Source organism: Micromonospora sp. NBC_00898 (assembly GCF_045207895.1).
Classification (GTDB): Bacteria; Actinomycetota; Actinomycetes; order Mycobacteriales; family Micromonosporaceae; genus Micromonospora.
The window spans coordinates 3,467,590-3,580,720 of the sequence record NZ_CP108775.1 but is presented as its reverse complement, the minus strand read 5'-3'; the positions used below and the strand labels follow the sequence as shown (position 1 = coordinate 3,580,720).

The following is a 113,131-nucleotide window of genomic DNA, read 5'->3' as shown; positions in this document are numbered from 1 at the left end:
GGCACCGACTACATCGACCTGTACCTGCTGCACACCTGGGACCGGATCACGCCCGTCGAGGAGGTCGTCCACACCTTCGACGACCTGGTACGAGCCGGCAAGATCCGGTACGCCGGCCTGTCCGACGTGCCGGCCTGGTACGCCACCCGCGCGCAGAGCTACGCCGAAGCGCACGCGCTGACCCCGATGATCACCGTGCAGCTGCCGTACTCCCTGATCTCGCGCGGCATCGAGCCGGAGTTCGTGCCGATGGCCCGGTCCTTGGGGATGGGGCTCACCGCGTGGAGCCCGATCGGCGGCGGCCTGCTCACCGGCAAGTACCGGCGGACCGGGAACGGCCTGACCGGCGCCGGACGGCTCGGCAACCCCGAGGCCCCGGGCCCGAAGGTCACTGACCGTGACTGGCAGGTGATCGAGGAGCTCGAGAGCGTGGCCGCCGACCTGGGCCGGAGCATGGCCCAGGTGGCGGTCAACTGGGTCGCCACCCAACCCGCCGTCGCGTCCGTGGTCATCGGGGCGAGCAGCCCCGAGCAGCTGGACACCAACCTTGCCGCACTCGACTTCGAGATTCCGGCGGAGGCGCGTCGCCGGCTCGACGCGGCCAGTGCGCCGCCGATCGGGGCGCCGTACTCGATGTTCACGCCGGAATACCAGTCCTGGATCGTCAGCCCCGGTCTCGGCATCGGCGACAAGCCGGCGGGATACGCGCCTCCGGTGTTCAACGGCGCCCCACCCGTTGGCTGACGCCGACCCCGGAGGGGCTGCAGCGGGGTACGACGTCACCCGCGTGCCGCTACCGTTGGACCTGCACGTTTGATCACCGGAGGCTTCATGACGCACGCGCTGACCCGCAAGGGCGAGGCGACCCGAGGGCGGATCGTCGCCGGCGCGGCCGCCGAGGTCCGCGAGCGTGGGGTCGACGAGGTCCGCCTCGAGGACGTGATGGCCCGCACCGGCACCAGCAAGAGCCAGCTCTTCCACTACTTTCCCGGCGGTAAGGAAGAACTCCTGCTCGCGGTGGCCCAGCACGAGGCCGACCAGGTGCTCGCCGACCAGCAGCCGATGCTCGGGAACCTCACGTCCTGGCCCGCCTGGCAGGCGTGGCGGGACCGGCTGGTCTCGCGCTACCTGGCGCAGGGCCAGACGTGCCCGCTCAACGGTCTGCTCGGCCAGGCGGGCCGCCGCGCCCCGGCCGCCCGGGCCGTGTTGACCGGGCTCATGCAGCGCTGGGAGGCCGCGATCGCCGACGGCATCCGGCACATGCAGTCCACCGGCGACGTCGCCGCGGAGGTGGACCCCGACCGGGCCGCCGCAGCCCTGCTGGCCGGCATTCAGGGCGGCGTGCTGCTGTTGCTCTCCACCGGAAGGATCGACCACCTCGAGGCCGCCCTCGACCTCACCATCGACTCCCTTCGCGGGTCGGTGCGCCCGGCATGACGAAGCTGTTGCACCACATAGCCACCGTCATGCAACAGGTACGCGCCGCCCACGGCCCCGCACCCCTGGCCGGATCCCTGGACGCCTGGCGGCAGCGACTCGCCGACCGTGGACACGCGATGCTGGTGGCCGCCGGCCGCCTCGCCGACTACCTGAACACGCTGCCAGGGTGAGGCTGGTGGGCGGGATGGATCGGCGTCGGCACGCGGTCCCTCACCCGTCAGTTGTGGACACGACCCCTACCGGCTGTGCCGCCCATGTGTTGGCCAGTTCCGTGCTGACCCGGGTCAGCAGGGTGGTGAGGTGTGGCGCGAGCGGGGCCAGGGTGGCGTCGGCGGCGGTGACGGCGTAGATCTGGCGGTGCAGGCGGGGCCGGGTCAGCCCGCGGTGGACGGCTCCGGGCGTGGGGGCGATGGTCGGTCGGGAGAGCATGGCGACGCCGATCCCGGTGCCGACGAGGGACTGGGCGACCTTGTAGTTCTCCGTCTCGAACTGCATGCGGGGGCTGAAGCCGGCCTCGGCGGCGGCCTGGTCGAACTGCTGGCGGGCGGCGTGGCCGGCGATGATGACGATCCACGGCTGGTCCGACGGCAACGGGCGCAAGGCCAAATGGATAAAGCAGACCTTCCAGATGCTCTCCGGACACGAGGACATCATCGGACTTATCTGGTTCGAGGTGGACAAGGGGCTGGACTGGCGCATCGAGAGCTCCCCGCCCGCGGCAAAGGCCTTCGCCCAGGCGGTCGCCGCCCCTCGCTACCAGTTCACCTGGTCGCCGGAGATGCTCCCGCGTACCCAGCTCGTCGGTTAGGCCAGCCAGATCAGGCTGCGAATCCGCGACGGCCGGTGCCCGGCGTTCAGCGGAGCACCGGTGGGGGGCGCAGGCCGTCGAGGGCGACGCCGAGCACCCGGTCGCGCTGGTCCGGCTCTGGGAACTGGGCCATGGTGAGGCCGCTGACCAGCCGGACCACGTCGTCGAAGCTGATGTCGGCACGGACCGCCCCGGCGGCCTGGGCGCGGCGCATCAGCGGCTCGCCCGCGGCGTAGATCTCCGTCCGGCAGCTGCGGAAGACCTCGGAGTCGTGCAGCAGCTCCTCGGCCAGTGCCCGCTTCGTGGCGACGTACCCGACGAAACGCCGCAACCAGGCGACGAGGGCATCCCACGGAGGCAGGTCGGCCAGGTCCGCGGCGGACTGGCTGAGCGCGCGGACCTCCTCGACGTAGACGGCTTCGAACAGCTCGCGCCTGCTAGGGAAGTTCCGGTAGAGGGTGCCGATGCCCACGCCGGCGCGCCGCGCCACCTCCTCCAGCGAGGCCGACGCGCCGTTCTCGGCGAACGTCTCCCGGGCCGCCGCGATCAGCGACTCGTAGTTGCGCCGGGCGTCGGCCCGCTTGGGTCGCCGTGCGAAGAGGTCGGGCACCTGCCCCGCGCTGGTCATGACGTGCGTCACCTCACCCTGGTGGCATCCGGAGGCATCCCTCCGGTAGCTTAGCGGAGGAGCCCCTCCGGAAAGTCCGGAGCCATGCCTCCGGATAGCTTACCCCGATCCCTTGAAGGGATCCGGCGGAGCGGTGACCGGCGCAGCCCCGGCACGACCACGGGATCCGCGCGGCAGGCCGGATCGGCCGCCGCGCCGCCCGCCCAAGAACCCCACCGACGCCTGGTGCGTCGGCAACCATCCTCTCCGCCCCTGTACCAGTTGGAGTTTCCTCCGTGACAGAGACCGTTCGGCGCGGCTCGCGCCGGCTCACCTTCTTCGTCCTGGCGGCCGGCGCCGGGTTCTTCGCGATGCTCCAGTCGTTGATCACCCCGGTGCTGCCGACCATCCAGCACGACCTGCACACCTCCCAGAACACCGTCACCTGGGTGCTGACCGCCTACCTGCTGTCCGCGTCGATCTTCACGCCGATCCTCGGCCGGGTCGGCGACATGGTCGGCAAGGAGCGGATGCTGGTCGTCTCCCTCGCCGCGCTCGCGCTCGGCTGCCTGCTGGCCGCCGTCGCGCCCAGCATCGGCGTGCTCATCGTCGCCCGGGTCATCCAGGGCGTCGGCGGCGCCGTCTTCCCGCTCTCGTTCGGGATCATCCGCGACGAGTTCCCCGCCGCGCGGGTGAGCTCCGCCGTCGCCGCCATCTCGGCGATCGTCGCGGCCGGCGGTGGCCTGGGCGTCGTACTGGCCGGTCCGATCGTCACCGCGCTCGACTACCGGTGGCTGTTCTGGATCCCCATGGTCGTCGTCGGGCTGACCGCCCTCGCCGCGCACCTGTTCGTCCCCGAGTCGCCGGTGCGCACCCCCGGCCGGATCGACTGGCGGGCCACCGTCCTGCTCTCCGGCTGGCTGGTCGCGCTGCTGCTGCCGATCAGCAAGGGATCGGCCTGGGGCTGGACCTCGGGCCGGGTCCTCGGCCTCCTGGCTCTCGCCGCGGTGCTGCTGGCCGGCTGGCTGGTTGCCGAGATCCGCTCGACCAACCCGCTGATCGACATGCGGATGATGCGGCTGCCCGGAGTCTGGACGACGAACCTGGTCGCCCTGCTCTACGGCGCGTCGATGTTCTCCGTCTACGCGTTCCTGCCGCAGTTCGTGCAGACCCCGACCGTCGCCGGCTACGGCTTCGGCGCCAGCATCACCCAGGCCGGGCTGCTGATGCTGCCCATGCTGGTCGCGATGTTCGTCGCCGGCATCCTCGCCGGTCGGTTGTCGTCGCGGTTCAGCGCCAAGGCGCAGCTCGCCACCGGTGCCGCCTTCAACGTGCTCGCCTCCGCGATGCTGACCGTCGCGCACGACACCCGCTGGGAGATCGGGATCGCCGGTGCGCTCGTGGGCCTCGGCATCGGCCTGGCGTTCGCGTCGATGGCCAACCTGATCGTGGGCAGCGTGCCGGCCCGGCAGACCGGCGTCGCGACCGGCATGAACGCCAACATCCGCACCATCGGCGGCGCGATCGGCGCCGCCGTGGTCAGCGGCGTGATCACCGCCCACCCGCAGGCGAACGGCCTGCCCCGGGAGGCCGGCTTCACGATGGGGTTTCTGCTCCTCACCGGTCTCGCTCTGGCCGCCGCCGTCGCGGCCCTGGCCGTCCCGTCCGCCCGGCGCGCGACGGCCGGCCGCCGCCCGGCCCCCGCGCCGGAGCCGATCGGAGAGCTGGTGACCGTTCCCGCCGGGCGCTGAACCGAGCGGAGTCCGGGCGGTCCACAACCGCTCGCGGGTGACGGGTGATGAGGTATGGGGCGGGGCAGCTCTCCGGCTGCCCCGCCCCAGCTGACCCGACGATCCGCCGCCTGGTCGACGCGGGGACCGGCGCCCGCCGGCTGGGCCCGGCGGCCGACAGCGGTTAACCTCACGCGGTGGAGGTCCACCGACTCGATCGCACCGAGGCGCGCCGCATCGCCGTACGCGCCCAACTGCTGGACGCGCCGCGACCCACCAACCTCGTGACGGTGGTCCGGCAACTGACGCTCCTGCAGATCGACCCGACCGCCGCCGTCGCACCGAGCGCGGACCTGGTCGCCTGGAGCCGTCTCGGGGCGTCGTACCACCCTGACCAACTGCAGCGGGCCCTGGAGCAGGACCGGACGCTCTTCGAGCACAACGCGATGGTGCGGCCGGTGAGCGACCTGGGGCTCTACCTGGCGGGTGCGGCCGACTGGCCCAGCCGCGCCACCACCAGGGAGTGGCTGCGGGCCAACGACGCGTTCCGGCGCGACGTCCTCGACCTGCTCGGCCGCTCCGGTCCGCTGCTGTCCCGGGACATCCCGGACACCAGCGTGGTGCCGTGGCCGTCGACGGGGTGGACCAACAACCGCAACGTCACCCAGATGCTGGAGTTCCTCATGATGCGCGGCGAGATCGCCATCGCCGGTCGCCGGGGACGCCAGCGCCGGTGGGACCTGGCAGAGCGGGTCTACCCGGCCGGCCGGCCGGAGCTGACGGTGGACGAGGCGCGCCGGCTCCGCGACGAGCGCCGGCTGCGGGCGCTCGGCATCGCGCGCGCCAAGTCGACCGCCGTGCCCATGGAGCCGGCCGACGTGGGCGACGCCGGCGAGCCGGCGATCGTCGAGGGCGTCAGCGGGACGTGGCGCGTGGACCCGGCGGCGATCGGTCAGCCCTTCACCGGCCGCACCGCCCTGCTGTCCCCGTTCGACCGCCTGGTGCACGACCGGGTCCGGGCCCTGGACCTGTTCGACTTCGAATACACGCTGGAGATGTACAAGCCGAAGGCCAAGCGGCGCTGGGGCTATTTCGCGTTGCCGGTGCTGCACGACGACCGGCTCGTCGGCAAGGTGGACGCCACGGCGGACCGTAAAGGCGGCGAGCTGCTCGTGCACGCCATCCACCAGGACGTCCCCTTCACCCCGGCGATGACCGACGCGGTGCGCCACGAACTCGAGGACCTCGCGTCCTGGTTGCGGCTGACCGTCAAGGAGTCCGGCAGCGTTCGCTAGTCGACCCGAGGCCTGGTCCGGCCGGGAACCCCACCCCTGCATCCGCACTGTCAGGCGGTGCTCGCGGCCGGCGTCTGCTCGGCGTACGCCGCGGCGGTGAAGGCGTGCAGCGCGATATCGGCCGACTGTTCCAGTTGGCCGCGCTGCGCGCCGGCCGCCGCGTGGCGAAGCGGGCAACCGCCCGCCCGGCTCGGGTTAGAGTCGGCCGGTGAGCGTGCATACCCGCTCAATTCGGGCACTCAAGGCCGATCCTGCCATGTCCTCGCTCCACCGCTCGCTGAACCTCTCGTACGGCGATCCGGCGCACGGGGCCGCGCTCGACGAGTTGTACGCGCGGTTCGTGACCGCGGGGGACCTCGTCTTCGACGTCGGGTCGCACGTGGGCGACCGGATCGCCAGCTTCCGCCGCCTCGGGGCGCGGGTCGTGGCCGTGGAGCCCCAGCCGCTGTGCACGCGCGCAATCCGCGCCATCTATGCCGGCGACGACGGGGTCACGCTGGTCGAGGCGGCGTGCGGGGCGCACGCCGGGAGCGTCTCGCTGCACGTGAACTCCCGCAACCCCACCGTCTCCACCGTCTCCGCCCATTTTCTGCGGGCCGCGAACGGTGCGGGTGGTTGGGAGGACGAGGTCTGGGACGCCGAGATCGAGGTACGGTGCGTCACCCTCGACTCACTCCTGAGTCGGTACGGTCCACCGACCTTTGTGAAGATCGACGTCGAGGGCTTCGAGGACGTCGTGCTGTCCGGCCTGAGCCGCCCCCTGCCGGCGCTCTCCTTCGAGTTCACCACGATCGAGCGCGCGCTGGCGCGACGCTGCGTCGACCGGCTCACGTCGCTCGGCTTCGACGGCTTCGACGTCGCGCTGGGCGACGACACGTCGTTCGCGTTCGGGGAGTGGGTGTCGGCGCAGCGGATCACCGCCCACCTGCTGTCGCTGCCGCACCGGGTCAACTCCGGCGACGTCTACTGCGTCGCGAGGCGCGCCGGCTGACCGGGGCCGGGTCGATCTTTCCCGTCCTGGGCGCCGGTGCGCCCGCCGGCCGCCGCGGATCACGACGTGTGGACCGTCGGTGAGCGGGAACGCTGCCCCGTCGCGCATCCCTGCGACGGCGGGAGGGACATGGGCGCCAGAACCTTCGTGGTGGTCGGTGGCACCAGCGGCCTCGGCCTGGCGGTCGCCCGTCTGCTCGTCGACGAACACCAGGTCGCCGTCCTCGGTGACGTGCCCGAGGAGGTCGCCGCGGTGGCCGACGAGCTGGGCTGCGCCGGGGGGGTCTGCGACGTCTCCTCCTACGACCAGGTCCACGACGCGTTCGCCGAGGTGGTCGATCGGTACGACGTGATCGACGGGGTGGCGGCGTGCGCCTCGATGTGGGCCGGCGGCGACCTGGCGGACCTCTCCCCGCAGCACATCCGGCGGGCCGTGGAGATCAACGCGCTCGGCACCACGTACGTGCTGAAGGAGGCGCTGCACCACCTGCGCCGGCAGGACCACGGCAACGTGGTGTACGTCGGGGCGATGGCGGTGACGAAGCCCCGACCGGGCATCCCGGTCTACCGGGCCACCAAGAGCTACGGCAGCAGCCTGGTCGAGTCGCTGGCCGAGGCCCAGCACAGCAACCGGATCAAGGTGATGCAGCTGCATCCCGGGCCGATGCCGACCCGGTTGCAGGAACGGGTTGGCGCCGATTTCCTCGACGAGATCTACGCGCTGCCGGAGCAGGTCGCCGTCGAGGTCGTACGGCTGCTGCTGCTCGCCCCCGACGACCTGTACGTCTCCGGCGAGCGCGTGCTCCGCGCGGACGGGCGGTGGTGACGCCCGGAGGCGCCACGGCCGAGGTCACCGTCTCGGCGTGGGCGCCGCTGCGCACCGCGGTCTACCGCAGCCTGTGGCTGGCCCTGCTCGCCGCCAACATCGGCACCTGGATGCAGACGGTCGGCGCCCAGTGGCTGCTGATCCACCAGTCGAACGCCTCGACGCTGGTCGCCCTGGTGCAGACCGCCAGCCTGCTGCCGATGCTGCTGCTGGCCCTGCCGGCGGGCGCGCTCGCGGACACCTTCGACCGACGGCACCTGCTGATCTCGGTGCAGCTGTTCCTGGTGGTGGTGGCCGCGGCGCTGACGCTGCTCACGGCGACCGGCCGGATGCCACCGGCGCTGCTGCTCACCCTCACCTTCGCCTTCGGCGTGGGGCAGGCGCTGACCCTGCCGGCGTGGGCGGCGGTGATCCCCGAGCTGGTGCCCCGGGACCAGTTGCGGGCCGCCTCGGCGCTGGGCTCGATCAGCGTCAACGTGGCCCGGGCCGTCGGACCGGCCGCGGCCGGCGTGCTGATCGCCCGGGTGGGGGTGGCCCCGGTCTTCGCCCTCAACGCGGTGGCGTTCGGAGTCTTCGCGCTGGCGCTGGCCCGGTGGCGGCCCGGTGACGCCCGCGCCGTCGAGGTGCCCGAGCGGTTCACCGCCGCGCTGCGGGCCGGCGGCCGGTACGTGCGGCACTCGCCGATCGTGCGCCGGCTGCTGCGCCGCGCGCTGGTCTTCGTGATCCCGGCGAGCGCGCTGTGGGCGCTGCTGCCGCTGGTGGCCGCCCGCCGGCTCGGACTGGACTCCAGCGGGTACGGCCTGCTGCTGGCCGCGCTCGGGGTGGGCGCGATCGGCGGCGGCGTGCTGCTGCCGAGGATCCGGACCTGGATGTCGCCCAACCAGTTCCTGCTGCTGGCCGGCGCGCTGTACGGCGGGACGCTGATCGTGGTGGCGTCGGTGCGGATCGTCCCGGTGGTGCTGCTCGCCCTGCTGCCGGCCGGGGTGGCCTGGGTGACGGTGCTCGCCAACGTCAACGCCGAGATCCAGCTCTTCCTGCCCGGCTGGGTACGCGCCCGGGGCCTGGCCGTCTACCAGATCGTCCAGGGCGGCGGGCAGGCCGTGGGCGCGTTCGCCTGGGGTGTGGTCGCCGACACCGCCGGGCTGGTCGCCGCCTTCCTGGTGGCGGCCGCGTTGATGCTGGTCGGCGCGGTGACCTCGCAGATCTGGCCGCTGCCCGACCTGCGCGGGGTGAACAAGGACCCGACCACCTACCGGCCGCCGCTGGAACTCGCGCTCGAACCGGATCCCCGGGTGGGGCCGGTGCTGGTGGTGGTCACCTACACCGTCCGGCCGGAGCGGGAGGCAGCGTTCCTGGCCGCGATGGACCACGTCCGCGGGTCGCGGCAGCGTACCGGGGCGATGCGGTGGGGACTGTTCCGCGAGGGCGAGGCCCCGGCCCAGTTCGCCGAGGTCTACCTGGTGCCGTCCTGGGACGAGCACCTGCGCCAGCACGGCGGCCGGCTGACCGGCGTCGACCAGGAGGCCGAGGAACGGGCCAAGGCGCTCGCCGACGGTCAGCCGGAGGTGCGGCACCTGCTGCCGGCCGCCGCCGGCCCGACCCTGGCCGACAACCGCGACCTCCCGTGACCCCGTCGCGCCGGGCAGCGGGCCCGGCGCGACGACGCTGGCCGCCCACCGCGCCGGCCCGGGCTGGTCCACCGGGGCCGCGACCGCCACAATGAGCGCATCGGTGTCGCGACCCCGGCGGCGCTCAGGCCGCGCGGGCTGAAACGTCGACTCTTCACGGAAGGGACGACGGCATGCACCCGATGCTCCGACGTCTGGACGACCTCGCCGCCCACCTCGCCGCCCGGCCGGACGCCGTGGCCCTGCTCGGCCTCGGTTCCGCCGGAGCCGAGCACGACCGGCTCGACGCCCACTCCGACCTGGACTTCTTCGTCGTCGTCGCGGACGGCGCCGTGGCCGGCTACGTCGACTCGATCGACTGGCTGGCGGCGCCCTGCTCGGTGGCGTACAGCTTCGCCAATGAGCGCAACGGTCGCAAGGCGCTCTACGCCGACGGCATCTTCGTCGAGTACGCGGTCTTCACCGTCGACGAGCTGGCGAGGTTGCCGGTCAGCGGCGCGCGGGTGGTCTGGCAGCGGCCCGACGCGCCCGCCGGGCTGGCCGAGTGCGGGCCCCCGCCACGGCCGGCGACGCCGTACGACACGGTCGAGTTCCACCTGAACGAGGCGCTCACCAACCTCTACGTGGGCCTGCACCGCGAGCTGCGCGGCGAACGGCTCACCGCGTCGCGGTTCATCCAGTCGTACGCGGTGGACCGGGTGCTCGCCCTGCTGCGGCTCAGCTCGTCCGGCGCCGCGCACCGGCGCGACCCGTTCGACCCGAGCCGCCGGGTGGAGCAGGCGTACCCGCCGGAGGTGCTGCCGTTGGCCGCCATGGTGCCGGGCTACCGGGCCAACCGGGCGGCCGCGCGGGCCACGCTCACCTGGCTGGCGGAGCGGTTCCCGGTGGACCCGGTGATCGGCGACGCGATCCGGCGCCTGCTGGTGGCCCAGCACCCGTCGGCGCCCCGCGGCCCGTCCGTCGTGGTCGGCGTGGGGGACCAGCGGGCCGTACGGCCCGGAGCGTAGGCCGGGGGCCGCCGACGGCACGACGACGGCGCCGCCGGCCACGGACAGGATCGGTGCTGACCCACCACCTGCCGAAAGGGCAGCACCGTGACCGGTCCGCGTCCCACCTCCGCCCCCGTTCGTCGGCCTCGGCCTCGCCGTCGCCGCCGCGGCGATCCCGATCCAGCGCGCGCAGCGCTCCGACCACCTCGGCGGGCGCCTCCTCGGCCACGGGGCACGACCGGGGCGCCGGTGGCCGGCGGAGGCGCCGATGCCGCCGGGGCAGCTGGCCGGGGCGGGGAGCGGGGCGCTCACCCTCGGCCCGGTGGCCCGGTACCTCGGCGAGCTGGCCGGGGCGCTCGGTCGCCACGACGAGGCGAAGGCCCATCAGCGGACGGCTCGGGAGTCGCGCGTGCCGGGGAACTGGTGACCTCCGCCCGCAGAAAGAATTTACCCTTGCCGGTTTCGTTCCGGTATCCACCGTCGGACCGATCCGCCGGTCCCGCCCCGAATGGCAGGATCGGCGCTCGTTGCCGACGGGGAGGAACACGACTTGTCAGAGACCGCGCAGAAGGAATCGAACAGGCGGAGCACGGAACACGCAACGGCCGAAGCGCCGGCGCAAAAGGGGTCTTGGCTGGCCCACAGGGGATTGATACCGGCGTCGAGACCCCAGCGCGTACTCGCGCTGGCCACCTTCGTCAACATGGTCGGCAGCGGCGTGTTCATGGTGAGCGCCGCGCTCTTCTTCACCCGTTCGGTCGGGCTGTCCGTGGCGCAGGTCGGGCTCGGCATGGGCATCGCCGCCGTGGTCGGCCTCTTCGCCGGAGTCCCGGTCGGGCACGTCGCCGACCGGCGCGGACCCCGCGAGGTCTACCTGCTGATGCTCGGCGTCCAGGGGATCGCCATGGCGGCGCTGGTGTTCGTCCACTCGTTCTGGCCGCTGGTGGCGGTGCTCTGCGTGGGTGGACTCGCCCGCGCGGCCGGCGCGGCGGCCCGTGGGCCACTGGTACGGGCCATCGGGGGCCGGCAGCTCACCCGGTACCGGGCGTACCTGCGCTCGGTGGCCAACCTGGCGGGCAGCGCCGCCGCGGTCGCGGCCGGGTTCGCGATCCAGTTGGACACCCGGTCGGCCTACCTGACCCTGGTGCTGGGCAACGCGGTCAGCTTCGTGGCCTGCGCCGCGATCGTCGCCGCGCTGCCGGCGCCGCCACCGGTGCCGGCGCCCGCCGTGGGCAGCCGGTGGGCAGTGCTGAAGGACCGCGGATACGTCGCGGTCACCGCCCTCGACAGTGTCATGTCGATCCACCACCAGGTGCTGCTCTTCGCGCTGCCCCTGTGGATCGTCGGGTACACCGAGGCCCCCCGCTGGCTCATCGGCATGGCCGCGCTCGTCAACACCGCACTGGTGGTGCTGCTCCAGGTGCGGGCGAGTCGGGGAGTCGACGACACCGCCGCAGCCGGCCGGGCGATCCGCCGCTCGGGCGTGGCGTTCCTCGTCGGCATGGCGGTGATGGCCGCCGCGGCCGGGCTGCCCGGGTGGCTCGCCACCGCCGTCATCATCCTGGGCATCTGCGTGCACACCGTCGGGGAACTCTGGCACTCCGCCGGTTCGCTGGAACTGCGGTTCAGCCTCGCCCCCGCCCACGCCCAGGGGCAGTACTCGGGGCTCTCCGGGTTCGGCACCGGCCTGGCGAACGTGGCGGCGCCCTCGGTCCTGGCCGTGTGCTGCATCACCTGGGGCGTACCGGGGTGGCTGCTGCTGGGCGGCGTCTTCGTGGTGGTGGGCCTGGTCATGCCGGTTGTCGTCCGGTTCGCCGCGCGGATCGAGCCGCTCGCCGACGCGCTGGCCACACCGCCCGTTTCCGCGGCACCCCGCTAGGTCGCGGCACGCGGCGCCGGCACGTCGAGGGCCGCCGGGCGTCATGATGGAACGGTCCACGGTGGAAGGGTGTCGGGCATGACTCCGGAGCGCGCGTTCTGGCTGGACGAGCAGGTCGACCGCGAGCGGGGCGCGGGCGGGCGCGGGCGCTACGAGACCGAGGTGTCGGCGCGGCCGGACGAGTTCGCCGACACCTGGGGCGACATCGCCCCGGTCGGCTTCGCGGTGGCGGCGTGGCGGGTGGCCTTGGCGCTGTCACCCCCGTACGTGCGCTGGCACCGGCGCGTTGTCTCGGCGACCTGCGCGCGCAGCCCGTGGGACGGGAGCCTGACCTGCGCGGTGACCCTGGTGTCGCGGTGGCCGGCCGAGCTGACCTGGACCCGGCAGTGGCAGCAGGACCGCGGCTGGCGGGACTGGCCCCAGCTGTTCGGTCAGTACGTCACGCCGTCGGAGCGGGACCTGACCCGGGCCCCGCACCTGCGCGCGATGCTGCGGGCCGAGGTCCCCGTCCCGCCGGACGACCTGCCCCCGGCGCCGGACGGTCCCGGCGACGAGTTCGCGCCGGCGGCGCGCCGGGCCGTCGCCGTGCTGACCCGGGAGCTGGACGCGCTGCTCGCCCCGCTGATCGGGCAGCTCGAGGCCGGGGTGCCGGCCGGCTCCTGACCGGCGCCCCGCCCGCCGGACGGCGGCCCGACCGGGGACCGACCCCCCGCAGGTGGATCCCCGGGCTCAGGCGGTGGCGGGGACCTCCGTGTCGGGCTGCTCGGCCGGCTCCTCGGCGGTCCGCCCGGCGGACGTCCCCTCGGCGGGCGTCCGCACGGCGAAGGCGTCGAAGGGCTCCCGGGGCGCGGGGATTTGCTCGACGAGGGCCGGCTGGACGGAGGCCGGCTGGACGGGGGAGGCCTCGGCGGCCGCTCGGGCGCCCACCTGCGGGTACTCGGCGGTCTCCCCGCCGCCCGCAGCGGCGGCCATCACCGCCGCGGCGGCCAGGTCGGCCACCCGCTTCGCCTCGCGCTGCACCCGGGCGCGCACCTCCTTGGCGTGCTGCTCGGCGAGGTCACCGGCCCGGCGGGCGTCCTCCAGCCGCTTCGTCTCGGCGGTCAGGTCGCGGCGGACCTCCACCAGGCGCTCCTCCAGCTCGGCGCCCTCCTGCTCGATGCTGGCGATCTCCTGCCGGGACCGGTCGAGCTGCTGGCCGGCGGTCTCCAGCTCGGCCTGGAGCTGGGACAGCGCCTCCTGCCGCTGCTGGAGCTCCTGCTGCACGGCGGTGAGCTGCTCCTGGTGCGCGCTCGTCTGCTCGTCGGCGCGCTCCCGCACCTCGGTGGCGTACTGCTGGGCCTCGGCGACGAGCGCGGCGATGTCCCGCTCCGCCGCGGTGGCCCGGTCGGCCAGCTCCTGCTCGGCCGCGGCCCGCCGCTCCTCCAGCTCGCGGGCCATGTTGGCCTGCCACTGGGCCAGCTCCTGCTGGGCCTTGCTGCGGTTCGCCTGCACCTCCTGCTGGATCTGCGTCCGGGCCGCCTTCACCAGCGCCTCCGAGGCGGAGCGGGCCTGCTCGACCTGCTGGTTGCTCTGCTCGGCGATCCGCTTCGCCTCCTGCTGGGCACGCTCGTGGGCGGCCTGGCCCTCGGTCCGCAGCTTCTCCGCCAGCTCGCGGGTGGCGGTGAGGTCGGCCTGCGCGGCGGCCCGCCGCTCCTCGTGCGCCTGCTCCTGCTCGGCGCGCCGGGCGTCCAGCTCCTCGTCCAGCTCCCGCAGCTCCCGGGCGGCCTGCTCGCGCGCCGCGGTGAGGGCCTTCTCCGCCTGGACATGGAGCTCGGCGGCACGCTTCGCGGCGGCCTCGCTGATCACCCCGGCCTGCTTCTCGGCCAGGTCGAGGATCTGCTCGACCATCGGGCCCAGGTCGCGGAAGGAGGCCCGGTCCACCTGCGCCGGACGCTGCCGCAGCTCCGCCACCTCGGTCTCCGCCCGCTGCAACTGCACGGTGAGCTCCTGGACCTGGCGGTACGCCCGGTCCCGGTCGGCGGTCAGCGTGGACACCTCGCCGTCCAGCCGCTTGACGTACCGGTCCACCTGCCGCTTGTCGTAGCCGCGCAGCGCGAACTCGAAGCTCGGCCGGGCCGACACGTCGTCGTGTGGTGCGAACGCGTCCTCGCCGTTGGACATGCGCCATCCTCCGTCGGTTCGCCAGCGCCAGGCCGGCGGATGACCGCCCCGCAGGGCATGATGAGGCGCAACGGTACCGCCACCCCCGAACGGGCCGGCGGCGTGCCCCACCACCGTCCCGGTGGGATGCCGTGACCGTTCGGCCGGGTCCCGCTCAGCCCGGCACCGGCCGCAGCTCCCGCTCGCCGGCCACCGGCGCCGATCCCGCCCGGCGGACCGGGCCGCAGCACCCGGCGCCGGCCACCAGCAGGCAGCCCGCTCCCGCCACCAGGCACACCACGGCGGCGCCGTAACGGCCGGCCCCCCAGGTCAGCAGGGCGGCGCCGGCCGGCCCGAGCGAGAAGTGCGTGCTCCAGAAGGCGGAGGTCACCCGGCCCAGCAGGTGGTCGGGCGTGATCTCCTGGCGCAGCGACATCGAGCAGATGCCACCGACACTGACGGAGCAGAGGTGGACCGCGGCCACCACGGTGAGCGCCGGGACGGTTCCGGCGAGCCCGATTCCGGCGACGGCCACGCCACTGAGGCCGGTCGCGCCGATCCAGGTGGCGCCGAAGCCGAGCCGGCGGCGCAGTGGGGCCACCAGCAGCGCCCCGGCGACGGTGCCGAGGGTGGCCAGGCCGAGCACCGTGCCGACGGTGCGGTCAGAGCCGCCCAGGTCGTGCTTGACGTGGTAGATCAGCACGTCGGTCAGGCCGAACGTCAGGAAGATGAAGACCGACAGCAGTACGGTCAGCGACCGCAGCACCGGCTGTCGCCAGAGGAACCGCGCGCCGGCCAGGAACTCGGCCAGCGGCCGCTCCCGGGCCCGGGTGGCCACGTCCGGGTCGGACGGCCGGAGCCGGACGAACCGGAGGCCGACGGCGGAGAGCGCGAAGCTGGCCGCGTTGACGCCGACCGCGGCGGCGGGACCGAACCGGGCCGACACCAGGCCGGCCAGCAGCGGTCCGACCACGGCGGCCGCCGCGTACGTCGCGTGCAGCCGTCCGTTCGCCTCCGTGATGCGCTCCCGGTCGACCAGGTTGCGCACCGCGGTCACCGAGGCGACCTGGCAGACCATGCCGACCGCCTCGCACACCGGCAGCACCACGAAGAGCAGCCACACCTGCGGGCCGGCGAGCCAGACCAGCGGGATCAGCCCGTACAGCACCAGCCGGACCAGGTCGGCGACGATCATCAGGGTGCGCCGGTCGAACCGGTCGACGAGCACCCCGCCGAAGACGCCCGCGCCGACCGACGCCACCCCGGCCACCGCGGTGAGCAGGCCCATCCGGGCCACCGAGCCGGTCGCGTGCAGCACCAGCAGCGGCACCGCCAGGTAGGCGAAGGAGTCGCCGGCCGCGGAGACGGCCTGTGCGATCCAGTACGTGACGAAGGAGCGGTCCCGCCCCAGCGACGGCCGGACCGGGCCGGGACCGGGGCGCGAGTTCACCAGCCGAGGCTACCGCCGGGCCGCGTCCCCTGGCGCCCGGCGGGTCGCTGGGGGACACTCGACGGGTCGCGCGCGCCGCCGCGCGCCGGGCCACCGGGACGCGACCTGGGAGGGCTGGACATGCGGATCGCCCTGTTCGTCACCTGCCTGGCCGACACCCTCTTCCCCGAGGCGGCCAAGGCGACGGTACGGCTGCTGGAACGCCTCGGTCACCAGGTCGACTTTCCGCAGGAGCAGACCTGCTGCGGGCAGATGCACGTCAACACCGGCTACCCGGACGACGCGCTGCGGCTGGTGCGCCGGCACGTGCGGACCTTCGCCCCGTACGACGTGGTGGTGGCACCCTCCGGCTCGTGCGTCGGCTCGGTGCGGCACCAGCACGCGATGGTGGCCCGCCGGGCCGGCGACGAACGCCTGGCCGGCCGCGCCGAACAGGTCGCCCGGCACACGTACGAGCTGTCGGAGCTGCTCGTGGACGTGCTCAGGGTGACCGACGTGGGGGCGTACTACCCGCACCGGGTCACCTACCACCCGACCTGCCACTCGCTGCGGCTGCTGCGGGTGGGGGACCGGCCGCTGCGGCTGCTGCGCGAGGTCCGCGGCCTCGACCTGGTGGAGCTGCCGCAGGCCGAGCAGTGCTGCGGCTTCGGCGGCACCTTCGCGGTGAAGAACGCGGACACCTCCACGGCGATGCTGGCCGACAAGATGCGGCACGTGCTGGCCACCCGGGCCGACGTCTGCACCGCCGGGGACGCCTCCTGCCTGATGCACATCGGCGGCGGGCTGTCCCGGCTGCGGGCCGGCGTACGGACCGTGCACCTGGCCGAGATCCTGGCCAGCACCGAGCCGGGCCGCGCCGGCGATCCGGCCGGCGGCCGGGCCGGCGCGAGCGGGGACGGCCCGGTGAGTACCGCGACCGAGCGGGAGGCGTGGCGATGACGGAGACATTCCTCGGCCTGCCGGCGACCGCGCCGCCGGGCGTCGGCAACCTGCGCGGCGACGAGCCGTTCCCGGTCGCGGCCCGCCGCGCCCTGGCCGACGCCCAGCTCCGCCGCAACCTGCGGCACGCCACCGGCACCATCCGCGCCAAGTCGGCGGCGGTGATCGGCGAGGTGCCCGACTGGCCGCAGCTGCGGGCCGCCGGGCGGGCGATCAAGAGCGACACCATGGCCCGCCTGCCCGAGCTGCTCGAACAACTGGCGGCGGCGGTCACCGCGGCCGGCGGCACCGTGCACTGGGCGACCGACGCGGTGGAGGCGAACCGGATCGTCACCGACCTGGTCCGGACCGCCGGCGCCGACCGGGTGATGAAGGTCAAGTCGATGGCCACCCAGGAGATCGGACTCAACGAGGCCCTCGAAGCCGCGGGGATCGAACCGGTCGAGACCGACCTGGCGGAGCTGATCGTCCAGCTCGGACGGGACCGGCCCAGCCACATCCTGGTGCCCGCCATCCACCGCAACCGAGCGGAGATCCGCGAGGTCTTCCTGCGGGAGATGCCCGGGGTGGACCCGGCGCTGACCGACGAGCCGGCCGTGCTCGCCGCCGCGGCCCGCCGGCACCTGCGCGCGACCTTCCTCAGCACGAAGGTCGCCGTCTCCGGGGCGAACTTCGCGGTCGCCGAGACCGGCACCCTCGCGGTGGTCGAGTCCGAGGGCAACGGGCGGATGTGCCTCACCCTGCCGGAGACCCTGATCACCGTGATGGGCATCGAGAAGGTGATCCCCACCTGGGACGACCTCGGGGTCTTCCTGCAACTGCTGCCCCGGGCGTCGACCGGGGAGCGGATGAACCCGTACACCTCGATGTGGACCGGGGTCACCCCGGGCGACGGGCCGCAGCAGGTGCACCTGGTGCTGCTGGACAACGGCCGCAGCGCGGTGCTCGCCGACGAGGTCGGCCGGCAGGCGCTGCACTGCATCCGCTGCTCCGCCTGCCTCAACGTCTGCCCGGTGTACGAGCGCACCGGCGGGCACGCGTACGGGTCGGTCTATCCGGGGCCGATCGGGGCGGTGCTCTCCCCGCAGCTCACCGGGGTCGAGGAGAACGCCTCCCTGCCGTACGCGTCGTCGCTCTGCGGGGCCTGCTTCGACGCCTGCCCGGTGATGATCGACATCCCGTCGGTGCTCGTGCACCTGCGCGCCCGGCATGTCGACGAGCGGCGGGCGGCGCACCGGACGCCGAGCGCCGAGGCGGTCGCGATGGCCGCGGCCGCGTACACGATGGACCATCCCCGGCTGTACGCGGCCGCGCAGCGCGCCGCGGGGCTGGGCCGGGTGGCCGGGCGCGCCCTGCCCCCGCCGTTGAGCGGCTGGACCGCCAGCCGGGACGTGCCGGCCGCGCCGCCGCAGACGTTCCGCCAGTGGTGGGCGCAGCGGAGCGGGTCATGACCGCCCGCGACATCGTGCTGGCCCGGCTCCGGACCGCCCTGGCCGGCGCACCACCCACGCCGGCACCCGACCGGCCGGACCACCGCCGGCAGGGCGAGCTGCCGCCCGGCCACCCCCAGCTGGTCGACCTGCTCGCCGAGCGGCTGACCGACTACCGGGCCCGGGTCCGCCGGACCACCGGCGCCGCGATCGCCGACGCGGTCGCCGGCATCCTCGCCGCCGAGGGCGCCACGACTGTCGTGGTGCCCCCCGGGCTGCCCGCCGACTGGCGACCGGGCGGAATCGAGGTGGTGGTCGACGACGAGCTGCCCGCCGGTCGGCTGGCCGAGCTGGACGCCGTGGTCACCGCGGCGGCGGTCGCGGTCGCCGAGACCGGCACCATCGTCCTCGACGCCGCCGCCGACCAGGGCCGGCGGATCATCAGCCTGCTGCCCGACCGGCACGTCTGCGTGGTCCGCCCCGGGCAGGTGGTGGCCACCGTGCCGGAGGCCCTCGCCCGGCTCACCCCCGGCCGCCCGCTGACCTGGATCAGCGGCCCGTCGGCCACCAGCGACATCGAACTGAGCCGGGTCGAAGGCGTGCACGGCCCCCGCCGCCTGCACGTCGTCCTCACCGACGACTGACCCGCCGCCGGGCGGCCGTGGACGACCGGTCGCCGAATGCCGGGCCCGCGTCGGGTGCGGCGGTCGGCCCGCCGCGCCGGGTGACCGGGTGACCGGGTGATGGGCGGCGGCCGGATCAGGCCGGGAAGTGCGGGTTGCCGGCCGTCAGCCGGACCGTGAAGCCGTCCGGACCGCGGTGCAGCGCAACGTGGTTGCAGGACTGATGGGAGATCCACAGGCCCAGCCCGCCGGACGAGCCGTTGGTCGCCGGGAGGAGACCGGCGAACGGGTCCTTCGGCCCGTTCCCGCCGTCGCTCACCGTGACCACGATGCGGTCGGCGCCGCTCCACAGCCGCATCCGGGCCGGCGGGAGACCGTGCCGCAGGGCGTTGGTCACCATCTCGCTGACCGCCACCACCAGGTCCTCGACGTCGTCGGCGGGCAGCTGCCCCCGGTCGGCGGCATAGACCGCGGCGCGGGCCTGCGCGGGCGTCGGATCGGTCAGCTCGACCAGCGGCGCCGTCCGCTGCACCGGGTCCGGCAGCATCGGCCGCGGCTCGGCGAGATAACTCGTCGGCTCGGTGTAGACGCCGGTCGGGACGTGACTGCCGTCCGGCCGGGCGACCCGGGGGTGGGTGCGCGCCACGTCCGCCAGCACCCGCGCCGGGGCGACCCGGGTGTCGTAGGCGCACATGCTCCAGAGCGGGAAGTCGTCGTAGGCGTGGTTTATGGCCGACTCGTACCGGGCCCACCAGTCCCAGGTCGCCCCGAGCGCGGTCCGGGGCAGCTCACCGACGATCCGGATCTGCGCGGCGCCATCGGCCACGTACGAGGCGAGCAGCTTGCGGTAGGAGCGGATCGCGGCGGTCGGCCGGGCGTACACGTCGCCGCCGGGCAGGAACGTCACGCCCGAGTCGGCGGGCAGGGCCCGCCGGACCAGCTCGGCGTTGCGCTCACCGAGGCCCACCACGGCCGGTTCACCGGCCTCGATCCCGCCGAGCAGGAAGGGCAGCATGACGGCGAGCAGGTGCTCGTCGGAGTCGAAGAGGATCGCCTCGTGGTAGTAGCCGACGTGGCCGGCGGCGGCACCCGTCCTCACCGCGCCACCTCGACCCGCACGTCGGGAAGCTCCAGCAGCTCGACCAGGCGGGCTGCGGCCGACCGGCTGGTCCGCAGGACGGCGGTGGCGCCGCGACGCCGGGCGTGCTCGCCCAGCTCGATCAGGCAGCGGTGGTCGATGAACCCCAGGTGGGTCCCGTCGACCACCAGCCGGCCGTCGACCGGGTGCGGGTCGACGCGGTCCAGCGCGGCGGCGAAGAGCCGGCGGTTGGACGGGTCCAACTCACCGGCCAGCGCGACCGCGCCGTCGCCGGGGTCGGCGGCGTAGAGGCGGAACAGCACGTCGGCGTTGGTCTCGGGGTGCAGGCAGGCCAGCTCCGTGATGGCCCGGTCGCCCAGCTCGCGCCGGTCGTAGGCGCAGATGGCCGACATCGGGTGGGTGCGCATGTAGCGGTCGATGAGGTGCTCGTACCGGGCGAACGCGTCCCGCTGGGCGGGAGTGCGGACCAGCGAGGTCGCCACGGCCGCCACCCGGAACCCGCGGTAGCCGGCGGCGAGCGCGTCCGCCGTGGCGGCCGCGTAGTGCCGCACCTGGGTCTCCGGGTCGATGACCTCGTCGATCCGGTAGGCGTCGTCGACGTGCACCATCCGGGCCGCCCCGCTGCGCAGCGCGTCGCCGAGGCCGGGGAAGGCGGCCAGGCGGTGGGTCAGCGAGCCGGGCGTCCCGGGCGCCGCCACCCAGACCCGCTCGCCGGCCGCGAGACCGGCGGTGACGAAGGCCAGGGCGCGGGAGTCGAGCACCGCCGGGTCGTCGTAGGCCCAGCAGACGTGACCGTACGCCGGGGGCGGCGCGGTGTTGCCGGTCAAGCGGACTTCCTCATGGCGCCAGTCTATGCTGCGCCGCCGTAACGGCCATTCGTGCCGGCTCGCGGCCGATCCCGGCCCGGTCGGCGCCGCCGCTGGCTGGACCGGACCGGGCCGGGGCCGTGCGCGTCCAACCGGTCGTGCACCAGGTCGACCCGGGTGCCGCCGTCGACGGGGGTGAAGGTGACGGTGAGCCGGCTGCCGGGCGCGTCCGGGGCCGGAATGCCCCAGTCCGGACCGATCAGCTCGTAAACGGCTTGGCTGGGCGGCGGTCGCCCGGGATCATCGCCGATGTGTCGATCACCGCACGGGAGATGACGCCGACGACTGGCCGCAGCTGTGGCCGATGCTGCGCGACATGGGGGTCGGCGACGACCCGCCGGCGGTCCAGCGGGAGCGCTTCCTGCTGCTGCGCGCCGACCCGCGCTGGGCGCTGCTGGCGGCCGTCGGCGACGACGGACTCACCGGGTACGCCGCCGCCCAGGACCACGGCCCGCACCTGCGCTCCGGCGACGCGCACCGGGTGGCCCGGCGGCACGACCTGTACGTCCGCCCGGACCGGCGCCGGCACGGCGTGGGGCGGGCGCTGCTCGTGGCGGTGTCGGACTGGGCGGCCGGACGGGTCCGGTACTGGAGTGGCAGGCCCACCGGGAGCGGGCCGCACCCTTCTACGAGCGGCTCGGCCACCGGGGCGAGGCCTGCCCGCAGCCGGGGTACCCGACCTTCGTCCTCGACCTCGGGTCGCCGTGACGCGTCCTCGGCCTCGGGTCGCGGTGACGCCGGCGGCAGGGTCGCGCTGACGCCCACGGCGGCGTTCAGGGCAGCGGGTGGGAGATGCCCCGGGCGTGGTCGGTGATCGCCGCGCCGACCACCGTCGCGGTCAGCGGCAGCACCTCCAGGCAGCGGCGCACCGCCGCGGCCATCAGCGCGTTCGGCACCCGCATGGACAGCGTGCAGTGCGGCACCCAGCGGCCCGGCTGGTAGTGCTCCACCAGCGTGATGCCGGCGCGGGCCAGCCGATGGTGCACCTGGGCGTGGTGGGCGAGCAGCTCGGCGGTGGGCGTCGTCCCCAGCCAGAGCACCCGGCCGACGAACTGGCCGGCGTGCTGGAACTCCAGCCGCAGCGGGGCGGCCACCACCATTCCGGCGAGGGCGTCGGCGACCTGGTCGGGGTCGAAGCGGGCGGCGACGGCCAGCGAGACATGCGGCCGGTGCCGCTGCTCCAGCAGCGACCGCATGCTCTGCACGCCCTCGGACTCCAACGCGTCCCAGAGCACCCGGATCCGCCGGGTGGCGTCGGTGTCGAGATACAGCTCCAGCGCCGCGACCACGTCGCTCACCCTAGAGGTGAGGTTTGCCCGGCCCCGTGGGCGGTACTGCCCAGGTGGCACCGACGTGGAGGAGCGTGGACCGTGGACGTGAACGACCTGCTGGCCGAGGCGTACGGCCGGCTGCCCGACCTGGTCGACTCGGCGGTCGACGGGCTCGGTCCCGAACAGCTCCGGCAGCCTCCGGCGCCGGGGGCCAACACGGTGGGCTGGCTGGTCTGGCACCTGACCCGGGTCCAGGACAGCGGCGTCGCCGACCTGCTCGGCGAGGAGCAGGTCTGGGTCTCCGGGGACTGGGCGGGCCGGTTCGGGCTGACCGCCGACCCGAACGACATTGGCTTCGGGCACACGCCGGAGCAGGTGCTCGCCTGCCGCCCGGAGAGCGGGCGGGCGCTGGTCGACTACCACCGGGCGGTCGCCGAGCGGACCGGTGCGTACCTGCGGGGGCTGCGGCCGGCGGACCTGGACCGGGTGGTGGACGAGAACTGGGACCCGCCGGTGACCGCCGGCGTCCGGCTGGCCAGCCTGCTGGAGGACGACCTCCAGCACGTCGGTCAGGCCGCCTACGTGCGGGGGGTGATCGAGCGGGGCTGACCGGGCCCGGGCGCGGTCCGGAAGGCGAGTGGGTGGCCGGCGGGCCCGAACCCGACGTCCGCCTCACCCGGATCGGGTGAGTTGGGATCACCCCACCGCCGGGGACCCTGCGGGGATGACCGGGGACGGGAGGGGGACCTATGGGCGCGGCGGTTGAGCACCTGGCAGGGGTCGCGGGCCGGCATCCCGAGCTGCCGGAGACCACCGCTGGCACGCTCCGGCTGGACCTGCGCGACGGCGGGCGCACCGAGCACTGGCACCTGACCATCGACCACCAGAACGTCGAGGTGGCCCGGTCCGGCGACGAGGCCGAGCTGGTCGTCCGCGCCGACCGCGAGGTCTTCGACCGGATGGCCGCCGGCGACCTCCACCCGGCGGCGGCGCTGCTGCGCAACGACCTCACCGTGCAGGGGGACATGCGGTTGCTGATGGCGTTGCGCCGGCTCTTCCCGGGCCCGCCCGGCGCCCGGCACCCCCGGCGGGCCGACTGCGGGCGGGGTGACGCGGCATGAGGCAGGGGTGGGTGAACGTCTTCGCCGGCAACTCCTTCGCGGTCAGCGACGCGCAGGGCGACATCGAGGTCGACCCGCACGCCCCGGTCGGGCTCTTCTCCTTCGACACCCGGTTTCTGTCCCGCTGGGTGCTCACCCTCGACGGCCAGCGGATGCACGCCCTCTCCCGGGACGACATGGCCTACTTCGAGACCCGGTTCGTGCTGGTGCCAGGAACGGCCAGCCACTACGTCGACGCCGACGTGTCGGTGATCCGGCACCGCATGATCGACGACAGCTTCAGCGAGCGGATCACCGTGCTCAACCACACGGCGAAGCCCGCCGAGTTCGTGCTCCGGCTGGACGTAGCCAGCGATTTCGCCGACACCGCCGAGATCCGCAACCCGGTGCCCCGCCGGGTCATCGCCAGCGTCGACCGCGGCGCGCTGCGGCTGTGCTACCAGCGGGACCGGTTCATCCGGGAGAGCGTCGTCACCAGCACCAGTCCCGCCAGCGTCGACCAGGGCGGGATGACCTTCCGGATCCGGGTCGCGGCCAACGGCGAGTGGAGCACCGACCTGCACGTCGGCACGGTGATCCACGGCGCCCGCGGGCGGGACCTGCGGGCCAGCCTGGAAACCCACCGGCACATCGTGCGCCGGGGGATGCGGGAGGACCTGGCGCGCTGGCTCGACCGGGCGCCGCAGCTCGTCGCCGAACGCGACTCGCTGGAGTCGGCGTACGAGTGCGCGCTGACCGACCTGGCGGCGCTGCGCTACACGCCGCTGTCGTTCCCCGAGCGGGTGCCGGTGGGTGGCCTGCCCTGGGCGATGGCGCTGTACGGCCGGGACGCCATGATCACCTGTCTGGAGACGCTGCCGTTCACCCCGGAGCTGACCCCGGCCACGCTGCGGCTGCTCGCCCTGCTCCAAGGCGGCCGGCTCGACGACCTGCGCGACGAGGAGCCGGGCAAGATCCTGGTCGAGTTGCGCTACGGGGAGACGGCCGCCTTCGACGAGCAGCCCACCTGCCTCTACTACGGCGGCGCGGACACCACCCCGCTCTTCGTCGTCCTGCTGGACGAGTACGAGCGGTGGACCGGCGACGCCGCGCTGGTCCGCGAGCTGCGCCACCCGGCCCGGATGGCGTTGGACTGGATCGACGACTACGGCGACGCGTGCGGCGACGGCTACCTGCGCTATCAGCGGCGCAACACCCGCGGGCTGGTCAACCAGGTCTGGCGGAACTCGCCCGACGCGATCGTGGACCGGCACGGGCGGCAGCCGGGATTCCCCCGGGCGACCTGCGAACTCCAGGGGTACGCGTACGACGCGAAGATGCGGGGAGCCCGGCTCGCCCGGGAGTGCTGGAACGACCCGGCGTACGCGGACCGGCTGGAGGCCGAGGCCGCGCGGCTGCGCCAGCGCTTCAACCGGGACTTCTGGCTGCCCGAGCGGGAGTACTACGCGCTGGGGCTGGAGCCGGACGGCACCCCGGTCGACGCGCTCACCTCGCACCTCGGCCACCTGCTGTGGAGCGGGATCGTGGAGCCGGAACGCGCCGGGGCGCTGGCCGCCCACCTGTGCGGCCCGGACCTGTTCAGCGGCTGGGGCGTGCGGACGTACGCGGCGGGGCAGCGCCCGTACAACCCGGTCGGCGCGCACCTCGGCGCGGTGTGGCCGGCGGACAACGCGCTGGTCGCGACGGGCCTGCGCCGCTACGGCTTCGACGCCGAGGCGGCCCGGATCGCGGCCGGCATCTTCGCGGTGGTGGAGACGCTCGGCGGTTCGCTGCCCGAGGTGGTCGCCGGCTATCCGCGCCAGGTCACCAAGTACCCGGTCCAGCTCCCGACCGCCGGCCGGCCGCAGTCGTGGTCGTCGGGGGCGCTGCTGATGCTGCTGGGCACCATCCTCGGGTTGCGCCCGTGCGGGGACAACCTGCTGGTCAACCCGGCGCTGCCGGCGGGGTTCGGCCGGATCGAACTGCTCGACGTGCCGGGCCGCTGGGGGCGCGCCGACGCCTACGGGCGGGACCGGGCCCCGGGCCGCCGGCCCCGGACGCGCTGAGCAGTCGGTCGGCGCTGGACGGGGCGCGAGGGCGGCGGTCAGCGTTGCCCGGCGGCCGTCTGCTCGGTCTGCGTCCGGGCGGCTGGCGCGGCGTCCGGGCCGGGCCCGACGGCCGCTGTCGCCGGAGCTTCCCCGCCGGCCGCCGGCGCCGGGTCGCCCGCGCCGGCCGCCGGGCGGGTCGCGCCCCGCCGGGCCAGCCCCCGGTCGACGCCGACGAAGAGCAGACCGAGCACCCAGAACGCGAACGCGAAGAAGAGCGAGCTGAGCCCGACGCCGTCGTAACCGAGCTGTCCGGCGTCGATGAACGGGTACGGGTAGCGGTGCACGATCAGCCCGCGTACCAGGGCGAATCCCAGGTACGCCAGCGGGAAGGCGAGCCACCAGGCCGCGTACCGCGGGCGCAGCCGGCCGCGCGGGTCGAACAGCGCCCAGTCCGCGACGGCGAGCAGCGGCACGACGGTGTGCAGGAACTGGTTGCCCAGCGCCTCGCCGAGCGCGCGGTCCGGTTGCGCCATCGCGAACGGGCTGGCCGGGTTGGCCAGCACCAGGTGGTAGACCACGCCGGTGATGGTGATGTAGAGGGTCACCGCGCCCTTGAGCGCCGATGGCGGCTCGGGGCGGTGCTGCCAGGCCCGCCAGGCGGCGTAGCCGGCGAAGGGCCCGACCGCCACGTTGCTCTGGATCGTGAAGTAGGGCAGCAGGCCGGTCACCGTGGCCGGACCGAGCGCCGTGAGCACGATCCCGGCCAGCACGCTGATCACGATCGCCAGGCGGAAGCTGACTGCCAGCCGTCGACGCCGCAGACTCATCGGCGCAAGCTATCAGCCCGGCCTCTGCCGGTCACCCGCCGACGGGGCGCCGCCGTCACCAGCCGGACGTGCCCGGGCCACCCTTGAATGGCCCGGTGATTTCGCTGGTCCCGGACCGGTTCCGTGCCGGCACGGTACCGACGGCCGGTGCCGGGCGGCCGTGCTCAGCGCGTGGCCGAGCCGGTGGGGACCGGCGGCTTGGCCGTCGGACCGTTGACGCGCACGCCCGGGCCGGTGTCGCTGTCCGGCGTGGATGGCGGGTGGTCCGGCCGGCTGGTCGGGTCGGCGCCCGGGCGGTCCGCCGGGCTGGTCGGCCCGCGCTGCCGGTCCCGGTCGGTGAGCAGCCGGTCGCACCAGTCGTGCACCCGCTCCCGGCCGCCCGCGGCCGAGACCAGCTCGGCGAAGCGGGGACCTTCCAACTCCCGCTTGCGGTTGCCGTCCTCGATTTTCTGGTAGGCGGTGCAGAGCCCGACCAGGGCGGGTGAGCCGGTCGGCGATGCGGAAGCGCCGGCGTCCGCGGTAGGGGACAGGCTGGGACCGCCGGTCGGGGTGGGATGCCTGTCGGCGCTCGCGCTCGGTGCGGTCGTGCCGTCGTCGGCACCACCCAGGGAGCCGGGCAGGACGCCGGTGGCCGCGGCCAGCGCCACGCCGCCGGTGGCGGCGGCCGCCAGCAGGGCCACGAGGGCGACCTTCGCGCTGAGCAGACCGGCGAGGATCCGCCGCTCGGGACGGTTGGCCGCCATCGGCATCGAACCCGCCCGGGCCGTCCGGAACGCCTCCATGGCGGCCCGCTCGCCGGTCAGCTCGTGCGGGCGCGGGGCGGCCCGGACGGCGGTGAGGAGTCGGACCAGCGCCTCCGGACCATCCGGCGGGTCGGCGACGGGACCGACGAGCAATCGCTCGACGGTCTCCAGGTCCATGCGGTGTGCGTTCATCTCGTGTCCCTCAGCGCCGCCGACCTGCGCGGCGTCACATGGGAACCCGCCGTACGCTCCGAAACGCCCAGGTGAGCTCGATCACGCGGCGGGGAACCGACGGGTGACGGCGCGCTCAGCCCATGGTCTTCGACCCGTCGATCGACTCGCGGAGGATGTCGGCGTGCCCGGCGTGCTGCGCGGTCTCCGCGATCAGGTGCAGCAGCACCCGGCGCACCGACCAGCTCGCGCCCGGCTCGAACCAGGGCGCGCTCGGCAGCGGATGCGCGGCGTCCAGGTCGAGCGTGCCGACCAGCTCGTCCGTCGCCCGGGCCACCCGGTCGAACTCGGCGAGCAGCCCGGCGAGCGTCTCGCCCTCGCGCATCCGGAACTGGCCCGCCCAGTCGAGCGGCTGGCTCTGCATGGCCTCGGCGCCACCGACGGCGAACCGGATCCACCGCTCCTCGGTGGTCGCGACGTGCTTGATCAGGCCGCCGAGGCAGAGCTCGCTGACCGTGCTCCGCCGGGCCGCCTGCTCGTCGGTGAGGCCGCCGACGGTCTGCCGGAGGAAACCGCGGTGCCGCCGCAGCGTGGCCAGCAGATCCGCCCGCTCGCCCGTCACGACCTGGTCGGAGACGCTCATGATGCCTGCCCTTCGTTGACGACTGCGACCACGATATGGCCGGCCACCGACAGTCGCGGACCCTTCCACAGCGGACGGCGCCGCGTCGCCACCGGTTGCCGATCCGGCCCGGGCGCGGTGCACTGAACTAGATGGGTGTAATCAAGGTGGGCACCTCGTCCTGGGCCGACCAGCTGCTGGTGCGCTCCGGCTGGTACCCGCGGGCGGTCAACACCCCCGCCGGTCGGCTCGGCTGGTACGCGGACCGGTTCGGGCTGGTGGAGGTGGACACCTCCTACTACGCCATCCCGCTGCCGGAGACCGCCGAGGGCTGGGTGGCGGCCACCCCGCCCGGGTTCACCTTCGACGTCAAGGCGTTCAGCCTCTTCACCGGCCACCACACGCCGGTGGCGGCGCTGCCGCGGGACCTGCGCCCCGCCGGCGGCCCGAGCCGGATCCGCTGGCGCGACCTGCCCGCCGGGGCGTACGACGAGCTCTGGGACCGGTTCCGCGCGGCGCTGGCGCCGATCGCGGCGGCCGACCGGCTCGGCGCGGTCCTGCTCCAGTTCCCGCCGTGGCTGGCCCGGAGCGCGGCGGCGAAGCGGCGGATCGTCGAGCTGGCCCGGCGGTGCCGGCCCTGGCGGGTCGGCGTGGAGCTGCGGCACTCCTCCTGGTTCGCCGAGGACGTCGTCGTGGACACCGTGACCTTCCTGCGCGAGCACGGGCTGAGCTACGTCTGCGTCGACATGCCGCAGGGGCACGTCTCCTCGGTGCCGCCGATCCTGGTGGCCACCGCCGACCTCGCCGTCGTCCGGTTCCACGGGCACAGCACGGACTGGGAGAGCGGCGACAAGCAGGACAGCTTCCGGTACGCCTACGGCGAGGAGGAGCTGCGCCGCTGGTCCGTGCTGCTGACCGAGCTGGCCGACCAGTGCGCCGAGCTGCACGTGCTGATGAACAACTGCTGCGGCGGCCAGGCCCAGCGCGACGCCGCCCGGCTCGCCGGCCTGCTCGGGGTCGACGTCACCCGGGCGGAGGTCGCCGCCCGCTGACGCTTCGGAGGTTTCCCCGGTTCCGGGCCGGGTACCGGCGGTGCCGAGGCACGACGGAGGGGGAGCGCGTGAGCGAGCGGGACGAGGCGGCGACGGGCCGGCCGGACGACCGGGACCCCCGGGCGACCCGGGAGGCCGAGGAGGCGCACGGCGGCAGCATGGCGCCCGGCCTGGTGGACGACACCGGTCACCCGGTGACCGAGCCGCCCGCGCCGGAGACCGCGCCCGAGCCGTCCGCGATGGGGACGCCGGGGGAGGACGGCACCGGCTCCTGACCGGCGGTACGACGAAGCCCGGAGCGGTTGGTCACGCCCCGGGCTTCGGCACGCCCGGGGGCAGCGGACGACCACTTCGGACACTGCGCCGCACCGCGCCGCGCGACCGCCCGGGCCACTGGTAGCGTGCCGGGCGTTCGGTGTCCACAGTGCTGGCCGGCCGTCCGGGCCGGGGTTCGGGAGAGTAGCCGTGGTTGGTTGGCAGGGAGACATCCGGCGGGCGTCGAGCGCCGACGCCCGGGTCGTCGGCACGATCCTCGCGGAAGCGTTCATGCGGGACCCGGTCAGCGGGTGGATCTTCCCCGACGAGCGGCACCGGGCCGAGGCGCACCCGGCCTTCTTCGGGGAGTTCGTCACGCTCGCCCTGGACGCGGGCGAGGTCCACCTGGCGGGCGACGGGGCGGGGGCGACGCTGTGGCTGCCGGTCGACGGCGGCGAGGGCGAGAGCGACGAGGGGCAGGAGCTGTACCGGGCCCTGGAGGCGTCGATCGGCGCGGAGGCGACGAAGCGGTTCGCGATCCTCGACGAGCTGATGACGGCCAACCACCCCGGCGAGCCGCACTGGTACCTGCCGTTCATCGCGGTGCACCCCGACCACCATGGCCGGGGCGTCGGCTCGGCGCTGCTGCGGCACCAGCTGGCCCGGCTCGACGGGCTCGGCTCCGCCGCCTACCTGGAGGCCAGCTCGCCACGGAACGCGGCCCTCTACGAGCGGCACGGCTTCGCCCAGCGGGAGGTCACGCTGGACCTGCCGGGCGGGCCGAGCCTCTACCCGATGTGGCGCAACCCGGCCTGACGCGCGCCGCCCGCCCCGCCGACGGCGGGGCGGGCGCTCAGCGGCGTACCGCGACGGTGGCCGCGTCGAGCGCGGCGACGACCGCGGACAGCAGGCCGTCCAGCGGTGGCGGCAGGTACCGGCGGCACTCGCGCATCCGCGCGCTCACCTGCTCGTCGAAGACGTTCGAGCTGAGCCCGACGGCGCCGGTCAGGGCGGCCAGTGCTGGGCGCGGTCCTCGCCGTCCTGCTGGTGAACTTCGACGCGCTGCTCGCGCCGGACACCGCCGCCTACCTGAGGTGGCTGCTGCCGGCGATCCCGGTGGCCGCCGCGGTGGTCGGCCTGGTCTGGGGGCTGGTGCTGAAGTCGGTCCGGCCCGAGGCGTACGCCCGGATCGGCCGGGTGGCCGAGGACGGGCTGCACGAGCCCGGTCTGCACCCGTCGCCGGAGCCGGAGCAGGACGCCTGGTCGGCCGCCGGCCGGCGCTGACGTACCCGACGACGGCCCGACCGCCCCGTGCGGTCGGGCCGTCGCCGGTTCCGCTCAGCCGCGCCGGCTGACCCCCTCCGGGTGCATGCCGGTCGCCTCCTCCAAGGCGTTGTCCGGCAGGTCCTCGCCGGCTCGGTCGTCCGGGAACGTCCGCCCGCTCGGCGCCGGGTCGGGCGGGGCGCCGGGCCCCGCCGCCGGCGTACGGGTCGGTTCGACCGGACCGAAGCCGTGCCGCCCGGCCGGGTTTCCGTCGCCGGCCGGGGCGCCGGCCCGGCGGTCGCCGCGGCGGCCCTCCGGCAGCCCGGCCTCCTCGCTGCCCTCGTCCATCGGCGAGTCCTCGCCCGCGCCCCATGGCACGTCGGCGGCGTACCCGTCGGTCGTACCCCACGGCTCGGTCGACTCCGGCCCCCGCCGCTCGTCACCCGTGCCCGGTCCGTCGTTGCTGCTCATGGCCACCTCGCCTGGTCGATCCGCCAGTGCCGGCGTTGATTGCCCGGCACCGCCCCGGTCATGCCCCCACCTTGGCCGGACGGCTCGCCGGCGACGGTGACGCGCCGGATGGTCGGCCTCGCGGCGGGGCCGACCGTCCCTCCCGGCCGGCTCACCGGCCGGACATCGCCATGTGCCGCTTGGCCGCGGCCACGGCGGCCACCTTGCCTATCGTCTTCGGCGCGGCCATCAGGCCTCCGGCCCGGTCGAGCATCCCCCGGAACACCTGCCCCGGCTTCTGCTGCTCGCCCATGTACGCCGTCACCACCACCAGGGCGCCGGTCAGCGCCGGGATCGCCCACTGCAGCATCTTCATCTGCCGCTGGCAGGACGCGACGTTCGCCGGTGTCTGGTAGCTCGGCTTGGTGGTCCCCTCGACAGGCGGGCCGCCCGCCTTCTGCAACCTCATGCCGAGCAACCGGCTGTACCCGGTCACCGCGAGCGCGCCGACGGTCAGCGCCGTCTTCACCGCGCTCATCTTCGCCACCCCGGACTGGGCGGCGACGCGTGGGCTCTCGGTGACCAGCTCGCCCACCGCCCCGGCCAGGTGGGCGCCGATCGCCGCGGCGTTCACCGGGGTCCACCGGGCCCAACCCGCCGAGGCCACCGGCAACCGCTGCGTCGAATCGTTGATCTGTGCCGCCGCACCGTTGACGCCGAGCGCTCCCATCAGCGAGCCGCCGAACCAGGCCGCCAGTCCCAGGTCGTGCATCGAGCGCAGTGCGGTGTGCCGTTCTGACATCTGGATCCCCCTCCGCCGTGTTCGGGCGGTGCGGCATACCCACCGTCCGGGCCGTTACGCACCGCGGTTCGCCGGTATCGCGGTGTCCGGGGCCGGTGCGCCGGGAAAGCGGACACGATCCGGGCGGATCAGGGCGGGATCGCCCCGCGGGGCGGTCAGCGCCGGGGCAGCCCGGCCGCGAAACCGGCCACCCGGACGGCCAGCGGCGCCGCGGCCCGGACCCAGGTGAAGTGGTCCAGCGGTGCGCCCGCCTCCGCCACGGCATAGCGGTGCCGGGTGACCGGCGCGGCGGTGAGCTTGCCGCAGAGGTGGTCGAGGGTGGCGTGCGGGGTGTACTGGTCGTCGTCCATGCTGACCGCCAGCACCGGGGTCCGCACCGACCGGAGGGCCGCCTCGGCGTCCACCCCGTCGAGCGTGGGGAATCGGCCGGTCCGCGCGGTGTACGCCCAGTCCCGGATCACCCCGCGCGCCTGCCGGCCGCCGAATCCCCAGCCGGGCCAGACGCCGAGCAGCCGCGCGGTCGCCGCGATCCCCTGGGTGTACGGCAGCACGCCCCAGCCGCGCAGCCCCGGATAGCCGCGCCACCACGGCACGCCGACGGCGACCAGGGCGAGCCCGTCCACCCGGTCCGGGTCGTGCAGGGCCTGGTGCAGCACGCCGACCTGTCCGCCGAGGGAGTGCCCGAGCAGCACCCGGGTACGGCCGTCCAGCCGGGGCTTGAGCGCGTCGAGCACCGCGCCGACGTCGGCGGCGAGCTCGGCGTAGCCGTACCGGCAGGTGCGGTTGGGGAGCGGGGTGCTCTCGCCGGTGCCCCGCAGGTCGGCCACGATCACGGCCAGGCCGGCGTCGCGCAGCGCCGCGGCGAAGGGACGGTAGTAGCGGGCCCGGACGCCCATCGCGGGCCAGATCACCACCACCGGCGCGTCCGGCACGCCGTCCGGGTCGGGGTACGACTGCACCCCGATCCGGGCGCCGTCGACGTCGATGAACTCCTGGGTGTACTCCGGCTCCCCGCTCACCGGCCCAGCCTACGGCCGGAAGCTACCAGCGGGTAGCACGGGTGTCGACAGGTCCCGCCGCTCCCTCGACGGGCCCGCCTCCCGGCGATCCGGCAGCAGCGCGGCCGCCGGCCCGGACAGGTGCGCGTCGAGGGTGGCGAGCTGCCCGGTCATCAGGCCGCCGCCGTGACCGGACGCGCGACCGTGCCCACCGTGGCGTAGATCGCGCCGAGCTGCTCGGCGCAGCGCTTCCACGAGTAGCGGCTGCGGATCCGGTCCAGTGCCGCCGTGGCGTACGCGAAGCGACGGACCTTGTCGGCGAGGAGCCGGCGGATCGCGGTGGCCAACGCGCGGGAGTCGCGCGGCGGGACCAGGTCGCCGGTGAGCCCGTCGACGACGGTGTCGGCGATGCCGCCGACGTTCGTGCCGATCACCGGTACACCGCAGGCCATGCTTTCCAGCGGGGTGAGCCCGAACGGCGCGTACCAGGGGACGGCGACGAGGACGTCGGCCGACCGGTACCAGGGGGCCATCTCCTCGCGGGGCACCCCACCGACCAGCTTGACCCGGTCGGCCACGCCGCAGGACTCGGCGAGGGCGGACAGGCGGCGGGCGAAGGAGCCAGCGGGCAGCTGCTCGGCCGGTGGTCCGCCGACCACCACGCACTCGGCGTCCGGCACGGCCGGCAGCGCCCGGACCACCTCCAGCAAGCCCGTGCGTTCCACCATCCGGCCGACGGTGAGGATGCGCGGCCGGGCCGGATCGCGCGGCGCCACCGGGCCGTCCGGGCGGAACACGTCCTGGTTGACGCCGGAGGGGACCAGCGCCATCCGGGACCGGGGCACGCTGAGGCGGACCAGCTCGGCGACCTCGTCCGCGCACTGCACGATGACCCGGTCGACGGCCCGGCCCAGCGCGCGCTCGTAGCCGACCCGCCCTGGTGGGCTGGTGTCTCGGCCGCCCTGGTGCGGTCGCTTCAACACCGTGCCGAGGGCGTGGTATGTCAGCACGGTCGGCACCCCGGCGCGTCGACCGGCGTGCACGGTCGCCAGGCCGCTCATCCAGAAGTGCGCATGTGCCACGGCGGGCGTCCAGTCCCCGTGCCGCCACCGGTCGGCGAGCCAGCCGCCGAACTCGCCCATGTATGGCAGCAGCTCGTCCTTCGGCACCCGGTAGGCCAGGCCGGCCGGCACGTGCCAGACCTGGTAGCCGCCCGGTGTGGACACCGACTCGGGCAGGGCGGTGGAGTCGCGGCGGGTGTGGACGCGGACGTCGTGCCCCTCGCCGACCAGCGCGGACGCGAGCTCCGCCACGTGGGTGTCCTGCCCGCCGGCGTCCTCCTCCCCGAGGACGGCGAGCGGGCTGGCGTGCTCCGAGATCATCGCGATGCGCATGTTTCCTCCTCCATCAGCCGGCCCCAGCCGGTGGGGAACCGGTCGAGCCCGAAGCGTTCCTTCGTCACCTCACGTGCCCGCGCCCCCAGCCGGTACGCCGCGTCGCGGTCCTCGGCGAACCGCACCGGGCGCTTGCCGTGCATGCCGCGGCTGAACCGCTCCTCTTCGGCGACCACCACCGTCGCGTCGACCACCAGAGCGGCCGCCGGGTCGCGGAAGATCGCGTTGCTGCCAAGGACGCGCATGAGCAGTCCCTACCCCGGCCTTCGCGCCCTAACCTGTACATCATCGACTTCTCCCGGGAGCCGACCGTTGGCTGTGGAGATTCGGCGGCGGCGGCCCGTAAGCCCGGGTCCGGGACCAAAGTCCCTGGCCAGGGCCGGGTGGAGCGACGAACCTGGGCAAAAAGGCACAGGCGGTTCCGCTTTTGCGGGCCGTCTCGTCCCCGCGAACCGGAGGTGGCCGTGTCCCCGTCCTCGCTCTCCGTACTGGCCGAGGAGCAACTCGCCCTGGCCCGGGCGACCGACAGTGGGCGCAGCGCCCGGACGGTGCACGGCGGCCAGGACAGCCCGCTGCGGCAGACCCTGGTCGCCCTGGTCGCCGGGCACGCGCTGGCGGAGCACGCCAGCCCCGGTGCGGCGACTCTCCAGGTGCTGCGCGGTCGGGTCCGGCTGACGGCCCAGGACCGGTCCTGGTCGGGTGTGGCCGGCGACCTCCTCGTCATCCCGGACGCCCGGCACGCCCTGCACGCCGACGAGGACTCCGTGGTGCTGCTGACCGTCGCCCGCTGCTGACCGGCACCGGCTACCCGCCTCCCGCCGGCGCCCCGCGGTCATGCCGGGTCCCTGGGCCGCTTCGTGCCGGCCCAGGGATCCGGTGGTAGGCGCGGCATCCGCGCCGCCTCGTGGGTCAGACCCGCTCGTCGCGGAGCATCCCCGGGCCGAACACCTCGTAGGCGATCCGCTCCGCCGGTACGCCCCGGCGCAGCAGCCCGCCGCGGACCGCGTTCATGAACGGCAGCGGCCCGCAGAGGTGCACGTGCGCGTCGGGGGAGAGCGGGATCAGTTCCGGGTCCACCAGGCCGGCGCTGACCTGCGCCGTGAGCCCGGCCAGCTCCCCGTCGGCGGCGTCCTCGTACCAGAGGTTCAGCCGCAGCCGGGGCAGCTGCTCCTGGAGCCGGGGGAGCGCGTCGCGCAGGGCGTGCGCCGCCCCGGTGCGATCGGCGTGCACCAGCACGACCGGTCGCTCCGGCTCGGCGACCGCGAGGTGCTCCAGCGCGGCCATCGCCGGGGTGAGTCCGATGCCGGCGCTGACCAGCAGCAGCGGTCCCTCCCCGGCCACCGCGCTGACCTCGCCGAAGGGCGGGCTGAGCCGCAGCGTGTTGCCGACCGCCACCCGGTCGTGCAGGAATCCGGAGACCAGCCCGTCGGGTGCGCCCCCGGTGCCGCGTACCCGCTTGACGGTGATCCGCCAGTGGTCGGCGCCGGGACGTCCGGAGAGGCTGTACTGCCGGATCTGCTGGCCGCGGTCGCCGTCGAGGTCGATCGCGACGGAGGTGTACTGGCCGGGAGTGAAGTTGGGCACCGGGCCCCCGTCGGTCGGGACCAGGGTGAACGAGACGACGTCCCGGGTCTCCTGGGCCTTCCCGGTAACCCGCCAGGCGCGCCACACCGACCCGTTCTCAGCCACCCCGGCCTCGGTGTAGAGGCGCGCCTCCCGCGCGATCAGCTCGCAGGCCAGCAGCCAGTACACCTCGTCCCACGCCGCCGCGATGTCGGGGGTGACGGCGTCGCCGAGCACCTCACCGATCGCCGCCATCAGGTGCCGGCCCACGATCGTGTACTGGGTGGCGGTGATGCCGAGGGAGACGTGCTTGTGGGCGATCCGGTCCAGGATCGGCCCCCACGGCATCGTCTCGGGACCGGCCAGGTGCTCGGCGTACGCCACGACGGCGGCGGCGAGCGCGGCCTTCTGCTGCCCGGTCGCCTGGTTGCCGCGGTTGAAGATGTTGAGCAGCTCCGGGTGGGCGTCGAACATTCGCTGGTAGAAGCGGCCGGTGATCGCCTCTCCATGCGCCTGCACGACCGGCAGGGTCGCCTTCACCACTGCTGCTGATGATTCCGAGAGCACGACTACTCCTTCAGTGATCCGTTCTGGCGATCTCCACTGAACAGGACTGCAAAATTCCTCTTCTAGGTCGAAGGTCCCGGATCCGGGGTCGCCCGGATCACACCCACAGACCGGCTCATCGGTCCGTGTCGCAGGACGTTCGCGCTGGTCGGTGCCGTGAAGCTCAACCGGTCCACCGACATGGCCCTGCGGATCGCCATGCTCACCGCCGCCTCCCCGGCGCGGACCACGGTGGACGAGCTGGCCGCCCAGCTCGTGCTGCCCCGCAGCCACGTCGCCAAGGTCGTCCAGCGGCTCCAACGGATCGGCGTCCTGCACACCATCCGTGGCCGCTCCGGCGGGGTGGTCTTCGGCGAGCGCGCCGATGAGTTGACCGTCGGCCACGTCGTCCGGGCCTTCGAGGGCGACGGCGAGGTGGTCGCCTGCGAGCAGCCCGCCTGCCCGCTGGTCGCCGGCTGCCGGCTGCGCGGCGAGCTGCGGCGCGCCCAGGCCGCCTTCCTGGCCGTCCTGGACGGCGTACGCCTCGGCGACCTCGTCGACGGCCCCGCCGGCCCGCTGCTGCTCACCCTCGGCGCGCCCGGGCCCCGCGGTTGAGGCCTCCCGGCATAGGCTGCGGGTGACTGGTCCCGGCGGTGGGGAGGATCGATGGCCGTCTCGCATCCGCTGTTCGCGCGGGTCTTCGCCCGGGCCAGCGTGGCGATGGACCGGGCCGGCGCCGCCGAACACCGGCACCGGCTGGTCGCCGGACTGACCGGGTGGGTGGTCGAGGTGGGCGCCGGCAACGGCCGGATGTTCCCGCACTACCCGCCGGCGGTGACCGGGGTGCTGGCCGTCGAGCCGGAGCCGCGGCTGCGGGCCGCCGGGCACGCCGCGGCGGCCGACGCCCCGGTCCCGGTCACCATGGTGGCCGGGCTCGCCGAGGCGCTGCCGGTCGCCGACGCCGCCGCGGACGCGGTGGTGTTCTCACTGGTGCTCTGCTCGGTGCCGGACCAGGCGGTCGCCCTGCGGGAGGCCCGCCGGGTGCTGCGCCCGGGTGGGCAGCTGCGCTTCTACGAGCACGTGGTCGCGGGGACCCCGGGGCTGCGCCGCGCGCAGCGCTGGGCTGACGCCACCATCTGGCCCGCCGTCTGCGGCGGCTGCCACACCGCGCGGGACACCCTCGGCGCGATCACCGCCGCCGGCTTCACCCTCGCCACCGTGGACCGCTTCCGCTTCCCACCCACCGGCCTCCCGATGCCCGCCTCCCCCCACGTCCTCGGCGCCGCCGTGCGGCCCTGACCCCAACCCGCTCCTCGGCGATCTTGCACTTCGGGTCGCCCGTTCGCCGCTTTCGCGGCCTTTGCCGAGGCGGTAAGTGCAAGATCGCGCGAGGGGGTGAGATCACGCGGGTGTGACGGGCGCCAACGTCCCGTCATAGGGTCGATGGATGCCATCCCTCGTACACCGGTCGGTCTCCACCTGGCAGCAGCCGGCCCCGCCGCCGGCCTCGCCGGAGCGGCGGGCCCTGGTCGACCTGCTCGCGGACCGGCTCCTGGCGCTGGGCCCCGGTCGGCTGCGGGTCGGCGTCGACGGGTTCACCGCCGCCGGCAAGACCTCCTTCGGGCACGAGCTCGCCGCGCGGATCGCCGCCGCCGGCCGCCCGGTGCTGCGGGCCAGCCTGGACGACTTCAAGCGCCCCTGGCGCGAGCGCCACCAGTACGACCGGCTCTCCGGGCCCGGTTACTACCGCAACGCCTTCGACCTGCCGGCCATCCGCGACCTGCTGCTCGGGCCGGCCGGCCCGGCGGGCAGCGGCCGCTGCGTGCTCTGCCTGCGTGACCCGCTCACCCAGCGCGAGCACTCCGACGTGGTCACGCTCGCTGCCGCGGACGCGGTGCTGGTCGTCGACGGGGTCTTCGCGTTCCGCCCCGAACTGGACGAACTCTGGAACCACCGGATCTGGCTGGACGTGCCCGCCGAGCTGTCGGTGCGCCGGGGCGCGGACCGGGACGCCGACCGGGAGGGCGCCGAGGCGGCCGAGCGGCTGCACCGGGACCGCTACCTCGCCGCGGCGCGGGTCTACCTGGCCGAGGCGGACCCGGTCGGCCGGGCCGACGTGGTCGTGGACAACGCGGACTTCGCCCGGCCGCGGCTGCTGCGCGGCTGAGCGGCCGGCGGGCCTCCGTCCGGCCCCGGCGTCGCCGCCCATTCGCGGCCGGGAAGACGCCGGCGGGACGCGTCGTTGTCGTCCAAGGACGCCCTGCCCGCCCACGGCGGCCCTACGCTGCGTCGGGCGGGGCGGGAGCGGCGCGAAACGGCGTACCCGGCGGGTGTCACGGCTCTGTCGGAGCGCCGGGCTAGGCTCGCTGCGGCGCGCCGCGCGTGGCGATCGAGTCGGTATCGATCGACATGAGCTTGATCGAGACGGTGAGCGGCACCACACCGCCGAGACCTGGGAGTACGACCAGTTGACCGCACAGCCTGAGACCCTGTACGGGGCCGACGACCTGACCCACCTGGAGGGGCTGGACGCCGTCCGCAAGCGCCCCGGCATGTACATCGGCTCGACCGACAGCCGTGGCGTGGGTCACCTCGTCAACGAGATCCTCGACAACGCCACCGACGAGGGTGTCGCGGGTCACGCGACCAAGGTCGAGGTGATCCTGCACGCCGACGGCTCGGTGCAGGTCGACGACGACGGCCGGGGCATCCCCACCGACGTGCACGCCAAGTCCGGCATCTCCGGCGTCGAGCTGGTGCTGACCCGGCTGCACGCCGGTGGCAAGTTCGGCGGCTCGGGCTACAAGACCTCCGGCGGCCTGCATGGCGTGGGCGCCTCCGCGGTCAACGCCCTCTCCCGGCGGTTCGACGTCACCGTCCGGCGCGCCGGCAAGGTCCACGCGATGTCGTTCCGGCACGGCGTACCGGGAATCTTCGACGGGCCCGGCCCGGACGCGACCTTCACCGCCGGTCCCGGCCTGCAGATCGTCGGTGCGATGAAGCGCGGCCAGCGGACCGGCACCTCGATCCGCTGGTGGCACGACACCCGCTACTTCGAGACCGGCGCCCGACTGGACACCGAGTCGGTCCGGCTCAAGATGCGCAACACCGCGTTCCTCGTCCCCGGCGTGGCCTACCTGCTGCGCGACGCGACGGGGGAGGAGCCCACCGAGGAGGGCTTCCACTTCCCCAACGGCCTCACCGACATGGTGGAGTTCCTCGCCCCGGCCGGCGACCGGCCGGTCTCCGGCACGCTGCTGGTCACCGGCGAGGGGACGTACCGGGAGAACGCCGCCGACGCCAACGGCGTGATGCAGTCCAACGTGCAGCGCCGCGCCGAGATCGAGGTGGCCTTCCGCTGGGGCACCGGCTACGAGCGCACGGTGGAATGCTTCACCAACACCATCCGCAACGCGCACGGCGGCACCCACCGCAAGGGCTTCGAGCGGGCCCTGGTCCGCACCCTGGCCGACGCGGCCCGCAACACCCGCGGCCTGCTCAAGCCCAAGGAGGACGCGCCCACCCTGGACGACGTCCTGGAGGGCATGACGGCCGTGGTGCACGTGCGGATCCCGGAGCCGCAGTTCACCTCGCAGACCAAGGACGAGCTCTCCACCGCCGGCATCACCAAGGTGATCCAGGGGCTGGTCGAGCAGCACCTGAAGGCCTGGCTGGAGGACCGGCGCACCAAGGCCGAGGCGCGCACGGTGCTCCAGAAGATCGTCGACGCGGCCCGGGTCCGGCTCACCCAGAAGCAGCAGAAGGACGCCGCCCGGCGCAAGACCGCCCTGGAGGGCGCGTCGATGCCGGCCAAGCTGGTCGACTGCCGGGCCACCGGGGTGGACCGCAGCGAGCTGTTCATCGTCGAGGGGGACAGCGCGCTCGGGTGCTTCACCGGCGACACGATGGTCGCGCTGGCGTCCGGGCAGAGCCGCTCCTTCGCTCAGTTGGCCGCCGACTGGGATAGCGGGATCAGCCATTTCGGCTACACGACGAACAAGGCTGGTCGCGTGGTCATTGCTCCACTCGTGGCGCCGCGGCTCACGAAACGGGATGCGCCCCTGGTGCAGGTCACGCTCGACAACGGCGAGTCCGTGCGCTGTACTCCCGACCACCTGTTCCGGCTCCGCGACGGCTCCTACCGGCGGGCGGACGCACTGGTGCCCGGTGATTCCCTGATGCCCCTGTATCGCAGCCTGTCGAACAAGGCAGAAGGGCACAAACTGCAGGGGTACGAGCGGGTGTGGATGAACGACCGGGAGGAGTGGGTCTACACCCACTACCTAGCGGATGCGTGGAACCTTCGCCACGGCCACGGCAGCGCCACCAACGGCAACGTCCGGCACCACGTCGACATCAACAAGCGGAACAATGACCCGCGCAATCTGCGCCGGATGACCTGGGCTGACCACACCGCTCTGCACGCCGCCATGATGGGCGAACACGTCCACGCCGGTTGGCGGGAGTGGTTCGACAAGGGGGGCCGAGAGTTGCGCTCGGCCATGCTGACAGCGCAGTGGCGGGATCCTGCCTTCCGTGAGGCCTGCCTTGCGCGGCTGTTCGCGCTCAATGAGTCGCCCGCGTTCCGCGCAAAGATCGAAAAGGGCTTTCAGGACTGGTACAACGCGCTCGGGGCCGACGAGCAGCGTGCCTGTGCCGAGCGGATGCGTGATCGGCAGGCGACATACTGGTCGCAGCCGGACCATCGGCAGGCAGCAGCCGAGCGAGTGCGGGCATACTTCACCGATCCCGCTCGCCGAGAGGAGTGGCGTCAGCGCTCGTTGAACCAGTGGTGTGACGACGAATTGCGAGCTTGGCGGTCACGAAAGACCGTGGAACAGTTCGCGAACCCCGCCGAACGGGAACGCCAGCGCGACGCCGTACTGGCCTGGCACCGGGACAACCCCGGATTCCGTGCACGGCACTCGTCCCGGATGAGGCAACGGATGACTGACCCGAGCACGGGCCACCTCGCCAAGGCGCAGGCCGGACGGGCTCGATACGTCGCGACGGTGCCGCGCCATGAACGCGTTGGCCGGCAACTCGAAGGTCGGCGTCTGGCTGCGCTGCGTCGTCTCGCTCCGCTGCTGTCGCAGACTGACGAGGAGCTGGCGACCGCCTACGAAACGGAGCGGTTGCGGACCGCCCGCACCGGCCTCCGGTTCGATCGGCTCCTGAGCCTCTACGGGGGCGACTACGGGCGACTGCGAGAGGTGGCCTCCCTTGTCAACCACCGCGTGACGTCCGTAGAGGCTCTGGACGAGACGTCGGACGTCTACGACCTGACCGTCGACGGGTACCACAACTTCGCCCTGGAAGCCGGAGTGTTCGTCCACAACAGCGCCCGGGTGGCACGAACCGCTGAGTACCAGGCGCTGCTGCCGATCCGCGGCAAGATCCTCAACGTGCAGAAGGCCAACCTCCAGCAGGTGCTGGACAACGCCGAGTGCGCGGCGATCGTGCAGGTGCTCGGCGCGGGTTCCGGTCGGACGTTCGACCTGTCCGCGCTGCGCTACGGCCGGGTGCTGATCATGGCCGACGCGGACGTCGACGGCGCGCACATCCGGACGCTGCTGATCACGCTCTTCGCCCGCTACATGCAGCCGCTGATCGAGGCCGGTCGGCTCTACGCCGCGATGCCGCCTCTGCACAAGATCACCACCAAGGGGCGCAACCCGCAGACGATCTACACCTACACCCAGGCGGAGATGGAGACGACGGTCCGCAAGCTGGAGAAGGCCGGCAAGCAGATCGTCACCCCGATCCCGCGGTTCAAGGGCCTCGGCGAGATGGACGCCGACGAGCTCTGGGAGACCACGATGAACCCGGCCACCCGGGCGGTCCGCCGGATCACCCTCGACGATGTCGAGGCGGCCGAGCGGATCCTCGAGCTGCTGATGGGGGAGAAGGTCGAACCCCGCCGCAACTGGCTGATCGACTCGGCCGACCGGGTCGACCGCGAGGCGATCGACGCATGAGCACCGTCCGAGGGGAAAGCTGAGTCATGGCACGCCGCAAGGAAGACCGCGCCAAGGCGGACCTGTCCGCCTTCGACCAGGCCGGCGCGCGGGTCTTCGACAACCCGCTGGTCACCGAGGTCTCCGACTCCTACCTGGAGTACGCGTTCTCGGTCATTCACTCCCGCGCCCTGCCCGACGCCCGGGACGGCCTCAAGCCGGTGCACCGGCGCATCCTCTGGTCGATGCACGAGTCGGGGCACCGCCCCGACCGGGCGCACGTGAAGTCGGCCCGGGTCGTCGGCGACGTGATGGGCCGCTACCACCCGCACGGTGACACCGCCATCTACGACGCCATGGTGCGGCTCGCCCAGCCCTTCTCGCTCAACGCCCCACTCATCGATGGGCATGGAAATTTTGGAAGCCAGGACGACGGACCGGCCGCGGCGCGCTACACCGAGGCCCGGATGTCCCGGGAGGCGATGCTGCTCGTCGGCGAGCTGGGTGAGGACACCGTCGACCTCGAGCCGAACTACGACGGCTCGCTGACCCAGCCCACCGTGCTGCCGGCTGCCTTCCCCAACCTGCTGGTCAACGGCGCGTCCGGGATCGCGGTCGGGATGGCGACCAACATGATCCCGCACAACCTCGGCGAGGTCGTCCAGGCCGCCCGGTGGTTGATCAACCACCCGGACGCCGACCTGGACAAGCTCATGGAGTTCGTCCCCGGACCCGACCTGCCCACCGGCGGGCTGCTGCTCGGCCTGGACGAGGTCCGCCGGGCGTACGAGACCGGGCGCGGTGTGGTCCGGATGCGCGGCCGGGTCGAGATCGGCCCGCTGGAGGGCAGCCGCGGCCGGCAGGCGATCACCGTCACCGAGCTGCCGTACGGCATCGGCGCGGAGAAGGTCATCGCGGCCATCACCAACGAGGTCAACAAGACCAAGCGACTCACCGGCATCGCCGACGTCAAGGACCTCACCGACCGGGAGAACGGCACCCGCCTGGTCATCGAGTGCAAGGTGGGCGTCAACCCGCAGGCGCTGCTCGCCGACCTCTACCGGCTCACCCCGCTGGAGCAGTCCTTCGGCGTCAACAACCTGGTCCTGGTCGACGGCCAGCCGCAGACGCTGGGGCTCAAGGCGCTGCTGGAGGTCTTCCTCGCCCACCGGTACCACGTGGTGACCCGGCGCACCTCCTACCGCCGGCGCAAGCGCGAGGAACGGCTGCACCTGGTCGACGGCCTGCTGATCGCCCTGCTCGACATCGACAAGGTGGTCAAGCTGATCCGGGGCAGCGACGACGCGCAGGCCGCCAAGGACGGCCTGATGCGCCAGTTCAAGCTCTCCGACATCCAGGCCACCTACATCCTGGACACTCCGCTGCGCCGCCTGACGAAGTTCGACCGGATCGAGCTGGAGGCCGAGCAGGAGAAGCTGCGCGGCGAGATCGCCGAGCTGTCCACCATCCTCGACGACTCCAAGGTGCTGCGGAAGCTGGTCTCCGACGAGCTGGCGGCCGTGGTCAAGCAGTTCGGCGCCCCGCGCCGGACCACGCTGGTCGACGGCGATCTCAAGGAGGTGCTGGCCGCCTCCGCGCCGGCCGGCCCGCTGGAGGTCGCCGACGACCCGTGCCAGGTGATCCTCTCCGCGACCGGGCTGGTCGCCCGGACCGCGGCCGAGTCGGAGGAGGCCGCCGAGGGGCGGCGGCGCAGCGGCCGCGTCAAGCACGACGCGGTACGCGCGGTCGCGCACTCCACGGCGCGGGGCCGAGTGCTCCTGGTCACCAGCGCCGGCCGGGCGTTCAAGATCGACGTGCTGCCGCTGCCGGTGCTGCCCGAGCAGTCCGGCACGGTGTCGCTGCGCGGCGGCATGTCGGCGGCCGAGCTGGTGCCGCTGGAGCCGGGGGAGACGGTGGTCGGCCTGGCCCCGCTCGGCGCCGCCGCCGAGGGCTCGCCGGGTCTGGCCCTGGGCACCCGGCAGGGCGTGGTCAAGATCTGCGCGCCGGAGTGGCCGGTCCGCTCGGACGAGTTCGAGGTGATCTCCCTGCGCGAGGGGGACGAGGTGGTCGGGGCGACCTGGCTCACCGACGGCGCGGAGAGCCTCGCGTTCATCTCCTCCGAGGCGTCGCTGCTGCGCTTCCCCGCGTCCCTGGTCCGCTCGCAGGGCGTGAAGGGTGGCGGCATGGCCGGTATCAACCTGCCGGGCGACGCACGGGTGGTCTTCTTCGGCGCGCTCCGCACCGACGACCCGGGGCACGGTGCGCCGATGGTGGTCACCTCGACCGGGGCAACGGTGAAGGTGACGCCGTTCGGGGCGTACCCGGCGAAGGGGCGGGCGACCGGCGGGGTCCGCGCGCAGCGGTTCCTCAAGGGCGAGCTGGACCTGGCCGTGGCCTGGATCGGCTCGCGCCCGGTCGGCGCGACGGCCACCGGTGACCCGGTGGAGCTGCCCCCGGCGGACCCGCGCCGCGACGGCTCCGGCTTCGCGGTCATGCTCGGCCCGACGGTCGTCGGCCACCTCGTCGAACGCGACTGACAGCCCGCACGTTTCACGCCCCGGACCCCCCAGGTCCGGGGCGCGTCCACTCCCGGCTCCGCCTCGTCGATCATGAAGTTGTTGTCGTCCGGCGCGGCGTGTCGCGACAACAACTTCATGATCACCGCGGAACGGGCGGGTGAGACGGGTCAGAGTTCGGGTTCGGGGCCTCGGCGGGAGTCGGGGGTGGTGCGGCGGAGGTGGGCGATCAGGCGCATGCCGTGGTGGATGACCAGGGCGGCGGCGGTGCCCAGGGCGATGCCGTTGAAGGAGAGGTCGCCGGCCGTCAGGGTGTAGTTGGCGGCGCCGATGATCAGCGCGACGGCGGCGGTCATCAGGTTGACCGGGTCGTGGAAGTCGACCCGGTTCTCGATCCAGATCCGGGCGCCGAGGATGGCGATCAGGCCGTACAGCGCGGTGGTCGCCCCGCCCAGCACGCCGGCCGGCACGGTGAGGATCAGCGCGCCGAACTTCGGGCTGAGCCCGAGCAGCACCGCCGCCACCCCGGCCACCCAGTACGCCGCCGTCGAGTAGACCCGGGTCGCCGCCATCACCCCGATGTTCTCCGCGTACGTGGTGGTGCCGGAGCCGCCGCCGGAGCCGGCCAGCACGGTGGCGATGCCGTCGCCGAGGAACGCCCGGCCCATGCCCTTGTCGAGGTTGCGGCCGGTCATCGCGGCCACCGCCTTGACGTGCCCGGCGTTCTCCGCGATCAGCACCAGGATCACCGGGATCACCAGCACCACCGCCCGCAGGCTGAAGCTGGGCGCGTGGAACGCGGGCAGCCCGAGCCAGGCGGCCTCCTTCAGCCCGGTCACCGCCTTCGGGTCCAACTGGCCGAGGACGGCGGCGAGCACCCAGCCGACCACCACGCCGAGCAGGATGGACAGCCGGGCCAGGAAGCCCCGGAAGACCACGGTGGCGAGCAGGATCGCGACCAGCGTGACGACCGCGATCAGCGGCTGTGCCTGCACCCCGCCGTTGCCGCCGCCATCCCAGGCGACCGGGGCGAGATTGAGCCCGATCAGCGCGACGATCGCGCCGGTGACCACGGGCGGCATCAGCGCGTCGATCCACCGGGACCCGGCCAGCTGCACCACCGCGCCGACCACCGCGAGCGCCGCGCCGGCCACCACGATGCCGCCGAGCGCCGGGCCGATGTCGCCGCCGGCCTTCGCGGCCAGCACCGGCGCGATGAAGGCGAACGACGAGCCCAGGTACGACGGCAGCCGATTGCCGGTGATCAGCAGGAACAGCAGCGTGCCGAATCCGGAGAAGAAGAGCGTGGTGGCCGGCGGGAAACCGGTGATCAGCGGCACGGTGAAGGTGGCGCCGAACATCGCGACCACGTGCTGTACGCCGACCCCGACCGTACGCGGCCAGGACAGCCGTTCACCGGGGTGGACCACATCGCCCGGTCGAATCGACCGGCCGTCGCCGTGCAGGCTCCACGGGGACCAGGGGGAGCGCGGTGGAGTGGTGGACTGGGTCATGGTGCGCCCTTCGCGTCGTCAGGTGACGGGGGCGTGATCGACCCTGAGAGTTGTTTCTACCACGACGCCGGGCGCCGACCGGGTGCGGCCGGTCGCAACGGTGACCCGGTGTTGATCCTGCTCTGGGCTGGCGGTCGCCCGCACCGTCGACGACCTGCGCGGCTGGGGACGCCGCGCGGCGGACTTCCTCGCGAGCTGAGGCCGCATGCCGGTGGCCCCGCGGCCGGCGCGGGACGGCGCGGTCGCGGTCAGGCGACGCCGTTCGGGCGGAACTGGACGCTGACCCGGGGGCCGACCGGGCGGGTGGTCTTGGGGATGGCGTGCTCCCAGGTGCGCTGGCAGGAGCCGCCCATCACCACCAGGTCACCGTGGCCGAGCGGGAAACGCAGGCTGGCGCCGCCGCCACGCGGGCGTAGCAGCAGCGGACGCGGCGACCCGAACGAGACGATGGCGACCATCGTGTCGGTGTGCGCGGAGCGGCCCGTCGTGTCGCCGTGCCAGGCGACGCTGTCCCGCCCGCTGCGGTAGAGGCACATCCCGGCGGTGACGAAGGGCTCGCCCAGCTCGGGCGCGTAGTGCCGGGTCAGTGCCGCCCGGGCCGCGGTCAGCACCGGGTGGGGCAGCGGCCGGCCGGCGGCGTACCAGCAGAGCAGGCGGGGCACGTCGACCTCGGCGTCGTACATGGTGCGGCGCTCGGCCCGCCAGGGCACCTCCTGCAGCAGGGTGTCGAGCACCGCGTCGGAGCCCCGCACCCAGCCGGGCAGGTGGTCGACCCAGGCACCCCGGCTCAGCTCGTGCCGGCGCAGCCGGCCGGCCAGCGTGCCCAGGCTCGCGCCCTGCTCGGCGAAATCCAGCATCGAGGGCTGGTAGGCGACGTCGGACACGCCGCCGATCCTATCAACATCTCGAACAGGCGTACGACGATCGGCGACGCGGCATCCGGCGGGTCCGGATACCAACCGGTAGGGTTCCCGGCGGCGGTGCCGACCCGGGCCGCCGTCGTGGGTGGCCTGGTGGCCCGCCCGCCGACTCCCCCGCCGAGGAGGAGACGCGCGTGCTGGTGACCCTGGTGACGGTCGGGTTTTCGGCATGACCGCCGCCCCGACCACCGCCGCCGGCCCGACCCCCGCGGCGGCCGGCCGGTTGCCGTCCCTGACCGGGCTGCGCTGGGTCGCCGCCCTACTGGTCTTCGGCTTCCACGTCGGCACCATGCGGATCGTGGCCGAGCCGGACAACCAGGCGGTCATCGACCGGCAGCTCAGCCTCGGTCTGTCCGGTGTGGAGTTCTTCTTCATCCTCAGTGGATTCGTGCTGGTCTGGTCGTACCGCGACGGCGAGCGCCGACGGACCTTCCTGCGTCGCCGGCTCGCCAAGATCTACCCGAACCACCTGCTGATGTTCGGGGTGGTGCTCCTCGTTGGGCTCTGGTTCGCCGACCCGATCAACGTCTGGGCGGCGCTGGGCAACCTCGCCCCTGCTCCAGGCCTGGAACCGTTCGGAGAATCTCAGTGACTCTGTTCCTGCTTCGTAGGTCCGTGCCCCGGTGTGCCGGGGGCTTACGGGTCCTCCACAGGCGTTTCATGTCTCCGGGGAACTGCCCGGCGACAATGCGGTCAGGCGGCGTGCATCGCGGCGAGGAGGTTCCGGGCGGCGTTGTGGTCTCGGTCGTGGACGGCGCCGCACTGGCACGTCCACACCCGGTCTGACAGGGTGAGCCCGGCGTTGATCGCCCCGCACTGGCCGCATGTCTTTGAGCTGGGGTACCAGCGGTCAGCGGCCCAGATCTTCGACCCGTACCAGTTGGTCTTGTACTCCAGTTGGCGGACGAACTCGCCGAACCCGGCGTCTGAAACCGCGCGGGCCAGACGCCGGTTACGGACCAGTCCCGCCACGTTCAGGCTCTCCACGGCGATGGCGCGCTTGGTTCTCGCGAGCCTGGTGGTGAGCTGGTGCAGGAAGTCAGCACGCTGGTTGGCGACCTTGAGGTGCACGGCGGCGAGCCTGCGCACGGCCTTGGTCCGGTTCGCCGAGGCGCGCTCGCAGCGGGCTACCGCCTTGTTCGCCCGCCGCAGCTTGCGCTGTGCGGCCTTGAGCACCGCCGGCGTGTGGACCTCCTCCACGGCTCCGGTGTCGTCGGCGATGACCGCGAACGTCTTCAGCCCGAGGTCGATGCCACAGGTGGGGGCGGCTGGGTCGACGGCGCGCCGGGTGTCGACGTCTGCGCGGTCCACGTCGAGCTGGAAGGACACCCACCAGCGGCCCGCCTGTTCGCGCACGGTCGCGCCGGTGATGCGGGCGCGGCCATCGGCGGTGCGGCCGGTCAGCCAGCCCATGTCCTCCCGGGTGGCCACCGGTCCGACACCGGGCAGCGCGACCGTGCGCGGTCCGGTGGGTCGTGCCCGGTCGGCGTCGTACCGCAACCGCGACCCGTGCTTGCGTTTACGCCACGCCGGGAAGCCGACCCGACGTCCCCGCCGGGCACCCTTGCGGGAGTCAGCCCAGTTCTTCAACCCAGCCGCACGGACACGGCACGCTTCCTTCGGCACCCGCGACGACAGCCCAGCCTCGGTGAACCACGGGTACCGGGTGGGGTGGGCGGCCCGCCATGCCCTCTCCAGCGCGGGAGCCGACCACGGCACCGGCGTCAGATGCTCGTGCGGCACCCCGTAGGAACGTTCGGCCGTGCGCTGGTCGAGGGCGGCCTTGACCAGCGCGAGGCAGAAGTTCTCCGCCACCCGCGACAGCCCCGCGTGCTGGGCCAGCCGAGCACGCTGCTGCGCGGTCGGGGCCAGCTCGATGCGGAAGCCTTGCTTGACGCGGCTCACGCGGTCGCCTCCACCGCGGCCATCGCCGCTTTCGCCTTCCGGGTAGCCGAACGGCGCCCGTACAGGCGCGCGCAGAACGAGGTGAGCACCTCCACCATGTCCCGCACCAGATCATCCGCCACCTCGGCGTCGTCGATAACGACGATGCCGCGGCCCGTCGCGGCAAGCGCGCACGTCAGCTGCTCGACACCGAACCGGGCCAGCCGATCCCGGTGCTCGACCACGATCATCGTCACGTGCGGGTCGCGCAGTAGTTTCGCCAGCCTCGGCCGGTTGCCGTCGAGCCCGGAACCGATCTCAGTGACCACCTCGGCCACCGTCAATCCCCGCCCGGTCGCGGCGGTAACGACCCGCCCGGCTTGGCGTTCCAGGTCGGCTTCCTGGTCGGCTGAGGACACCCGGCAGTACACCACGGTCCGCCCAGCCACCTGGGGCGCGGGTTCGAGGACGAGGTACCGGCCAGTGTCGGTCTTGACGACCGGGACCGGCATCTGCCCGTTCTTCGCCCACGACCAGGCGGTTTGGTAGTGCACGCCGTTCCTGCGCGCCCACTCGGACAACTTCACACACTGATCATCGCTGAGGAAGCCAGACAATCACCGATGACACGCCGAACAGCTCGGCACCCCACCCCCCGGCTGCTTCTACAGCGTCAACACGGTCAGCTGGTCGCTCTCCTGCGAGCTCTTCTTCCACCTCTGCCTGCCGTTCGTGCTGCCGGTGCTGCGCCGGCTGCGCCCCGCCACCCTGTGGGCGGTGGTGGTCGCCGCGCCGCTGCTGATCGTCGCGCTCTGGCCGGGGCAGCGCCTGCTGCCCGAGGAGAGCCGCTGGTGGTTCACCCAGATCTTCCCCGTGGTGCGGTCCCTGGAGTTCTGGATGGGCATGGCCGCAGCCGAGCTGATGCGCCGGGGCCGCTGGCGGGGGCCGGGCCTGACCGCCGCCAGCCTGCTCTTCGTGGCCACCTGGGCCGTGACCGCGAAGGAGACCTCACCGAGCCACCATCGGCCGGGACCGCTACGGGGTGGACCGGCCGCGCACGTCCGCGTCGGCCGCGGCCGTGATGACTAGCAGGTACGCGACTGCGAGCAGGCCGGCCCAGAGCTCCGCCCGGATCCACTGCGCCTTCTACCTGGTGCACGTCTTCGTGATGGTCACCGTGCTCCGGCTGACCGGCCACACGGGGTCGGGCTGCCGGGCTGGTGGGGCCCGCTCGCCGTGCTCGGCTTCCTGCTGGTGAACCTGGTCCTCGCCGGCGCCCTGCACCGGTACGTCGAGACGCCGATGATGCGCCGGCTGGGACCGCCTCGCCGGGCCCGCGTGCAGACCCCACCGGCCATCCCGGCGCAGCGACCGTCCGGACCCGACGGCGACGCCGCCCCACGGCGCCGATCCATCGAGTACGCCGGGCGGCGCCACCCGGCCTGAGCGGAGGCACCGCCGCCCGCCACCGGCGCCCGGTCCACGCTCGTCGCCCGGTCGCCGAGGTGGCGGTGTCCGGTCCGGCCCGGGTCGTGATCCTCGCCAGGTCGCCGACGGGGTGGTGTCCGGTGGGTCCGGACACCGCCGGGTCGGGGATATGCAGGCGTGGCGAGTCCAGCTGGCGGGGCGGACTCCGCGCCTGTCCGGCATGGTCGGTGCCGCGATCCGGCCGGCGACACGCCCGGCGGCGATGCGGCGCGATGCCGTCGGCGGTAGCGTGGGACCGTGCTTCCGGTGGCGCTCGCCTGTCCCTTGTGGTGGGTGGCGCGCTGGACGGCCCGGATGTTGGCCGGTCTGGCCGTCGCGGTCGCCTGTTCGCTCGGCACCGTCACCCTGCCCGTTGGTGCGGCCGCCGCCGCCCAGGCGGCCCCGGTCGCCGGGGTGACCCCCGCCGCCCCGGAATCCTCCTGGTCCCTGATTCCGCCGGCTCTCCGCGTCGCGCCCCACGCCGTTCCGGAGCCCGGTGACCGGCCCGCGGACGCCGCCCTCGCCCTGATCGGCCCAGCCGCACTCGACCCGGCCCGGGTCATGACCCGCTCGGCCGTCCTGCCCGCGGGCCGGGTCTCGACCGGGCCGGCCGTCAGCGGCTCGGGCCGGGGCCCGAGCGGGCCGGCGGTCTTCGATGCGGGCCGCGTACCGGGCGGGGCGACCACCGCCGACCGGGGTCGCGCCGCGCGGGCGTCCGGCGGCGACCTGGCGACCGGAGTCGGCCAGGCACCGCCGGTCGGCATCGGCGCCCCGCTGGCAGCTCCGCGGAACGTGGTCGTCGCGATCTCCCGAGACCCGGTCGTGGCGGGGACCGTCGCGGCGGCCGTCGGCTCCCGGGCACCGCCGGCCCGCTGACCGCCCGCGGGCCACGCCCGCGGCCGCTCTCCACCGAACCTCACCCCCGCACCCCACCCGACGGCGGCCCGATGGCGACCCTTCCGGTCGTGCCTCGCCGCGTCGGGGCGTGCGGCCCTCTCCTCCGCCACATCGTTCCCGTGAGGTGCCGACCATGCAGCAGACCGTGCTGTACCAGTTCCTGATCGAGGTTCCGCAGGCCGCCGCCATCTGGTCGGCCCTGCTCCTGCTCGCCCTGGCCGTGCTCGCCGTGCTGGTCGCCCGCCCGGAGCGGGACGCCCCGTCGGATGCCGAGCCGGTCCCCGACCCGGCCGCCGAGGAGGCGGCCCGCCTCGCCGATCTGTGCCGGTACGCCGACGAGGTGGCGGTGGCCGCCGCCGGGGCCGCGCAGACCGCCCGCCGACGGCGGGAGCAATGGCTGCGGGCCCACGACGAGGTCGACCGGGCCTGGCGGGCGTACGACGAGGCGGAGAGCGCCGCCCGTCGGTTCGCCGGCGCCGCCGTGCTGCCCGCGCCGCGTACCCCGCGGACGCCGGCGGAGTACGCCGTCCGGGAGCGGTGGCTGCACCACGCCGCGATGGCGGCGCACTGGCACGGTGAGCTGTCGGCGCGGCAGCTCGCTGACGTCCTCGCGCACCGGAACGGATGGGATCCGCGCCGGCACCCGGCGGAGCAGGAGATCGTCCTCGCCCGGGTGGTACGCGTCGGCCGGCTGGCCGGCTACCGCACGGCGGCCGAGCGGGAGCAGCGGGCGTGGCGGGACGCGGAGCTGGCCGCCGAGGCGGCCCGGGCGCTGGCCGCGGAGGCGTACGCCGCCGCGGCGGCGCTGCGCCCCGGCACGGTCCCGGTACGCCGCGCGGAGGCGGTGACGGAGACCCTCGCCCCGGTGGTGGCCGGCGCCGCTCCGGCCCGCCCGGCGCGCTTGCGGCCGGCGCGGGTTGGCTGAATTGTGACCAGAATTCGGTGAGCCTGGTCACGCCAATCCGGAAACGGTCATCGTGGCCAGTTGGGGCGATCGACCCCCGCAATTTCCGGTGGCTCGCCACCCGATGTCCGCTTGTCGCCCGACGGTTCCGTCATAACTGCTCGTCCCATTGAGTGACATCAGTGACGGGCTGTTCCGGTCAGCGTAATGGTGGCCGATGTTTAAGCAGGTGAGATGGGTTGGCGTCCCGCGTACCCACCGGTAGTGTCGGCGCGTCCGGTGCGGTTTTCGATCGCAAGAGGCGACGCCGCGCCGACCCGCTCAATCGTGATCTCACGAACCGGGGACCCAGTGCACGTCCGGGGTGAATCCGCGAGCCACGGCCCGCGGTAGGGCGATCTTCCCGCCCGAATCCGTCAGCTAACCCGGTAGGCGGTGTCGGAAGGAGTTCCATCCTCGTGCATCCCAGCCCTCGTTCGTCCCCCCGCCTCCACGGCGCCGCGGTGCCGTCGCCCGCCTGACCGGCGCGCTGATTCCGGTATCCGCCCTGCCGCCCGGTTGACCGGGCGCCCCCCTTTCCCGCGGTTCACCCTGCCCGTGACCTGTCGCGCGTGAGTTTCCCCGCGCGCCGGGGCCGGTGGGTGCCGCCCCCGCCCCCGTGGAGGATCACGTGAAGCACACCCTCAAGCGGCAGCTGCGGCGCCTCGCCACCGAGCGCCCGTACCAGATCGTCGCCGGCTCCGCCGCCGCGCTCGTGCTGGCCTCCGGCACCGGCGCCCTGCTCGCCAACGGCGACGACGCGCCCGTCCGCCAGGAGAAGACCGCCGTGGTCGCCGAGCTGGCCCCCCGGCTGGGTGACGTCGCCACCCGGAGCGAGGCTCGGGTCCCCGCGTCCCCGTCGACCTCGCCGAGCGCGTCGCCGTCGGCGAAGGCCACCTCGGCCAAGCCGGACCCGGACCTGACCCGCAAGGCGGCGCCGAAGCCGCCGTCGACCAAGGTCCTCGACTACACCTACGAGGCGCAGACCGCATACTGGAACTGCGGCCCGGCCGCGGTCCGCAACGCGCTCAGCGCGAGCGGCGTCGAGACCACCCAGGACGCGATGGTCGCCCCGCTCGGCGCCACCGAGAACGGCACCAACTCCGCCGAGGACACCACCCGCGGGCTCAACCAGATGGTCAAGGGCAACCCGTACCGGACCCACATGATCCCCGGTGCGGCCACCCCGGCCCAGATGGACCAGCTCCAGGCCGACGTGGTGAAGGCGATCACCGACGGGCGGGGCGTCGTCGCCAACATCGCGGGCGACGCCACCGACACCGACGGCGGCTGGCACTCCTTCCCGGGCGGCCACTACATCGCCGTGGTGGGCTACAAGAACGACGGCCGGACCGTGCGGATCGCCGACTCGGCGAACCCGGCGCTGCCGTCGTACTGGATCACCACGATCGACCTGGCGAACTGGATGTCCACCCGCGGCTACTCCGCCTGATCCACTCCGCGTCACCCGTCGGGCACCGGCTCCTCCGAGAGCCGGTGCCCGACGTCGTATGCGACGGTCCGGCCCGCCGCCGGCTCTCGCGCCTGCTGTTCGACCGGTGGCACACTGCGCCGTATGGGCGAACAGACGGGTACCCGCCAGCTGTTGCTGCTGCACGGCTTGGGCACCACCGGCGAGGTGTGGCTGCCCTGGGCGCCGCTGCTGGAGCGCCGGTGGGCGGGGCGGTGGCTCGCCCCCGACCTGGCCGGGCACGGTTGGTCGCCGCCGCTGCCGGCGTACACCTTCGCGGCGCTGGCTCGGCGGGTGGTGGCGGGTCTGGGGCCGGTCGCCGACCGGCTGGGGCCACGGGACCGGCTGGTGGTGCTCGGGCACTCGCTCGGCGGGGTGGTGGCGTTGGCGCTGGCCGCGCGGCAGCTCGGCCTGCCCGTGGACGCCGTGGTCGGGCTGGGCATCAAGGCGGTCTGGTCCCCGGCCGAGCTGGGCAAGGCCCGGGAGTTGGCCGAGCGGCCGGTCACCTGGTTCGCCAGCCGGGACGAGGCCGCCCGCCGTTACCTGCGCGTCGCCGGCCTCGCCGGCCTCTTCGCCCCGGACCACCCGGTCGTCGACGCCGGGCTGCGCCGGGAGGACGGCCGCTGGCGGCTGGCGATGGACCCGGCCGCGTTCGGGGTGGGGGAGCCGCGGTTGGCGGCCCTGCTCGCGGCGACCGACGTGCCGGTGCTGCTGGCCCGCGGTGAGCAGGACCCGATGGTGACCGCTGCCCAGCTCAAGGAGCTCGGCGTCCCGGTGGCGACCCTGCCCGGCCTGGGGCACAACGCCCACGTCGAGGACCCGGAGGCCGTCCTCGCCCTGCTCGACCCGTACCACTGACCCGCGGGCCGGTAGGGGGCTCGCCGAGGTGGTTTGATCTGATCATGATGCAGCCCGTCCGCCGCGCGGTCTACCGGCTCTACGCCCGCCGTCTGCGCGCCGAGTTGGCCCACACGTCGCTGCCGCGCCACGTCGCGATGGTGATGGACGGAAACCGCCGGTGGGCCAGGCAGATGGGCTTCGACGACGCCGGGCTCGGCCACCGGTACGGCGCGGAGCACATCCACGAGGTGCTGGGCTGGTGTGCCGAGCTGGGCATCCACCACGTCAGCCTGTTCGTCGCCTCCGTCGACAACATGCGCAAACGAGCCTCCGACGAGGTGGCGAACCTGATGCGGATGATCGAGGACGTCGTGGCGGAGCCACTGCTGCGTCCGGCCAACCCGTGGCAGCTCCACCTGGCCGGCCGCGCGGACGTGCTGCCCGACTCGACCCGCCACGCCCTGAAGCTCGCCGAGGACGCCACCCGTGAGCGGGCCACCGACTTCCACCTCACCGTCGCCCTCGGCTACGACGGCCGCGAGGAGATCGTCAGTGCGGTTCGCGCCCTGCTGGAGGACGAGGCGAGAGCGGGCGCCACCCTCGACGACGTGGCGCAGCGCCTCACCGCCGACCACGTCGCGGCGCGTCTGTACACCGGCGGCCAGCCCGATCCCGATCTGGTCATCCGCACGAGTGGCGAACGCCGGATGTCCGGCTTCCTGCTCTGGCAGGCCGCCTACTCCGAGCTGTACTTCTGCGACGTGTACTGGCCGGGCTTTCGGAAGATCGACTTCCTCCGCGCCCTGCGCTCCTACTCCGCTCGCCGTCGGCGATTCGGCGCGTGACCACCCCGACGGGCGCCGTCGGACCGTGCCCGGAGTGGTCAGGGTGTGGAGGAGAGGGGCGACCCGTCCTGGGCGACGGCGTCGGCGGCCCGGGGCGCCGGCGGGTTCCAGTCCGGTTCGAGCTGCCGGCGGGCGGCGTCGAGGAACGCCTCCGCGTACGAGTCGGCGGGGAAGTCGCCGAGGTAGCGGCTCCGGGTGGCCCACCGGTCGGCCGCCTTCGGGTCGGTGTCGAGCAGCTGCGTCAGCACCTCGTGCACGTTGGACATGTCCCGGCGCAGCACGTACCCGGAGCCGGCCAGCGGGAACCGCTCGACGAAGTGCTCGCCGTCGACGCCCATGTCGGTCACCGCGTACGGCTTGCCGGAGTAGAGGTAGTCCGAGATGACCCCGGAGACGTCCGAGACCAGCGCGTCGGAGCGGTTGACGCACTCGGTCAGGGTCAGCTCGCGGGCGGCCGCCGCGCCCCACAGATGCGCCCGGCCGGTTCGGGCCCGGTCGGCGGCGAGCAGTTCCGTCAGCCGGGCGAGCTGCCGGGCCGAGGTGGGGTTCTGCGCGGTGTACGGGTGGGCCCGCAGGATCACCGTGGCGCCCCGGTCGAGCAGGCCGCGGAGCACCGTCTCGGCCACCGGCAGGGAGCAGTAGTCGGCGTCGGCGTGGTGCCCGGTCCAGGTCGGCGTGTAGAGCACCGTCGGGGCGGCCGGGCCGCGCACCGGCGCCCGGCGTACCTCGATCGCCTCCACCTGCGGACGGCCGACCACGACGAACTTCTCCGCGGGGATCTCCACGCCGGCCCGGGCGTACCGGTCGATGGCGGCCGGTCCGGCCACGAAGATCCGGTCGAAGATCGCCGAGACCGGGTTGGCGCTGGGGGCCTTGTCGCTGTCGCCGTGGTGCAGCTGGACGTGGGTGAGCTGGGAGAACCGGATGCAGTGGCTGTTCTTCGCGCCGTGGTTGACGTAGAACGCCGCCCGCAGGCTCGGCACCAGCGCCTCGTCCATCGACTTCAGCGTCGGGCAGAAGATCACCGGGGCGCTGGTGGCGGCGGCGATGGTCGGCAGGAACTCCGGCTCGCGCAGCAGCACCAGGAACGGCCGGCCGATCCGCTCCAGGTAGGGCAGCCACATGGTGACCTGGTATTCCGACCCGGGTGGGGCGGAGAAGTAGAGCACGAACTCGGGCTGGTGGCGGCGCAGGGCCCGGCCCACCGGACCGCCACCGGCCGGCGGCCGGAACCGCCGCCGGGCGAGGTCCAGGCCGACCGCCGCGCAGCCGGCCCCGACCAGCAGGGCGGCGACCAGCGGCACCCACGCGGGCAGGGCGGCGCCGGCGGCGACCGCGACGAGCCCGAGCAGCGCCAGGAGTGCGCCGCCGAGCCGCTCCGTGACCAGCGGCGCCCAGGTGCGCACCGGCAGGTTCGCGGCGCGGATCTCCAGAGCGCCCGCGGCGCGCAGCGGCGCCGCCAGCAGGACCAGGCCGAGCAGGACCAGCGCTGTGGCGGCCAGCGCCGGGTCGAAGCCGTCGTCGAGCCGGCGGGCGTACCCGACCAGGATGCCCGCGGCGACCAGGACCGACTCGGCGACGCCGTCGGCGCTCGGGCGGATCCGGCGCTCCACCGCGGCGGCGGCCAGCGCGGCCACCGCGATCGCCAGCCCCCACCCGGTCGCCCCGGTGAGTGCCACGACGAGGAACGCCAGCACCGCCAGCCCGGTGGTCAGCACCCGGGCGAGCAGCTTCCGGATCAGGTCACCACGCATGTCGGTCGTCCGTTCCGCGGATCGGGTGGGTCAGGCGTCGACGTCGACGGGCAGCTGCTCAGACGGGTGCGCGCCCGGCTGGGCGGGCACCGCCGAGACCTGCTCGCCGGGCGCCCGGCGCACGTCGATGACCTGGCCGGTCAGCTCGGAGATGAGTACGTCCAGCGACGCCTGGGCGACCGCCTCGGAGGAGAGCAGCGTGTGCTCCGGTTCCTCGCCGAACGCCTTGGTGCGCATCGGGGTCGCGGTGCGCTCCGGGTTGACGCAGTTGACCCGTACGCCGAACTCGGCCCACTCGTCGGCGAGCGCCTGGGTCAGGTTGACCAGGGCGGCCTTGGTGGCCGAGTAGAGCGCGTAGCGGGCCCGGCCCCGGGTGTACGAGCTGGAGGTGTAGAGCAGCAGCTGGCCCTTGGTCTGCTGGAGGTACGGCAGTGACTGCCGGGCGATGGTGACCGGGCCGACGAAGTTGACCTGCAGCAGCCGGTCCATCGTCTCCTCGTCCATCTCGGCCAACGCCCCCTTTTCCAGGATGCCGGCGGTGACCACCACGTGGTCGATCCGGCCGGTGGCCTCGAAGGCGGTCTTCAGCGCGGCCGCGACGTCCTCGGCCCGCTCGACGTGGGTGCCGGTGGTGGAGCGGCTGAACGGGAAGACCTGGGCGCCGTAGCGGCGGGCCAGCTCGGCGAGGTCGTGGCCGATGCCGTAGCTGCCGCCGAAGACGACGATGGTCCGGCCGGTCAGTTCCTCGGTGTAGCTGTGCTGGTCGGCCAGCCTGGGTGCCTGCGCGGCGGCGAGCTGGAAGAGCTTGTCCGCGAGGTGCACGTCGACCGGGTGGGTGACCTTGATGTTCTCGTCCGAGCCGTCGATCACCTTGATCGGCGTGCCGGGCAGGTAGCGCAGCACCACGCCGCAGTCGTCGGTGGCGGCGAAGTCGGGGTCGCCCTCGGCCCGCCGGTACGCCTCCCGGATGGTGCCGGAGCGGAACGCCTGCGGGGTCTGCCCGCGGCGCAGGGTGGCGCGGACCGGGATGTCGGTGATGCAGTCGTCGGAGTCGACCTGGATGATCGTGTCGGCCGACGGGATGGCCACGTCGACCGCGGAGTAGCTCCAGAGCGCGTTCACGCACTCCCGCACGATCCGGGCGCTGAGCAGCGGCCGCACCGCGTCGTGGAAGAGGATGTTGACGTCGCCGTCGCCGACCGCGTCGAGCGCGATCCGGGTGGTGGCGTTGCGGGTGTCGCCGCCCTCGATCACCTGGCTGACCTTGCGGAATCCGGCGTTGGCGACGATCCGCTCAGCGTCGGCGACGTGGCCGGTGGCCATCAGCACGATGATCTCGTCGATCTCCGGCGCGGCCTCGAAGACGGCCAGCGTGTGCTCGATGATCGGCTTGCCGGCGATCTTCAGCAGCTGCTTCGGGATGCCCAGCCCGAGGCGGGTCCCGGTCCCCCCGGCGAGGATCACGGCCACCGTCCGCGAGGGGCGCCAGGGTGCCGGGCTCGCCGGCGTGACGTCCGGTGCGGTGGTGCGGTCCTGCGTCATTGCCGTTCCTCACTTCTGCGGGGGATTGGGTTTTACACCTGGATGACCGGGTGGTGAACTTTCGCCGGCGACCAGAAAACCTTAACGCGCACGACGGAGCGCACCGACCGGGGCGGCCCCGGCCGGTGCGCTCCGGCTCGCTACTTCTGACCCTCGTACGCGTCGCAGACCTCGTCGGTCGGGCCGTCCATCCGCAGGACGCCGCTCTCCAGCCAGATGGTCCGCTCGCAGGTGTCCCGGATCGAGCTGATCGAGTGGCTCACCAGGAAGACCGTGCCGGCGCTGTCGCGCAGCTCCCGTACCCGCTGCTCGCTGCGGGCCCGGAACTTGCGGTCACCGGTCGCCAGCGCCTCGTCGATGAGCAGCACGTCGTGCATCTTCGCGGAGGAGATGGCGAAGCGCAGCCGGGCGCCCATGCCGGAGGAGTAGGTCCGCATCGGCAGCGAGGCGAAATCGCCCCGCTCGTTGATCCCGGAGAACTCGATGATCTCCGGCGCCAGCCGCTTGACCTCCTCGGGGGACATGCCCATGGCGAGGCAGCCGAGCACCACGTTGCGCTCGCCGGAGAGGTCGTTGAGCAGCGCGGCATTCACGCCGAGCAGCGACGGCTGGCCCTGGGTGTAGACCGCGCCCCGGGCCGGCGGGAGCAGCCCGGCGATGGCCCGCAGCAGGGTCGACTTGCCGGAGCCGTTGCTGCCGATCAGGCCGATCGCCTCACCCTCGTACGCGGTGAAGCTCACCCCCTTGACCGCGTGCACCTCACGGATGTTCGGCGCGTTGGTCCGGGACACGATGCGCTTGAGAGCGGAGACCGGGCTCGTGCCCCCGGTGGCGCCCTTGTGGATCTTGTAGATCACGTGCACGTCGTCCACTACAACGGTGGGGACCCGTCCCGCGTCCGCCACGGCGGCGTTGCCCGCCGGCTGGGTCTGGTCAGCCACGGCCGTACTCCTCTTCTCCGCGCCAGAAGTAGACGAAACCGCCGACACCCATCACGACCGCCCAGGCCAGCGCCATCGCCCACAGCCGCATCGGAGGCGTGATCAGGCTCGCCTGGTGCGACTCGAGCAACGAGTAGCGCGCCAGCTCGATGAAGACCAGCGGCGGGTTGGCCTCCAGCAGGGTGGCCGCCCAGTGCGGCAGGTGCTCCCGGAAGAGCTTGACCGGGTAGAGCACGCCGGAGGCGTACAGCCAGGTCCGTAGCACGAACGGCATGACCTGCTTGAGGTCGGTGATCTTCGAACCGAGCCGGGCCATCACCATGGTCAACCCGACGTTGAAGATCGACTGGAGCAGCAGCATGGGTGCGATCAGCAGCCAGCGGAAGGTCAGCGGCTCGCCGGTGAGCAGCACGATGGCCGCGAGCACGACCATCGACATGAGCAGCTGCTGGAGCTGCACCAGGGTGACGGTGACCGGCAGCGCCGCCCGGGGGAACTGGAGCGCCCGGATCAGTCCCAGGTTGCCGGTGATCGCGCTGGTGCCCTGCAACGCCGCGCTCTGGGTGAACATGAAGATGAAGACACCCGTGCAGAGGTACGCGATGAAGTTCGACACGCTGCGGTTCGACGAGACGATCACGCCGAAGATCAGGTAGTAGACCGCCGCGTTGGTGAGCGGGGTCAGCACCTGCCAGAGCTGGCCGAGCTGGGTCTGACTGAACGACGAGGCCACCTTCGCCCGCGAGTATGCGGTCATGAAGTGTCGGTACGCCCACAGCTTGCGGGTGTACTCGGCCAGGGGTGGGCGTTCCCCCGCGACCCGGAGCCCGTGCCGCTGCGCGAGCTGGGCCTGGGTCAGTCCGGAGTTGGGGTCGGCCACCGCGGTGTTGGCCATGGTCAGGCGCTCCGATCTTTCGTGCCGATGGGGAGCAGGTGATGTGTCGCGGCGATGAAATCTAGCGTGGCCAGTGCGGGGAGCGCCCGCCTCGCTGCTGCGTGGAAGGTAGTCCAAAACACGTCGGGACGCAACCGTACCGTCGTTGCGCTACATTGTTCCACGTGACGACCGAGAAGAGGCGTGCGCCGGCCGGTGCGGCGGTGCTGCGCGGCGAGATCACCACGGCCATCCGCGCTGCCGTCATGCAGGAGCTGGCGGAGGTCGGCTACGGCCGCTTCTCCATCGAGGCGGTGGCCCGCCGGGCCGGCGTGAGCAAGACGGCGATCTATCGTCGCTGGCGTTCGAAGCTCGACCTGGTGCTGGACATGGTCTCCGCCGTGGCCGGGCGCAACCTGCCCCTGCTCGACACCGGCAGCCTGCTGGGTGACCTGGAGATCCTGCTGCACGTGATGGCCCGTGCGCTGCGTCACCGGCTGGCGGCGCAGATCATCCCGGACCTGCTCGCCGAGGCCGCCCGCAACCCGCAGATCGCCGAGAAGCTGCAGCAGGCGCTGGACGACTACCAGCAGGCGGTCGGCCGGATCCTGATCGGCCGGGCCGTCGAGCGGGGGGAGCTCTCCGCCGACACCGACCCGCGCGCGGCGGTCGATCTGATCGTTGGGCCGGTCTACTGGCGGCTGGCCATCGCCCGGGCGCCGCTGCAGACTGCGGACGTGCCGCGAATGGCGACGGCGATCGTCGCGGCGCTCCGGGTAGCATGCGTGGGGCCTGTCCGCGACGAGGTGGAGATTTGACCCCCGCTGCGCGTCGTCCGCGACCTGACTCGTCGATCATGAACAACAGGACACAACTGGTCGGACAATTACCGCGACCAGCTTGTTTTCCCCATGACCCGCTACCATCCCCCCGGAACCCCCAATGAGCATTTTGTCGACAGGAGGAAGCCCCATGGCTGGGCCGCACCCAGAGTTCATCCCCCCAGCACGACCGATCATCGGTGAGGCCGAGATCGAGGCGGCTGTCCGGGTGCTGCGGAGTGGCCGGGTCGTGCAGGGCCCGGAAGTCGCGGCGTTCGAGGAGGAGTTCGGCGAGCTGGTCGCCGGCCGGCACTGCGTGGCCGTCAACTCCGGCACGTCCGCTCTGCAGCTCACCCTGATGGCGCTCGGCTTCGGCCCGGGTGACGAGGTCATCGTGCCCTCGTTCTCCTTCGCCGCCAGCGCCAACGCCGTCCGGCTGGTCGGCGCCGAGCCGGTCTTCGTGGACATCGAGCCCGGCAGCTTCTGCGTGGACCCGGAGGCCGTGGCCGCCGCGGTCACCCCGCGGACCGTCGCCATCATGCCGGTGCACCTGTACGGCCACCCGGCCGCGATGGACCGGATCATGGCCATCGCCGAGCAGCACGGCCTCGCCGTCGTCGAGGACGCCGCCCAGGCCCACGGCGCCAGCCTGCACGGCACCCCGGTCGGCGCCTTCGGCACCGCCGGCTGCTTCAGCTTCTACCCGACGAAGAACATGCACGCCCTGGAGGGCGGCATGGTCACCACCGCCGACGCGGAGCTGGCCCGCACCCTGCGGCTGCTGCGCAACCAGGGCATGGAGCAGCGATACGCCAACGAGATCGTCGGCGCCAACATGCGGATGACCGACGTGGCCGCCGCGATCGGCCGGGTGCAGCTCGGCCAGCTCGGCGAGTGGACCGAGCAGCGCCGCGCCAACGCCAAGTACCTCGACTCCAACATCACCGGCATGGTCACCCCGCCGGTGGCGGACGCGGCCCGCCACGTCTACCACCAGTACACGGTGCGGGTACTGGGCGACCGGGACGCCGCCCAGGCACGCCTGACCGAGCTGGGCATCGGCAACGCCGTCTACTACCCGACCCCGATCCACCGGCTCAAGCCGTACCTCACCGAGGACGGCAAGCCGGGCCCGTGGGAGCTGCCGGAGACCGAGCGGGCCGCCGCCGAGGTGGTCTCGCTGCCGGTCCACCCGTCGCTGAGCCAGGCCGACCTGGAGCGGATCGCCGACGCTGCCAACCTCGCCGGGGGTGCCCGATGAGCGGCGGACGCAAGCTGCGCGCCGGCCTGATCGGCCTCGGCGCGATGGGTCGCAACCACGCCCGCGTGCTCTCCAACCTGGACGGCGTCGAGCTGGTCGGCATCGTCGACCCGGCCGGCGACGTCACCGGCACGCTGCGCGCCCCGGTGGTGCCGCAGCTCGGTGACCTGCTGGCGATGGGCATCGACTACGCCGTCGTCGCCTGCCCGACCGCGCTGCACGAGCAGGTCGGCCTGGAGCTGGCCGCCAACGGGGTCTGCGCGCTGGTCGAGAAGCCGCTGGCCCAGTCGGTCGCGGCGGCGACCCGGCTCGTCGAGGCGTTCGAGGCCGCCGGCCTGGTCGCCGGGGTCGGGCACATCGAGCGCTACAACCCCGCCCTGCAGAACCTGCGCAGCCGGCTCGAGGCCGGCGAGCTGGGCGAGGTCTACCAGGTCGTCACCCGGCGGCAGGGGCCGTTCCCGCACCGGATCGCCGACGTCGGCGTGGTGATGGACCTGGCCACCCACGACATCGACCTCACCGCCTGGGTGACCGGCCAGGAGTACGTCTCGGTCTCGGCCCGCACGGTCTCCCGCAGCGGCCGGCTGCACGAGGACATGGTCGCCGTGGTCGGTCAGCTCGCCGACGGCACGATGGTGAACCACCTGGTCAACTGGCTCAGCCCGCTCAAGGAGCGGTCAACGGTGATCACCGGTGACCGGGGCTGCTTCGTGGCTGACACGCTCACCGCCGACCTGACCTTCTACGCCAACGGCGCCATCGACACCGAGTGGGAGGCGCTCCGCGCGTTCCGTGGGGTGGCCGAGGGCGACATGGTCCGGTACGCGATCCCGAAGCGGGAGCCGCTGCTCGTCGAGCACGAGCGGTTCCGCGACGCGGTCGAGGGCAAGCAGAGCGACATCGTCACCCTGCGGCAGGGCCTGCGCACGGTGCAGGTCGCCGCCGGCCTCCTGGAGTCCGCCTCCGACGGCAAGGTCGTCTCCGTGTCGCCGAGCCAGCGTGACGAGCCGGCCGCCGCAGCCCGCTAGCCGCAGCGCATTCCAGGGGGAGGAATACACGATGGCTTCCGATACCAGGACCGGGTCACGCGGCCGGGTCGTCATGCTCGTGGACAACGGGGTGCACGGCGACTCCCGCGTCCAGAAGGCCGCCCGGTCGGCTGCGGACGCCGGCTGGGAGGTCTTCCTCCTCGGTATCCGCAACGCCCGCTCCGAGACGGACACCTGGCAGATCGGCGGCGCGGAGGTCCAGCTGCTCCGGGTGCCCAAGCCGCTGCACCGGCCGCCCCAGGGCAGGGGCCGGTCGCTGCGCCGGCCGCTGGCGTACCCGCCGGGGACGAAGGCCGCGTACCGGATCCAGGAGATCAAGGCCTGGCAGGCCGAGCTCTACGAGCGTCGGGTCCGCGCGCAGGTCCTCGGCGGCCGGCTGCCGGCCGTCGTGGGCCGGACGGCCCAGCTGCCGTCCCGCGCCGCGGCGGTGGTGCTGGCCCGGTGGGTGAAGTTCCGGGCCGGTGAGACCCACCGGCTGCGCAAGCACCAGGCCGACCCGGACGCGCTCCTCACCAAGCTGCCGATCCGGAGCTGGCAGGCGCTGCTGGGCAACCGCAGCTGGCGCCGGCTGGACCCGGGCCTGTGGGACTTCGAGCTGGCCTTCCGCACCGCGATCGACGAGCTCGAGCCGGACATCATCCACGCCAACGACTTCCGGATGCTCGGCGTCGGGGCGCGGGCGATGCTGCGGGCCCGGGCCGCCGGCCGCGACACCAAGCTGGTCTGGGACGCCCACGAATTCGTCGGCGGCGTCACCGGTCGGGACGACAACCCGCGCTGGCTGCCGGCCCAGATCGCCTACACCGCTGAGTACGCCGGCTACCCGGACGCGGTGGTGACGGTCTCCGAGACGCTCGCCGAGCTGCTTCAGGAGACGCACGCGCTGCCGGAACGGCCGGCGGTGGTGCTCAACGCGCCGATGGCGCCGCCGGTCGACGCCGACGGCGAAACGCCCGACCTGCGGGCGCTCTGCGGGGTGGACGAGCGGACGCCGCTGCTGGCCTACGCCGGTGCCGTGAACCCGAGCCGGGGCGTCCAGCTCATGGTGGAGGCGCTGCCGGAGCTGCCCGAGGTGCACGTCGCCCTCGTGACGATGAACCCGAACGGGGACAACCTGTTCTCGGAGAGCCTGCTGGAGCGGGCCGTCGAGCTGGGCGTCGGCGACCGGGTGCACCTGCTGCCGTACGTGAAGCACTGGCAGGTCGTGCCGTTCCTGTCCGCGGCGGACGCCGGCGTCATCCCGATCCACCACAAGCCCAACCACGAGCTGGCGCTGATCACGAAGTTCCTGGAGTACTCGCACGCGCGACTGCCCATCGTGGTCAGTGACGTGAAGACCATGGCCCAGACCGCCCGGGACACCGGGCAGGGCGAGGTCTTCCGGGCCGAGGACCTGGCCGACTACGTCCGCGCCGTCCGGGCGGTGCTCGCCGACCCGGCGCGCTACCGGGCCGCGTACGACAAGCCCGGTCTGCTGGAGGGCTGGACCTGGGAGGCCCAGGCGCAGGTCCTCGACCAGGTCTACAGCGACCTGCTCGGCATCCCCGCCGCGGCCACCGGCGGCACCGTGCCGGCGACCCGGTTCCCCGGCGACCGGCGGGAACTGGCGGGTACCACCCGCTGACGCGGAGAACCGGCCGGCTCCGCCCCCACGGCGGAGCCGGCCGGTTCGCCTTCATCCCGATGTCCGCCGCCGCCCGCCATGCGGCGCCGACCGGGCCGCGCGCACACCGGTCGGCCCGCGCCGATCGGAAAGCAACCGGGGCCGTCCCGCGATCGCGGGACGGCCCCGATGGTGTTCGGGCCGACGGTCAGCCGGCGGTGGCCGGCGGCTCCAGCAGCAGGCGGTCGAAGTCCTTCTGGGTGACCGACCAGTCCCACGTGCTCACCACGTGGGAGGCCGCCGCCTGACCGGCCTCGCGCCAGCCGTCCTCCGTCCCGGTGACGGCGAGGATCCGCTCAGCGGCCTCCTCCGGCGTACCCACCACCCAGTCGCTGGGGAAGAGGCTGCGCGCGCTGTGCTCCCGGCCCGCGAAGAACGGCCAGTCCCGGACCACCGGCACGGCGCCGCTGGCGGCACCCTCGACCAGCCCGCAGTGGAAGCTCTCCCGCACCGAGGTGCTCAGGATGACCCCCACGTCGGTCAGCGCGCCCGGGACGTCCTCGGTCCGGCCGGTCCGCACCACCGCCCCGGAGGGCTCCAGCTCGGCCAGCTCCCGGTCCAGTTCCGCGACGTACGCCCGGACCGCCGGGCTGAGCGAGGCCCGCAGGTCGTCGCCGATCAGCTTGAGCCGGTACCGCTCGTCCCGCTTGCGCAGCTCACGGAGCACGGCCAGGGCCCAGCGCGGGTCCTTGGCCAGCGAGCTGAGCCCGATCAGCCCGACGGTGAACCGGGCGTCGGCCTCCTTCGGCCCCGCGTACCGGTGCAGCTCCATCGCGTTGCTGACCACGTGCGTCCGCGGCCCCTGGGGGGCGCGCAGCCGCGGCACGGCCGCCAGCGTCAGGTCACGCAGGTGCTCCGAGACGAAGACCAGGTCGTCGACCCGGGACCAGTCGGTCAGGTGCGGCCACCAGCTGAAGGCCTCGAAGCTGTGCAGCCGGATGATCACCCGGGTGGTGCCGGGGTCGATCATGGTGAGCATCGCGGCGGGCAGGTTGCACCAGTCCACGAAGACCGTGTCCGCCCAGGCGAGGTGCTCGCCCCAGGCCTCCTCGACCTCCTCCGCCCGCTTGGAGGTGCCGGCGAGCAGGTGGTGGACCAGGTTCGTCCGGCCGTTGCTGAGCACCGGGCGGATCGACTCCTCCACCAGGTTCAGTCGGCGCACCTGCACGTCGGGCATCGCCTCGTACCGCTCGACGATCGGGCCGAGGAAGTTGTCGTTGAGCCCGGTGAAGAAGAGCATCCGGTGCGGCCGGTCGGCCGGCGGGAACTGCGCCGGCGCCCGCCGGCCCCGCGGCGTGGCCATCGCCTGCCCGACCTTGCTGCCGTGCAGCGGCGCGAGGAAGCCCTCCGGGTCCTCGGCCAGCGGGGAGGTGACGCCGTCGAAGTGCGCGATCCGGTGGAACATCAGGTCGAAGGCGCGCAGCACGTGCGGAGCCGCCTTGCCCGGGTTCCGCTTCTTGAGGAAGCCGTCGGCGGCGGCGAGCTGGCCCTTGGCCACGGTCATCAGGTGCGCGGGCACCCTGCCCTGGTTCAGCTCCGCCTCGACGATCGGGCCGAGGAGATGGCCCTTGGTAGTGTTGCTCTTCAGCCGGCCCTGCGCCGCCAGCGCCAGCTGGTTCGCGCTGGCCTTGTGCCCGGCCCGGTGCATGCTGGTGTTGACCCGTCGGGCGATCTTGCCCCGGTACCGCTCGGGGACGCCGGGCGCGGCCACCGCCCGGTGCCAGAACCAGCGGACCGCGCCGAGGCGCATCGCCTTCTGCCCGGTGGCCGCGTCCAGCACCACCTTGGCCAGGTCGATGGTCTGGCTGCGGGACTTGTTGACCACCAGCAGGGGTGAGGGACCGAAAGTGGTGAGCCGGGGACGCCGGTATCGCGCCGGATCGGCCGACCGCTTCTCCACCGCGCGCAGCGCGGGGGCGATGCCGAAGACGGCGTCGGCCCGGCGGTAGCGGTGGGCCAGCTGCCAGACGGTGTGCAGGGCCTGCTGGTCCAGGGCGACCAGGACGTCGGCCCGCTTGGCGTGGCGCCGGATCCACGGGTCGCGCTGGGCGCGCAGCCACGGGCGGCGGGCCGGGCTGGCCCGCTTGACCATGCGGCCGAAGCGGGGGCCGAGCTCCTTGGCCGTGGGCAGCAGGTGCAGCTCGGCGAGGTCGGCCGCGGCCGGGATCCGGTCCGGGTCGAAGGTGCAGACGACGCGCACCGTGACCCCCATGGACCGGAACTGCTCGAGCGCGTCGGTCAGGACCGCCACCCGGCCGGGGACGGCTCCTAGGACCATCAGGACCTCGATCATGACCTACCTTCTCTGGCCAGTACGCGAGCAGCGCCGGCGGAAGAAACGGGCGGGGTGCCGGTCGGTCCGCCGCGCACCAACTCGGTGACCTCCTGAACGGCCGGGATGAGCTGCCCCTCCCGGGCGTACTGCTTGGCCTCGGCCCGCGCCTTCTCCCGGTCGGTCTCGGTGGCGTTGAGAGCGATTGCGGCGGCCCGGCGGAACGCGCCGGCCAGCTCGGCCGGGTCCAGGCCGATCGCCCCGGTCCAGAGCGGGTACGTCGACAGCACCGTCGAGGCGTCGTGGTCCGCCTCGTGCGCGGAGACGACCGGCAGGCCGGTCGCCATGTACTCGTAGACCTTCCCGGAGGTCATGTACCGGCCGCCGGTCACCATCAGCACGACCGCGTCCCAGCGGGCGTACAGGTCGACGACCTCCGCCTTGGGCACGGAACCGCCGACCACCACGCCGTCCGCGGCGGCGGCCTTCAGCAACTCGGCGTGCGCGTTGTCACCACGCGCCCAGGCGGCGCCGATGTGGCCGCGCACCTCGAAGCGCGCGTCCTTCAGCGCCGGGTCCTCGGCGCGGGCGGTCCGCCAGCCCTGCAGGACCGCCTCGAGCAGCGGCACCGGCAGGTTGAGCGCGCCCAGGTAGCCGAAGGTCAGCGGGCGGTCGGGGGTCACCGGCCGGGCCTGGGCGGGGATGCTGGACGCGTCGTAGCCGTTGCGCACGATCCGCATCTTGTGTGCGAGCTCCGGGTACCGCTCCCGGTACCAGCGGGAGATCGGCTCGTTGACGTTCCAGATGGCGATCGCGTTGGTGAGCAGCTTGATCTCCCACTGCCCGGAGACCGACTCCTTCGGGAACGCCTCGCCGTTGTTGATCACGTCGACGGACCAGCCGTCGCGGAAGTCGACCACGTACGGGACCTGGTGCGTCTCCCAGAGCTTCCAGGTCGCCGCGAGGTTCACGTACGGGGCGCAGGTGGTCACCAGCAGGTCGGCCGGCTTCTCCCGGTGGATCTGGACCAGGGCCTTCTCCAGCGCCGGCCGCCACCCGCCGAAGACCGGCTCGGGGAAGGTCTTGAGGTTCCGCTTGCGCAACTGGGCCAGGTAGTCCTTGTGGGCCAGGGCGCGGGTCTCGCTGAACGCCCGGATGTCGGTCTCCAGGTCGTCGCGGACCAGCGGCAGCTTGACCACCTGGACCCGGGAGTCCACCCCGGCGGCGAGGGTGTGGTCGAGGCCGTACTCCCGCTCCCACGCCTCGTCGATGATGGTGACGGCGGTCACGTCCCAGCCGGCCGCGGCGAACTGGTTGGCCGTCTCCCGCATCCGGTAGGCGCAGCTCTTGGCCGCCGGGGGAAAGCCGATCGCCAGGTAGATCATGTGCGGTCGGGACCCGGACCGTCGCGCCCGGGGGAGCTTCAACGAGTCCCAGAGATTTCGCCCGTTGTTCATCGATTCCGATCCTGGGGAGGTGGGGAGATGCGCCGTCGTAACCCGGCCGGCCGGCCCTCGCCACCCGGTCGGGAGGCGACGACCGTTGGACGTCCACCGAGCGGGGCCATGCCGGGAGGGACCTTTCCATCAGCGGTACGCCGTACCTCGCGGTCGGCCGGACGCGGTGCCTGCTCCGCCGACGGTCGCGAAACGACCCTCGGACGGAGCGCGGACACTACAATAGCGCCGTCGCGGGCGCCGGACGCGCCGCCGCCGGGCGGGCCGCCGGCCGCTGCCCCCGCGTCACCGTGGCCCAGGTCACCTCGGGTCGTCGCGGCGCCCGGTGACGCCGCCTCGACCTGGGACGTCCGGCCGTTCACCGGTGACTGGCGTCCGATCCCTCTCCCGCTGACCGGTCAGGGCGAATACTTCCAGATCAGCAGCAGGTACCCGCCGAAGTAGGCGGAGAAGGCCGTCACCGTCACCAGCACCGTGACCGCCCGGGCCCAGCCGGCCCGGGCCAGGCCCACGGCCGCCGGGAGCAGCAGTGGGAACGCCGGCAGCAGGAAGCGCGCCTTGGAGTGGTAGTAGCCGGCCGCGCCGAGCGTGGTGACCAGCAGCAGCCCGCTGTACAGCAGCAGCTGCCAGGGCTGCCGGTCGAGCAGGCTCAGCACGAAGAACATGATCGCCAGCAGTGCCACCACGGTGACCACGAGCAGCGGCAGCGCGGTCACCTGCGCCAGGGCGTACTGGCCGGTCCGCACCGTGTAGACGCCGAAGTCGAAGGTGGTACCCCAGCCGGCGGACTGGATGTGGAACCAGCCGTCCGGCCGCCCGGTCCGGACACCCACCCAGGCCAGGTACGCGAGCCAGCCCGCGGGGGCGAGCAGCAGGGCGACCCATGGCCGCCAGCCGTCCCGGCGCCGGACGATCGCCAGCAGCGCGGCCAGCCCCACCACCGGGATCAGCGACGAGGCGGTCGGCCGGGTCAGGCCGGCGAACAGGCAGACCACCCCGGCGGTGAGCCAGCGGCGGCGCAGCAGCGCGTACAGCGTCCAGGCGGCCAGGGCGGTGAACAGGCTCTCGCTGTACCCCATCGACTCCACCACGCCGTGCGGCACCGCGGCCCAGAGCGCGGCGAGCAGCACGCCGGTACGCCGGTCGTGCAGGTATGCGCCGATCGCGAACAGCCCCCAGGCAGCCGCCAGTCCGGCCAGCCACGCCACGATCAGCGCCGCGTCGCGCGGGCTGAGCGGGGAGATCCGGTCCAGGCCCGCGGTGAGGCCGGGGTAGAGCGGGAAGAACGCCATATTGCTCTGCGTCTTCTCGTACCCGTCGTATCCGTGCTGGACGATCGCGAGGTACCAGTTCCCGTCCGCCCGGGTCAGCCGGCCGCCGGGGGAGGCGCCCACGTTGCGGGCCCAGAGGTAGACGGTCAGCAGCCCCACGAGGCGGATCGCGGCGTAGACCGCGAGCGCGGGCAGCGCGTACCGGGCGGCGTCCCGCAGCCGCCGGCCGAGGGCGGCCCCGCCCGGGGCGGGGCTCGCCGGCTCCGCGGCCGGGGCCGGCGTCGGCCGGCTTGGTTCCTCGGTCGTCATCACGTCCATTTTGCGATTCCGTTCGCGCTGAGCTGGGGGGATCCGAAGGCGCGCCCGGTCCGTCGGGGGGCTCGACGCTGGCCCGGCCCGCGAATTCCCGACGTCACCGGTCGTTGAACAGCATGGAGGGTAGCAATCGGCGCGCGAGGGCGGGGATCACCGGCGGCGGCGGACCTGTCAGGCCGAAGCGTTGTCGTAGACTCGCTCGGGTCCGCGGGCGCGGTGCTGGCTGAGACGGAGACGGGCAGGAATGGGATCTGACGGCACTACCGCAGCGGCGGGCACCCGGGGGCGGGTCGTCATGCTGGTGGACAACGGGGTCGACGGTGATTCCCGGGTGCAGAAAGCGGCACGTTCCGCCGCCGAGGCCGGCTGGGAGGTCATCCTCCTCGGACGGGCCCCGGTCGGCCAATCGCGGACCTGGCAGCTCGGCGGCGCCGAGGTCCGGCTGGTCCCGATGCCTGAGCCGCTGGCCAAGCGGCGGCACGAGTTCCGCCGCGCCTGGCTGCACCGGCCGTTGGCCTACCCGCCCAGCGGCATCGCCGCGCACCGCACCCAGGCGATCAAGGCCTGGCGGGCGGACCTGCGGGTACGGCGGGCCGCGCTGACCGCCGCCGCCCGGGAGGCCGGCTCCGGCCAGCCCGCCGGGCTGCCCTGGCAGGCGCTGCGGGCTGAGGAGAAGCTCGCCGGCCTGGCCCGCCGCTGGGTCTCGTTCCGCAACCGCCAGCTGACCCAGGCCCGGCGCGGCCGCAAGCTCGACGGCCCCTGGGACCGGGCGTACACGCTGTTCTGGCAGAAGCTGCGCGGCGACGGCGCCTGGCGCCGGCTGGAGCCCGGCCTGTGGGACTACGAGCTGGCCTACGGCCCAGTCCTCGACGAGCTGGCGCCGGACCTGATCCACGCCAACGACTTCCGGATGATCGGGGTGGGCGCCCGCGCCAAGCTCCGGGCCGCCGTGAAGGGCCGGCGGATCGCCCTGGTCTGGGACGCCCACGAGTACCTCCCGGGTGTGCAGCCGTGGCGGGACAACGCCCGCTGGCTGCCGGGGAACATCGCCCACGAGCGGGAGTACGTGCCCCACGCCGACGCCACCATGACCGTCTCGGGCGGCCTGGCCGACCTGCTGCAACGCGAGCACGGCCTGGCGGAGCGTCCGGCGGTGGTGCTGAACGCCCCCGCGGTGGACGAGCTGCCCACCGACCCGACCGCGCCGGTGCCGGACATCCGGGCGCTCTGCGGGATCGGTCCGGAGACCCCGCTGCTGGTCTACAGCGGCGTGGCCGCCGCGAAGCGCGGCCTCGGGGTGATGGTCGAGGCGCTGCCGGAGCTGCCCGCGGCGCACGTCGCGTTCGTGGTCAACAAGCCCGATTCCGCGTACGTCAAGGGCCTGCTCACCCGGGCCGGGGAGCTGGGCGTCGCCGACCGGGTGCACGTCCTGCCGTACGTGCCGCACGACCAGGTGGTGCCGTTCCTCTCCGGCGCGCAGGTCGGGGTCATCCCGATCCAGCACTGGCCGAACCACGAGATCGCGCTGATCACCAAGTTCTTCGAGTATTCACACGCCCGCCTCCCGCTGGTCGTCTCCGACGTGCGGACCATGGCCGAGACTGTCCGGGAGACCGGGCAGGGTGAGGTGTTCCGGGCCGAGGACGTGGCGGACTTCGTCCGCGCGGTCCGCGCGGTCCTGGTCGACCCGACGCGCTACCGGGCCGCGTACGAGCGGCCGGGGCTGCTGGCGCAGTGGACGTGGGAGGCGCAGGCGGAGGTGCTGGACGGGGTGTACTCCCGGTTGCTGCCCGACCGGCCGCGCCCGACCCCGGGCGTCGCCCCGGCCCCCGGCGTCGCGTCGAGCTCGGTGGGGGTGGGCGCGTGAGTCAGCCGGACGTGACGGTGGTCGTTGCCGTCTACAACACGATGCCGTACCTCACCGCCTGCCTCACCTCGCTGGTCGAGCAGACGATCGGCCTGGACCGGCTTGAGGTCGTCGCGGTCGACGACGGCTCCACCGACGGCAGCGGGGCCGAGCTGGACCGCTTCGCGCAGCGCTACCCGGGCACCGTCACCGTGCTCCACCAGCCCAACTCGGGCGGCCCGGCCGCACCGAGCAACCGGGCCCTGGACCACGCCCGCGGCCGGTACGTCTTCTTCATCGGCTCCGACGACCACCTCGGCCCGGAGGCGCTGGAGCGGCTGGTCGACGCGGCCGACCGGTGGGGCTCCGACGTGGTGCTCGGCCGGATGGTCGGCACCAACAAGCGCTACGTCCACCAGGCGATCTACGCCAGCAGCGAGGAGCAGGTGGACCTCTTCGACAGCCCGCTGCCCTGGTCGCTGTCGAACACCAAGCTGTTCCGCCGGGACCTGATCGAACGGCACGGCCTGCGGTTCCGCGAGGACATGCCGATGGGCAGCGACCAGCCCTTCACCCTCGAGGCCTGCTTCCGGGCCGCCAAGATCTCCGTCCTGGCCGACTACGAGTTCTACTACGCGGTCAAACGGGACAACGCGCAGAACATCACCTACGCCAGCCGCTTCGAAGAGCGGCTGCGCTGCGCCGAGGAGCTGGTCGGTTTCGTCGCCGGGCTGATCGAGCCGGGCCGCCGCCGCGACGCGATCCTGCTGCGCCACTTCACCTGGGAGGTGGCGAAGCTGCTGCGGCCCGAGTTCCTCGACCTCGATCCGGAGGTCCAGCAGCAGGTCCACGACCGGATCCGCAAGCTCGCCGAGGCGTACCTCACCGACGGGATCGTCGCGGCGATGGCGCCCGACGTCCGGCTGCGGATGGTCGTGGCCCGCGACGCCGACCTGGACCGGCTGCGCGAGCTGATCCGCCAGCAGGCGCACACGGTGCTGCCGAAGGTGACCATCGCCGGCGACCGCTGGTACGCCCACTACGTCGGCTTCCGGGACCCGCGGCTGGGCTATCCGGACGACTGGTACGACATCACCGCCCAGGCCGCCAAGCTGATGGCGAAGCTCACCGCCACCGGGTTGGCCTGGGGGCGGGACGCCACCGGCGGCCCCGCCCTGGTGATCACCGCGCAGAGCCGCTGGGCGGAGCTGACCGAGCTGGCCGCGGACGCGGTGAGGGTCAGTGTGGGCGAGTTGACGGGTGTCAGTTCGGTCGCCCGCGGCGGTCCCGGTACCGTCGTACGGACGGACTTCGGGGTGGACCAGCTGCTCGCGGCCGTCGCGCCGAACGGGGAACGTCGGGTGGTACGGGCCGAGGTGACCGCGTTGGGCGGGACCGCGTCCGCACCGCTCCGGACGGACCGCCGCCTCGCGGCACCGCGCCGGGTGGCCCGCCACGGTGTCCGGCTCCACCTCGTCACGCCCACCACGAACCACAAGGGCCAGGTGATCGTCGCGATCACGCCGGTGACCCCCCGTCGGTTCATTGCCCGTCTCCGCCGAATGTGGCCCTCAGGAGGAAAGTAGTTCCATGAACATCTGCGTCGTCGCGCTGGGAAAGATCGGTCTGCCGCTCGCCGTGCAGTTCGCCTCGAAGGGGCACCGGGTGATCGGTGCCGACGTCTCCGAGCGGGTCGTGCGGCTGGTCAACGACGGGGCGGTGCCGTTCCCGGGTGAGACCGACCTGGACGTCAAGCTGAAGGAGGCGGTGGCCGCCGGGCTCCTGTCGGCCACCACCGACACCGCCGCCGCGGTCGCCGAGTCCGAGGCGGTCGTCGTGGTCGTCCCGCTCTTCGTGGACGCCGACGGGGTGCCGGACTTCGGCTGGATGGACGACGCCACCCGGGCCATCGCCGCCGGCCTCAAGCCGGGCACGCTGGTCAGCTACGAGACCACCCTGCCGGTCGGCACCACCCGCGAACGCTGGGCGCCGATGCTCCAGGAGGGCTCCGGCCTCACCGCCGGCAAGGACTTCCACCTGGTCTTCAGCCCGGAGCGGGTGCTCACCGGCCGGGTCTTCGCCGACCTGCGCCGCTACCCGAAGCTGGTCGGCGGCATCGACGAGGCGTCGGCCGAGCACGGCGTGCGCTTCTACGAGGCGGTGCTGGACTTCGACGAGCGGGCCGACCTGAACCGCCCGAACGGCGTCTGGGACCTCGGCTCGGCGGAGGCCTCCGAGCTGGCCAAGCTCGCGGAGACCACCTACCGGGACGTCAACATCGGCCTGGCGAACCAGTTCGCCCGGTTCGCCGACACGGTGGGCGTCGACGTCACCAAGGTGATCGAGGCCTGCAACACGCAGCCGTACAGCCACATCCACTCGCCGGGCATCGCGGTCGGCGGGCACTGCATCCCGATCTACCCGCGGATGTACCTGTGGAACGACCCGGCCGCCACGGTCGTGCGCTCGGCCCGCGAGGCCAACGCCGCCATGCCGGAGTACGCGGTCGACCTGCTCGCCGCCGCCTACGGCGACCTGACCGACGTCGGGGTGCTGGTGCTCGGCGCCGCCTACCGGGGTGGTGTCAAGGAGACGGCCTTCTCCGGCGTCTTCCCGACCGTCGAGGCGCTGCGCGCCCGGGGCGCCAAGCCGTACGTCTCCGACCCGATGTACACCAACGAGGAGCTGGTCGCGCACGGCCTGCCGGGCTACGACGGAGAGCCGCTCGGCGCGGCCGTGATCCAGGCCGACCACGCCGAGTACCGCACCCTCGCCCCGGCCGACCTGCCGGGCGTGACGGTGCTGGTCGACGGCCGCCGGGTCACCGACCCGGCCCGTTGGACCGGCGTCCGCCGGGTGGTCATCGGCGGCTGACCCGCCCGCCCGCCTGTGGGCCCCGGCCGCGACGGCCGGGGCCCGCTGCGTTGTGCGGCCCGCCGGACACCGGCGGTGAGCAGTGCCGTCGGCCCTTCACCTGCCCGACCCCCCGGTAATACTTGTGTTACTTGGCCGGTTTAAGGGCGCAACTGCCCGGTATCGGACCTCATCGACACCGGTGGGCAGACAGGGGAGTGTTCGTTGTTCAGCAGAGTACGAAGGCAGCAGGGCATCGCCATCGTCGGCGCGGTGCTGCTGGCGTACGGGATCATGGTCCTGGCCGGCGTCTTCGGCTGGGTGGTCCCGTTCGCGGTCGCCGGGCTGGTCGCCATCGCCGGTGAATTCGCCCTCGCCACCCGGTTCGCCGAGACCGGCGAACTGCTGGAGAAGGGCGGGCTCGGGCTGGTCTGGCGGCAGCTCACCCGGGACCTGTCGGTCGTCCTGCTGACCGTCAGCGCGGCCCGCCCGGGTGTCGACGCCACCGTCGTCGTAATGCTGCTGCCTGCCGTGCTCTGGGCCCTGGCGCTCGGCACCGGCACCCTCGCGGTGCTGGGCGAACGGCGGGCCGCCGCGCCGGCCCTCACCCGCAACATCGACCTCGGCGGGTCACGCCGGGTGCCGGTCCCGCCGGCCTGGGCGCGCCAGATCGAGGGGGACCGGCTGCCGTTGCTCAACGTGCTGCTCGTGCCGGCGGCCGTGGTGGCCGCGCTGACCGACCGGGTGACCCCGGTGGTGGTGACCGGGCTGGTCACCCTCGCCGTGGGCGTGGTGACGGCGGCGGTGCTGGCGCTGAGCTGGCTGCGCGGCCGGGGCCGGACGCCGGGAGTGCTGCCGGCGCTGCACGCCTGGCTGGCCCGGGAGCGGCCCGAGGTGGCGCTCTACTTCGCCGGCCCGGCGAAGGACGTCTACCAGGCCAACATGTGGCTCGCCCCGATCGAGGCGGCCGGGCACCGCGCGGTCGTGCTGCTGCGCAGCGAGGACGCCTTCCGCGAGCTGGCCGACACCCGGCTGCCGGTGGTCTGCGTACCGGCCGGCGTCGACTTCATGAACCTCGACCTGACCACCATCCGGACCGCCCTGTACGCGGCGAACGTCGGCGCCAACATCCACATGCTCCGCGAGCCGGGCATGAAGCACGTCTTCGTCGGGCACGGCGACAGCGACAAGCGGGCCAGCGTCAACCCCTACAGCAAGGTGTACGACGAGGTCTGGGTGGCCGGCCCGGCCGGCCGGGAGCGCTACGCCCGGGCCGGGGTGGGCGTGCTGGACCGCGACATCGTGGAGATCGGCCGGCCGCAGCTCGCCGGGGTGCACACCTTCGGCTCGGCCGAGGCCGACCCCACCTTCACCGTCCTCTACGCCCCCACCTGGGAGGGCTGGCTGGACGACGACCCGTACCACACCTCGCTGGTGCTGATGGGGGAGCGGATCGTCACCGGGCTGCTCGCCGCCGGCGGCGTGCGGGTGATCTACAAGCCGCACCCGCTGACCGGCACCCGGTCGAAGAAGGCCGGCGCGGTCCACGACCGGATCGCCGCCCGGATCCGGGCCGCCGGCGGGGACCCCGACGCCACCTCGCTGGACGGCACCGCCCACCTGGTGGTCACCGGCCGCACCCCGGCCCTGTTCGACTGCTTCAACACCACCGACCTGCTGGTCAGCGACGTCTCCAGCGTGGTCTCCGACTTCGTGCAGAGCGAGCGGCCGTACGTGGTGGCCAACCCGGCCGACCTGCCCGAGGACGAGTTCCGCCGGACGTTCCCCACCGCCCGGGCGGCGTACCTGCTCTCGTCGGACTGCGGCGAACTGGAGAAGATCCTCGCCGTCACCCGGGCCGGGGACGACCCGATGACCGAGGCGCGGCGGGAGCTGAAGGAGTACCTGCTCGGACCCGCCGGGGTGAACCCGATGGACCGGTTCCGGGCGGAGATCGACCGCCTCTGCGGCTGACCCCGCGTACGCGGACACCGGGGGCGACGGCCGACGGCCGTCGCCCCCGGCCGCGTGCTCAGCCCCGCTGCGGCGGGTTGTCGACGTCCCGGGAGATGACCTCGCCCCGCTCGTCGACCCAGCCCTTCGGCCGCGCCGGGTTGCCGGCCACCAGCTGGTACGGCTGGACGTCCTTCGTCACCACCGAGCCGGCGGCGATCATCGCGAACTCGCCGACCTCGATCCCGCAGACCAGGGTGGCGTTGGCGCCGATCGAGGCGCCCCGCCGGACCAGCGTCGGAGTGATCTTCCAGTCCGGGTTCTGGGCACGCGGGCGGAAGTCGTTGGTGAAGACCGCGCACGGGCCGACGAAGACCTCGTCCTCGATGGTGACGCCCTGGTAGACGGAGACGTTGTTCTGGATCTTCACCAGGTCGCCGACCGTGACGCCGGCGTCGACGTACACGTTGCGCCCGATGACGCAGCCGGCGCCGACCTGCGCGGTCGAGCGGATGTGGGCCAGGTGCCAGACCTTGGTGCCGTCGCCGACCTTGGCGCCCACCTCCACGTCGGCCGACGGGTGGACGAAGACCGGGGACCGGTCGTTGGTGTCAGTCATCCTTCAACTCGCATCGTCGCAGGGCGCGTCGTCGCGCCGTCGGTGCCGCGTCGGGACCGCGCCGGATGACCGCCGCGGCCGCGCCGGCCAGGACCGCCCAGCCACCCCGGGCTCTCGATGCCGAGGCCGGGGCACGGGCTCGGCGTAGCATAACGAGCCCGTCAGCCGAGCAACGCCGCCACCGCGTCGGCGGCCGGTGTGTCCGCCGGCAACGCCTCCGCCGCCACCACCGCGTCCACCGGCAGCACGCCGTAGAGGTGCGGGAAGAGCGCCCCACCCCGGGACGGCTCCCAGCGCAGCGCGTCGCCGAGCCGGTCCGGGTCCACGGTGAGCAGCGTCAGCCCGGTGACCCCGGCGAACACCCGGCGGGCGGTCTCCACCACCTGGTCCGCCCCGGAGAGGTGGACGTACCCGTCCTGGTGGTCCATCGCGGTGCCGCTGAACTGCCCCACGGCGCGGGCCTGGTCCCACTCGTCGGTCGACAGAATCTTGTAGATCACCACCGCAGCCTAGGGCGGGGCGCCCCGCCGGTTCACCGGTACCGCCCCGACCGGGCCCGCCCAGCCGGCATGCTCGGATGCGACAGGTGCGGAGGGATGGCGATGGCGAGCTACGACGAGGACTGGACCGACGGCCAGCGGGCCGTCTACGACGAGTGCCGCCAGGCCGGCACCGAGTGGGCCGGCGACCCGGACACCCCCAGCGATGACGTCCAGCACGTGATCAACCTGGCGGAGGCGGACGACGACACCTTCGGCGAGGCGGAGACCGACTATCCGCCGCTGGTCGACGCCGTCACCCAGGCCACCGGCGCCACGGTGACCAGCGTGCCGCTCAGCCACCACGACCCCGGCTTCCGGGGCTTCGTCGACGGGGTCCGGGACGCCACTGCCGACGAGGCGTTCGGCCTGTGAGCGGGCCGGCCGACGGCGTCCGCAGCCCCGCCAAGGGGTCGCCGGAGGGCTACGGCGACGACTTCCAGATCAGGCTCAGGTACGTGCCGTACCAGCCTGAGACGAGCACGAGGAACGCGAAGACGGACAGCACGGTGCTCCGCCGGGCCTTGGCGAGCCCCATGGCGATCGGCAGGAGGAGCGTGAAGGCGGGCATCAGGTAGCGGCCCTTCGCCCAGTAGTAGTTCTCCGTGCCGACGCTGATCAGAAAGAAGGCGATCGAGTAGATCATCAGGGGCAGCGGGTAGCGGTGCAGGACGAGCAGCGCGATCAGCACCACCGCGATCCCCAGCAGCAGGGTGGACATGTAGGCCGCCAGTCGCGACGGCTCGGTCAGCACCTCCTTCAAGGCGTTGACCGTCGACCCCCCGCCGTCGAAGCCGATCTTCCAGGCCGTCTCCTGCATGTAGAAGTAGCCGTCGGCCCGGCCCAGCCGGTGCCCGATCCACGCCAGGTAGCCCAGATAGCCGAGCGGGGAGAGCACCGCCGCCGCCCACGGCCGCCAGCCGTCCTGCCGGCGGACGATCGCCACCAGCGCGGTCAGCCCGACCGCGGCGGCCAACGTCGTCGCGGTGGGCCGGGCGAGGCCGGCGACCAGGCAGAGCAGGCCGGCGGCCACCCACTGCCGGCGCAGCAGCGCGTAGAGCGTCCACGCCGCGAGCGCGGTGAAGATGGTCTCCGTGTACGCCATGTTCTGCACGATGGCGTGCGGCAGCACCGCCCAGAGGCCCACCAGGAGCAGGCCGACCCGGCGGGAGCCGAGGTGGGCGCCGACCGCGTAGATCCCCCAGGCGGCGGCCAGCCCGGCCAGCCCGGAGACGATCAGCGCGGCGACCGGCGTGGAGAACGGGGTGACGGCGGCGACCGCCGCGATGAGCCCCGGATAGAGCGGGAAGAACGGCAGGTTGGGCAGCGTGCTGCGGGACTCCGGGTGGTGGTTGCCCGCCAGGCCCGCGTCGTACCCGTCGTTGGCGATCTGCACGTACCAGATGCCGTCGAACCGGCTGTGCAGCAGGGACCAGAAGTCCGCACCCGCGCGGTGGGCGAAGAGCGCGAGGATGATCAGCCCGCTGAGCCGCAGCACGGCGTAGAGTGCCACCGCCTGAGCCGCCGGGAACCGCCGCCAGAACGTCGGCCGGCGCTCGTCGGCCGGCTCGTCCATCCGGCTCTCGCGAGCGGCGGGACCTGGCGTGCCGGTGGGGCGGTCCGGGTCGAGCATGATCGGGGCGTCGACGTCGCGGTGAGGCGCGGACTCGTCGTGCGCGGCGGCGGGAGCGGACACAAGGCAAGACCTTAACTCAGCGGGTTCCGTGTCCTCCGACCCCACGGCGAGGGACGGGGGACTCCCGCCGCGCGAAGCTGTCTGCCACCATTCGTGGGCAGCACGTCGAGGGGATGGGGGCACGGGTGCGGATCCTCCTGGTCGAGGACGACCGTCGGGTGGCCGCCGCCCTGTCGTCCGCGCTCACCCGGCGCGGGTACGAGGTGGAACACGCCGCCACCGTCGCCGCCGCCCTGTCCGCCGCCCCCTGTGACCTGGTGCTGCTCGACCTGACCCTGCCCGACGGGGACGGCACCGACCTGTGCCGGGAGCTGCGCCGGCGCAGCAGCCAGCTGGGCATCATCGCGGTGACCGCCCGGGGCGAGGAACGTGACCGGGTGCTCGGCCTGCGACTGGGCGCCGACGACTACGTGGTCAAGCCGTTCTCGATGGTGGAGCTGCAGGCCCGGATCGAGGCGCTGCTGCGCCGGGCGGCCCACACGGTGCCGGAGCGGAACCTGATCGAGGCCGGCGCGGTGCGCATCGACGTGGGCGGGCGGACGGTGAGCGTGGCCGGCCGGACCGTTGCCCTCACCCGCAAGGAGTTCGACATCCTGGTCTCCCTGGCCCGGCAACCCGGGGTGGCCGTCCCCCGGGACCGGATCCTGCTCGACGTGTGGGGCACCACCTGGGCCGATCGGCACACCGTGGAGGTGCACGTGGGCTCGCTGCGGGGCAAACTCGGCGACCCGACCCTCGTGGAGACGGTCCGCGGGGTCGGCTACCGGCTCCGCGGCGAGTGAGGAGGTCAGGTGCGTCGTCGGCTGGTGATCAGCTACCTGCTGCTGATGGTGCTGGTGCTGCTCGCGCTGGAGACGCCGCTGGCGGCCACCCTGGCCAGCCGCGAGACCGACCGGGTCCGCGCCGACCGGCTCGCCGACGCCACCCGCTTCGCCTCGCTGGCCGGGCCGGCGCTGCGCGGCGGGGGCCCCGGCCCGCTCGACGGTGAACTCGGCGCCTACGACGAGCTGTACGGCATCGGTGCCGCGGTGGTCGACCGGGACGGCCGCACGGTGGTCGCCTCCGTGAGCTGGCGACCCGGCCGCGGCACCGCGTCGGCGCTGGACACCGCGCTGTCCGGGCAGCAGTCCAGCGGGCCCGAGTCGGTGTGGCCCTGGGCGGACGGGCCGGTGGTGGTGGCGGTGCCGATCAACGACGGTGGCGAGGTGCTGGGCGCGGTGGTGACCGCCACGCCCGTCGAACCGGTGCGGCGCACCGTCACCTCCTGGTGGCTGCTGCTCGCCGGGATTGGCCTGCTCGCGGTGCTGGCCTGCGTGTCCACCGCGTTCGGGCTGGCCGGTTGGGTGCTGCGCCCGGTCACCGAGCTGGACGCGGTGACCCACGAGATCGCCGAGGGCGACCGGGGCGCCCGGGTGCGCCCGCGCCTGGGGCCGCCGGAGCTGCGCCGGCTGGCGGCGAGCTTCAACAACATGGCCGACGCGGTCTCCGACGTGATGGACCGGCAGCGCGCCTTCGTCGCGCACGCCAGCCACCAGCTGCGAAACCCGCTCACCGCGCTGCGGCTGCGGGTGGAGGAGCTGGGGCCGAGCCTCACCGACCCGGACGGCCGGGCCGAGCACCGGCTGGCGCTGGAGGAGACCGACCGGCTGGCGCGCGTGCTCGACGCCCTGCTCACCCTGGCCCGGGCCGAACGCGAGGAGAACCAGCGGATCAGCGTCGACGCCGCCGAGCTGGCCGCCTCCCGGGTGACCGCCTGGCAGCCGCTGGCCCGGCACCGGTCGGTCACCCTCCGGCTGGTCACCGCCGATGCCCCCGTGTACGCCCGGACCGTCCCCACCGCCATCGACCAGGCGCTCGACGCGTTGATCGACAACGCGGTGAAGTTCAGCGGCGCCGGGGGAGAGGTGACGGTGACCGTCCGCCCGGCCGACGGGGGCACCGCGCTGGAGGTGCGGGACACCGGCCCGGGCATGACCGCGAGCCAGCTCGGCCAGGCCACCGAGCGGTTCTGGCGGGCCCCCGACGTGCAGAACGTCGACGGCGCCGGGCTGGGGCTGACCATTGTCGCGGTGCTGGTGGACGCCTCGGACGGTCGGCTCACCATGCGCCGGGGGGAGCCGCGGGGGCTGGTCGCGGAGCTGTGGTTCCCGGCGCCCGAAGAGGTCCGCGCCGACGCGGTCGACGCCGGCTCCGCCGAGCCGGTCGGCTCGGACGCCGGTTAGGGCTTGCTCGCCCGGTACCAGTCGGCGGCGCCGGGGTGCAGCGGCAGCGGGGTGGTGACGATCGCCGAACGGGGGCTCATCCGTCCGGCGGCCGGGTGCGCGGCGGCCAGCTCCGCCCGGCGCTCCATCAGCAGCCGGGTCACCTCGCGGACCAACGCCTCAGGCAGGTCGGCGCGGACGATCAGGTAGTTCGGATTCGCCACCGTGCTGATCGGCGGCACCCCGTACACCGACCGGGGGACGTCCCGGGTCACGTAGACCTGCCCGTACCCGCGCCGCAGCGGCTCGGTCCACTCGCCCAGGTCGACGATCCGGACGGCGGTGGTCGCGGCCAGCTCCGCCACGCCGCGTACCGGCAGGCCGCCGGAGAAGAAGAAGGCGTCGATCCGGCCGGCGCGCAGCGCGGCGACGGAGTCGTCCAGACCGAGGTGCTCCTGGCGGACCTCGTCGCCGCCGAGCCGGGCCACGTTCAGCAGCCGGGTGGCGGTGACCTCGGTGCCGGAGCCCTCCGCCCCCACCGAGACCCGGTGCCCGCGCAGGTCGGCCAGCGTCCGTACGGGCCCGCCGGCCGTGGTCACCAGGTGCAGCAGGTCGTCGTAGACCCGGGCCACCGCGAGCACGCCGGGGTGCTCCGGCGGCGTGGTCGGCAGCACGTCGGCCTGGGTGAACCCCAGCTCGGCCGCGCCGGACCCGACCAACCGGACGTTCTGCGCGGAGGCGGCGGTGACCACCACGCTGGCCCGCACTCCGGGCAGCTCCCGGTTGAGGATGGCCGCCAGCGACTGCCCGAAGGCGTGGTACACCGCCGTCGGGCTGCCCGTCGCGATCCGGATCAGCACCGGCTCGGCGCGCTCGTCCCGGCACCCGCCGACCCCGGCCAGCGTGGTCAGCAGCATCAGCAGCATCAGCAGCATCAGCAGCGCCAGCGGCGCGGCGGCGCGGCGCCGGCCGCGGACAGACCAGCCACGACTCACGGGCTGCACTGTGCTCCGTGCACGCCACCGCGCGCAAGCCCGGCCGCTGACCGGGGCGCGCCGTCGGTCCGCCCGGTGAGCCGACCACCGTCCGGTGCGGCGGTGGAGTCGGTCAGGCGGCGGGAGCGAGGGTGACGCTGTCGAGGATGCGGTCCCGGTGCGGGCCGTGCGCGACGCTCACCACGAAGCAGCCGGCCCCCGGCCGGAGCAGCGCCGGGACGTCCAGCAGGGCGGCGCCGCGGACCAGCACAGCCGCCAACTCCCGGTCGGTCAGCCGGACCCCGAGGATGTGCCGGCGAACGTGCCGGCCACCGGCCAGCAAGGCCGAACGCCAGGCCGCGGCGGCCAGCCGGGGCCGCCACACCCGGCGGGCGGTGGACGCGCCGGGCACCGGCCCGCCGAGCAGTTCCCGGCGGCCCTGCCGCCAGCCGGCCTCCAGCACCGTCGCGTACGCCGACCGGTGCTCCCGGGGCACGTACAGCCGGTGCAGCTCGTACCGGCGGCGCAGGCCACCGGTGGCCAGCTCGTGCTCCACCGGCACGTCGAGCCGGCCGAGCAGCTGCCGCATCCGGCGCGCGGCGTCCTCCCGGTTGAACTCGGCGACCCCGCCCCGGTACGTGGCCACGGTCGGTCGGCGGCCGTCGGTGGCCGGTGGCGGGGTGCAGCGCACCAGGCAGGCGACCTCGAACGCGTCGGCCAGGGTCAGCCAGTCCAGTGGTGGCGGTGTCGACGGCTGGCGGGGCCGGTCGAGCAGGGTGGTGGGTTCGAGGGCCATCGGACCGCTCCTTGTCGGCGTCGGGGTCCCCTAACCGTGGCCCGGTCGCCGGTGCGGCGAAACCGGTCCGCCCCAGCCTTGAGCAAAACTTGCGGCTACAGCTCCGTTACCACGACGTCGAGCTGGCGCGGGCGGCCGGCCGCGACGGGCTGCTCCTCGACCGTGTACTTGAGGTCCCGCAGCGCGGCGACCAGGCCGTCGGCGGTCCGCGGCCGGGCGCCGGCGGTGAGCAGGTCCCGGACCAGCCGGCCCTTCGTCGCCTTGTTGAAGTGGCTGACCACCGCGCGGGTCGGCACCCCGTCGACCGTCCGCTCGTGCAGCACCCGGACGGTCACCGTCCGGGCGGCCAGCTCGCCCCGGGGGGCCCAGGTGGCCGCGTACGCCCCGGAACGCAGGTCCAGCACCGGCCCCGCTCCCGCGGCCGCCGCCAGCTCCGCGCCCAGGGCCCGCCGCCAGTGCGCCGACAACGCGCCGACCCCCGGCAGCCGCGCCCCGATCGGGCAGCGGTACGGCGGGATCCGGTCGGTGAGCCGGACGGCGCCCCACAGGCCGGAACTGATCAGCACCGACCGGCGCGCCAGCCGCTCCGCCGCGGGCGGCAGCGTGGCCAGGTCGAGCGCCTCGTAGAGCACCCCGGTGTAGATCCGGCCGGCCGGCGCGGTCGCCGCCTCCCGCAGCCGGGCGTTGCGGCGCAGCTCGCCGCGCTGCCCCTCGGTGAGGCCGAGCGCCGCGCGGGCCGCCGCCTCGTCGGGGCCGGCGCAGAGCGCCACCAGGGCGGTCAGCACCTCCTCCCGGGCCTCGGTGAGCTCCGGCAGGGAGAGCCGGGACGGGTCGAGCCGCCGGCCGGTGCCGGCGTCGGCCTTCCCCTCGGAGGGCGGCAGCAGGATCAGCACCCGGCCAGCGTACGGCCCGGGCTCAGCGCCACGGCCGGACGGCCGTCTCCGGGTGGTAGACGCGATAGCCGCCGACCTCGGCGACCACCGCGGCGTCGGCCCGGTCGCCGATCAGCCGGCGCAGCCCCCGCTCCGCAGAAGACCCCACCGGCACCACGTATCCCGGTCGGGCCGCCCGGCCCACCCGCTTCCAGTACGCCGGGTAGCGGTTCTGCCCCGGGGTCAGGTTGCCGTCGAGGACCCCGCAGACCACCGCCTCGCCGGTGTTGAAGGTCAACCGGTTGCAGGTCCAGTAGTCGCCGTACACCTCGCGCAGGCCGGCTCCGCGCACCGCGTCGGCCAGTTCCCGGGCGTGCCCCTCCTCGGCGCGCAGCGAGCCGGCGTCGGCGACGAAGCGCGCGGTGGCCGCGAGGGCCGTGCCGGCCAGGGCGACCAGCGCCACCGTGGCCGCCGCACCCCCGACCCGGCGGGCCACCACGGCCCCGCCCCGCCCGGGCCGGGCCGCCGTCGCGGCCGCGCCCCGCCAGGAGCGGGCCGCGGCCAGCCAGAGCGGCCAGAGCACCGCCGGCAGGGAGACCTGCAGCACCGACAGGTAGCGGGAGTTGCCCAGCGGGTCGGTCGCGGCGAGCGGGCTGTGGACGTACGCGAGCAGGGTCAGCACGGCGCCGGCGACCAGGGCGAGCTGCGCGACCGCCCGGACCCGGTCGGCCCGCCGGTACGCGACCACGGCGAGCACCGCGGCGGCCACCAGCAGCAGCGGGTAGAGCAGCCCGAACCACTGCTGCCACCGGGCGCAGCCGTCCACCGGGCAGAGCCCGGAGGCCAGCGGCACCCCCTCCAGCAGCCCGCCGCGCAGCCGGTCCGACCACGGCGGCGTCGGCCCGGCCTTCGTGCTGATCTCCCGGAACACCGACAGCGAATCCTGCCCGTCCGGGGCCACCAGATTGTCCTTGATCATCGGCGACACCCCGAGCAGGAACCCGGCCACCAGCAGCACTCCCGGCCAGCCGACCAGGTCGCGGGGCGCGGCCCAGACCAGCAGCAGCCCGGCCACCGCCAGGTACGGCACGATCAGCCAGTCCGACCAGAGCGCCACCCCGGCGAGCAACCCGAACAGGCCGGTGGCCAGCCAGCGGTGCCGGACCCGGCGCTCGGCGAGGGCCACCGCGATCAGCAGCATCGCCACCACCGCCGGCTTCACCTCGGGCCGGCCGCCGACGACGGTGAGCTGGTCCCGGACCACCCGCTCCGAACCGAGCGCCAACAGGCCCACGACCAGCACGGCGAACCACGGCGAGCACAGCCGGCGGCTGAGGCGGTACATCAGCCAGAGGAAGATCGCGTAGAGCGCCAGCACCGGCAGCCGCAGCACCGGCCAGCTCGGCCCGGCCAGCCCGATCAGCGGCGCCGCCAGATAGGACTCCAACATCCCCATGTAGTGCTGGCCGTAGAGGAAGACCGGCCGGTCCCGGCCGGCGGCGATGTGCATCGCGGCCAGGCCGAACGTCGCCTCGTCGCTGTTCGACCCGGGCAGCGTGAACAGGATCAGGACCAACCGGTAAGCCACCCCGGCCAGCCCGAGCAGCAGCGCGACGAACGCCGGCCGGTCGAGCCTCGGGCGCCACCGCCCGTCCTGCACTGGTGTCGACACGACCAACGCCCCCGTCGTCGTCCCGACCGCAGTTTGTCACGGTGGCGGTCGGCGGCGCGGTGGATCGGCGGAGTCCGCGCCCACTCGCGTGGCCGCCCTCGCCGCGGTGTGGCAGGGTGGCAGCGTGCCACCCACACCCGCTGGCGAGCTTGCCGTACCGAACCTGCACCGGGCCGCGCGGATCGAGGACGCCCTGCACAACCTGGTCGAGCGTCGGCTGCGGCGCACCGGGTGGCGGGTCAACATCATCGCGTACGCCGGCTACGGCGCCCCCGGTTGGGCGCGGGTGCTCTGCCGGGTGCTGCTCGGCCGCCCGGACACCCGTCAGCGCGGCCGGCTGGACAAGGTACGCGGCTGGCGCAGCTTCGCCACCCTGCCCGCCAAGCACATCACCGTCACCATCGAGGCCGGCGGCGTACGACACGAGGCGACCGCCGACCGCAGCGGCTTCGTCGACACCGTCATCGAGGCCGACTTCACTCCCGGCTGGGCCTGCGTACGCCTCAGCGTGCCCGACGCCGAACCGGTCGAGGCGCTGGTCCGCATCCTCGACCCGGAGGTCCGGTTCGGCATCCTCTCCGACATCGACGACACGGTCATGGTCACCGCGCTGCCCCGGCCGCTGCTCGCCGCCTGGAACACCTTCGTCCTCGACGAGCACGCCCGGGCCGCGGTGCCCGGCATGGCGGTGCTGTACGAGCGGCTGGTCACCGCCCACCCCGGCGCGCCGGTCTTCTACCTCTCCACCGGGGCGTGGAACGTCGCCCCGACGCTGACCCGGTTCCTCTCCCGGCACCTGTACCCGGCCGGGCCGCTGCTGCTCACCGACTGGGGTCCGACGGCCGACCGCTGGTTCCGCAGCGGCCGGGAGCACAAGCGGGCCACCCTGGCCCGGCTGGCCCGGGAGTTCCCCGACGTGCGGTGGCTGCTGATCGGCGACGACGGCCAGCACGACCAGGAGATCTACCGCGAGTTCGCCGCCGCCCACCCGGACAACGTGGCCGGGGTGGCGATCCGCCGGCTGTCACCGACCCAGTCGGTGCTCGCCGGCAGCCTGCCCGCCCCCGCGGGCCGCCCGTCCGCCGGACCGGTGGGGCAGAAGTGGCTCTCCGCGCCGGACGGCGCCGGGCTGTGGAAGCTGCTCCGGGACGCGGGCCTGGTCTGACGCGGGCCGGGTCCGACGCTCGACCCGGCCCCCGCGCCCGCGTTGTGTCAGGACGTGGCGCCGAAGTCGGCGTTCTTGGTCTCGACCGTCCCGGCCGTCCGCCCCGGCGCCGTCTGGTAGGTCCAGTACAGGTTCGTGTGCGCGATGACCTGGTCCGGCGGCGGTGCCCCCCACGACGTCTTGTCCCCGGTCGTGTGGGCGTCGCTGACCAGGGTCGCGTCGTATCCCCTGGCGAACGCGCCGTGGAGCGTCGAGCGGATGCACGCGTCGGTCTCCGCGCCGACGACGACGAGCCGCCCGACTCCCAGGCCCGACAGCACCGTCTCGAGGGTGGTGTCCTCGAAGGAGTCGCCGTAGTTCTTCTCGACCAGCGGCTCGGCGTCGTCCGGCTGCAGCTCGGGGACGATCCGCCAGGCGTCGCTGCCCCTGGCAAGATGCTCGTCGGAGTGCTGGACCCAGACGACGGGGACCCGCTCCTGCCGCGCCCTCTCGACCAGGCCGGCGATGTTCGCGACGACGGTGTCGCGCTCGTGAGCCCCGTTGACGACGTCGTTCTGCACGTCGACCACGAGGAGTGCGGTGTTCGGCCGGTGCTCGAGTGTGGTCATGATCTCCCCCTACGCACGCTGAGTTCCTGCGACCACCGACGCTAGACCTGCCCACCGACATTCGACCGGCAGGCGACGGCCGTGCCCATTCAGCCGAACGTCAGCGCGTCGTCCGTGCCGTGGCGCCCTGCTGGTCATTGCCGACGTCTCCCGCGCCGTGCTGCTGGTCCGCGCCGACGTCGCCGGCGGAGCCGGTCGCCTGCCCCGGGTCGGCGGGGACGTTCGCGCAGCCCGGCACGCTCGGGTCGGCCACCATGTAGACCGGGTCGCCGCCGCCGTTCCCCGACGCGCCGCCCCGAGCCGCGTTGCCCTTGCCTAGCCCGTTGCCTTGGCCTTGCGCGTTGCCCTGACCTTGCGCGTTGCCCTGGCCCTGAGCGCCGGGCTGCGCCGCAGCCTGGCCTTGGGCGGCGCGCTGGTCCCGGACGGCCTGGCGGGCCGCGCGGACCTGCTGCGCGATCGCCCGCAACTGCTGGATGCGGGCGCGGATCTGCTGGAGCCGGTTGGCGATCCGCCCACCGGCGTTGCCCGCCTGCTGTCCGCCGGCGTCCTGTTGCCCGGCCTGCTGCCCGTCCGCACCGGCCTGCTGCCCGCCGGCCTGCTGGCCGTTCGCACCCTGTGCTCCGCCGCCCTGCTGATCGCCCCCCTGCTGGGCGGCGTCCGCCTGCTGGGCCGCGGCTGCCTCCCGGGCCGCGCGGGCCGCCCGTGCGGCCTGGACGATGCCGGCGATCTGCCCGATCAGCCCGCCGACCGCGTTGATGATGCCGGCCGCCTTCCCCGCGCCGCCGGCCGCGCCCCCGCCCTGTGCCGCGCTGGCCTGTTCGGCGCCCTGCGCGATGCCCCGGAGGCCGCCGAAGAGGCCGCCCAGCCGCTTCACCCGGGTTTCGGTGACCGCCGGGTCGACCAGTTGACCTGACCGTTCCCCGGCCATCTCCTCGGTGACCGCCCACGCCTGGTTCAACTGCGTCGACATGGCCGCCTCCCACGGAACGCTGGGGCAGGCCGCGCCAGCCACGTCCACCGTCCCGTTGCAGCCGGCCGCCGCCCGGCGCTGCTGGATGAGGTCGACCACGGCCTGCCGGTTGGCGATCCGGGCCGCCGAGTTCGCGTCCGGGTTCTGCCGCTGGTCCGCGATGAAGGTCAGGTTGTTGCGCAGCGCGCCGTCCAGGCCCGTGCAGTTCTCGGCGGCCTGGCCGGTCCCGGTCGCCACCACGAACGCCGCGCCGGCGGTCACCGCCAGCGCGACCCCGCCGGTGATCTTCCGGTTCCGGGACGACGCCGCCGTCCCGCGCCTCCTGGTTGTGCCCCTGCTCCACGCCATCGAAGCTCCTCCGCCTCCGTCACGGTGTCCGGCATCCGGTCAGCGGTACGGCCGCACCAGGCGACCGGTTCACGGCGGGACGGCGCGACGGCCGGAAGTTCAACGGAGAGTGATGGACCGGGCTTGGTCAAACACGGTCGGTAGTGCGTGTCGTGCCAGGGTGCGAGAGATGGATATGCCTGGGAGTCATATTTATGACTCCCAGGCATATCGCTCACGAGGAGCACATCCGGGGGACGCGACACGCCGTGCCGGCACGGCCACGCTCGTGGCCGGCGTCAGTCCCGGCGGAGCCAGAGGACGCCGAGCGGGGGCACCCGCAGCGGCGCCGAGGCGACCATCCCGTGCCAGGGGACGTCCTGGGCGTGCACCGCGCCGAGGTTGCCCACCCCGGAGCCGCCGTAGTGCTGCGCGTCGGTGTTGATCACCTCGGTCCAGGTGCCGCCCGCGGGCAGGCCGACCCGGTAGTCCTCCAGCGGCAGGGCGGAGAAGTTCGCCACGCAGACCAGGGTCGCGCCGTCCGGGGCGATCCGGATGAACGAGACGGTGTTGTTGGCGACGTCGTCGCCGGCGATCCAGCGGAACCCGGCCGGCTCGGTGTCCTGCGCCCAGAGCGCCGGGGTGGCCCGGTACGCGGCGTTGAGGTCGGCCACGAGACGCTGCACGCCGGCCCGGGCCGGGTCGTGGGTGAGATACCAGTCGAGGCCGCGTTCCTCGCTCCACTCCCGGTCGTCGGCCAGCTCGCAGCCCATGAAGAGCAGCTGCTTGCCGGGGTGCGCCCACATGTACGCCAGCAGCGCCCGTACGTTGGCCAGCCGCTGCCAGGTGTCGCCGGGCATCTTGCCGACCAGCGAGCCCTTGCCGTGCACCACCTCGTCGTGGCTGATCGGCAGCACGTAGTTCTCGCTCCAGGCGTACGCCAGGGAGAAGGTGAGCTGGTGGTGGTGGTGCTGCCGGTAGATCGGGTCCTTCGAGGTGTAGAGCAGGGTGTCGTGCATCCAGCCCATGTTCCACTTGAAGCCGAAGCCGAGCCCGCCCTCGGCGGTCGGCCGGGTCACGCCCGGCCAGGCGGTGGACTCCTCGGCGACCATCACCACCCCGGCGTGGTGCTTGTAGACGGTGGCGTTGACCTCCTGGAGGAAGGCGATCGCCTCCAGGTTCTCCCGGCCGCCGTGCACGTTGGGGGCCCACTGCCCCTCCTGGCGGGAGTAGTCCAGGTAGAGCATCGAGGCGACCGCGTCGACCCGCAGCCCGTCGGCGTGGAACTGGTCCAGCCAGTAGAGGGCGTTGGCGACGAGGAAGTTGCGCACCTCGCGGCGCCCGAAGTCGAAGACGTACGTGCCCCAGTCGGGGTGCTCGCCGCGGCGCGGGTCGGGGTGCTCGTAGAGGGGGGTGCCGTCGAAGCGGGCCAGGGCCCACTCGTCCTTGGGGAAGTGCGCCGGCACCCAGTCCAGGATGACGCCGATCCCGGCGGAGTGCAGCCGGTCCACCAGGTGGCGGAAGTCGTCGGGGTCGCCGAAGCGGGAGGTAGGGGAGTAGTACCCGGTCACCTGGTAGCCCCACGAGCCGCCGAACGGGTGCTCCATCACGGGCAGGAACTCGACGTGCGTGAAGCCCAACTCGGTGACGTACGCGGTGAGCTGCTCGGCCAGCTCGCGGTAGCCCAGGCCGGGCCGCCAGGAGCCGAGGTGCACCTCGTACACGCTCATCGGTTCCTGGTGCGGCTGCCGCCGCGCCCGCCGCGCCAGCCATTGCGCGTCGTGCCACTCGTACGTCGAGTGGTGCACCACGGAGGCGGTCGCCGGCGGCACCTCGGCGTACGCCGCCATGGGGTCGGCCTTGTCCCGCCAGTGCCCGTCGGCGCCGAGGATGCGGTACTTGTAGCGGGCGCCCACCTGCGCGCCGGGCACGAAGATCTCCCACACGCCGCTGGAGCCGAGGGAGCGCATCGGCCAGCCGTCGTCCGGCCCCCAGCCGGTGAAGTCGCCGACCACCCGCACGCCCCGGGCGCTGGGGGCCCAGACGGTGAAGGCGACGCCCTCGTCGAAGACCCGGGCGCCGAGCGCCTCCCAGAGCCGTTCGTGCCGCCCCTCGCCGATCAGGTGCAGGTCCAACTCGCCGAGGGTGGGCGGGTAGCGGTACGGGTCGTCGTGGGTCGTCCCGTCCACCTCGACCCGGTAGTCGAGCACCTCGCCGGGCACGACGGTCTCGAAGACGCCCACGTCGTGCACCCGCTTCATCGGGTGCCGCTCACCGTCGACCGCGACGGCCACGTCGGCGGCGCCCCGGCGCAGGGTGCGGATGGTGGTCCGCCCGCCGGCGGGGTGCGCGCCGAGGACGGCGTGCGGGTCGTGCGTCTCGCCGGCGATCAGCTGGTCCATCGTGCGTCGTCCTTCGCAGCCGGTGCGGTCGGGGCGGTGCCGCCCGAGAGGTCGGCGGGTACGTCTTCGACGGTCAGCTCCGGCGCCGCCGGCACGGCCGGTTCCGGGCCGGCGGACGCGGCCGGGCGGCGGACCGTCAGCACGTGCGCGGGCTGCAGGTACGGGTCGAGCCGGACGGCGTTGCGCTGGCCCCAGTCGTAGCTGGTCCCGGTCAGCTCGTCGTGCACGGTGAACCGCTCGTGCCAGTCGAAGCCCAGCGCCGGCATGTCGAGGGTGGTGTTGCCCCACTGCACGGTGTGCGAGTCGAACGAGCAGACCACGATGACCCTGTTGCCGGTGTCGGGGTCGTGCTTGGACCAGCAGAGCAGCGCCGGGTTGTCGATGTCGTGGAAGCGCAGGTTGCGCAGTTGGTGCAGGGCCGGGTTGTCCCGGCGGACCTGGTTGAGGGTGGTGATGAACGGCGCCAGTGAGCGGCCCTGCGCCTGCGCGCCCGCCCAGTCCCGGGGGCGCAGCTCGTACTTCTCGTTGTCGAGGTATTCCTCCGCGCCGGGGCGGGCGACGTGTTCGAAGAGCTCGTAGCCGGCGTACATGCCCCAGGAGGGGGAGAGTAGCGCGGCCAGCACCGCCCGGATCTTGAACATCGGTGGCCCGCCGTGCTGCAACGACTCGTGCAGGATGTCCGGCGTGTTGGGCCAGAAGTTCGGCCGCATGTAGTCGGCCGCGGCGATCAGCTCCGCGCAGTACGCCCGCATCTCGGCCGCCGACGTGCGCCAGGTGAAGTAGGTGTACGACTGGGTGAAGCCGATCTTGCCCAGCCCGTGCATGATCGCCGGCCGGGTGAACGCCTCGGCCAGGAAGAGCACGTCCGGGTCGGCCTTCTTCACCTCGGCGATCAGCCAGTGCCAGAAGTCGAACGGCTTGGTGTGCGGGTTGTCCACCCGGAAGATCCGGATGCCCTCGCCGACCCAGTGCAGCACCACCCGCAGCACCTCGGCCCGGATGCCCTCGGGGTCGTTGTCGAAGTTCAGCGGGTAGATGTCCTGATACTTCTTCGGCGGGTTCTCCGCGTACGCGATGCTGCCGTCGGCCCGGGTGGTGAACCACTCCGGGTGCTCGGTCACCCAGGGGTGGTCCGGGGCGCACTGCAACGCCAGGTCCATCGCCACCTCCAGGCCCTGCTCGGCGGCGGCGGCGATGAAGTCGCGGAAGTCGGACGGCGTACCCAGGTCGGGGTGGATGGCGTCGTGGCCGCCCTCGGCGGCGCCGATCGCCCACGGCGAGCCGACGTCGTCGGGCCCGGCGGTGAGCGAGTTGTTGGGGCCCTTGCGGTTGACCCGGCCGATCGGGTGGATCGGCGGCAGGTAGAGCACGTCGAAGCCCATCGCCGCGACGCCGGGGAGGCGGTCCACCGCGGTGACGAAGGTGCCGGACCGCGCGGGAGCGTCCACCGTGGCCGCGACGGCGCCCTCCGACCGGGGAAAGAACTCGTACCAGGCGGAGAAGAGCGCCCGGGGCCGGTCCACCCAGAGCCGGTGCTCCTCGCCGGTGGTGACCAGCTCCCGCACCGGGTGGTCCCAGAGCAGGTCGGCGAGGTCGAGCGCCGGGGTGACCCGCAGCGGCAGCGCCAGGTTGGCGTCGCGCAGCGCCTTCGCCGCCGCCCGGACCCGCTTGCGGTCGGCGGCCGGTACGAGCTCCAGGGCTGCCGCCAGCACCCGGGCCCCCTCGGCCAGGTCGTTGGCCAGCTCGGCCGGGCCCTGGCCGGCGGCGATCTTCTTGGTGACCGCGTTCTGCCAGGTCAGGTACGGATCCTGGAAGGCCTCCACGGTGAAGACCCAGTCGCCGATCGCATTCGGCCGGATGGTGGCGTGCCAGCGGTCCTGGCCGGGCTCGCCGGGACGCATCCGGGTGAACGGGCGGGCCGCGCCGTCCGGGCCGAGCCAGACCACGTTGCAGCCCAGCGCGTCATGCCCTTCGCGGTAGGCCCGGGCGGACACCGGCACGATCTCCCCGACCACCGCCTTGGCGGGGTAGCGACCGCAGGCGACGACGGGGGAGACGTCTTCGATCGGGAACCGTCCAGTCACCCCGTCAACCTACTGCTCGAGATCGCTTCGCGCTCGGGTCAACCTGCCGCTCCCACCGACCGGTACACCTCCATGGTGCGGGCCGCGACCGCGTCCCAGGAGAAGTGCTCCACGGCCCGGCGGCGGCCGGCCCGGCCGAGCTCGGCGGTCCGCGCCGGGTCGGCCAGCAGCTCGTTGATCGCCGCGCCGAGGTCGGCCACGAAACGCCCCGGGTCCAGCGGCCGGCCACTGCCGTCGGTGGCCTGGTCGATCGGGACCAGCAGGCCGGTCTCGCCGTCGGCGACGACCTCGGGGATGCCGCCGGTGGCGGTCGCCACGACCGCCGTCTCGCAGGCCATCGCCTCCAGGTTGACGATGCCCATCGGCTCGTAGACGGAGGGGCAGACGAAGATCGTGGCGTGCGTGAGCACCTGGATCACCTCGTGCTTGGGCAGCATCTCGGCCAGCCAGATCACGCCCGAGCGGTTGGCCCGCAGCTCGGCCACGAGGCCCTCCACCTCGGCGGCGATGTCCGGGGTGTCGGGCGCGCCGGCGAGCAGCACCAGCTGGGTGTCGCCGGGCAGCTCGCGGGCCGCCCGCAGCAGGTACGGCAGGCCCTTCTGGCGGGTGATCCGCCCCACGTACACCACGCTCGGGCGGGCCGGGTCGATGCCGAGCCGGTCCACCACGTCGGTGCCGTGATTCGGAGCGTACTGCGCGGTGTCGATGCCGTTGTAGACCACCCGAACCCGGTCCGGGTCGACCGCCGGGTACGCGGTGAGCACGTCGCGCTTCATGCCCGCGCTGACGGCGATGACGGCGTCGGCGGCCTCGATGGCGGTCCGCTCGCACCAGGAGGAGAGCGCGTAGCCGCCGCCGAGCTGCTCGGCCTTCCACGGCCGCAGCGGCTCCAGGCTGTGCGCGGTGACCACGTGCGGCACCCCGTGCAGCAGCTTCGCGGTGTGCCCGGCGAGGTTGGCGTACCAGGTGTGGCTGTGCACCACGTCGGTGCCGGCACAGCCGGCCGCCATCTCCAGGTCCACGCCCATGGTGCGCAACGCCGCGTTCGCCCCGGTCAGGCCGGGCGGTTCGGCGTACGCGGTGACGCCCGGCTCGCTGCGCGGCACGCCGAAGCAGTGCACCCGGACGTCGGCGAGCCGGCGCAGCTCGCGGGCCAGGTACTCGACGTGCACCCCGGCGCCGCCGTACACCTCCGGCGGGTACTCCCGGGTGAGCAGATCAACGCGCAGGCGAGCGGATTCCGTCATGCCCCCGCACCCTAGTGCAGAAGTCCGTCCGTACGAGTGGTGAAGTCGCAGCCGGATGGATAGCGTCTGAGCATGGCTGCCAAGGTGCTCGCGATCGTCCTGGCCGGCGGGGAGGGCAAGCGCCTGATGCCCCTGACCACCGACCGGGCGAAGCCGGCCGTCCCCTTCGGGGGGATGTACCGGATGGTCGATTTCGTCCTCTCCAACCTGGCGAACGCCGGCTTTCTCAAGATCGTCGTGCTGACCCAGTACAAGTCCCACTCACTGGACCGGCACATCACCAAGACCTGGCGGATGTCGACCATGCTCGGCAACTACGTCACCCCGGTGCCGGCGCAGCAGCGCCGCGGGCCGTGGTGGTTCGCCGGCTCGGCCGACGCCATCTACCAGAGCTTCAACCTGATCAACGACGAGCAGCCGGACTACGTGATCGTCTTCGGCGCCGACCACATCTACCGGATGGATCCCCGGCAGATGGTGGACGACCACATCGCCTCCGGCGCCGGGGTGACCGTCGCCGGCATCCGCCAGCCGCTGTCGATGGCCGACCAGTTCGGCGTCATCGAGGTCGGCGAGGACGGCCGGCGGATCCGGGCGTTCCGCGAGAAGCCCACCGACGCGGTCGGCCTGCCGGACGCGCCGGACCAGATCTACGCCTCGATGGGCAACTACGTGTTCAGCACCGGCGCGCTCTGCGAGGCCGTCGAGCGGGACGCGGAGGACAAGACCAGCAAGCACGACATGGGCGGCAGCATCATCCCGATGCTGGTCGAGCGGGGCGAGGCCAACGTCTACGACTTCAAGGACAACGAGGTGCCGGGCAGCACCGACCGCGACCGCGGCTACTGGCGCGACGTGGGGACGCTGGACTCCTTCTACGACGCCCACATGGACCTGATCAACGTGCACCCGGTGTTCAACCTCTACAACTTCGACTGGCCGATCTACAGCAACCAGCCGCCGTACCCGCCGGCGAAGTTCGTCCACCAGTGGGGCGAGCGGGTCGGCCGGGCGGTCGGCTCGATGGTCTCGCCCGGCGCGGTGATCTCCGGCTCGCTGGTGGAGAACTCGATCGTCTCGCCGAAGGTCAAGGTGCACTCCTGGGCGCACGTGGACGGCGCGGTGCTCATGGAGGGCGTGGAGATCGGCCGGCACGCGGTGGTCCGTCGGGCCATCCTGGACAAGAACGTATACGTCCCGGAGGGCGCCGAGATCGGCGTCGACCTGGAGAAGGACCGCCAGCGCTACACCGTCTCCGACAACGGCATCGTCGTCATCGGCAAGGGTCAGCGCGTCGAGCCCTGAGCCCCGCCCGTCCACCGCACCCACAGCAACTCGTCAGGAGGATCCCGCAGTGGCCCATCCCCGTGCCGGCCAGCCCGCCGAGCCCGCCGACCTGGTCGACGTGCCCCGGCTGGTGACCGCCTACTACGCCGAGCACCCGGATCCGGCGGACCCGGCGCAGCAGGTCTCCTTCGGCACCTCCGGGCACCGCGGGTCGTCGCTGAAGAACGCCTTCAACGAGGATCACATCCTCGCCGTCACCCAGGCGCTCTGCGACTACCGGCGGGAGCAGGGCCTGGACGGCCCCCTCTTCCTGGCTCGGGACACCCACGCCCTCTCCGCCCCGGCGACGGTCAGCGCGCTGGAGGTGCTCGCCGCCAACGAGGTCACCGTGCTGGTGGACAGCCGCGACGGCTACACCCCCACCCCGGCCCTGTCGCACGCGATCCTCACCCACAACCGGGGGCGGACCGCCGGCCTCGCCGACGGCGTCGTGATCACCCCGTCGCACAACCCGCCGGACGACGGCGGCTTCAAGTACAACCCCACCCATGGCGGGCCGGCGGACAGCGACGTCACAAAGTGGATCCAGGACCGCGCGAACGCGATCCTCGCCGCCGGGCTCAAGGAGGTGAAGCGGATCCCGTACGCGCGGGCCCGCGCCGCCGACACCACCGGGGGGTACGACTTCCTCGCCCGCTACGTCGACGACCTGCCCGCCGTGCTGGACATCGACGCGATCCGGGACGCCGGGGTGCGGATCGGCGCGGACCCGATGGGCGGCGCGAGCGTCGCGTACTGGGGGGAGATCGCCGAGCGGCACCGGCTGGACCTCACCGTGATCAACCCGACGGTCGACCCGACCTGGCGGTTCATGACCCTCGACGGCGACGGCAAGATCCGGATGGACTGCTCCTCGCCGAACGCGATGGCCTCGCTGATCGCCGCCCGCTCCGACTACCAGGTCTCCACCGGCAACGACGCCGACGCCGACCGGCACGGCATCGTCACCCCGGACGGCGGGCTGATGAACCCCAACCACTACCTGGCGGTGGCGATCGGCCACCTGTTCCGGACCCGGTCCGACTGGGGCCCCGCCGCGGCGGTCGGCAAGACCCTCGTCTCCTCCTCGATGATCGACCGGGTCGCCGCCGACCTGGGCCGGCCGCTGCTGGAGGTGCCGGTCGGCTTCAAGTGGTTCGTGCCCGGGCTGCTCGACGGGGCGGTCGGCTTCGGCGGCGAGGAGAGCGCCGGCGCCTCCTTCCTGCGCCGTGACGGCAGCACCTGGACCACCGACAAGGACGGCATCCTGCTCTGCCTGCTCGCCTCGGAGATCATCGCCAGCACGGGGCGGACGCCGAGCGAGCACTTCGCGGAGCTGGCCGGGCGGTTCGGCGCGCCCGCGTACGCCCGGATCGACGCCCCGGCCACCCGCGAGCAGAAGGCGGTGCTGGCGAAGCTCTCCCCGGAGCAGGTGACGGCGACCGAGCTGGCCGGTGAGCCGATCACCGCCACCCTCACCACCGCGCCCGGCAACGGCGCCGCGATCGGCGGCCTCAAGGTGACCACCGATTCCGGCTGGTTCGCCGCCCGCCCCTCCGGCACGGAGGACGTCTACAAGATCTACGCCGAGTCGTTCCAGGGCCCGGAGCACCTGGCCCGCATCCAGGGGGAGGCCAAGTCCCTGGTCGACGGGGTGCTCACGCAGGCCTGAGCGGAGCCGGCGCCGGCCTGTCCGGCGCCGGCCAGATCGGCGCCGGCTCGTCGGGCGGCGGCCGTGGTCAACAGGGTGGCTCCAGCTCGCGCTGGTCGCGCTCGCGCCGCAGCTCCTCCGGCAGCAGCTCGCGGAGCTGGTCGGGGAGGAACGGCAGGTCGAGCAGGCTCAGCTTCAACTGGTTGCGCTCCTGGTGGCGCTGCGGGTCGAAGCGGACCACCAGGCCGGCGGCAGGGCGGTAGCTGATGTCCACGGTGCCCTCGGTCGCCGCGTCCCGGAACACCAACCCGTCCATCTCGACGGCGACCGCCGCCGAGTTCGGCTCCAGCTCCAACCGGATCTTCTCCTCCGGCGACAGCACCACCGCGCGGGAGATGCCGGCCATCGGCGCCGACGGGGTGACCACCACCGCGTCCGCCGCCGGGGAGACCAGCGGACCGCCCGCGGCGTAGCTGTACGCCGTCGAGCCGGTCGGCGTGCTCACCACCAGCGCGTCGCAGCGGTAGTAGCCGTACCGCTGCCCGTCCACCGCCAGGGTGGCGGTGACGAAGCCGGAGCCGGGTTGGCGGACCAGTGCGATGTCGTTGAAAGCCACCACGTCGTCGCCGCACACGTCGCAGGCCAGGCAGGCGTGCGACTCGACGGTGAAGTCGTGCGAGATGAGCCGGTCCAGCGCGGCCGGCAGGTGCGGCGGCTCGACCTCCACGAGGAACCCCAGCCGCCCCAGGTGCACCCCCAGCACCGGCTTCGGGTCGCGCACGGCCAAGCGGAGCGCGCCCAGCATGGTGCCGTCCCCGCCGATGCTGATCAGCGCGTCCGCGCGGGTGGCCACCTCATCCGCGGGGACCGGCGCGACGCTGCGCGGCACCCGGTGCGCGTCCTCCGCGCGCACCATCAGCGTCTTGCGGTGGCGCGATGCCCACCGCTCGATGATCTCGACCACCTCGGAGACGTCCCGGGTGGGGTGCAGCACCAGACCCAGTCCCGCCACCCGTACAGCTCACCACATCGGCGTCGCACGCGCCCGGCGTACCGGAAGGTGCGCCGGCGGTGGGGCCACCGCCGGCGCACCCCCGCGGTCCGCTACCGGCGCGGCGCGCCGGTCAGGTGGGTCAGCGACCGGGCCACCAGGTCGTCCCGGGCCGCCGGGGCCAGCCCCTCCAGGCCGAAGCCGAGGTAGACGCTGTCGTCGGTGACCACCGCCGAACCCTCCTCGAACGCCTGCTGGCTGCGCGTCCAGTCGTTCGGCGCGCCGGCGGACCCGGCCGGCGGGCCGGCCACCGTCCAGCCGCCCAGGTCGGCCGTCTCGAACGAGGTCTCCGACAGCACCGTCCCGTCGGCGATCACCCGGGCGTCGTCGAGGAAGACCCCGAGACCCTGGGTGCCCCAGTCGGAGACGTACGAGATGGAGACCTCGACCTTCCTGCCCGCGTACGCCGACAGGTCGACGGCGAACTCCTGCCACCCGCCGGACGCCCCGGTGGCCGCGTTCCAGGTGCCGGTGCTGCCCGTGGGGGAGCAGTCGGCGCCCTGGTAGTGGCCGAGGAACGGGTGCAGCTGCGCCACCCAGCCGGACTGGCAGCTCTCCCCGGTCGCCGTGCCGGTGTGCCCGTTGAGATCGGGCAGCGTGGTCCACTGGTCGCTGCCCACCTCGTGCGCCTCGACCAGCAGGTAGTCCCAGTCCTGCTCGACGTCGTACGAGGTGAAGAAGCGCAGCTGGCCGGTGGACGCCGCGGTCAGGTCGACGGTCCGGGTGAGCCGCTTGTACGACTCGTCGGCGCGGCCGCTGTACAGGTACCAGCCACCGGTCCGGGGGTCGAACGGCGCCGCGCCCGGTCGCGCCCAGTCCACCGCCGCCGAGCTGGCGAACTGCGGGAACCGCTCCGGCGGCAGGAAGCTCGACGTGGTGAGGAACGACGCCGTGTGGTCCTGGTTCCCCGCCGACCCGGCCGTGTTGAGCTGCCCGTCGAAGCCGGCGAACGCCCCGTCCGAGCCACGCACCGGGTACGGGTCGCCGTTCGGGTCGGTGCCGCCGTCGCTGACGTAGTTGTACGCCCCGAGGTAGTACTGCTGGAAGTCGTTGAGCAGCGGCAGGCAGGTCACGTCGTCCGGGTCGGTGCACTCCGGCGGGGCGTCCGGCCGGTAGACGTAGCTGCCGTTGGCGCCCTGGGCGAAGAGGGCGTACTTGCCGCTGACCAGCACCTTGCCGCCCTCGTTGAGATAGTCGCGGACGGCCAGCTCGGTGGTGAGCGCGGCCTCGGCGGCGGTGCCGCCGACCTGGCCGGGGGAGCGGAGGATGATGTCGTCCCCGGTCTCCCAGACCACCGCCCGGTAGTGCGACAGCACGCCCAGCGGGTGCGGCGCCCTGCGGCCCATGGCGTCGAAGTCGTACACGTCGGCGTGGTGGCCGGCGGCCTCCACGGAGGCGGCGATCTGGGCGGCGTACTTCGCGGTGGTGGCGTTCTGCGCCGGGCTCAGCCCGGTCACGTCCTCCGCCGCGAGCACCAGCACGTCACCGCCGATGTCGGAGTGCACCCGGTAGCTGAAGTGCTCGCTGGCCACCGGGCCCGTCCGGGGCTTGACCCCGGTGAACCAGACCTCCACCCGGTCGCCCGGTTTCGTGCCGGTCACCGTGCCGCGCAGCTCCGCGTAGTAGTCGTCGTTCGTGTCGCCGTACCGCTCGCCGCCGCGCCACTCGCCGACCTTGACCGTCTTCGGCCGGCCGCCGTTGACCACGTAGTGCATCCGGACGTCCTTCAGCGCCCGCCGGGTGATCGAGGCGACCTGCTGGGTCCGCCCGTACGAGGTGTCGAAGGCGTCCACCCGGAAGTCCGGGGTGCTCCGGCCGACCACCGAGACCGGGTCGTCCGGGTCGGCCGCCGACTTCGCCACGGCGAGGGCGAACGGCAGGTTCTTCGCCACCTCGTCGGCGATCAGCTTCTCGTCGTCGGGGAAGACGAAGCCGCTGACGCAGTCCTCCGGCCGCCACTGGTCGTCGGGATCGGAGGCGGCGGCCGTCTGGCAGGTGGACATCTCGGGGGTGAAGCCGAGGGTGCCGTACCGGACGTGGGCGTGCGCGTCGGTGTCGCCGTTGGTGGTGTACAACTCGGCGGAGATGTCCGGGTCGTAACCGGGCACCGCCGGGTGGGCGTCGTCGCCGGCCATCGCCTCGTAGATGACGTCGTCCGGGGTCGGCGTGCTCACCTGCCAGCCCACGCCGTAGAGCAGCAGCTGCGCGGCCGAGTGGTAGTTGACGAAGAACTCGAAGCCGACCCGCTTGAAGAGCCCGTCCAGGGCCTTGGTCTCCGGCTCCGAGTTGGGGCCGGCGCCGCGGTAGGTGTCGCTGTTCGGCTCCGGCGACGAGCCCTCGTCGTCGTACCCCCACTTGAAGGCGAAGTTGCGGTTCAGGTCGACGCCGTCCGCGCTGGTGAGCTGGCCGTCGCCGTCGTTGTCCCGCAGGTTCTTGCGCCACAGCCGGTTGCCCGGGGTGAAGGTGTGGTCGTAGCCGTCGGGGTTCGCCACCGGCAGGAACCACAGCTCGGTGGTGTCCACCAGCCGGGTGATCTCCGCATCCGTGCCGTAGTTGTCCAGCACGTGGTGCAGCAGCCGGCGGGTCATCTCCGGGGTGATCCATTCCCGGGCGTGCTGGGTGCTGGCGTAGAGCACCGCGGGACGCTTCCCGTCCGCCACCGTCCGGGCGTTCCTCGTGACCTTGACGGCCAGGATCGGCTGCCCCTGCACCGTACGGCCGAGGGTCTCCACCTTGGCCAGCCCGGGGAACCGGGCGGCGGTGGCGGTCAGCTCGTCCCGGATGCCGCCGGGCTCGCTGTACGAGCGGAACGCCTTCCAGCCGGCCGCGGCCTGCTCCCGCAGCGCCTGCGAGGCGTCCTTGCCGTGCACCTTCTTGACGGTCAGCGGGACGCCCTGGCCGGTGAGCCGGGCCGCCTCCCGCCGGGTGAGCACCGTCTCGATCGTCGTGCTGCCGTTCGCGTCGGCGGTCCGGTGTTCCTCGTCCAGGTCGACCCCGGCGGCCCGCAGCCGGTCGAGCTGCTCGGCGTTGACCGTGCCGACGTACACCTCCATGCTGTCGCGGCCGCCCGGGTCGGACGGTGGCCGCGCGCTCGCCGGTGCGGTCAGCGCCATCGCGCCGACCAGGGTGAACACGCCGGCGATCGCCAGCCGTGTCGGTCTCATCGCGCCCCCTTTGGTGGAAGGACCTGTAGCGGAAGCCTTCCGGTACCCGGGAAGGCATGTCAATAAGTCGATCGGTGTGGGTCGACGCCGGGTCGCCGTAGGGACTCAATGGCTCGATCGGTCCGTCAGCCATGCCCACCTCGATGTGTTCATAGTGGGAAACCGGCTGACGGGCCTGGGTCGAAAGGTAGCGGCAGCGGGCGATCAGGTCGGCGTCGTCCGAGAGGAGCATCCCACCTCCGGACGTTGTGATGATCTTGTTGCCGTTGAACGAGAGCACCCCAGCCCGGCCGAACGACCCGGCGTGTCGGCCGTGCCGGGTGGCCCCGAGCGCCTCCGCGGCATCCTCCACGACCGGTACCTCGGCCTCGGCGCAGAGCGGCAGGATCCGGGAGTAATCGGCGCACGCTCCGAACATGTCCACCGGCATCACGGCGGCGATCCTGCGGCCGCGGGCGCGCAGGTTGCGCAGGAGCTCGTCCAGCAGCGCCGGATCGAGGTTGCCGGTGGCGGGCTCGCAGTCGACGAAGACCGGTTCCGCTCCGGTGTAGACCACGGCGTTGGCCGTCGCGACGAACGTCAGGGTGGGGACCACGACGACGTCCCCGGGCCGTACGTCAAGGGCGAGCAGGGTCAGGTGCAGGCCGGCGGTGCCTGGGGCCAGCGCCACCGCGTGCGCGCAGCCGACCCGCTGGGCGACCTCGCGTTCGAACGCCTCCAGGTGCGGACCCGCCGGTGCCACCCACCCGGACCGGAGCGCGTCGAGGACGTACGACTCTTCGAGTGGACCGACATCCGGAGCTGACAAGAGAATCGGCTCGGTCATGGGACACGAACCTCGGTGCATGCCATTCGATCGGACAACGATCAGGGAAAACCATAGATGATCTCCGGCGCTCATCGTGCGGTCCGCGGGCCGGTCCGGCCCGCTGGGCAGGTCTCTCCGCCTAACGACAGATCCCTCCGATGATTTCGGTTTGCCCGCATTTACGCCTGTCTGCGGCCTTCAACCCACCGGTACCGGTCCGAAGTGTCGTCCGGGGACGCTCCGCCAGCCCCGGTGCCTCCGTGGCGGACGCGTAGAGTGGTCCGGCCGACGATCCCTGCGGTCGGCCGATGGGGGACGAATGCTGCACCTGAGGATCATCGCCCCGCCCGACCGGTCGGGCGCGGTGGCCGACCTGTTGGCCGCGGATCCCGGGGTCACCCACCTGGCGGTGCTCAGCGGAGCCGCCCGTCAGCCCGCGGGCGATCTCATCCTCTGCGACGTGGTGCGGGAGAGCGCTGACGGAGTGTTCCAGGGACTCCAGCAGTTGGGAGTCGAGGCAGGCGGCGGGATCGCCGCCGACGACGTCGAGCTGACCCTCTCCAGGGCGGCCGACCAGGCGGCCGAGACGGCGCCCGGCAGCGGCGCCGACGCGCTGGTCTGGGACGAGATCGCTGCGAAGACGGGCGAGCAGACCGAACTCTCCGGCACATATCTGGTGCTGATCGTGGTCGCCACGATGATCGCCGGGATCGGCGTGCTGCTGGATCAGCCGATCCTGATCGTCGGTGCCATGGTGGTCGGCCCCGAGTTCGGTCCGCTCGCCGCGCTCTGCGTCGCGCTGCTGCGCCGCAAAGTGGAGATCATCGTTCGCTCGGTCCAGGCACTGGTGGTGGGCTTCCTGGTCGCCATGATGGCCACCGTGCTGAGCACCTGGGCGCTCACCGCCGCCGGTCTCGTCAGCCGGGAGATGCTGCTTGCCGAGCGGCCCCTGACAGATTTCATCTGGCGGCCCGACGCACTCTCCTGGGTGGTCGGTCTGCTGGCCGGGGTCGCCGGCATGCTCTCACTCACGTCGAAGAAGTCCGGCTCCCTGGTCGGGGTGCTGATCTCGGTGACCACCGTGCCGGCCGCCGCCAACGTCGCTGTCGCATCCGCGTACGGAGTCTGGCACGAGGCGGCCGGCTCGACGCTCCAGTTGGTCATCAACCTCTGCGCGATCGTCCTCGCAGGCCTGATGACTCTGGCCGTGCAGAAGCTGTGGTGGTGGAACGTGGGCCGGCGCGCCACCAGGCCGATCACTCCCATGCGTCCCCGGCGTCCAGCCGACGATCGAGGAGCGTCCGTAGGGGGACCGATTCCCCATCCCGACCGCCCGCTCCGATGACCAGCGGCGGCGGTTGGGGTCGCGGGTCGGCGCCGAACAGCCGGGCCCGCAGGCTGGCTGGGACGGTCAGCAGGTAGAACCGCCCGTCGGCGTCGACCGCTCGGGAGCGGGCCCGATCGATGTACCAGCCGGTCAGCCGGGTCCGGTAGCGACCAGGGCCGTGGTAAGGCCGGGCGGCCAGCGGCACGGTGCGCAGGCCGCGCCGAGTCGCTTCAGCCGCGAACCGGGCGACGAGTTCCGCGGCCTCGGCCTGTTCGGCCGCGCGGCGCCGCTCCTCGGCCGCCGCGTGTGCCCGCACTGCCCACTGCCGCTTCTCGAGCCATGTCGGGCCGTCGTCCTGCACGTCTGGACGGTACGCGACGCGCTGTCGCTCGCCCTCCTGGAAGCCCGTGCGGGCATTCATCGGTTCGACCGCTTGCGACGCTTTTAGCGGGTAATGTCGGGATTCATGGTAGAGCAGGTGCATCCCGGCGAGATAGGGCGGTCGTCCCGACCGCCGTGGAATCCGCAGGGCGACGATACCGGTCGACGGCGACGTCGACGGTGGTTGCCGAGGACCCGTCGGGCCCGGGTGATGGTCCTCTTTGCCGCCCTCGTGCTGCTGCTGGTGATCGGCGGGGGGGGCGGCGGGTGGCTCTACGTATGGTCGCTGGACAACCGGGTCCAGAAGGTCGACGCCTTCCACGGGTTGCAGGAGGACCAGCGACCGGTCCGGGCCGCGGATTCCGCGCTCAACTTCCTCGTGGTCGGCAAGGACGCGCCGAACCCGGGCAGCACAGCCTCGCGCACCGACACCATCATGCTGATCCACGTACCGCACAGCCGGGACCGGGCTCAGGTCATTTCGGTTCCGCGGGACACCTGGACCACCATCCCCGCCTCCCTTCCGGAGGACGGAGGAGGCCCGACGAAGGCGAAGATCAACGCCGCGTACGCCTGGGGTGAGGCGCCGCTGCTGGTCCGGACGATCGAGGGCTTCACCGGCGTGCGCATCGACCACGTGGTCGAAATCGACTTCGTCGGCTTCGGCAAGGTCATCGATACGCTGGGCGGGGTCGACGTAACGGTTGATCGGGCCTTCACGTCGAGCGTGCCGCCCGGGCGTGTCTACGAGCCCGGCGTGCATCACATGGACAGCGCGGTTGCCCTCGAGTACGCGCGGGAGCGGCGCCAGTTCGCCGATGGAGACTACAGCCGCATGCGGCACCAGCAGGCCATCCTCGCCGCTGTGATGCGGAAGGCCGGCAGCAGGGGCATCCTGACCAACCCGGGCCAGCTCAACGACTTCCTCCGGGCGACGACCGGTGCCGTGCGGGTGGACGAGAAGCTGTCGGTCTTCGACACCATCTGGAACCTAGGTGGCGTCGGCGCCGAGAACGTCACCATGTTGACCAGCCCCACAACCGGCGTGGGGATGGTCGGCGACCAGAGCGTGATCTTTCCCGATACGGCAGCCTCGGCGAAGCTCTTCGCGGCGGTCAAGAACGACACCATGGACGAGTGGCTGGCTGAGAACCCGGACGCCCGTAACTCTTCGAACTGACCGAGCCCCGCGGGCTGGTGCCGGGCCCACTTCGACGGTGGGCCCGGCAGCATCCCAGCAGATCGCCCCGGGCCGGGCCCGCGTGGCCCGCTCCAAGGGGCCCGACGGGACGATCATCCGTCTTGGGCCAGGCCGGCCCGGCGCAGCGCGTCGGCCATGGCGCCGTTGGCCGGCGCCTGCGTCGAACCGCCCCGGCCCTGCCGCTGCTGCGGCCCGCCACGGCCGCCCTGCGCCTCTCGGCCACCACCGCGACCGTCCCGGCCACCGCCCTGACCGCCGCGCGATTCATCCCGGCCGCCCTGACCGCCGCGTGGGCCGCCGCCCCGCTCGCGACGCCCGCCCTCCGGGCCGCCGCGTCCGGTGCCCCGGTCCGTCTCGTCGTCCAGCCGCAGGGTCAGCGAGATCCGCTTGCGGGGCACGTCGACGTCGAGCACCTTGACGCGGACCACGTCGCCGGACTTCACCACGTCCCGCGGGTCCTTGACGAAGGTGTTCGACATTGCCGAGACGTGCACCAGGCCGTCCTGGTGCACGCCGACGTCGACGAACGCGCCGAACGCGGCCACGTTGGTGACCACGCCCTCCAGCAGCATGCCGGGGACCAGGTCGCTGATCTTCTCGACGCCCTCGACGAACGTCGCCGTCTTGAACGCGGGCCGCGGGTCGCGGCCCGGCTTCTCCAGCTCGCGCAGGATGTCGGTGACGGTGGGCAGACCGAACGTGTCGTCGACGAAGTCGGTCGCCTTCAGCCCGCGCAGGATCGCCGACTTCCCGATCAGCGAGCGCAGGTCCTGCCCGCTGCTGGCCAGGATCCGCCGCACCACCGGGTACGCCTCGGGGTGCACGCTGGACGAGTCGAGCGGGTCGTCGCCGCCGGGGATGCGCAGGAAGCCGGCGCACTGCTCGAAGGCCTTCGGGCCGAGCCGCGCCACCTTCTTCAGCTCCGCCCGGGTGCGGAACGGGCCGTTCGCGTCCCGGTGCAGCACGATGTTCTCGGCCAGCCCGGCGCCGATGCCGGAGACCCGGGTGAGCAGGGGAGCGGAGGCGGTGTTCACATCCACGCCGACCGCGTTGACGCAGTCCTCGACGACGGCGTCGAGCGAGCGGGACAGCTTCACCTCGGACAGGTCGTGCTGGTACTGCCCGACGCCGATCGAGCGCGGGTCGATCTTGACCAGTTCGGCGAGGGGGTCCTGGAGCCGGCGGGCGATGGAGACCGCGCCGCGCAGCGACACGTCCAGCCCGGGCAGTTCCTGCGAGGCGTACGCGGAGGCGGAGTAGACCGACGCGCCGGCCTCGGAGACCACCACCTTGGTGAGGTCGAGCTGCGGGTACCGCTTGATCAGGTCACCGGCGAGCTTGTCGGTCTCCCGGCTGGCGGTGCCGTTGCCGATGGCGATCAGCTCCACCCCGTGCGCCCCCGCCAGCTTCGCGAGGGTCTCGATGGAGGCGTCCCACTGCCGGCGCGGCTCGTGCGGGTAGATCGTCTCGGTGGCCACGACCTTGCCGGTGGCGTCCACCACGGCCACCTTCACGCCGGTCCGCAGGCCCGGGTCGAGGCCCATCGTGGGGCGGGTGCCGGCGGGCGCGGCGAGCAGCAGGTCGCGCAGGTTGGTGGCGAAGACCCGGACGGCCTCCTCCTCGGCCGCCTGCCACAACCGCATCCGCAGGTCCGCGCCGAGGTGGATGAGGATCCGGGTACGCCAGGCCCAGCGCACCGTGTCGGCCAGCCACCTGTCCGCCGGGCGGCCGGCGTCGCTGATCCCGAAGCGGCCGGCGATGGCCGCCTCGTACCGGGTCGGGCCGGTGACGACCGCGTCGGAGTCGCCCTCGGCCTCCGGGTCCATGGTCAGGTCGAGCACGCCCTCCTTCTCGCCCCGGAACATCGCCAGGATCCGGTGCGAGGGGAGCCGGGTGTACGGCTCGGCGAAGTCGAAGTAGTCGGCGAACTTGGCGCCGACGGTCTCCTGGCCGTCGCGTACCCGGGAGACCAGCCGGCCTCGCGACCACATCTGCTCGCGCAGCGTGCCGATCAGGTCGGCGTCCTCGGCGAACCGCTCGATGAGGATGGCCCGGGCCCCCTCCAGCGCGGCGGCGGCGTCCGCGACGCCCTTCTCGGCGTCGACGTACCCGGCGGCCGTCGCGCGCGGGTCCTGCGAAGGGTCGGCCAGGAGCGTGTCGGCCAGGGGCTCCAGCCCGGCCTCGCGGGCGATCTGCGCCCGGGTCCGCCGCTTCGGCTTGTACGGCAGATAGATGTCCTCCAGCCGGGACTTCGAGTCGGCCGCCATGATCTGCGCTTCCAGGGCCTCGTCGAGCTTGCCCTGGCCGCGGATCGACTCCAGCACCGCGGCGCGTCGCTCGTCCAGCTCGCGCAGGTAGCGCAGCCGCTCCTCCAGGGTGCGCAGCTGGGCGTCGTCGAGCAGGCCGGTGGCCTCCTTGCGGTAGCGGGCGATGAACGGCACGGTGGCGCCGCCGTCGAGCAGCTCCACGGCCGCGCGTACCTGCCGTTCGGCGACGCCGAGCTCGTCGGCGATCCGCTGGTGCACAGACTGGGTCACGATCTTCATCCGCCTTTTCGGGTGGGTTCCGCAGTGCATTGTGCCGGTCCGCCCGGACGACTGCCGCCGCCCCCGCCGGCTGCGCTAGCGTGGCGATCATGGAACCACCTGCCGACCCGCGGGCGCGGCGGCTCTTCGGCGGCAGCGCCCGGGCCCTCGGTGACCTGGCCGCCAGTCCGTTCCGGGCCGACCGGGACCGGATCGTGGCCTCGCCCTTCTTCGCCCGGCTGAACGGGGTGACCCAGGTGGTCAGCCCGGGCGGGTCGGGCCTGTTGGTGCACAACCGGCTCACCCACAGCCTGAAGGTGGCCCAGGTGGCCCGCGCGGTCGCCGAGCGGCTCACCGCCGACGGGGAGCACCGGGCGCTGCTGGAGAAGCTGGGCGGCTGCGACCCGGACGTGGTGGAGGCGGCGGCGCTCGCCCACGACCTCGGTCACCCGCCGTTCGGGCACCTGGGGGAGCGGGTGCTGGACCGGCTGGCCCGGCAGCGCCTCGGCCTGGCGGACGGCTTCGAGGGCAACGCCCAGTCGTACCGGATCGTCACCAGCACCGAGATCCGCGGCGCGGCCACCACCGGGCTGGACCTCACCGCCGCGGTGCGGGCGGCGATGCTGAAGTACCCCTGGACCCGGCTCGACCACCCGGACCCGCACCCGCGACAGCTCGACCCGGCGCCGCGGGGCGCCACCCCGCCGCCGGACGACCCGGAGAGCGGGTCGTCGAAGTTCGGCGCGTACCGGACCGAGGTGGACGACCTGCGGCAGGCCCGCGAGCCGTTCGCCGGGCGGATCCCGGACTGGCAGCAGACCCCGGAGGCGTCCATCATGGACACCGCCGACGACATCGCGTACGCCATCCACGACGTGGAGGACTTCTACCGGGTCGGGGTGCTCCAGCAGGGCACGGTGGCCGCCGAGCTGATGGCCTGGCAGCGGGAGGACGGGCACTTCCGGGCGATCACCGACGCCGCGCTGGCCACCTCGGCCCGCCGCCCCGGCGCGGCGATCGAACGGCTGCGCCGGCAACTGCACCGCAAGGACGCCTGGGTGGCCGACGACGACGCGTTCGCCGCCGCCGTCGAGCACGTCCGCGAGGAGCTGGTGGAAGGGCTGCTCGCGCTCCCCTTCGACGGCTCGATCGAGGCGGAGCAGTACGTGGCCCGCTTCTCCGCCCGCTGGTCGACCCGGTTCGTCGACGCGATCACGGTTACCGCCGAGCCGAACGTCCGCTCCGGCCATGTGCTGCTGGCCAAGGCGCAGTGGCACGAGGTGCAGGTGCTCAAGTTCGTCCACCACCGGTTCGTGCTGGCCCGCCCCGACCTGGCCCTGCACCAGCGCGGTCAGGCCCGGCTGCTGGGCACCCTGGTGGAGGCGCTCTGGGAGTGGCTGCTCGACCCGGAGGAGGAGTCCCGGCTGCCCCGCCGGCTGCACGACCTGGTGGAGCTGGCCGAGGCGGAGCTGCATCCGCGTACGCCGGACCGGATCGGCCGGGCCCGCGGCCGGGCCATTGTCGACTTCGTCGCACAGCTCACCGACGGCCAGGCCGTGGCGATGCTGGACGCCCTCTCCGGCCGCTCCGGCGCCCTCTGGACGGACGCGTTCGTGCTCTGACCGGCGTCAGGAAGGGCCCCTGCTCTACCGCAGGCGTTGACAGGGGCCCCTCCTTGCACCTCAGGCGATCGCCTGCCACCAGCCGTCCACGGCCGGCGGGTCGTCCACCACCACCCGTTCGCCGGGGCGCGGCACGGCCAGGCGGACGTCCCGGGCCTTCGCCTCCATCCAGAGCCGGTTCACCGGCTCGGACCAGTCGTGCAGGGCCAGGTTGAACGTTGCCCAGTGCACCGGGATGAACAGCCCGCCGCGCAGGTCGAGGTGGGCGGCGACCGCCTCCTCCGGGAACATGTGGATGCTCGGCCAGGCCCGGTCGTACGCGCCGATCTGCATCAGCGTGACGTCGAACGGTCCGTGCTCCGCGCCGATCTCGGCGTACCCGGCGAAGTAGCCGGAGTCGCCGGTGTAGAAGGCCCGGCGGTGCGCGCCGGCCACCACCCAGGAGCTCCAGAGCGTGCCGTCGCGGCGCAGCCCCCGGCCGGAGAAGTGCTGGGCGGCGGTGGCGGTGACGGTCAGGCCGCCGACCCGGTGGCTCTCCGACCAGTCCAGCTCGATGATCCGCTCCGCGGGCACGCCCCACCGATCCAGGTGGGCGCCGACGCCGAGCGGCACCAGGAACGGGGCGGACTGGTGGGCGAGCAGCCCCCGCACCGTCTCCAGGTCCAGGTGGTCGTAGTGGTCGTGGGAGATGAGGATGGCGTCGACCGGGGGCAGCTCGTCGAGGCGTACCGGCGGCTCGTGGATCCGGCGCGGGCCGATCAGGGCGGACGGGGAGCACCGGTCGCTCCACACCGGGTCGAGCAGCACCCGGTGCCCCTCGATCTCGATCAGCGCCGAGGCGTGGCCGTACCAGACGACGTTGAGCTCCCGGGCCGGGTCGGGGGCGGGCGCGGCGGACGGGCGCAGCAACGGCACCCCACCGTCGGGCCGCCGCTTCTGCTTGCCGAAGATCAGCTCCTTGACCAGGTTGCGGCCCGGGTCGGCGATCATCGTCCGGGTGCTCGCCGGGTTGTGGAAGGTGCCGTCGCGGAACTGGGGCGAGCGGGCCGCCCGCTCCGCCCGGGCGCCGGTGAGCCGGCCGCCGAGCTGTGCCGGCACGTCGCGCCCCACCCAGGCCACGCCGGCCAGCGCCGCCACCCCGGCCATCCGCCACAGTCGGCGGCCGAGCGCCCGCTCGACCGCCCGATCCGCTGTCTCGTCCATCTCGTTCCCTCCGCCGTGTCCCGCAGTACACGGTAGCCACCCGGACGCCGTCGCGCCCCCGCGCTCAGCCCAGCCGCCGCCGCACCGCCGACCCGACCGTCGCGCCCATTCCGCCGACCGAGCGGACCACCTGCGACAGCTTCGGCAGCCAGCCGCCCGGACGGATTCGCCGGCCGGGTTGGGCGTGAAGATGATGCCGTCGTGCGGCGCCACCGGCCGGTTGCTCAGCCCGGCCAGCCGCATCAGCGGACCGACCAGCACGCCGTACAGGCTGGGCAGGACAGTGAAGCCGAACCGCATGACCACGTTGAGCCGGCCCACCGAGATCTCCCGGCACGCCCGGTCGGCGCAGCTCACGATCGCCCGGGCCACCCGTTCCGGCGTGGTGATCGGCAGCGGGGGCCGGCCGACCCGCGTCGGGTGTGGTCACGTCGGTCGGTACGACGAGCACCGGCGCGCCGGCGGCCCGACACTCCTCGCGTACCTCGGCGAGGGTGGCGGGGGAGCGGGCCGCGAGGACCAGACGGTGCCCGGCGAACTCCCGAGCCGCAGCCCGGCCGATCCCGCTGGTCGCGCCGGTGATCACCACCGTCCGGGTCACGGCGCGAGCACGACCTTGACGCAGCCGTCCTGCTTCTTCTGGAACATCTCGTACGCCTGCGGCGCCTGCTCCAACGGAAGCCGGTGGGTCCGCAGGTCCGCCACGCCGAGCGGGTCGTCGTCGCCGGCCAGCACGGACGATCGCGTCGGTCGGCTCCTCGATGCGGGGGTCCGGTACGACCTCGATCTGGACGTCACGCTTGCCTTGCCAGGTCAGTGCCTTCATGCCTGAATGTCCCTCCTCGGTGCCGTCCATCGGACTGCTACCCGCGCTGGGACGCTTGAACCGGTCGCTGGGGACCTCCCCGGACCTCCCCGGACCTCCCCGGACCTCCCCGGACCTCCCTACGGGGCGTTGCGGTCGTTGTTGGTTGCGGTGGGGGTGTGGCCCGCCGTGCCCGGCTCCGTGCGGTCAGGCTTGATCCCTGCGCCGGTCACGGCGGGCCACACCCCTGCCGTGATCCGGTCCGCCCGTGGGCTCCGGATCGTCCGGTTCGCGTGTCCCGTCGACGTGTTGCGGCAGGTTGGTGTCTGCGGGCGTGGTGAAGCCCCGATGTGCCGCAGGTTGTGTGGATCTTGGTGGTCGACGTGTGATCGCAGGGATCGTCTGGGCGGGATATCCGTTTTCTGGGTGTGACCGGTGGCATCCCAGGGCCGGAATCGTGGCCGGGCCGGGGTCGTTACATATCGCGTACGACCGAGTACCTGGCCCGCTCGACCGGGCCGGACGGTCCCCGGGAATGGTGGTGGGCCGCCGGTCGTTACACATGGTCCCGGCGCCGCGAAGAGGCCCCGCCCCGCGGTCGGACCGGGCAGAGACTTTCCCCCTTGTGCTTTTGAGCGCCTGACGGTGCTTGCGTCTGCCGCTGACCCCCGTCGGTGGTGTGACGCCAACCCCCGAATGGAGCTTCATCATGAACACGATCATGCGGAAGAGCATTCTCGGTATCGCTGGTCTGGCCTTCACCGGCGGCGTGTTCGCCGGCCCGGTCGCCGCCCACGCGGCCACCCCGGTTGATGGCAAGCCGGTCGCGGTGGCGGTGCAGGCCGACAAGCCGGGCGTCGACAAGGCGAAGCTGATCCCGCACGGTGTGCAGGGCGCCCAGTCGAAGATCACCCTGAACGACGAGC

The 113,131-nt window shown here is 73.4% G+C and carries 101 protein-coding genes, 6 pseudogenes and 1 riboswitch (2 of these 108 running past the window's edge); of the genes and pseudogenes, 58 read left to right on the top strand and 49 right to left on the bottom strand.

The genetic code is table 11. The features are described 5' to 3' along the window. From OG799_RS17470 to OG799_RS17460, 3 genes are all read left to right on the top strand, one after another. A protein-coding gene (locus OG799_RS17470) for an aldo/keto reductase (RefSeq protein ID WP_406046091.1) crosses the window boundary here: on the top strand, positions 1 to 744 show its 3' portion. Its footprint begins 357 nt before the window's first position; only the last 744 of its 1,101 coding nucleotides appear in the window; the start codon falls outside the window, past its left edge; the stop codon is at positions 742 to 744. An 87-nt stretch (positions 745 to 831) separates the two neighbouring features. Further along, complete coding sequence (locus tag OG799_RS17465; protein ID WP_406046090.1) at positions 832 to 1,437, top strand: TetR/AcrR family transcriptional regulator; 606 nt, start codon at positions 832 to 834, stop codon at positions 1,435 to 1,437. Beyond that, positions 1,434 to 1,610 (top strand): hypothetical protein, encoded by a 177-nt coding sequence (locus OG799_RS17460; protein ID WP_406046089.1) that lies wholly within the window; start codon positions 1,434 to 1,436, stop codon positions 1,608 to 1,610. Before OG799_RS17465 ends, OG799_RS17460 begins: the two co-directional genes overlap by 4 nt. Before the next feature lie 40 nt (positions 1,611 to 1,650). Here OG799_RS17460 and OG799_RS17455 read toward each other — a convergent pair whose 3' ends face one another. Beyond that, positions 1,651 to 2,040, bottom strand: a complete 390-nt coding sequence (locus OG799_RS17455; protein WP_406046088.1) for a LysR substrate-binding domain-containing protein — start codon at positions 2,038 to 2,040, stop codon at positions 1,651 to 1,653. 28 nt (positions 2,041 to 2,068) lie between these two features. Between OG799_RS17455 and OG799_RS17450 the strand changes: the two genes are divergently transcribed. After that, positions 2,069 to 2,248, top strand: coding sequence for a hypothetical protein (locus tag OG799_RS17450; protein ID WP_406046087.1), 180 nt, complete (start codon positions 2,069 to 2,071; stop codon positions 2,246 to 2,248). 46 nt (positions 2,249 to 2,294) lie between these two features. Here OG799_RS17450 and OG799_RS17445 read toward each other — a convergent pair whose 3' ends face one another. Continuing rightward, positions 2,295 to 2,876 carry a TetR/AcrR family transcriptional regulator gene (locus OG799_RS17445; protein ID WP_406046086.1) on the bottom strand — a complete coding sequence of 194 codons (582 nt, stop codon included), beginning with the start codon at positions 2,874 to 2,876 and terminating at the stop codon, positions 2,295 to 2,297. A 275-nt stretch (positions 2,877 to 3,151) separates the two neighbouring features. Between OG799_RS17445 and OG799_RS17440 the strand changes: the two genes are divergently transcribed. After that, positions 3,152 to 4,606, top strand: a complete 1,455-nt coding sequence (locus OG799_RS17440) for an MFS transporter (protein ID WP_406046085.1) — start codon at positions 3,152 to 3,154, stop codon at positions 4,604 to 4,606. Positions 4,607 to 4,782: 176 nt separating this feature from the next. Next, positions 4,783 to 5,880, top strand: coding sequence for a DNA glycosylase AlkZ-like family protein (locus tag OG799_RS17435; protein ID WP_406046084.1), 1,098 nt, complete (start codon positions 4,783 to 4,785; stop codon positions 5,878 to 5,880). A 50-nt stretch (positions 5,881 to 5,930) separates the two neighbouring features. Here OG799_RS17435 and OG799_RS17430 read toward each other — a convergent pair whose 3' ends face one another. Then, positions 5,931 to 6,110, bottom strand: coding sequence for a hypothetical protein (locus tag OG799_RS17430; protein WP_406046083.1), 180 nt, complete (start codon positions 6,108 to 6,110; stop codon positions 5,931 to 5,933). A gap of 26 nt (positions 6,111 to 6,136) precedes the next feature. On the opposite strand from OG799_RS17430, the gene OG799_RS17425 reads away from it, so the two are divergent. The 7 genes from OG799_RS17425 to OG799_RS17395 all read left to right on the top strand — a co-directional run bounded on the left by OG799_RS17425 (position 6,137) and on the right by OG799_RS17395 (position 12,855). After that, positions 6,137 to 6,871: an FkbM family methyltransferase gene (locus OG799_RS17425; RefSeq protein WP_406046082.1), complete on the top strand. Its 735-nt coding sequence runs from the start codon at positions 6,137 to 6,139 to the stop codon at positions 6,869 to 6,871. A gap of 129 nt (positions 6,872 to 7,000) precedes the next feature. Further along, entirely contained in the window at positions 7,001 to 7,696 is a 696-nt protein-coding gene (locus OG799_RS17420) for an SDR family NAD(P)-dependent oxidoreductase (protein WP_406046081.1), read from the top strand. Continuing rightward, positions 7,690 to 9,324, top strand: a complete 1,635-nt coding sequence (locus OG799_RS17415; protein ID WP_406046080.1) for an MFS transporter — start codon at positions 7,690 to 7,692, stop codon at positions 9,322 to 9,324. Before OG799_RS17420 ends, OG799_RS17415 begins: the two co-directional genes overlap by 7 nt. A gap of 173 nt (positions 9,325 to 9,497) precedes the next feature. After that, positions 9,498 to 10,331 carry a hypothetical protein gene (locus OG799_RS17410; protein WP_406046079.1) on the top strand — a complete coding sequence of 278 codons (834 nt, stop codon included), beginning with the start codon at positions 9,498 to 9,500 and terminating at the stop codon, positions 10,329 to 10,331. 250 nt (positions 10,332 to 10,581) lie between these two features. Continuing rightward, positions 10,582 to 10,740: a hypothetical protein gene (locus tag OG799_RS17405; protein WP_406046078.1), complete on the top strand. Its 159-nt coding sequence runs from the start codon at positions 10,582 to 10,584 to the stop codon at positions 10,738 to 10,740. Between the two features lie 276 nt (positions 10,741 to 11,016). Beyond that, on the top strand, positions 11,017 to 12,192 hold the full coding sequence (locus OG799_RS17400) for an MFS transporter (RefSeq protein ID WP_406046077.1): 1,176 nt from the start codon (positions 11,017 to 11,019) through the stop codon (positions 12,190 to 12,192). Between the two features lie 78 nt (positions 12,193 to 12,270). Next, positions 12,271 to 12,855: a hypothetical protein gene (locus tag OG799_RS17395; protein ID WP_406046076.1), complete on the top strand. Its 585-nt coding sequence runs from the start codon at positions 12,271 to 12,273 to the stop codon at positions 12,853 to 12,855. 66 nt (positions 12,856 to 12,921) lie between these two features. Here OG799_RS17395 and OG799_RS17390 read toward each other — a convergent pair whose 3' ends face one another. Then, positions 12,922 to 14,352 carry a hypothetical protein gene (locus tag OG799_RS17390; RefSeq protein ID WP_406046075.1) on the bottom strand — a complete coding sequence of 477 codons (1,431 nt, stop codon included), beginning with the start codon at positions 14,350 to 14,352 and terminating at the stop codon, positions 12,922 to 12,924. 154 nt (positions 14,353 to 14,506) lie between these two features. Beyond that, on the bottom strand, positions 14,507 to 15,781 hold the full coding sequence (locus tag OG799_RS17385) for an MFS transporter (protein WP_406046074.1): 1,275 nt from the start codon (positions 15,779 to 15,781) through the stop codon (positions 14,507 to 14,509). 120 nt (positions 15,782 to 15,901) lie between these two features. Between OG799_RS17385 and OG799_RS17380 the strand changes: the two genes are divergently transcribed. The 3 genes from OG799_RS17380 to OG799_RS17370 are packed head-to-tail and all read left to right on the top strand — an operon-like array spanning position 15,902 to position 18,794. Continuing rightward, positions 15,902 to 16,720 (top strand): (Fe-S)-binding protein, encoded by an 819-nt coding sequence (locus OG799_RS17380; protein WP_406046073.1) that lies wholly within the window; start codon positions 15,902 to 15,904, stop codon positions 16,718 to 16,720. Then, positions 16,717 to 18,171 (top strand): lactate utilization protein B, encoded by a 1,455-nt coding sequence (locus OG799_RS17375; RefSeq protein WP_406046072.1) that lies wholly within the window; start codon positions 16,717 to 16,719, stop codon positions 18,169 to 18,171. The genes OG799_RS17380 and OG799_RS17375 overlap by 4 nt, the downstream gene beginning before the upstream one ends. Beyond that, positions 18,168 to 18,794, top strand: a complete 627-nt coding sequence (locus OG799_RS17370) for a lactate utilization protein C (protein ID WP_406046071.1) — start codon at positions 18,168 to 18,170, stop codon at positions 18,792 to 18,794. Before OG799_RS17375 ends, OG799_RS17370 begins: the two co-directional genes overlap by 4 nt. 115 nt (positions 18,795 to 18,909) lie before the next feature. Here OG799_RS17370 and OG799_RS17365 read toward each other — a convergent pair whose 3' ends face one another. Together OG799_RS17365 and OG799_RS17360 are read right to left on the bottom strand one after the other, a co-directional pair. After that, positions 18,910 to 19,872, bottom strand: a complete 963-nt coding sequence (locus OG799_RS17365; protein WP_406046070.1) for an anti-sigma factor RsbA family regulatory protein — start codon at positions 19,870 to 19,872, stop codon at positions 18,910 to 18,912. Next, positions 19,869 to 20,699: an MEDS domain-containing protein gene (locus tag OG799_RS17360; protein WP_406046069.1), complete on the bottom strand. Its 831-nt coding sequence runs from the start codon at positions 20,697 to 20,699 to the stop codon at positions 19,869 to 19,871. The genes OG799_RS17365 and OG799_RS17360 overlap by 4 nt, the downstream gene beginning before the upstream one ends. Before the next feature lie 343 nt (positions 20,700 to 21,042). On the opposite strand from OG799_RS17360, the gene OG799_RS17355 reads away from it, so the two are divergent. Then, positions 21,043 to 21,552, top strand: a complete 510-nt coding sequence (locus OG799_RS17355; protein WP_406046068.1) for a GNAT family N-acetyltransferase — start codon at positions 21,043 to 21,045, stop codon at positions 21,550 to 21,552. On the opposite strand, the gene OG799_RS17350 is transcribed toward OG799_RS17355, so the two are convergent. Next, positions 21,512 to 22,027, bottom strand: coding sequence for a 2'-5' RNA ligase family protein (locus OG799_RS17350; RefSeq protein WP_406046312.1), 516 nt, complete (start codon positions 22,025 to 22,027; stop codon positions 21,512 to 21,514). The two genes, OG799_RS17355 and OG799_RS17350, sit on opposite strands and share 41 nt — an antisense overlap. Positions 22,028 to 22,108: 81 nt before the next feature. On the opposite strand from OG799_RS17350, the gene OG799_RS17345 reads away from it, so the two are divergent. The 3 genes from OG799_RS17345 (at position 22,109) to OG799_RS17335 (ending at position 25,175) form a co-directional block, all read left to right on the top strand. After that, complete coding sequence (locus tag OG799_RS17345; protein ID WP_406046067.1) at positions 22,109 to 22,618, top strand: DinB family protein; 510 nt, start codon at positions 22,109 to 22,111, stop codon at positions 22,616 to 22,618. A 140-nt stretch (positions 22,619 to 22,758) separates the two neighbouring features. After that, positions 22,759 to 23,130, top strand: a complete 372-nt coding sequence (locus OG799_RS17340; RefSeq protein ID WP_406046066.1) for an SCP2 sterol-binding domain-containing protein — start codon at positions 22,759 to 22,761, stop codon at positions 23,128 to 23,130. Beyond that, positions 23,127 to 25,175, top strand: a complete 2,049-nt coding sequence (locus tag OG799_RS17335; RefSeq protein ID WP_406046065.1) for a glycogen debranching N-terminal domain-containing protein — start codon at positions 23,127 to 23,129, stop codon at positions 25,173 to 25,175. The genes OG799_RS17340 and OG799_RS17335 overlap by 4 nt, the downstream gene beginning before the upstream one ends. 38 nt (positions 25,176 to 25,213) lie before the next feature. Here the strand turns inward: OG799_RS17335 and OG799_RS17330 are convergent, their stop codons facing one another. From OG799_RS17330 to OG799_RS17320, 3 genes are all read right to left on the bottom strand, one after another. Next, positions 25,214 to 25,984 carry a Pr6Pr family membrane protein gene (locus OG799_RS17330; RefSeq protein WP_406046064.1) on the bottom strand — a complete coding sequence of 257 codons (771 nt, stop codon included), beginning with the start codon at positions 25,982 to 25,984 and terminating at the stop codon, positions 25,214 to 25,216. Between the two features lie 164 nt (positions 25,985 to 26,148). After that, positions 26,149 to 26,919: a hypothetical protein gene (locus OG799_RS17325; protein ID WP_406046063.1), complete on the bottom strand. Its 771-nt coding sequence runs from the start codon at positions 26,917 to 26,919 to the stop codon at positions 26,149 to 26,151. 115 nt (positions 26,920 to 27,034) lie between these two features. Continuing rightward, complete coding sequence (locus tag OG799_RS17320) at positions 27,035 to 27,541, bottom strand: DinB family protein (protein ID WP_406046062.1); 507 nt, start codon at positions 27,539 to 27,541, stop codon at positions 27,035 to 27,037. Between the two features lie 131 nt (positions 27,542 to 27,672). Here OG799_RS17320 and OG799_RS17315 point away from each other — a divergent pair, with 131 nt between their 5' ends. From OG799_RS17315 to OG799_RS17300, 4 genes are all read left to right on the top strand, one after another. Further along, a complete protein-coding gene (locus OG799_RS17315; protein WP_406046061.1) occupies positions 27,673 to 28,572 on the top strand; it encodes a DUF72 domain-containing protein in 900 nt (299 codons plus the stop codon). A gap of 68 nt (positions 28,573 to 28,640) precedes the next feature. Continuing rightward, entirely contained in the window at positions 28,641 to 28,847 is a 207-nt protein-coding gene (locus OG799_RS17310; protein ID WP_406046060.1) for a GTPase activator, read from the top strand. A 190-nt stretch (positions 28,848 to 29,037) separates the two neighbouring features. Next, positions 29,038 to 29,643, top strand: a complete 606-nt coding sequence (locus OG799_RS17305) for a GNAT family N-acetyltransferase (protein ID WP_406046059.1) — start codon at positions 29,038 to 29,040, stop codon at positions 29,641 to 29,643. Positions 29,644 to 29,844: 201 nt separating this feature from the next. Beyond that, positions 29,845 to 30,111, top strand: a complete 267-nt coding sequence (locus tag OG799_RS17300; protein ID WP_406046058.1) for a hypothetical protein — start codon at positions 29,845 to 29,847, stop codon at positions 30,109 to 30,111. Between the two features lie 54 nt (positions 30,112 to 30,165). Here the strand turns inward: OG799_RS17300 and OG799_RS17295 are convergent, their stop codons facing one another. The 6 genes from OG799_RS17295 to OG799_RS17270 all read right to left on the bottom strand — a co-directional run bounded on the left by OG799_RS17295 (position 30,166) and on the right by OG799_RS17270 (position 33,979). After that, positions 30,166 to 30,561: a hypothetical protein gene (locus OG799_RS17295; protein WP_406046057.1), complete on the bottom strand. Its 396-nt coding sequence runs from the start codon at positions 30,559 to 30,561 to the stop codon at positions 30,166 to 30,168. Between the two features lie 151 nt (positions 30,562 to 30,712). Next, positions 30,713 to 31,342 carry a hypothetical protein gene (locus tag OG799_RS17290; RefSeq protein WP_406046056.1) on the bottom strand — a complete coding sequence of 210 codons (630 nt, stop codon included), beginning with the start codon at positions 31,340 to 31,342 and terminating at the stop codon, positions 30,713 to 30,715. Positions 31,343 to 31,497: 155 nt separating this feature from the next. Further along, the gene (locus tag OG799_RS17285; RefSeq protein WP_406046055.1) at positions 31,498 to 32,361 is read right to left on the bottom strand and encodes an alpha/beta fold hydrolase; all 864 of its coding nucleotides are present in this window, start codon (positions 32,359 to 32,361) and stop codon (positions 31,498 to 31,500) included. Positions 32,362 to 32,370: 9 nt separating this feature from the next. Further along, positions 32,371 to 32,514 (bottom strand): hypothetical protein, encoded by a 144-nt coding sequence (locus OG799_RS17280; RefSeq protein WP_406046054.1) that lies wholly within the window; start codon positions 32,512 to 32,514, stop codon positions 32,371 to 32,373. Next, on the bottom strand, positions 32,514 to 33,734 hold the full coding sequence (locus OG799_RS17275; protein ID WP_406046053.1) for a glycosyltransferase: 1,221 nt from the start codon (positions 33,732 to 33,734) through the stop codon (positions 32,514 to 32,516). The genes OG799_RS17280 and OG799_RS17275 overlap by 1 nt, the downstream gene beginning before the upstream one ends. Further along, positions 33,719 to 33,979 (bottom strand): hypothetical protein, encoded by a 261-nt coding sequence (locus OG799_RS17270; RefSeq protein WP_406046052.1) that lies wholly within the window; start codon positions 33,977 to 33,979, stop codon positions 33,719 to 33,721. The genes OG799_RS17275 and OG799_RS17270 overlap by 16 nt, the downstream gene beginning before the upstream one ends. 219 nt (positions 33,980 to 34,198) lie before the next feature. Between OG799_RS17270 and OG799_RS17265 the strand changes: the two genes are divergently transcribed. Continuing rightward, complete coding sequence (locus OG799_RS17265) at positions 34,199 to 34,528, top strand: cupin domain-containing protein (protein ID WP_406046051.1); 330 nt, start codon at positions 34,199 to 34,201, stop codon at positions 34,526 to 34,528. Between the two features lie 115 nt (positions 34,529 to 34,643). Here the strand turns inward: OG799_RS17265 and OG799_RS17260 are convergent, their stop codons facing one another. After that, on the bottom strand, positions 34,644 to 35,864 hold the full coding sequence (locus tag OG799_RS17260; protein WP_406046050.1) for a globin domain-containing protein: 1,221 nt from the start codon (positions 35,862 to 35,864) through the stop codon (positions 34,644 to 34,646). Positions 35,865 to 36,020: 156 nt separating this feature from the next. Between OG799_RS17260 and OG799_RS17255 the strand changes: the two genes are divergently transcribed. The 7 genes and pseudogenes from OG799_RS17255 to OG799_RS17225 all read left to right on the top strand — a co-directional run bounded on the left by OG799_RS17255 (position 36,021) and on the right by OG799_RS17225 (position 44,337). Next, positions 36,021 to 36,458: an RrF2 family transcriptional regulator gene (locus OG799_RS17255; RefSeq protein ID WP_406046049.1), complete on the top strand. Its 438-nt coding sequence runs from the start codon at positions 36,021 to 36,023 to the stop codon at positions 36,456 to 36,458. 51 nt (positions 36,459 to 36,509) lie between these two features. Then, positions 36,510 to 37,142, top strand: coding sequence for a methyltransferase domain-containing protein (locus OG799_RS17250; protein WP_406046048.1), 633 nt, complete (start codon positions 36,510 to 36,512; stop codon positions 37,140 to 37,142). Between the two features lie 148 nt (positions 37,143 to 37,290). Next, on the top strand, positions 37,291 to 38,010 hold the full coding sequence (locus OG799_RS17245; RefSeq protein ID WP_406046047.1) for a uridine kinase: 720 nt from the start codon (positions 37,291 to 37,293) through the stop codon (positions 38,008 to 38,010). Positions 38,011 to 38,242: 232 nt separating this feature from the next. Further along, positions 38,243 to 39,730: pseudogene (locus OG799_RS17240) on the top strand (ATP-binding protein); the annotation flags it as partial. Then, a pseudogene (locus tag OG799_RS17235) lies at positions 39,704 to 41,176 on the top strand (DNA topoisomerase); the annotation flags it as partial. The pseudogenes OG799_RS17240 and OG799_RS17235, both read left to right, overlap by 27 nt. A 6-nt stretch (positions 41,177 to 41,182) precedes the next feature. Continuing rightward, a pseudogene (locus OG799_RS17230) lies at positions 41,183 to 41,821 on the top strand (toprim domain-containing protein); the annotation flags it as partial. A 26-nt stretch (positions 41,822 to 41,847) separates the two neighbouring features. Continuing rightward, the gene (locus tag OG799_RS17225; protein WP_406046046.1) at positions 41,848 to 44,337 is read left to right on the top strand and encodes a DNA topoisomerase (ATP-hydrolyzing) subunit A; all 2,490 of its coding nucleotides are present in this window, start codon (positions 41,848 to 41,850) and stop codon (positions 44,335 to 44,337) included. Positions 44,338 to 44,486: 149 nt separating this feature from the next. Here OG799_RS17225 and OG799_RS17220 read toward each other — a convergent pair whose 3' ends face one another. Both OG799_RS17220 and OG799_RS17215 read right to left on the bottom strand, forming a co-directional pair. Then, complete coding sequence (locus OG799_RS17220; RefSeq protein WP_406046045.1) at positions 44,487 to 45,830, bottom strand: uracil-xanthine permease family protein; 1,344 nt, start codon at positions 45,828 to 45,830, stop codon at positions 44,487 to 44,489. A 248-nt stretch (positions 45,831 to 46,078) separates the two neighbouring features. Then, positions 46,079 to 46,714 carry an alpha-ketoglutarate-dependent dioxygenase AlkB gene (locus OG799_RS17215; RefSeq protein ID WP_406046044.1) on the bottom strand — a complete coding sequence of 212 codons (636 nt, stop codon included), beginning with the start codon at positions 46,712 to 46,714 and terminating at the stop codon, positions 46,079 to 46,081. Between the two features lie 205 nt (positions 46,715 to 46,919). Between OG799_RS17215 and OG799_RS17210 the strand changes: the two genes are divergently transcribed. Continuing rightward, positions 46,920 to 47,342 carry an acyltransferase family protein gene (locus OG799_RS17210; RefSeq protein WP_406046043.1) on the top strand — a complete coding sequence of 141 codons (423 nt, stop codon included), beginning with the start codon at positions 46,920 to 46,922 and terminating at the stop codon, positions 47,340 to 47,342. 101 nt (positions 47,343 to 47,443) lie between these two features. Here OG799_RS17210 and OG799_RS17205 read toward each other — a convergent pair whose 3' ends face one another. Both OG799_RS17205 and OG799_RS17200 read right to left on the bottom strand, forming a co-directional pair. Beyond that, positions 47,444 to 48,655 carry an RNA-guided endonuclease InsQ/TnpB family protein gene (locus tag OG799_RS17205; protein WP_406046042.1) on the bottom strand — a complete coding sequence of 404 codons (1,212 nt, stop codon included), beginning with the start codon at positions 48,653 to 48,655 and terminating at the stop codon, positions 47,444 to 47,446. Continuing rightward, on the bottom strand, positions 48,652 to 49,221 hold the full coding sequence (locus OG799_RS17200; protein WP_406046041.1) for an IS607 family transposase: 570 nt from the start codon (positions 49,219 to 49,221) through the stop codon (positions 48,652 to 48,654). The genes OG799_RS17205 and OG799_RS17200 overlap by 4 nt, the downstream gene beginning before the upstream one ends. 85 nt (positions 49,222 to 49,306) lie before the next feature. Between OG799_RS17200 and OG799_RS17195 the strand changes: the two are divergent. The 7 genes and pseudogenes from OG799_RS17195 to uppS form a co-directional block, all read left to right on the top strand. Next, positions 49,307 to 49,723, top strand: a pseudogene (locus tag OG799_RS17195) (acyltransferase family protein); the annotation flags it as partial. Between the two features lie 147 nt (positions 49,724 to 49,870). Then, entirely contained in the window at positions 49,871 to 50,080 is a 210-nt protein-coding gene (locus tag OG799_RS17190) for a hypothetical protein (protein WP_406046040.1), read from the top strand. A gap of 279 nt (positions 50,081 to 50,359) precedes the next feature. Beyond that, a complete protein-coding gene (locus OG799_RS17185) occupies positions 50,360 to 50,977 on the top strand; it encodes a hypothetical protein (protein WP_406046039.1) in 618 nt (205 codons plus the stop codon). A 154-nt stretch (positions 50,978 to 51,131) separates the two neighbouring features. After that, complete coding sequence (locus OG799_RS17180; RefSeq protein ID WP_406046038.1) at positions 51,132 to 51,923, top strand: hypothetical protein; 792 nt, start codon at positions 51,132 to 51,134, stop codon at positions 51,921 to 51,923. A gap of 287 nt (positions 51,924 to 52,210) precedes the next feature. Further along, a riboswitch (cyclic di-AMP (ydaO/yuaA leader) is annotated at positions 52,211 to 52,352 on the top strand. Between the two features lie 208 nt (positions 52,353 to 52,560). Next, positions 52,561 to 53,394, top strand: coding sequence for a C39 family peptidase (locus OG799_RS17175; protein WP_406046037.1), 834 nt, complete (start codon positions 52,561 to 52,563; stop codon positions 53,392 to 53,394). Between the two features lie 123 nt (positions 53,395 to 53,517). After that, the gene (locus OG799_RS17170; protein WP_406046036.1) at positions 53,518 to 54,270 is read left to right on the top strand and encodes an alpha/beta fold hydrolase; all 753 of its coding nucleotides are present in this window, start codon (positions 53,518 to 53,520) and stop codon (positions 54,268 to 54,270) included. A 44-nt stretch (positions 54,271 to 54,314) separates the two neighbouring features. Continuing rightward, the gene (gene uppS, locus OG799_RS17165; protein WP_406046035.1) at positions 54,315 to 55,097 is read left to right on the top strand and encodes a polyprenyl diphosphate synthase; all 783 of its coding nucleotides are present in this window, start codon (positions 54,315 to 54,317) and stop codon (positions 55,095 to 55,097) included. A gap of 38 nt (positions 55,098 to 55,135) precedes the next feature. On the opposite strand, the gene OG799_RS17160 is transcribed toward uppS, so the two are convergent. From OG799_RS17160 to OG799_RS17145, 4 genes are all read right to left on the bottom strand, one after another. Then, complete coding sequence (locus tag OG799_RS17160; protein WP_406046034.1) at positions 55,136 to 56,851, bottom strand: CDP-glycerol glycerophosphotransferase family protein; 1,716 nt, start codon at positions 56,849 to 56,851, stop codon at positions 55,136 to 55,138. Between the two features lie 30 nt (positions 56,852 to 56,881). Beyond that, entirely contained in the window at positions 56,882 to 58,393 is a 1,512-nt protein-coding gene (locus OG799_RS17155; RefSeq protein ID WP_406046033.1) for a D-ribitol-5-phosphate cytidylyltransferase, read from the bottom strand. 140 nt (positions 58,394 to 58,533) lie between these two features. After that, complete coding sequence (locus OG799_RS17150; RefSeq protein WP_406046032.1) at positions 58,534 to 59,334, bottom strand: ABC transporter ATP-binding protein; 801 nt, start codon at positions 59,332 to 59,334, stop codon at positions 58,534 to 58,536. Beyond that, positions 59,327 to 60,229: an ABC transporter permease gene (locus tag OG799_RS17145; RefSeq protein WP_406046031.1), complete on the bottom strand. Its 903-nt coding sequence runs from the start codon at positions 60,227 to 60,229 to the stop codon at positions 59,327 to 59,329. The genes OG799_RS17150 and OG799_RS17145 overlap by 8 nt, the downstream gene beginning before the upstream one ends. A 164-nt stretch (positions 60,230 to 60,393) precedes the next feature. Between OG799_RS17145 and OG799_RS17140 the strand changes: the two genes are divergently transcribed. The 4 genes from OG799_RS17140 (at position 60,394) to OG799_RS17125 (ending at position 64,963) form a co-directional block, all read left to right on the top strand. Continuing rightward, positions 60,394 to 61,026 carry a TetR/AcrR family transcriptional regulator gene (locus OG799_RS17140; RefSeq protein WP_406046030.1) on the top strand — a complete coding sequence of 211 codons (633 nt, stop codon included), beginning with the start codon at positions 60,394 to 60,396 and terminating at the stop codon, positions 61,024 to 61,026. Between the two features lie 154 nt (positions 61,027 to 61,180). Continuing rightward, complete coding sequence (locus tag OG799_RS17135) at positions 61,181 to 62,290, top strand: DegT/DnrJ/EryC1/StrS family aminotransferase (RefSeq protein WP_406046029.1); 1,110 nt, start codon at positions 61,181 to 61,183, stop codon at positions 62,288 to 62,290. Further along, positions 62,287 to 63,318: a Gfo/Idh/MocA family protein gene (locus OG799_RS17130; RefSeq protein WP_406046028.1), complete on the top strand. Its 1,032-nt coding sequence runs from the start codon at positions 62,287 to 62,289 to the stop codon at positions 63,316 to 63,318. The genes OG799_RS17135 and OG799_RS17130 overlap by 4 nt, the downstream gene beginning before the upstream one ends. 31 nt (positions 63,319 to 63,349) lie before the next feature. Continuing rightward, positions 63,350 to 64,963 carry a glycosyltransferase family 4 protein gene (locus OG799_RS17125; protein WP_406046027.1) on the top strand — a complete coding sequence of 538 codons (1,614 nt, stop codon included), beginning with the start codon at positions 63,350 to 63,352 and terminating at the stop codon, positions 64,961 to 64,963. Between the two features lie 187 nt (positions 64,964 to 65,150). Here OG799_RS17125 and OG799_RS17120 read toward each other — a convergent pair whose 3' ends face one another. From OG799_RS17120 to OG799_RS17110, 3 genes are all read right to left on the bottom strand, one after another. Then, positions 65,151 to 67,295: a glycosyltransferase family 1 protein gene (locus OG799_RS17120; protein ID WP_406046026.1), complete on the bottom strand. Its 2,145-nt coding sequence runs from the start codon at positions 67,293 to 67,295 to the stop codon at positions 65,151 to 65,153. Continuing rightward, a complete protein-coding gene (locus tag OG799_RS17115) occupies positions 67,292 to 68,731 on the bottom strand; it encodes a glycosyltransferase (RefSeq protein ID WP_406046025.1) in 1,440 nt (479 codons plus the stop codon). The genes OG799_RS17120 and OG799_RS17115 overlap by 4 nt, the downstream gene beginning before the upstream one ends. 398 nt (positions 68,732 to 69,129) lie before the next feature. Further along, positions 69,130 to 70,311: a hypothetical protein gene (locus tag OG799_RS17110; protein WP_406046024.1), complete on the bottom strand. Its 1,182-nt coding sequence runs from the start codon at positions 70,309 to 70,311 to the stop codon at positions 69,130 to 69,132. 250 nt (positions 70,312 to 70,561) lie between these two features. On the opposite strand from OG799_RS17110, the gene OG799_RS17105 reads away from it, so the two are divergent. The 4 genes from OG799_RS17105 (at position 70,562) to OG799_RS17090 (ending at position 76,990) form a co-directional block, all read left to right on the top strand. Next, positions 70,562 to 72,184, top strand: coding sequence for a glycosyltransferase family 4 protein (locus OG799_RS17105; protein WP_406046023.1), 1,623 nt, complete (start codon positions 70,562 to 70,564; stop codon positions 72,182 to 72,184). Continuing rightward, positions 72,181 to 73,749, top strand: a complete 1,569-nt coding sequence (locus OG799_RS17100) for a glycosyltransferase family 2 protein (protein WP_406046022.1) — start codon at positions 72,181 to 72,183, stop codon at positions 73,747 to 73,749. Before OG799_RS17105 ends, OG799_RS17100 begins: the two co-directional genes overlap by 4 nt. Before the next feature lie 4 nt (positions 73,750 to 73,753). After that, a complete protein-coding gene (locus OG799_RS17095) occupies positions 73,754 to 75,037 on the top strand; it encodes a nucleotide sugar dehydrogenase (RefSeq protein WP_406046021.1) in 1,284 nt (427 codons plus the stop codon). A gap of 204 nt (positions 75,038 to 75,241) precedes the next feature. Further along, positions 75,242 to 76,990: a CDP-glycerol glycerophosphotransferase family protein gene (locus OG799_RS17090; protein WP_406046020.1), complete on the top strand. Its 1,749-nt coding sequence runs from the start codon at positions 75,242 to 75,244 to the stop codon at positions 76,988 to 76,990. 58 nt (positions 76,991 to 77,048) lie between these two features. On the opposite strand, the gene OG799_RS17085 is transcribed toward OG799_RS17090, so the two are convergent. Further along, entirely contained in the window at positions 77,049 to 77,588 is a 540-nt protein-coding gene (locus OG799_RS17085; RefSeq protein WP_406046019.1) for an acyltransferase, read from the bottom strand. 161 nt (positions 77,589 to 77,749) lie between these two features. Further along, a complete protein-coding gene (locus tag OG799_RS17080) occupies positions 77,750 to 78,088 on the bottom strand; it encodes a DUF952 domain-containing protein (RefSeq protein ID WP_406046018.1) in 339 nt (112 codons plus the stop codon). A 96-nt stretch (positions 78,089 to 78,184) separates the two neighbouring features. On the opposite strand from OG799_RS17080, the gene OG799_RS17075 reads away from it, so the two are divergent. After that, positions 78,185 to 78,502, top strand: coding sequence for a hypothetical protein (locus OG799_RS17075; RefSeq protein WP_406046017.1), 318 nt, complete (start codon positions 78,185 to 78,187; stop codon positions 78,500 to 78,502). 49 nt (positions 78,503 to 78,551) lie between these two features. Here the strand turns inward: OG799_RS17075 and OG799_RS17070 are convergent, their stop codons facing one another. Then, positions 78,552 to 79,823, bottom strand: coding sequence for a hypothetical protein (locus OG799_RS17070; RefSeq protein WP_406046016.1), 1,272 nt, complete (start codon positions 79,821 to 79,823; stop codon positions 78,552 to 78,554). A gap of 113 nt (positions 79,824 to 79,936) precedes the next feature. On the opposite strand from OG799_RS17070, the gene OG799_RS17065 reads away from it, so the two are divergent. Next, positions 79,937 to 80,605 (top strand): response regulator transcription factor, encoded by a 669-nt coding sequence (locus tag OG799_RS17065; RefSeq protein WP_406046015.1) that lies wholly within the window; start codon positions 79,937 to 79,939, stop codon positions 80,603 to 80,605. 9 nt (positions 80,606 to 80,614) lie between these two features. Continuing rightward, positions 80,615 to 82,045 carry a sensor histidine kinase gene (locus OG799_RS17060; RefSeq protein WP_406046014.1) on the top strand — a complete coding sequence of 477 codons (1,431 nt, stop codon included), beginning with the start codon at positions 80,615 to 80,617 and terminating at the stop codon, positions 82,043 to 82,045. On the opposite strand, the gene OG799_RS17055 is transcribed toward OG799_RS17060, so the two are convergent. The 4 genes from OG799_RS17055 to OG799_RS17040 all read right to left on the bottom strand — a co-directional run bounded on the left by OG799_RS17055 (position 82,042) and on the right by OG799_RS17040 (position 86,338). Next, the gene (locus tag OG799_RS17055; protein WP_406046311.1) at positions 82,042 to 82,959 is read right to left on the bottom strand and encodes a TAXI family TRAP transporter solute-binding subunit; all 918 of its coding nucleotides are present in this window, start codon (positions 82,957 to 82,959) and stop codon (positions 82,042 to 82,044) included. The genes OG799_RS17060 and OG799_RS17055 overlap by 4 nt on opposite strands. Before the next feature lie 172 nt (positions 82,960 to 83,131). After that, complete coding sequence (locus OG799_RS17050) at positions 83,132 to 83,794, bottom strand: hypothetical protein (protein ID WP_406046013.1); 663 nt, start codon at positions 83,792 to 83,794, stop codon at positions 83,132 to 83,134. Between the two features lie 95 nt (positions 83,795 to 83,889). Next, complete coding sequence (gene yaaA, locus OG799_RS17045; protein ID WP_406046012.1) at positions 83,890 to 84,687, bottom strand: peroxide stress protein YaaA; 798 nt, start codon at positions 84,685 to 84,687, stop codon at positions 83,890 to 83,892. Positions 84,688 to 84,709: 22 nt separating this feature from the next. Beyond that, positions 84,710 to 86,338, bottom strand: a complete 1,629-nt coding sequence (locus OG799_RS17040) for an ArnT family glycosyltransferase (protein WP_406046011.1) — start codon at positions 86,336 to 86,338, stop codon at positions 84,710 to 84,712. A 124-nt stretch (positions 86,339 to 86,462) separates the two neighbouring features. Here OG799_RS17040 and OG799_RS17035 point away from each other — a divergent pair, with 124 nt between their 5' ends. Further along, a complete protein-coding gene (locus tag OG799_RS17035) occupies positions 86,463 to 87,503 on the top strand; it encodes an App1 family protein (RefSeq protein WP_406046010.1) in 1,041 nt (346 codons plus the stop codon). A 47-nt stretch (positions 87,504 to 87,550) separates the two neighbouring features. Here OG799_RS17035 and OG799_RS17030 read toward each other — a convergent pair whose 3' ends face one another. The 5 genes from OG799_RS17030 to glgA all read right to left on the bottom strand — a co-directional run bounded on the left by OG799_RS17030 (position 87,551) and on the right by glgA (position 95,141). Next, the gene (locus OG799_RS17030) at positions 87,551 to 88,111 is read right to left on the bottom strand and encodes an isochorismatase family protein (protein ID WP_406046009.1); all 561 of its coding nucleotides are present in this window, start codon (positions 88,109 to 88,111) and stop codon (positions 87,551 to 87,553) included. 100 nt (positions 88,112 to 88,211) lie between these two features. Further along, a complete protein-coding gene (locus OG799_RS17025; RefSeq protein ID WP_406046008.1) occupies positions 88,212 to 89,429 on the bottom strand; it encodes a hypothetical protein in 1,218 nt (405 codons plus the stop codon). 278 nt (positions 89,430 to 89,707) lie between these two features. Next, positions 89,708 to 91,810: a 1,4-alpha-glucan branching protein GlgB gene (glgB, locus tag OG799_RS17020; protein ID WP_406046007.1), complete on the bottom strand. Its 2,103-nt coding sequence runs from the start codon at positions 91,808 to 91,810 to the stop codon at positions 89,708 to 89,710. Continuing rightward, positions 91,798 to 93,894 (bottom strand): maltotransferase domain-containing protein, encoded by a 2,097-nt coding sequence (locus OG799_RS17015; RefSeq protein WP_406046006.1) that lies wholly within the window; start codon positions 93,892 to 93,894, stop codon positions 91,798 to 91,800. The genes glgB and OG799_RS17015 overlap by 13 nt, the downstream gene beginning before the upstream one ends. A gap of 38 nt (positions 93,895 to 93,932) precedes the next feature. Beyond that, positions 93,933 to 95,141, bottom strand: coding sequence for a glycogen synthase (gene glgA / locus OG799_RS17010; protein ID WP_406046005.1), 1,209 nt, complete (start codon positions 95,139 to 95,141; stop codon positions 93,933 to 93,935). A 72-nt stretch (positions 95,142 to 95,213) separates the two neighbouring features. On the opposite strand from glgA, the gene glgC reads away from it, so the two are divergent. Together glgC and pgm are read left to right on the top strand one after the other, a co-directional pair. Beyond that, positions 95,214 to 96,446, top strand: a complete 1,233-nt coding sequence (glgC, locus tag OG799_RS17005) for a glucose-1-phosphate adenylyltransferase (protein ID WP_406046004.1) — start codon at positions 95,214 to 95,216, stop codon at positions 96,444 to 96,446. Between the two features lie 49 nt (positions 96,447 to 96,495). Then, positions 96,496 to 98,139 (top strand): phosphoglucomutase (alpha-D-glucose-1,6-bisphosphate-dependent), encoded by a 1,644-nt coding sequence (gene pgm / locus OG799_RS17000; RefSeq protein ID WP_406046003.1) that lies wholly within the window; start codon positions 96,496 to 96,498, stop codon positions 98,137 to 98,139. A gap of 67 nt (positions 98,140 to 98,206) precedes the next feature. On the opposite strand, the gene OG799_RS16995 is transcribed toward pgm, so the two are convergent. The 3 genes and pseudogenes from OG799_RS16995 to OG799_RS16985 all read right to left on the bottom strand — a co-directional run. Then, the gene (locus tag OG799_RS16995; RefSeq protein ID WP_406046002.1) at positions 98,207 to 99,130 is read right to left on the bottom strand and encodes an NAD(+)/NADH kinase; all 924 of its coding nucleotides are present in this window, start codon (positions 99,128 to 99,130) and stop codon (positions 98,207 to 98,209) included. A 92-nt stretch (positions 99,131 to 99,222) separates the two neighbouring features. Continuing rightward, positions 99,223 to 102,333: a M14 family zinc carboxypeptidase gene (locus OG799_RS16990; RefSeq protein WP_406046001.1), complete on the bottom strand. Its 3,111-nt coding sequence runs from the start codon at positions 102,331 to 102,333 to the stop codon at positions 99,223 to 99,225. Between the two features lie 190 nt (positions 102,334 to 102,523). Then, positions 102,524 to 103,159: pseudogene (locus tag OG799_RS16985) on the bottom strand (aminotransferase class I/II-fold pyridoxal phosphate-dependent enzyme); the annotation flags it as partial. A 301-nt stretch (positions 103,160 to 103,460) separates the two neighbouring features. On the opposite strand from OG799_RS16985, the gene OG799_RS16980 reads away from it, so the two are divergent. After that, positions 103,461 to 104,486, top strand: coding sequence for a DUF389 domain-containing protein (locus OG799_RS16980; RefSeq protein ID WP_406046000.1), 1,026 nt, complete (start codon positions 103,461 to 103,463; stop codon positions 104,484 to 104,486). On the opposite strand, the gene OG799_RS16975 is transcribed toward OG799_RS16980, so the two are convergent. After that, positions 104,398 to 104,829, bottom strand: coding sequence for a hypothetical protein (locus OG799_RS16975; RefSeq protein WP_406046310.1), 432 nt, complete (start codon positions 104,827 to 104,829; stop codon positions 104,398 to 104,400). The two genes, OG799_RS16980 and OG799_RS16975, sit on opposite strands and share 89 nt — an antisense overlap. A 252-nt stretch (positions 104,830 to 105,081) precedes the next feature. Here OG799_RS16975 and OG799_RS16970 point away from each other — a divergent pair, with 252 nt between their 5' ends. Next, positions 105,082 to 106,029 carry an LCP family protein gene (locus tag OG799_RS16970; RefSeq protein ID WP_406045999.1) on the top strand — a complete coding sequence of 316 codons (948 nt, stop codon included), beginning with the start codon at positions 105,082 to 105,084 and terminating at the stop codon, positions 106,027 to 106,029. A gap of 113 nt (positions 106,030 to 106,142) precedes the next feature. Here the strand turns inward: OG799_RS16970 and OG799_RS16965 are convergent, their stop codons facing one another. Further along, positions 106,143 to 108,626: a Tex family protein gene (locus OG799_RS16965; protein WP_406045998.1), complete on the bottom strand. Its 2,484-nt coding sequence runs from the start codon at positions 108,624 to 108,626 to the stop codon at positions 106,143 to 106,145. A gap of 59 nt (positions 108,627 to 108,685) precedes the next feature. Between OG799_RS16965 and OG799_RS16960 the strand changes: the two genes are divergently transcribed. After that, positions 108,686 to 110,197, top strand: a complete 1,512-nt coding sequence (locus tag OG799_RS16960; RefSeq protein ID WP_406045997.1) for a deoxyguanosinetriphosphate triphosphohydrolase family protein — start codon at positions 108,686 to 108,688, stop codon at positions 110,195 to 110,197. Between the two features lie 60 nt (positions 110,198 to 110,257). Here the strand turns inward: OG799_RS16960 and OG799_RS16955 are convergent, their stop codons facing one another. The 3 genes and pseudogenes from OG799_RS16955 to OG799_RS16945 all read right to left on the bottom strand — a co-directional run. Next, positions 110,258 to 111,343: an MBL fold metallo-hydrolase gene (locus OG799_RS16955; RefSeq protein WP_406046309.1), complete on the bottom strand. Its 1,086-nt coding sequence runs from the start codon at positions 111,341 to 111,343 to the stop codon at positions 110,258 to 110,260. Between the two features lie 121 nt (positions 111,344 to 111,464). Further along, entirely contained in the window at positions 111,465 to 111,986 is a 522-nt protein-coding gene (locus OG799_RS16950; protein ID WP_406046308.1) for an SDR family NAD(P)-dependent oxidoreductase, read from the bottom strand. 11 nt (positions 111,987 to 111,997) lie between these two features. Then, a pseudogene (locus tag OG799_RS16945) lies at positions 111,998 to 112,135 on the bottom strand (glutathione-dependent formaldehyde dehydrogenase); the annotation flags it as partial. 779 nt (positions 112,136 to 112,914) lie between these two features. Between OG799_RS16945 and OG799_RS16940 the strand changes: the two are divergent. After that, on the top strand, positions 112,915 to 113,131 hold the start of the coding sequence (locus OG799_RS16940; protein ID WP_406045996.1) for a hypothetical protein. Its footprint extends 377 nt past the window's final position; only the first 217 of its 594 coding nucleotides appear in the window; its start codon is at positions 112,915 to 112,917; its stop codon lies beyond the right edge, outside the window.

Excerpts from the sequence above, each read along its gene's own strand:
- OG799_RS17465 (WP_406046090.1), top strand. The coding sequence starts at position 832 with ATGACGCACGCGCTGACCCGCAAGGGCGAGGCGACCCGAGGGCGGATC.
- OG799_RS17460 (WP_406046089.1), top strand. The coding sequence starts at position 1,434 with ATGACGAAGCTGTTGCACCACATAGCCACCGTCATGCAACAGGTACGC.
- OG799_RS17450 (WP_406046087.1), top strand. The coding sequence starts at position 2,069 with ATGCTCTCCGGACACGAGGACATCATCGGACTTATCTGGTTCGAGGTG.
- OG799_RS17445 (WP_406046086.1), bottom strand. The coding sequence starts at position 2,876 with ATGACCAGCGCGGGGCAGGTGCCCGACCTCTTCGCACGGCGACCCAAG.
- OG799_RS17425 (WP_406046082.1), top strand. The coding sequence starts at position 6,137 with ATGTCCTCGCTCCACCGCTCGCTGAACCTCTCGTACGGCGATCCGGCG.
- OG799_RS17420 (WP_406046081.1), top strand. The coding sequence starts at position 7,001 with ATGGGCGCCAGAACCTTCGTGGTGGTCGGTGGCACCAGCGGCCTCGGC.
- OG799_RS17410 (WP_406046079.1), top strand. The coding sequence starts at position 9,498 with ATGCACCCGATGCTCCGACGTCTGGACGACCTCGCCGCCCACCTCGCC.
- OG799_RS17405 (WP_406046078.1), top strand. The coding sequence starts at position 10,582 with ATGCCGCCGGGGCAGCTGGCCGGGGCGGGGAGCGGGGCGCTCACCCTC.
- OG799_RS17400 (WP_406046077.1), top strand. The coding sequence starts at position 11,017 with ATGGTCGGCAGCGGCGTGTTCATGGTGAGCGCCGCGCTCTTCTTCACC.
- OG799_RS17395 (WP_406046076.1), top strand. The coding sequence starts at position 12,271 with ATGACTCCGGAGCGCGCGTTCTGGCTGGACGAGCAGGTCGACCGCGAG.
- OG799_RS17390 (WP_406046075.1), bottom strand. The coding sequence starts at position 14,352 with ATGTCCAACGGCGAGGACGCGTTCGCACCACACGACGACGTGTCGGCC.
- OG799_RS17380 (WP_406046073.1), top strand. The coding sequence starts at position 15,902 with ATGCGGATCGCCCTGTTCGTCACCTGCCTGGCCGACACCCTCTTCCCC.
- OG799_RS17375 (WP_406046072.1), top strand. The coding sequence starts at position 16,717 with ATGACGGAGACATTCCTCGGCCTGCCGGCGACCGCGCCGCCGGGCGTC.
- OG799_RS17370 (WP_406046071.1), top strand. The coding sequence starts at position 18,168 with ATGACCGCCCGCGACATCGTGCTGGCCCGGCTCCGGACCGCCCTGGCC.
- OG799_RS17355 (WP_406046068.1), top strand. The coding sequence starts at position 21,043 with ATGCTGCGCGACATGGGGGTCGGCGACGACCCGCCGGCGGTCCAGCGG.
- OG799_RS17340 (WP_406046066.1), top strand. The coding sequence starts at position 22,759 with ATGGGCGCGGCGGTTGAGCACCTGGCAGGGGTCGCGGGCCGGCATCCC.
- OG799_RS17335 (WP_406046065.1), top strand. The coding sequence starts at position 23,127 with ATGAGGCAGGGGTGGGTGAACGTCTTCGCCGGCAACTCCTTCGCGGTC.
- OG799_RS17330 (WP_406046064.1), bottom strand. The coding sequence starts at position 25,984 with ATGAGTCTGCGGCGTCGACGGCTGGCAGTCAGCTTCCGCCTGGCGATC.
- OG799_RS17325 (WP_406046063.1), bottom strand. The coding sequence starts at position 26,919 with ATGAACGCACACCGCATGGACCTGGAGACCGTCGAGCGATTGCTCGTC.
- OG799_RS17320 (WP_406046062.1), bottom strand. The coding sequence starts at position 27,541 with ATGAGCGTCTCCGACCAGGTCGTGACGGGCGAGCGGGCGGATCTGCTG.
- OG799_RS17315 (WP_406046061.1), top strand. The coding sequence starts at position 27,673 with ATGGGTGTAATCAAGGTGGGCACCTCGTCCTGGGCCGACCAGCTGCTG.
- OG799_RS17295 (WP_406046057.1), bottom strand. The coding sequence starts at position 30,561 with ATGAGCAGCAACGACGGACCGGGCACGGGTGACGAGCGGCGGGGGCCG.
- OG799_RS17290 (WP_406046056.1), bottom strand. The coding sequence starts at position 31,342 with ATGTCAGAACGGCACACCGCACTGCGCTCGATGCACGACCTGGGACTG.
- OG799_RS17280 (WP_406046054.1), bottom strand. The coding sequence starts at position 32,514 with ATGACCGGGCAGCTCGCCACCCTCGACGCGCACCTGTCCGGGCCGGCG.
- OG799_RS17275 (WP_406046053.1), bottom strand. The coding sequence starts at position 33,734 with ATGCGCATCGCGATGATCTCGGAGCACGCCAGCCCGCTCGCCGTCCTC.
- OG799_RS17270 (WP_406046052.1), bottom strand. The coding sequence starts at position 33,979 with ATGCGCGTCCTTGGCAGCAACGCGATCTTCCGCGACCCGGCGGCCGCT.
- OG799_RS17250 (WP_406046048.1), top strand. The coding sequence starts at position 36,510 with ATGGCCGTCTCGCATCCGCTGTTCGCGCGGGTCTTCGCCCGGGCCAGC.
- OG799_RS17245 (WP_406046047.1), top strand. The coding sequence starts at position 37,291 with ATGCCATCCCTCGTACACCGGTCGGTCTCCACCTGGCAGCAGCCGGCC.
- OG799_RS17225 (WP_406046046.1), top strand. The coding sequence starts at position 41,848 with ATGGCACGCCGCAAGGAAGACCGCGCCAAGGCGGACCTGTCCGCCTTC.
- OG799_RS17220 (WP_406046045.1), bottom strand. The coding sequence starts at position 45,830 with ATGACCCAGTCCACCACTCCACCGCGCTCCCCCTGGTCCCCGTGGAGC.
- OG799_RS17210 (WP_406046043.1), top strand. The coding sequence starts at position 46,920 with ATGACCGCCGCCCCGACCACCGCCGCCGGCCCGACCCCCGCGGCGGCC.
- OG799_RS17180 (WP_406046038.1), top strand. The coding sequence starts at position 51,132 with ATGCAGCAGACCGTGCTGTACCAGTTCCTGATCGAGGTTCCGCAGGCC.
- OG799_RS17170 (WP_406046036.1), top strand. The coding sequence starts at position 53,518 with ATGGGCGAACAGACGGGTACCCGCCAGCTGTTGCTGCTGCACGGCTTG.
- uppS (WP_406046035.1), top strand. The coding sequence starts at position 54,315 with ATGATGCAGCCCGTCCGCCGCGCGGTCTACCGGCTCTACGCCCGCCGT.
- OG799_RS17160 (WP_406046034.1), bottom strand. The coding sequence starts at position 56,851 with ATGCGTGGTGACCTGATCCGGAAGCTGCTCGCCCGGGTGCTGACCACC.
- OG799_RS17155 (WP_406046033.1), bottom strand. The coding sequence starts at position 58,393 with ATGACGCAGGACCGCACCACCGCACCGGACGTCACGCCGGCGAGCCCG.
- OG799_RS17145 (WP_406046031.1), bottom strand. The coding sequence starts at position 60,229 with ATGGCCAACACCGCGGTGGCCGACCCCAACTCCGGACTGACCCAGGCC.
- OG799_RS17135 (WP_406046029.1), top strand. The coding sequence starts at position 61,181 with ATGGCTGGGCCGCACCCAGAGTTCATCCCCCCAGCACGACCGATCATC.
- OG799_RS17130 (WP_406046028.1), top strand. The coding sequence starts at position 62,287 with ATGAGCGGCGGACGCAAGCTGCGCGCCGGCCTGATCGGCCTCGGCGCG.
- OG799_RS17125 (WP_406046027.1), top strand. The coding sequence starts at position 63,350 with ATGGCTTCCGATACCAGGACCGGGTCACGCGGCCGGGTCGTCATGCTC.
- OG799_RS17120 (WP_406046026.1), bottom strand. The coding sequence starts at position 67,295 with ATGATCGAGGTCCTGATGGTCCTAGGAGCCGTCCCCGGCCGGGTGGCG.
- OG799_RS17115 (WP_406046025.1), bottom strand. The coding sequence starts at position 68,731 with ATGAACAACGGGCGAAATCTCTGGGACTCGTTGAAGCTCCCCCGGGCG.
- OG799_RS17110 (WP_406046024.1), bottom strand. The coding sequence starts at position 70,311 with ATGACGACCGAGGAACCAAGCCGGCCGACGCCGGCCCCGGCCGCGGAG.
- OG799_RS17105 (WP_406046023.1), top strand. The coding sequence starts at position 70,562 with ATGGGATCTGACGGCACTACCGCAGCGGCGGGCACCCGGGGGCGGGTC.
- OG799_RS17095 (WP_406046021.1), top strand. The coding sequence starts at position 73,754 with ATGAACATCTGCGTCGTCGCGCTGGGAAAGATCGGTCTGCCGCTCGCC.
- OG799_RS17085 (WP_406046019.1), bottom strand. The coding sequence starts at position 77,588 with ATGACTGACACCAACGACCGGTCCCCGGTCTTCGTCCACCCGTCGGCC.
- OG799_RS17075 (WP_406046017.1), top strand. The coding sequence starts at position 78,185 with ATGGCGATGGCGAGCTACGACGAGGACTGGACCGACGGCCAGCGGGCC.
- OG799_RS17065 (WP_406046015.1), top strand. The coding sequence starts at position 79,937 with ATGGGGGCACGGGTGCGGATCCTCCTGGTCGAGGACGACCGTCGGGTG.
- OG799_RS17055 (WP_406046311.1), bottom strand. The coding sequence starts at position 82,959 with ATGCTGCTGATGCTGCTGATGCTGCTGACCACGCTGGCCGGGGTCGGC.
- OG799_RS17050 (WP_406046013.1), bottom strand. The coding sequence starts at position 83,794 with ATGGCCCTCGAACCCACCACCCTGCTCGACCGGCCCCGCCAGCCGTCG.
- OG799_RS17030 (WP_406046009.1), bottom strand. The coding sequence starts at position 88,111 with ATGACCACACTCGAGCACCGGCCGAACACCGCACTCCTCGTGGTCGAC.
- OG799_RS17025 (WP_406046008.1), bottom strand. The coding sequence starts at position 89,429 with ATGGCGTGGAGCAGGGGCACAACCAGGAGGCGCGGGACGGCGGCGTCG.
- glgB (WP_406046007.1), bottom strand. The coding sequence starts at position 91,810 with ATGGACCAGCTGATCGCCGGCGAGACGCACGACCCGCACGCCGTCCTC.
- glgA (WP_406046005.1), bottom strand. The coding sequence starts at position 95,141 with ATGACGGAATCCGCTCGCCTGCGCGTTGATCTGCTCACCCGGGAGTAC.
- glgC (WP_406046004.1), top strand. The coding sequence starts at position 95,214 with ATGGCTGCCAAGGTGCTCGCGATCGTCCTGGCCGGCGGGGAGGGCAAG.
- OG799_RS16990 (WP_406046001.1), bottom strand. The coding sequence starts at position 102,333 with ATGAGACCGACACGGCTGGCGATCGCCGGCGTGTTCACCCTGGTCGGC.
- OG799_RS16980 (WP_406046000.1), top strand. The coding sequence starts at position 103,461 with ATGCTGCACCTGAGGATCATCGCCCCGCCCGACCGGTCGGGCGCGGTG.
- OG799_RS16965 (WP_406045998.1), bottom strand. The coding sequence starts at position 108,626 with ATGCACTGCGGAACCCACCCGAAAAGGCGGATGAAGATCGTGACCCAG.
- OG799_RS16960 (WP_406045997.1), top strand. The coding sequence starts at position 108,686 with ATGGAACCACCTGCCGACCCGCGGGCGCGGCGGCTCTTCGGCGGCAGC.
- OG799_RS16955 (WP_406046309.1), bottom strand. The coding sequence starts at position 111,343 with ATGGCCGGGGTGGCGGCGCTGGCCGGCGTGGCCTGGGTGGGGCGCGAC.